This is a genomic window from Burkholderia catarinensis, from assembly GCF_001883705.2.
GTDB lineage: Bacteria > Pseudomonadota > Gammaproteobacteria > Burkholderiales > Burkholderiaceae > Burkholderia > Burkholderia catarinensis.
The window spans coordinates 1-109,838 of the sequence record NZ_MDEQ02000014.1; the positions used below are offsets into that span (position 1 = coordinate 1).

Consider the following 109,838-nt stretch of genomic DNA (forward strand, 5'->3'; position numbering starts at 1 on the left):
TTGTCGATGATCGGCCGCGCCACCCGCTCGTGAATGCCGACCGCCCCCATCGGCACATAGCCCGACGTGAGGCCCTTGGCCATCGTGATCAGGTCCGGCTCGAAGCCGAAGTGCTGGTGTGCGAACCATTCGCCGGTGCGGCCGAAGCCGCCGATCACTTCGTCGGCGACGAGCAGGATGTCGTACTTGCGGCAGATCCGCTGGATTTCCGGCCAGTACGTCGACGGCGGGAAGATCACGCCGCCCGCGCCCTGGAACGGCTCGCCGATGAATGCCGCGACGTTCTCCGCGCCGAGTTCGAGGATCTTCGCCTCGAGCTGCTGCGCGCGCGCGAGGCCGAACGCTTCCGGCGTTTCGCCCGGCTGTGCTTCGCCGAAGAAGTACGGCTGGTCGATGTGCACGATGTGCTCGACCTTCGACGGCATCTGCTCGTGCATGTAGCCCATCCCGCCGAGCGTGCCGCCCGCGATCGTCGAGCCGTGGTAGCCGTTCTTGCGCGAGATCACGAATTTCTTCTGCGGCTTGCCCTGCACGCGCCAGTACTGGTGCACGAGACGCAGCACGGTGTCGTTGCCTTCCGAGCCGCTGTTGCAGTAGAAGAAGTGGTTGAAGCCGGCGGGCGTCACTTCCGCGAGCATGGCCGACAGTTCGATCACCGGCGGGTGCGTCGTCTTGAAGAACGTGTTGTAGAACGGCAGTTCCTGCAACTGGCGGTACGCGGCGTCGGCGAGCTCCTTGCGGCCGTAGCCGACGTTCACGCACCACAGGCCGGCCATCCCGTCGATCACCTTGTTGCCGTCCGAGTCCCACAGGTAGACGCCGTCGGCCTTCACGATCACGCGGCTGCCCGCGCGATTCAGCGCGCCCATGTCCGAGAACGGGTGGATGTGGTGTGCGGCGTCGAGCGCGCGGTATTCGGCGGTCGAGCGTGCCTGGGTCGCGCGCGGCGCGGCGGCCGGCGCCGCCGGCTGGATCCACGCCGATTCGTTGCGGTAAGTCATGTTTCCTCCGTGATTCCGTATGCGGTTGTGCGCGCGCTTACACGTGCAGCAGCAGATGGCGGCGTTCCCACGAGCTGATCACGCGGAAGAACGCTTCGTATTCGGTTTCCTTCAGCGCGAAATACGCCTTCAGGAACTTGTGGCCGAGGATCTCGCCGAGCGGCTCGCACGCGGCCATCAGCGTCAGCCCCTCCTCGAGGTTGCGCGGCAGCTGGTACGGCAGGTCGTAGCCGTCGCTGACGAGCGGCTCGGTCGGCTCCAGGCGCTGCGTCATGCCGAGATAGCCGGCCGCGAGCGTCGCGGCGAGCGCGAGGTACGGGTTGCAGTCGACACCCGGGATGCGGTTCTCGATGCGGCGTGCCGACGGGCCCGAGTGCGGGATCCGGAAGCCGACCGTGCGGTTGTCGTAGCCCCACTGCACGTTGATCGGCGCGGCCATGAAGCGCGACAGCCGGCGGTACGAGTTGATGTACGGCGCGAAGATCGGCATCAGCGCCGGCGTGTACTTCTGCAGCCCCGCGAGGTAGTTGTAGAACATCGACGTCGCGCCGCCCGTCTCCTGCGACGTGAACAGGTTCTGGCCCGTTTCCTCGTCGACGATGCTCTGGTGCACGTGCATCGCCGAACCCGGTTCGTCTTCCATCGGCTTGGCCATGAACGTCGCGTACATGTTGTGACGCAGCGCGGCCTCGCGCACCGTGCGCTTGAACAGGAATACCTGGTCGGCCAGCGACAGCGCGTCGCCGTGCATGAAGTTGATCTCCATCTGCGCGGCGCCGACTTCGTGGATCAGCGTGTCGATGTCGAGGTTCTGCGCTTCGCAGTACTCGTAGATGTCCTCGAACAACGGATCGAACTCGTTGACGGCCTCGATCGAATACGACTGGCGGCCCGTTTCGGGGCGGCCCGTACGGCCCACCGGCGGACGCAGCGGCAGGTCGGGATCCTTGTTCATGTCGACGAGATAGAACTCGAGTTCCGGTGCGACCACGGGCTTCCAGCCCTTGGCCTTGTACAGGTCGAGCACGCGGCGCAGCACGTAGCGCGGCGAGATCTCGACCGGCGAGCCGTCGAAGTGCACGCAATCGTGGATCACCTGCGCGGTCGGGTCGCTGGCCCACGGGATCAGGCGGATCGTCGACGCGTCGGGCACGCACACCATGTCGGGATCGGTCACGCCGGTCAGCGAGCCGTCTTCCGGATATTCGCCGGTGACGGTCTGCACCATCACGGCCTGCGGCAGGCGCATCGATTCGCCGGACGTGAACTTGTTGCGCGGCGTGATCTTGCCGCGCGCGATGCCGGCCATGTCGGGAATGATCGCCTCGACTTCGGTGATCCGGTACTGCTTCAGAAAGTCTTCCATGTCTGTTCTCGTTTTGTAGGTCGGCGCGCTCAGATGAGCGCGGCGGCGGCCGTGGTGTGCGTGCGGGCCTTGCGGCGGGCGCGGCAGGCGTCGCCGAAGGCGCGGAAGATCGCGCTCGACAGCGGGTCCTGCGCATGCCGCCATTCCGGATGCCATTGCACGGCGAGTGCGAAAGCCGGTGCGTCGACGACGCTCACGGCCTCGATCAGGCCGTCGGGCGCGACGGCTTCGACGGCGAGGCCGGAGCCGAGCTGCGCGATGCCCTGCTTGTGCAGCGAGTTCACGTGCACTTCGTCGCGGCCGCCGGCGAGCCCATGCAGCTTGCCGCCGGGCGTCAGGCGCACGACGTGCGCGGGGCCGTATTGCGACGCCATCGGCGCGGTGTCGTCCTCGCGGTGATCGGCGAAGCCCGGCACGTCATGCACGCGCTGGTGCAGCGTGCCGCCGCAGACGACGTTCAGCTCCTGGAAGCCGCGGCATACGGCGAGCACGGGCACGCCTGCGGCGATTGCCGCGCGCAGCAGCGGCAGTGTCGTCGCGTCGCGTGCCGGGTCGTGCTTCGTGCCGGGGGCGCTCGGTTCGCCGCCGTACAGGTGCGGCTCGACGTTCGAGTAGCTGCCGGTAAACAACAGGCCGTCGACCGTGTCGAGCACGTCGTCGACCGACTGGCGCTCGCCGAGCGCGGGCAGCACCATCGCGAACGCGTGCGCGCCGTCGACGATCGCGGCGACGTATTTGTCGCCGACCGTATGCGACGCGTGTGCGCCGATTTGCGTGTGGTCGGCGGTGATGCCGACGAGGGGTTTCCTTTCCATGACGTCAATCAGTTATCCGAAGGGCTGCCGCGTACGTCTTGCCGGATGTGGAAAAACACCGGCGTGCAGCAACCCCGCAGCCTGGCGCAAAGCGCAAGGCCGCTGGTGAATGGGCGCAACGGGATGGCGTGGCGATCCGCGCTGCGCGCGACGATCAGGCCGTCGTTCGTTTCATCGCGATACGCGACGCGGCAACGAATGCGCGAACGCGTTCCGTCACCGCACGGACAATGCGGTTGGCGAATCGGCAGAAAAAACGAACGACGTGAAGAGAGGAGAGGCGCTACGGCAGCAGCGACGCCACTTCGTCGGTATCGACGGCGACGAATGCGCGTGCGGAAACAGCGTTGTGACGCCGAACGGAACGGCGGGACAGGATGGTGTAGATCGACAGGTGAAGCAGGCGAGGACTATGCCAGCCGCAACTGCCGTCGTCGGAAGCGGGCGCCGCGCTGCGCAAACTTCGCACATCGCCTCGATCCCACCTCACCAGAGGGCCACGGACTCTCACGATTACACTCGACTGGTTTGTTGAAAGTATTGAACACCTGACCGTTTCGACGCGCTGGGCGTTTAAAATAATCAAGGCGCCGGTCCTGCGTCATTTACATTGACGGGCATCAATTGGTGCGTTGCGATAACGCTTTTTGCTGCCCATGAAAGTCTGATGACGCCGACCTGAGAGCCAGCATATACGAGCCAAAAACGGCGTCAAATGTTTTTTAACGGTCCTGCATCAGGGCTTTCCCGAGCAGCGGGAACAAAAGATTCGCAAAAGGAATAACCGGCGAGGTGTTCATTATTTCGAACGCCTTTCAGGGTTTTCCCCGCTGATGTGCGGCATAAAGTGATTAGAATATTCAACGGCTGTCCACCGCGTCGTTTCACTTTGTCATCGCACTTATCGTGTCCGAAATCGAATCGATGTCCACCGAAGTCTCCGAGCGCCTGCGTTTCGTGCGCAACAAGCATGGCCTGTCGCAGCGCGAACTCGCGAAGCGGGCCGGCGTGACCAACGGCACGATCTCGCTGATCGAACAGGGCCGCGTGAGCCCGTCGGTCGGCTCGTTGAAGAAACTGCTCGAATGCATCCCGATGAGTCTCGCGGAGTTCTTCACGTTCGAGCTGGTCGAATCGCGCTCGGTCGTGTCGCGTCGCGACGAGATGCCGAACCTCGGCAACGACACGCTCGCGTTTCATCTGGTCGGCGCGAGCGTGAAGGACCGCAACATGTGCATCCTGCGCGAGATCTACCAGCCGCACGCCGATACGGGCCCCGAGATGCTCGTGCACGCGGGGCACGAGGGCGGCGTCGTCGTGTCGGGCCGGCTCGAGCTGACCGTCGACGGCGCGACGTGGCTGCTCGACCCCGGGGACGGCTACTACTTCGAAAGCCGTTTGCCGCACCGTTTTCGCAATCCCAGCGCGGAACTGATCTGCGAGGTCGTCTCGGCCAATTCGCCGGCGACCTTCTGACCCACCGCGCGTCACCGCATTCGCTGCCGGCCGGCCGCGCGTCACGCGCGCGCCGCGCCGTATCGCGAATGCCACAACATTGAGGCATCCTGATGAACAAGTTGACTTTGGCTGACTGGCAGGACAAGGCGGCGTCCCTCGAGATCGAAGGGCGCGCATTCATCGACGGCGCGTCGCGCGATGCGCACGGCGGCAAGACGTTCGATTGCGTGAGCCCGATCGACGCTCGCGTGCTCGCGAAGGTGGCCGACTGCGGCGAAGCCGACGTGAACGCGGCCGTCGCGGCCGCGCGCCGCGCGTTCGATGCCGGCGTGTGGGCCGGCCTGAATCCGCGAGCGCGCAAGGCCGTGCTGCTGCGCTGGGCCGCGCTGATGCGCGAGCATCTCGACGAACTGTCGCTGCTCGAGACGCTCGACGCGGGCAAGCCGATCGGCGACACGACGACGGTCGACGTGCCGGGCGCCGCGTACTGCGTCGAATGGTTCGCGGAGGCGATCGACAAGGTCGGCGGCGAGGTCGCGCCGGCCGATCATCATCTCGTCGGCCTCGTCACGCGCGAGCCGGTCGGCGTGGTGGCGGCCGTCGTGCCGTGGAACTTCCCGATCCTGATGGCCGCGTGGAAGTTCGGCCCCGCGCTCGCGGCCGGCAACAGCGTCGTGCTGAAGCCGTCGGAGAAATCGCCGCTGACCGCGATCCGCGTCGCGCAGCTCGCGTACGAGGCCGGGATTCCGGCCGGCGTGTTCAACGTCGTGCCGGGCGCGGGCGAGCCGGGCAAGCTGCTCGCGCTGCATCGCGACGTCGACTGCATCGCGTTCACGGGGTCGACGGCGGTCGGCAAGCTGATCATGCAGTACGCCGCGCAGTCGAACCTGAAGCGCGCGTGGCTCGAGCTCGGCGGCAAATCGCCGAACATCGTGCTGCCCGATTGCCCCGATCTCGAGCGCGCCGCGCAGGCCGCGGCCGGCGCGATCTTCTACAACATGGGCGAGATGTGCACGGCCGGCTCGCGGCTGCTCGTGCACCGCGACATCAAGGACGCGTTCATCGAGAAGCTCGTCGCCGCCGCGCGCGCGTATGTGCCCGGCAATCCGCTCGATCCGTCGGTATCGATGGGCGCGATCGTCGACGGCATCCAGCTCGAGCGCGTGCTCGGCTATATCGACGCGGGGCGCAGCGAAGGCCGGCTGATCACGGGCGGCACGCGCGTGAAGGAGGAAACGGGCGGTTTCTACGTCGAGCCGACGGTGTTCGAGGTGAAGCCCGATGCAAAGATCGCGCGCGAGGAGATCTTCGGGCCCGTGCTGTCGGTGATCGTGTTCGACGACGTCGACGAGGCCGTGCGGATCGCCAACGACACCGAATACGGGCTGGCCGCGGCCGTGTGGACGTCGAACCTGACGACCGCGCACGACGTGTCGCGCCGGCTGCGCGCGGGCACCGTGTGGGTGAACTGCTACGACGAGGGCGGCGACATGAACTTCCCGTTCGGCGGCTACAAGCAGTCGGGCAACGGCCGCGACAAGTCGCTGCACGCGCTCGAGAAATACACCGAGCTGAAGTCGACGCTGATCCGGCTGCGCTGACGCGATGCCGGGGGCGCATCGCCTTGGGTGGTGCGCCCCCGGCCCGCAGCGAGCGTTACGCGGTGCGCAGCGCGGGGTGGAAGCCCGCGGCTTCGATGATCGACTGCACGCGCTCGGCGCCTTGCGCCGATTCGACCTTGACGCGCTTTGCCGCGACGTCGATGTCGAGCTTCGCGGCGGGATCGGCGGCCGTCACCGCGCGCGTGATCGCATTGGCGCAGCCGCCGCAGGTCATGTCCTGGACTTCGAATTCCATCGTGTTCTCCTGAGTTGACGATTGACGAGCACCGTCAGCATGAAGCTTGCCATGGTGGGAAGGTCAAGCGTCGTATGTGCAGGCGTGCAGGATATCGCGCGTCCGATGAGGCGTAAGGCGGTGGTCCGACGAATCGATGCGGCGCGGCGCATGCCGGCCGGTGTTTGACCTGATTGACCGCGGGCCGTGCCATGGCTCGCATCGGGAAAAACCTTTCCGGACAATGCGTTGCGAAGCGCTATGAAGCGCTATCTCCATAATGCCAACACGGGCATTCGATACGGAAATGCGAATCGATCTTAGTATCGATCTCCTTCAAGATCCGTTCTTCGTTCCCGACCATGAATCGTTTCGCTTTCGGCTTCGCGCTGGCCCTGCTGGGCGCATCGGCAACGTCTGCATTCGCTGCCGACGATGTCGTCAACCTGACCCTGAAGGACCACAAGTTTTCGCCCGATGGCGTGACGATCCCCGCCGGCAAGAAAGTGAAATTCGTCGTGAAGAACCTCGACGCGACGCCCGCGGAATTCGAGAGCGACGACTTCAAGGCGGAGAAGGTCGTGCCGGCCGGCAAGTCGGCCGAGATCCTGGTCGGGCCGCTGAAGGCCGGTACCTACGAATTCCACGACGAGTATCACGAAGCGCAGTCGAAGACGCACCTGACCGTCAAGTAAGCCGATACCGACATGCTGTCTACTGCCCTGATCGTCTTTCGTGAAGTGCTCGAGGCCGCGCTGGTGGTCTCGATCGTGATGGCCGCCACGAAGGGCGTCCCGCGGCGCGGCTGGTGGGTCGGCAGCGGGCTCGTCGGCGGCGTGGTCGGCGCCGGCCTGATCGCGGCGTTCGCCGACGTGATCTCGCAGTGGGCGTCCGGCATGGGGCAGGAAGTATTCAATGCGGGCGTGATGTTCGTCGCGACGCTGATGCTGGCCTGGCACTGCATCTGGATGAGCCGGCACGGCCGCGAGATGGCGCTGCACATGGGCGAAGTCGGACGGGCCGTTGCGGCCGGCAGCCGGCCGCTGACGGGGCTGGCCATCGTGGTCGGTGTCGCGGTGCTGCGCGAGGGCTCCGAGGCCGTGCTGTTCCTGTACGGTATCGCGGCGGGCGATCCGGGACAGACGCCGCAGATGATTGCCGGCGGGCTGCTCGGCGTGCTCGGCGGCGCCGGGCTCGGCTACACGATGTATGCGGGCCTGCTGCAGATTCCGTTGAAGCGCCTGTTCTCCGTCACCAACGGGCTGATCGTGCTGCTCGCTGCGGGGATGGCGAGTCAGTGCGTCGGCTTCCTGCTGGCTGCCGGCCTCGTGCCGTCGTGGGGCGACGCGATCTGGGACACGTCGTGGCTGCTCAAGGAATCGAGCATCGTCGGCAAGGCACTGCATACGCTGATCGGCTATACCGCGCGTCCGGCGGGCATCCAGATCGCCGCGTACGTCGCGACGCTGGCGGCGATTCTCGTGCTGACACGGCTCGTCGGCCGGCCGCAGGAGACGATCAGGCCGCCGCGGCACGCTGCGTGAGTGTTCCGGGTTCGAATGAAAGAAGGGGCGTCCATGACGCCCCTTCTTTCATTCGCGGCGGTGCGCGACCGGCACGTGCGCGGCGCCGACGCCGGCGACGGCTGCAGCGGATGCGCGCGGTTGCGGGTTGCGTTCGGTCAGCGGTGGCTGTCGATCCATGCGCGGGCCCATTCGAGCCCCGCTTCGCGCGCATCGTCCTCGGTGTCGAACACGCCGAGCACGCCGGACCCCTCGATCAGCTTGTTGTTCTGCGTGATCGTGCCGCTCGCCGCGAAGCGTTCGGGCTGCAGGATCTCGTCCTGCTGCAGGATCGCGTGGCCCCAGATCTGGTAGCCGTGGTAGGTTTGTGCTTCCATTATCGAGTCACCTCCGCGGAGCGGTTGTGCGTGCCGACGCGCAGCACGTTGCCGTCCGGCGTGTATTGCCGCGGGATGTCGGCGGCATTGAGCGCGTGCGTCGTGTCGGGGCCGGCAGGCTGCATCACCGTGAGACGGCCCGGCGCGGGCTGCGCGACAGGGCGCGGCGCGGCCGGCGTTTCGGCCGCGGCGGCAGGCGGACGATGCGAACCGGCTTTCACGGCCTGCGCGACGCGGCGCTTGTGCGGCTTCACGGCGGCTTTCGGCGTTGCGCTCGCGTGCTTCTCCGCGCTCTTGCCGGCACCCGCATGCGCGGCCGGCGGACGTGCATGCGGGTGCCGCGCCTCCGGCGGGTTCCAGACTTCGACGTAGCGCTCGGCGGCCCAGCCCGTCGACGCGAACGTCAGCGCCAGCAAACCGCATCCAAACAGTTTTACCATTGTCTCTCCGTCATATTCCTTGCGGTTCGCGTCGCGGGATCCGGTGCGGCCCGCGTTCGGTCGGCCGTGCATGCGTATTCGGGGAAGCTGGCTCAGGAGAACACCTCGAGCCCGTGTTTCTCGACGATCTGGAGCATTCGTGCGGCGATGCCGCTCGGTCGCTTGTCGCCCTGCTCCCATTGGCGGATTGTCGATGTCGTCGTGTTCAGGTAGAGCGCGAACACGCTCTGGCTGACGTTGACGGATTTGCGGATGCGGGCGATCGCGTCAGGATCGAACTGCGGGGCGGCTTCGATGCAGAGATCGTCGTATTCGCGCATCGTCTTCTTGTCGATCAGCGTGGCGCGATAGAGGCCCGATGCGGCGCTGTGGATCGCCTCCGATGCGTCGCTCTTGAATCGACTCTTAGCCATTGCAAATCTCCACAAGCTCTTTCAGTGCGATCAGTGCCGCGATGTCGGTGTCGGTGCGCTGCCCGACATCCGCGGCGAGCTTTCTGAAGGCACGCAGTTCACGCTCGTCGATGTCGTCCCTGTCGCGTTTCGCGAACAGGAACACGAAAACCCACGCCTGCCCGACCTTGCTCAGCACGATTGCGCGCTGCCGATTGCCGTCCAGACGCTTTTTCCAGACGTTGCCGCCAAGCTCGATGGCCTGACCGCGCGTCAGTTCCCGCGCGGCGCGACACAGTTCGGTATCGGCGATTCCTGCTTTTCCGGCCGCCTTGTGAAACCACTTCGTCTTGAAGACGCGTCGTACGGAAGCAGGCATGTCGGGTCGGTCGAGTCAGCACAGGATTATATACCACTACGTGGTACACATTTCGACCTGGCCGAACGGCCTGCTTCACGCCGGTACGCACCCGGGCCGGCCCGGCGGGGGCCATCCCGATCAACCTCTTGCCTTACTCCACCGTCACTGATTTCGCGAGGTTCCGCGGCTTGTCGACGTCGGTGCCGCGTGCACACGCGGTGTGATACGCGAGCAACTGCAGCGGCACGACGTGCAGGATCGGCGACAGTTGCCCGTAGTGCTCCGGCATCCGGATCACGTGCAGGCCGTCGTCGTTGACGATCTGCGTATCGGCATCGGCGAACACGTACAGCTCGCCGCCGCGCGCTCGCACTTCCTGCATGTTCGACTTCAGCTTCTCGAGCAGCGTGTCGTTCGGCGCGACCGTGACGACCGGCATCGCTTCCGTGACGAGCGCGAGCGGCCCGTGCTTCAGTTCGCCGGCCGGATAGGCCTCGGCGTGAATGTACGAGATTTCCTTCAGCTTCAGCGCACCTTCGAGCGCGATCGGGTAGTGCAGCCCGCGGCCGAGGAACAGCGCGTTTTCCTTGCGCGCGAATTCCTCCGACCACGCGATGATCTGCGGTTCGAGCGCGAGCACGCTGTTCAGCGCGGCCGGCAGGTGGCGCAACTGCTTCAGGAATTCGGCTTCCTGCGCGGCATCGACGTGCCCGCGCAGCTTGCCGAGCGTCGCGGCCAGCACGAACAGCGCGACGAGCTGCGTCGTGAACGCCTTCGTCGACGCAACGCCGATCTCGGTGCCCGCGTGCGTCAGGAACTGCATTTCGGTCAGGCGCACCATCGCGCTCGTCGCGACGTTGCAGACCGCGAGCGTATGCGTGTGGCCGAGCGACTGCGCGTGCTTGAGCGCCGCGAGCGTATCGGCCGTCTCGCCCGACTGCGAGATCACGAGCACGAGCTGGCGCGGGTTCGGCACCGACTCGCGGTACCGGTATTCGCTCGCGATCTCGACCTGGGTCGGGATCTTCGCGATCGATTCGAGCCAGTACTTCGCGGTGAGGCCCGAGTAGTAGCTCGTGCCGCATGCGAGGATCAGCAGGCTGTCGATCCCCGCGAACGCGGCGGGCGCGGCCTCGCCGAACAGCGTCGCGTCGAACGCGTCCGTCTGCGGCACGGTGTCGCCGATCGCACGCGGCTGCTCGAAGATTTCCTTCTGCATGAAGTGGCGATACGGCCCGAGTTCGACCGCGCCGCCGTATGCGCTGACCACGCGGATCTCGCGCTGCGCGAGCGCGCCGTGGCGGTCGACGATCTTCACGCCGTCGAGCGACAGCTCGCATACGTCGCCTTCCTCGAGGAACGTGAAGCGGTCGGTGCTGCCCGCGAGCGCGAGCGCATCGGACGCGAGGAAGTTCTCGCCGTCGCCGTGCCCGACGACGAGCGGCGAACCCTGGCGCGCGCCGACGACGGTGTGCGGCTGGTCCTTGTGGATCACGGCGATCGCATACGCGCCGTGCAGCTGGCCCACCGCTTCGCGCACCGCGTCGAACAGGTTGCCGCGGTACAGGCTGTGCACGAGGTGCGCGATCACTTCGGTGTCGGTCTGCGACACGAATTCGTAGCCCTTCGCGCGCAGCGCTTCGCGCAGCGGCTCGAAGTTCTCGATGATGCCGTTGTGGACCAGCGCGAGCGCGTTCGACGAGAAGATCGGGTGTGCGTTGTGCGTGACGGGCGCGCCGTGCGTGGCCCAGCGCGTGTGCGCGACGCCCGTCGTGCCTTCGAGGTGCGATTCGCGCACCTGCGTGTCGAGATCGGCGACGCGCGCGACGCTGCGCGCGCGCTTCGGGGCGCCCGGCTCGAGCACGGCGACGCCGCACGAGTCGTAGCCACGGTATTCGAGGCGCCGCAATCCTTCGATGAGCACCGGAACGATATTACGCTGCGCAACTGCGCCGACAATGCCGCACATGAATGGGTCAGTCCTGTAAGTCGACGCGGGCGCCGCCGGGGCGCCCGCAAAAGGTTCAGCTTTTCTTCTTGACCGGGCGGACGTAGCCGCTCTTCGCGGTCTGGGTCTTCTCGTTCAACGCGAGCAGGCCGTCGGCCACGTCCTTCCAGATCGTCGTGCCGGCGGCGATCGTCACGCCGCGGCCGACGCGCACGGGCGCGACGAGCTGCGTGTCGGAACCGACGAACACGTCGTCCTCGATCACGGTGCGGAACTTGTTCGCGCCGTCGTAGTTGCAGGTGATCGTGCCCGCGCCGATGTTCACGCGCGCGCCGATGTCGGCGTCGCCGATGTACGTGAGGTGGTTCGCCTTCGAGCCGCGGCCGATCACCGCGTTCTTCACCTCGACGAAGTTGCCGACGTGCGCTTCGTCCGCGAGCTGCGCGCCGGGGCGCAGCCGCGCGTACGGGCCGATCACGGTATTCGCGCCGAGCTCGGCTCCGTCGATGTGCGTGAACGCGTCGATGCGCGTGCCGGCGCCGACCGACGCGCTGCGGATCACGCAGTTCGCGCCGATCGTCACGTTGTCGGCGAGCGTCACGTTGCCTTCGAACACGCAGTTCACGTCGATCGACACATCGCGGCCGCAGCGCAGCGTGCCGCGCACGTCGAGGCGCGCCGGATCGGCGAGCGTGACGCCGTCGGCGAGCAGCATTTCCGCGATATTGCGCTGGTGGATGCGCTCGAGTTCCGCGAGTTGCGCCTTGCTGTTCACGCCGAGCGTTTCCCATTCCTCGTCGGGCTGCGCCGTGACGACCTCGAAGCCGGCCTCGATCGCGAGTTCGACGACGTCGGTCAGGTAGTACTCGCCCTGCGCGTTTTCGTTCTTCAGCGCGCCGAGCCACATCGACAGCTGGGCCGTGGGCGTGACGATGATGCCGGTGTTGATTTCGGCGATCCTCAGCTCGTCCGGCGATGCATCCTTCTGCTCGACGATGCGCGTGACGAAGCCGGACGCGTCGCGCACGATGCGGCCGTAGCCGGTCGGATCGTCGAGCGTGACGGTCAGAATCCCGTAGCGGCCTTCGCGCGCGGCGTCGACGAGACGCTGCAGCGTCGACGCGCGGGTGAGCGGCACGTCGCCGTACAGCACGAGCGTCGGTTGCGCGGGATCGAGGAGCGGCAGCGCCTGGCGCACCGCGTGGCCGGTGCCGAGCTGCTCGGCCTGCACCGCGAACTGGACATCGGGCGCGGCGACGGCGGCCTGGACCCGCTCGGCGCCGTGGCCGACGACGACGACGAGCCGGGACGGCTGCAGCGTGCGCGCGGTGTCGATGACGTGGGAGAGGAGCGGCCTGCCGGCCAGGGGGTGAAGCACTTTCGGCAGCGCGGAACGCATGCGCTTGCCGGTGCCTGCCGCCAAAATCACGATATTCATGGCGCCAGCTTGTCAGAGGAGTTCGAAGCTGTCCATTTTAGCATGCGGCCCCCGCCGTTCCGGGCCTGCCGTGGCGGGGCGATAGCGCCGGGACGAGGCCGTGCGACCCCGTTCCGGCGGGTGTTCCGGCCCCGCTTACAGGTCGTCGAACTGGACGATCGAGATCGGTTTGGCGGTGCCCGGCGCGGCTGCGTCGTCGCCCGACGCGCACGGCTCCTCGTCGAACGCGATGTCGCCGTGCGGATCGGCAACGCCGGTCGCGCGCAGCGACGCGAACGGGAACAGCGTCGCATCCATCAGGTGCGACGGCACGACTTTCGCGAGCGCGTTGAACATGTTCTCGACGCGGCCCGGGAAGCGCTTGTCCCATTCGCGGATCAGCGCCTTCATTTCCGCGCGCTTCAGGTTCGGCTGGCTGCCGCACAGGTTGCACGGGATGATCGGGAATTCGCGCAGCTCCGCATATTTCTCGAGATCGGTTTCCTTCACGTACGCGAGCGGGCGGATCACGATGTTCTTGCCGTCGTCCGACTGCAGCTTCGGCGGCATCCCCTTCAGCTTGCCGCCATAGAACATGTTGAGCAGCAGCGTCTGCACGATGTCGTCGCGGTGGTGGCCGAGCGCGATCTTGGTCGCGCCGAGCTCGCCGGCCACGCGGTACAGGATCCCGCGGCGCAGCCGCGAGCACAGCGAGCAGGTCGTCTTGCCTTCGGGCACGAGCCGCTTGACGATGCTGTAGGTGTCCTGGTTCTCGATGTGGAACGGCACCCCGACCTGCTTCAGGTATTCGGGCAGCACGTGCTCGGGGAAGCCCGGCTGCTTCTGGTCGAGGTTCACCGCGACGATGTCGAAGTCGATCGGCGCGCGCTCGCGCAGGCGCAGCAGCACGTCGAGCATCGCGTAGCTGTCCTTGCCGCCCGACAGGCAGACCATCACCTTGTCGCCTTGCTCGATCATGTTGTAGTCGCCGATCGCCTGGCCGACCTGGCGCGCGATCCGCTTGAACAGCTTGTTGTTCTCGTACGCTTCCTTCTGCTCGCGGCGCGTCAGCGCCTGGCGGCCGGCCGGGGCGGCGGTCGCGTCGAGGGGGGCGGCGTCGGCCGCCGCGTCATTCATGTGGGGGGCGTTCATGCGCGCTCCTCGTCCTTGATGCGAAAGACTTCGACGCCGACGGCGTCGCAGTCCGGATAGGCGTCCGGTTTCTCGGTACAGACGCGTACCGCGCGCACGGCATCGTGCGCCAGCAGGTGCGCGGCGATCGCGTCGCACAGCGTTTCCTGCAGGTGGATGTGGCCGCGCGCCATGCATTGCGCGACGCTCTGCTTCATCAGGTCGTAGTCGACGACTTCATGCAGCCGGTCGTCGACGGGGGTGGACAGCGCGAGCGGCACGAACAGGTCGACATTGATGACGACGCGCTGCTCGCCGCGCTTCTCGTGTTCGAAAGCCCCGATGTTGATGTGCACCTCGTAGTCGCGCAGGTAGAGCCTGCGGCAATCCGCGAGGCGGGGGTGCAGGAGAGCGGAAAACATGGTCGTCCCAGTCAAATTGGCGTGCGCGCACGCAAAGCGGCGCGGGCGGCGGCGATCAGGCCGCGCGATCCGCGCAGTTCATTCATTCGGGCCGGCGGCGGGCGGCACCAGGTGCTCGCCGCCGTCGACGGTCAGCGTCGCGCCCGTGACGCCGGGCGCGCTCGCGAGATAGCAGGCGGCCGACGCGATATCGTCCGCGTGCGGCGCGTGGCCGCGCACGAGCGCCGCGACCCGCACCTTCGGCGCGAGCGCCAGTGCCAGCGCCGACGTCGCGCGGTTCAGCGCGGCCTGCATCAGCGCGTGCGACAACTGCGCCGGCGCCGGGTGAAACAGCGCCTGGTCCAGCACGTGGATCGCGCACGCACGCAGCGCTTCGTGCTCGCGCGCGGCGTCGGGCGTCGCGTCGGCGAGCGCGCGGGCCAGCGCGAGCGGCGCCGTCACGTTGCGCGCGAGTGCGCCGGCGAGTGACGCGCCGTTCACCGTGTGCGCGTCGTCGGCGCCCGCGCTGGCGCTCACGAACACCGCGCACGCGGGCCGGCCGAGCGCCGCGCCGCACGCGGCGACGAGTGCGGCCGCGTCGGTTTCCAGGGCCAGATCGGCGTCGAGCACGGCCGCGCGGCGGCCGAGCGCCGCGACTTCGGCGACGAGCGCGTCGGCGGCCGCGCGCGGCGCGCCGTGGCTGCGCTGCAGCGCGACGTCCCAGCCGCGCCGCGCGAATCCCGTCGCGAGCGCACGACCGATCGACGCGGCGTCGGCCGCGCTGCCCAGGGCGCCCGCGACGAGCACCACGCGCTGGGTCGACGTATCGGCTGAAACGGTCATTTACAATGCCGGGATGAACCCGAAAGCTCACGAACCCGCTAGTTTACCTGCTCCCGGCCCTGACGCGCTCGCGCAGTCCGAAACCCTCGCCGCGCAACTGCGCGACGAGATCGCGGCGGCCGGCGGCTGGCTGCCGTTCGACCGCTTCATGGAGCGTGCGCTGTATGCGCCGGGCCTCGGCTATTACAGCGGCGGCGCGCGCAAGTTCGGGCGCCGCGCCGACGACGGCAGCGACTTCGTCACCGCGCCCGAGCTGTCGCCGCTGTTCGCGCGGACGCTCGCGCAACCGGTCGCGGAAGCGCTCGCGGCGAGCGGCACGCGCCGCGCGATGGAATTCGGCGCCGGCACGGGCAAGCTCGCGGCCGGCCTGCTCGCGGCGCTCGACGCGCTGGGCGCCGAACTCGACGAATACCTGATCGTCGACCTGTCCGGCGAGCTGCGCGAACGGCAGCGCGACACGATCGAGGCCGCCGTGCCGGCGCTTGCCGCGAAGGTGCGCTGGCTCGACGCGCTGCCCGAGCGGTTCGACGGCGTCGTGGTCGGCAACGAGGTGCTCGATGCGATGCCGGTGCGGCTGTTCGCGAAGGCGGGCGGCGCCTGGCACGAGCGCGGCGTCGCGCTCGACGCGCGGCACGCGTTCGTGTTCGAAGACCGGCCCGCCGCGCCGGCCAACCTGCCGCCGGTGCTCGCGCGGCTCGACGCCGAGGCCGGCGACGGCTACGTGACCGAGACGCACGAGGCCGCGCTGGCGTTCACGCGCACCGTGTGCACGATGCTCGGGCGCGGCGCGGTGCTGCTGGTCGACTACGGTTTTCCCGCGCACGAGTACTACCATCCGCAGCGCGACCGCGGCACGCTGATGTGCCACTACCGCCACCATGCGCACGACGACCCGTTCCTGTACCCGGGGCTGCAGGACATCACCGCGCACGTCGAATTCACCGGCATCTACGACGCGGCCATCGCCGCCGGCGCCGATCTGCTCGGCTACACGTCGCAGGCGCGCTTCCTGCTGAACGCGGGCATCACCGACGCGCTGGCCGCGATCGATCCGTCCGACGTCCGGCAGTTCCTGCCCGCCGCGAACGCGGTGCAGAAGCTGATTTCCGAAGCCGAGATGGGCGAGCTGTTCAAGGTGATCGCGTTCTCGCGCGGGATCGACGGCACGCTCGACGCGTTCGCGCGCGGCGACCGCTCGCATGCACTCTGACGGGAGCCCGGCATGCTGCGCTGGCTGATGGCGTCGTTCGTCGCGGTGATGATCCTGATGCGCTGCTGGCCGTGGCTCGGCAAGCTCGGCATCGGGCGGATGCCGGGCGACGTCACGCTGACGCTCGGCGGGCGGCGCTACCCGTTCCCGTTCATGTCGACGCTGGTGCTGACGATGCTGGTATCGATGGTGGCGCGGCTGCTCTGAGCCGCGCCGAACAGGGCGGCGCGCGTCACAGTTCGATCTCGCCGAGGATCCGGTGCGCGAGCGCCTTCGCCTCGTCGAACGCTTCCTCCTCGCTGGGGCTCGTCGAGTGGACGTCGTAGCGCATGTTCTCGGTCTCGTCCCCGTCGTCCCGCGCGAGGATCACGTAACCCTGGAACTGCCCGTTGCCCGCATGCTGGGTATGCGCCTTGGCCGTGTAGATGCCTTTCGTGAACGTGTTGGTGTCCATGGTGCTCTCCCGCAAAAGGACACACTCATCGTAGCACTGCGGCGCAGCATGTACAGCGCGGCTTATCGGTGACCGAACGGCGATCGGCCACCGTCCCGTCAGCGTTCGATCAGCGCGACGACCTCGTCGAGCGTCGGCGCGTGCGCGCCCGTGTGCCGGCACGCGGCGGCGCCCGCCGCCAGCGCGAACACGAGATGCTCGCGCCACGCGCGCTGCGGCGCGGCCATCAGGCTGAACAGCATGCCGCCAATCGACGCGTCGCCCGCGCCGACGGTGTCGACCACCTCGACGCGCGGCGGGCTGGCCTCGTACACGTCGTCGCCTGCGTAGAGCGCCGCCGCCTGCGCGCCGCGCGTGACGAGCACGGCCGCGCGCGGGTTCAGCGCGCGCACCGCCGCGATCGCGTCCGGGCCGTCGTCGCCGAACAGGTGCCGCAGGTCTTCGTCGGAAACCTTGATCAGGTCGGCGAGGGCGGCCATCTTCTCCAGCGTCGGCCGGTACGCGGCCGTCATCAGGTTCCGGACGTTCGGGTCGAAGCTGATCTTCACGCCGCGCGCGTGCAGGTCGGCCGCGAGCGCGGCCAGCGTGCCCGCGAGCGGTTCGCGCACGAGGCTGATGCAGCCGAAATGCGCCCATTTCACGTGGTCGGCCCAGCCGGCCGGCAGCCGCGCGGGATCGAATGCGAGGTCGGCGCTCGCTTCGCCGATGAAGAAGTACGCGGGCGGGCGCGTCTCGTGGACGATCGCGAGCAGCGGCGGCCGTGCGACGCGCTGCAGGAAGCGCAGGTCGAGCCCGGCCGCGTCGCTCGTGCGCCACAGCTCGTCGGAGAAGCAGTCTTCGCCGATCGAGCCCGCGAGCGCGCTCGGCACGCCGAGCCGCGCGACCGCGCGCGCGACGTTCCAGCCGGCGCCGCCCGGCACCGACTTCCACTGCGCATCGCCCGCGCGCACCATGTCGGTCAGGATGTCGCCCGCCGACACGAAAGCCGGAAACGTGCCGCCGCTCATTGCGTCGGCTCGCTGCGCGCCGTGCGCGCGAGGGTCGCGAGCACGTCGTAGCATGCGCCCATCGTGTGATAGTCGGTCTTGCCGGCCGGGCTCTTCTCGTCGCTGTACTTGCGGTTGTCGCACGTGAGGATCCGGTACCACGCGCCGTAGCGGTGATCGACGAAGTGCGCCCAGCTGTAGCGCCAGATCTCGTCGTACCAGTCCCAGAAGCGCTCGCTGCCGGTGCGCGCGCCGAGCATCGCGGCTGCCGCGAAGGTTTCCGCCTGCACCCAGAAGTACTTGTTGTGGTCGCAGATCGTGAAGTCGGGGCCGAAGCCGTAGCACAGGCCGCCGTGATCGGCGTCCCAGGCGTGCGTGAGCGCCGCGTCGAACAGCTCGGCCGCGCGCGGCACGAGCCAGTCGAGCGGGCGGTGCCGCTCGAGGATCAGCAGCAGCTTCGCCCATTCGGTCTGGTGCCCGGGCTGGAAGCCCCACGGACGGAAGATGTTCGAGCTGTCTTCCTTGTTGTAGTCCCAGTCGACCGACCAGTCCGCATGGTAGTGCTCCCACACGAGCCCGCCCGACAGCGCGGCCTGGCGCTGCGTGACGTGGGTCGCGAGCTTTTCCGCGCGATCGAGGTACGTGAGGTGGCCGGTCGCCTCGTAGGCCGCGAGCAGCGCCTCCGTCATGTGCATGTTCGCGTTCTGGCCGCGGTACGACGACACGATCCAGTTCGGCGTCGCGTCGTCCGCATAAAGGCCCGCGGCCGCGTCCCAGAAGCGGTGCTCGGCCAGTTCGTAGGTCGCCGCGATCAACGGGCGCGCCTCGTCGATGCCGGCCATCGTCGCGTGCGCGGCCGCGAGCAGCACGAACGCGAGCCCGTAGCAGTGGCGCGTGCCGTCGAGCGTCTCGCGCTTCGCGCCGTCACGCCAGTCGAGCTCCCAGTCGTAGCCCTGCAGTTCGTCGTCCCAGTGCGCGTCGCGCAGGAAGCGCAGCCCGTGGCGCGCGTATTCCAGGTGACGCGGATCGCCGAAATGGCGGTACGCCATCGCGTAGTTGAAGACGAACCGGCAACTGCTGACGAGGTGGCGCGACGTGCGGTTGTAGACGCTGCCGTCGTCGCGGAAGTAGTGGTAGAAGCCGCCCGTCGGGTCGAACGCGTTCGTTGCGTAGAAGCGCAGCGTGTCCTCGATGTGCGACAACAGGAACGACGGATCGCGGAAACTCGCGACGAACGGCGTGGCTTGCGCGTGGGCGGCCGGCGCGGCCGTGCAGGGTTGGACCGGGGGCATGTTCATGATGATTCGGTGACCGTTGCGGTATCGAGTGCCGGGGAGCCGGCGGGCTGGCTGCTGGCCCGTACGATCAGCTCGACGGGCAGGGAAATCTCGGTGCGCTCGGGCGCTTCGGCAAGCAGCAGCTCGACGCCGCGGCGGCCGAGCGCTTCCTTGTCGACCGACAGCGTCGTGAGCGGCGGGCTCGCGTGCGCGGCGGCCGGAATGTTGTCGAAACCGACGATCGCGATGTCGTCCGGAATCCGCAGCCCGCGCGCGATGCACACGCGCTGTGCGGCCAGCGCGGCCGCGTCGTTGTACGCGAAGACGGCTTCGGGGCGCGGCCCCGGGGCATCGAGCAGTTGCGCCATCGCGCGCGCGGCGCCCGTGTCGGGGTCGAGGCCCGCGTCGATCGTCACCTCGTACGCGGGATCGAACAGCCGCCCGGCCTCGAAGAACGCGCGCCGGTAGCCGATCGCGCGCTGCGCGATGCTGTAGTGCGCGGGCGAGCCGCCGATGAACGCGATCCGCGAGCGGCCGGTGGCCAGCAGGTGGCGCATCGCGAGCGCCGCGCCCGTCGCGTTGTCGATGTTGACCGAGCGCAGCCCGGGCGCCCACAGGTCGATCAGCACGAGCGGCCGGCCGGTCGCGGCGAGCGCCTCGATCGTCTCGGGCTCGATGAAGCCGGCGACCGCGATCGCGTCGGGCGCGTGCGGGCGCATCTGGCGCAGCACGTCGTCGTTCGGGCCGACCGTGAGCAGCGTCGGCACGATGCCGCGCTCACGGCAGGCGTCCTCGACGCCGTGCAGCACGTGCGAGAAGAACGGGCTCGCGGGAAAGCGGTTGTGCTGGCGGTGCAGCAGGAAGGTGAGCCGGCGGATGCGCGGGCGCAACTGCGCGGGATCGTAGCCGAGCCGCTGCGCGATCTCGACGATGCGCGCACGCGTTGCTTCGGACAGGCCCGGCTGGTTTTTCAGCGCGCGGGAGACGGTGCCGATCGAGACCTCTGCCGCCCGCGCTACATCGCGAATGGTGGTGCCCATCGTTCGGGTTCCGGTTTGTTTAGGGTGAAAGCGATTGTATAGTAAAACATATCGCGGAATTCGGGCCGGATAACCGGGGAATACCCGCGAATAGCTGGTTTTTAAGCGCTAATCTGCGAAAACGTCGTTACTAAAAATACTAAACAAAACGCGAAAAAGGCAAGGTGCCCGTGCGGGCGCACGGCGGGCGGGAAGTGGGCGGGGAGCAAGCGTGCGCGCAAGGACGCCCGGCGGCCTGCGCGGGCCGGCCCGAAGCCGGTGCGCAACGGTCCGGCCGGGTGGCGGACGTCCGCCACCGTCGCACGGGGCGCCGCCATTCGCGAACGAACGACGATCGCCGGCGCGTTCAGCGCACCGCCGCGGCCGGCGGTTCGCCGCGATTGCGCAGCGCGGCGCGGCCCGCATCGAGATCGACGACCGCGAGCCCGCCCGGCTGCTGTTTGGCGCGCCGCTTCGCGAGCGCCGCGACCGACGCGATCTCGTCGCTGCCGTAGCGCTGTGCGCCATGCGCGCCGGCCGGCACGCCGACCACGCCGATCGCCATCGTCACGAACCCGAAGAACGCCGGGTTGCCGTGGCGGTCCTCGCCGCGCAGCCCGCCCGCTAGCCGATCGGCCTGCGTGTAGAAGCGCTGCGCGCCGTCGTTGAAGCGCGCGATCGCGTCGGCTGCCTGCTCGCGCCAGTCGTTGCGCTGGAACAGCACGAGGAAATCGTCGCCGCCGACATGCCCGAGAAAGTCGCGCTGCGGATCGCACACGCCGGCCAGCACGGTCGCGGCGAACTTCAGCACTTCGTCGCCCTGCCAGTAGCCGTACTGGTCGTTGAACGGCTTGAACTGGTTCAGGTCGACGTAGCACGCATGAAAACCGGCATCGCGCTGGAGCAGGCGGTCGATGTGCGCGCTGATCGGGAGGTTGCCGGGCAGGAACGTCAGCGGATTCGCGTAACGCGCGGCCTCGATGCGCATCTCGGTCACCGCGCGCACGAGGCTCTCGCCGGTGCCGAGCCCGAGGTAGCGGCCGTGTTCGGTGATCACGAAGCCGTCCGCGAGATAGCGCTGGTCGTGGCTCGCGAGCAGCATCGCGAGCTGCTCGAGCGCCGTCGCGTTGTCGATCATCAGCGGCGCGTCGTTCGCGAACTGCAGGCACGGCTTCTTCCCGAACACCTCGCGGTGGTACGGCAGCGCGAAGCGGTCGATGAAGCCGCGGCGATTCACGAGCGCGACGGGCCGCCCGCGTTCGACGAGCGCGACCGCGTGCAGGTCGGGCATCCGGTTGAACAGGTCGAGCACGTCGTTGCTGGTCGCGTCGAGCGGCAGCGCCGGCGCGGGGACGAGCATCTTCGCGGCGATCGTGCCGGCCGGCCGCACGGTGCGTGTCGCGCCCGGAAACACCGCGATGTGCGGCGCGCGGATCGCCTCGCGCGCGGCCGGCGCGACGACCCGCGACGGCTGCGCGTTCGGCCGGCCGAGCAGGAAGCCCTGCACGCAGCAGATGCCCATGTCGCGCACGACGATCAGGTCGCATTCGTTCTCGATGCCTTCCGCGATCAGTTGCGCGCCGCTCGCCTGCGCGAAGTGCTGCATCGCCTTCACGGCCTCGAACTTGAGCGGGTCGCGCGCGATGTCGTGGATGAAGAAGCGGTCGATCTTCACGACGTCCGGATGCAGGCGCAGCCACAGGTTCATGCTCGCGTTCGCGGTGCCGTAGTCGTCGAGCGCGAACTGGATGCCGGCGTCGCGCAGCGATGCGACCGCCGGCACGATGCGCGCGACGTCCGGCACCGCGTTCTGTTCGGTCAGCTCGATCACGATGCGCTCGGCGCCGATCCGCGCGCGGTCGAGCAGCAGGCGGGCGCGCTCGCGCTCGCGCGCGAGCTGCAGGATCGTGCCCGCGCTGAAATTGAGGAACAGCTTGCCGTCGCAGCCGAGCGCCGCGAACGCGTCGAGGCAGGTGAGCGCGGCGGCCTGTTCGAGCGCGAGGGTCTCGCCTTCGCGCGCGGCCTGCGCGAAGAGCGCGGCGGGCGGCTCGAGGTCGGTGCCGCGCGGGCCGCGTATCAGGCCCTCGTAACCGACGACCGTCCCCGACCCGAGGTCGACGATCGGCTGGAAGACGGCGGCGAGCGCGCGATCCGCGATCAGGCGCGTGGTGCTGGTGGCAGCGGAGTCGGGGTGGAGCGCGGGCATGGGCGAGGGCAGCCGAATCGACGGGACGCCGTCTTAACGGCACCGCTCGCGGAGAATTGAATGAAGATTTCGTGACGCGATGGGCGATGCTGGTGCATCGTGCCGGGCGCGGCCCGCATCGATGCGCGCCCGGAAGGCGGCGGGCGCGCGGTGACGCGAAAGGCCGCCATCCGGCGGCCGTCGCGCCCGAGCGTGCGTCAGCGCTTGCCCGCGCTCAGCGCGCCGGGCGCGGATGCGTCGCCCTCGTCGCGCTCGCCGCTCATGTCGCGTGCGCCCCAGCGCTGCGCGAGCGCCGCGCACGCCATCAGCTGGATCTGGTGGAACAGCATCAGCGGCAGCACGATCGCGCCGACCGCGTTTGCCGAGAAGATCACCTTCGCCATCGGCACGCCGGCCGCGAGGCTCTTCTTCGACCCGCAGAAGATGATCGTGATCTGGTCGGCGCGGTTGAAGCCGAGCCGCTTGCCGACGAACGCGGTCAGCAACAGCGCGATCGCGAGCAGCACGACGTTGACGACCAGCAGGCCGCCGAGCGCGCGCGCCGGGATCTGGTGCCACAGGCCCTGGTTGACGGCCTCGCTGAACGCGACGTAGACGACGAGCAGGATCGAGCCCTGGTCGACGAAGCGCAGCACGCCGCGGTTGCGGTCGATCCAGCCGCCGATCACGGGCCGCAGCAACTGGCCCGCGATGAACGGCACGAGCAGCTGCATCACGATGCTGCCGACGGTGCTCCACGGCGACGCGGCGGCGGCCGACTGCGACGTGATCATCAGCCCGACCAGTGCCGGCGTGACGAAGATCCCGAGCAGGCTCGACGCGGATGCCGCGCATACGGCAGCCGGCACGTTCCCCTTCGCGATCGACGTGAACGCAATCGACGACTGGACCGTCGACGGCAGCGTGCACAGGAACAGCACGCCCGCATACAGCGTCGGCGTGACGAGCGGCTGCAGCACGGGTTTCAGCGCGAGGCCGAGCAGCGGGAACAGCGCGAACGTGCTGAGCAGCACGACCGCGTGCAGCCGCCAGTGGGTCGCGCCCGCGACGACGGCTTCGCGCGACAGCTTCGCGCCGTGCAGGAAGAACAGCAGGCCGACGGCGATGTTGGTCGCCCAGTTGAACGCGTGGGCGGCCGGGCCGCGGCAGGGCAGCAGGCTCGCGAGCACGACGGTGCCGACGAGCACGAGCGTGAAGTTGTCGGGAAGAAAACGGGGACGGGCCATCGGGAACTCGCTTCGGAAACGACGGAGGCGCGCGTCGCGCGCGCGGATGCCGTCATTGTCCCGGTTGACGATTCACCACACAAATTCATTGTGGGAATCGATTAATGAATCGACCGCATGCAGCGGGAACCATCCACCCGCCCGATCAAGCGCAAGACAGCAGAAGAATGTTCTGCCCCGATCGCCGCATCAAGTGAAAAAACCTAGCAGTAACATGGCGTTACACCGATGCCGGCGACATAACACTTTTTGGCTCGACACCCTTTCGGAGCGCTCATAAATTACTGCTGAAAGCCTTGGGTCGGCCGAAAGGAGCCGGCGGCGGGCGTGGACAGGCACTGAACGATGACGGAACGGGTGAAACGGAAGATCGGACGATGGGTGGCAGGCGTGCTCGGCGTGCTGCTGATGCCGCTCGCGCTCGCGCAGCCGCCCCACGGCGGTCATGCGTTCGGTGGCCACGGCTTCGGTGGCGGCGACATGCGCGCGTACGGTCAGCCGGCTGGCGGGCCTGGTGGTATTCCCGTCTGGCGCCGCGTTCCGCCCCCCGCTGGTGCGCGCGCCGGCGGCATGAACAGCTACGGCTCCCGCTGGGGATTGCGGCCGACGCCGTCGTACGGCCATTACGCCGCGCAAAGCCCGTATCGCCCGATCAGCGCCGACGCGCGCCAGATGCCGCACCCGCCGGGCGGCGGCAACGTGCCGTTGCGCGCCGGTTCGATCCGCGCCGACGTCGCGCGCTACAACGAGGAGCGCGGCGGCCGTCCGATGCCGCCGCCCCGCTCGCAGGAAGAGCCTGCGCACACGCCGTCTTACTCCCCGTTCTACCGAAACTGAGCGCCCGCGCGCTCGCTCCCCCGCCGGCTGATGCGAATTCGCCACAGTCGCGCGCAGATTTCCGCTGATTTTCCCTTCGCATTGCGCTATCTTTCGCGCCCGGCTCGCATGTGCCGCGCCGCCGTCCCGCCGCGCGGCCGCTTTTGCGCCGGGCCGCCGGCGTGCACCCGGCCACGTATCGAATCCGCGAAGTTAATGCCGCCGCTATACCCGCAATAAGTGTGCGCAATTTTGACCGGACAAATGATCCGTAAAGATGGCTGCGCCCCATACGACGCAAGCACTCGGCTCCCAAAAACAACGCTCGCGCCACTTATCGACAATTCGACAAAACCTGGAGATCCAATGAAAGCATTCGCTCGCCGTGCGTCGCGCACGTCCGTCAAGCTGATCGCCACAGCCGCCTGCGTGGCGGCCACCGCTCCCGTTTATGCGCAATCGAGCGTGTCGCTTTACGGTCAGGTCGACGAATGGGTCGGCGCAACCAAGTTCCCCGGCGGCGATCGCGCATGGAACGTGTCGGGCGGCGGGATGTCGACGTCGTACTGGGGCCTGCACGGCGCCGAGGATCTCGGCAGCGGCTACAAGGCGATCTTCACGCTGGAGAGTTTCTTCCGTGCGCAGAACGGCCAGTTCGGCCGCTTCCAGGGCGACACGTTCTTCGCGCGCAACGCATACGTCGGCATCAGCTCGCCGTACGGCACGGTGACGGCAGGCCGTCTGACGACGCACCTGTTCCTGTCGACGATCCTGTTCAACCCGTTCTACGACTCGTACACCTTCTCGCCGATGGTGTACCACGTGTTCCTCGGCCTCGGCACGTTCCCGACCTACCCGAGCGATCAGGGCGCGGTCGGCGATTCGGGCTGGAACAACGCGCTGTCGTATACGTCGCCGTCGTTCGGTGGCCTGAATTTCAGCGCGATGTACGCGCTCGGCAACCAGGCCGGCGACAACCGCTCGAAGAAGTGGAGCGCGCAGTTCAACTATGCGAACGGCCCGTTCGCGGCGACCGCCGTGTATCAGTACGTGAACTTCAACAACGGCCCGCAGGACCTGAGCGCGCTCGTCTCCGGCCTGAAGAGCCAGGGCATCGCGCAAGTCGGCGCGACCTACGACCTGAAGGTCGTGAAGCTGTTCGGCCAGTACATGTATACGAAGAATGACCAGGTCGCGGGCAGCTGGCACGTGAATACCGCGCAGGGCGGCGTGTCGGTGCCGCTCGGCGTGGGCAACGCGATGGCGTCGTACGCGTATTCGCGCGACGCGGGCGGCCTCGACCAGACACGCCAGACCTGGGCCGTCGGCTACGACTATCCGCTGTCCAAGCGCACGGACGTCTACGCTGCGTACATGAACGACCACATCAGCGGCCTGTCGAACGGCAACACGTTCGGCGCCGGCATTCGCGCGAAGTTCTGACGCGCGAGCGATCGGTTCGCCGGCCGCGCGCGCAAATCGCGCGTTCCGGCTGCATGTTTTTCGCCCGAAACGGCGCCGCCACCCGCGGTGCCGTTTTGCCTTTCTTGACCTTTCTGTTTCCTCGCCTTTGTTACCCTATCTCGTAATTGGACCATTCCCCCGTCATTACGAGCTAGTTCGATGGATACCCTCGTCAGCATGAATGTGTTTCGCTACGTCGTCGAAGTGGGCAGCTTCGTCGGCGCGGCCGAGCGCATGCAGATGTCGGCTGCGATGGCGAGCAAGCACGTGATGCATCTCGAGCAGCAGCTCGGCGCGCGGCTGCTGCATCGCACGACACGACGCGTCGCGCCTACCGAGGCGGGACGCGAATATTACGAGCGCCTCGTGCAGGCGCTGTCGGAACTCGACGAAGCCGGGCAGGCCGTCGGCGCCGCGAGCGTGGTGCCGCAAGGCAGGCTGCGCGTGACGTCGCTGTCCGCGTTCGGGCTGCGGCACGTGATGCAGGCCGTCACCGATTACGCGGGCCGTTTCCCGGACGTGACCGTCGACATGACGCTGTCCGATCGCGTGGTCGACCTGATCGAGGAAGGCTACGACGTCGCGGTGCGCGCGGCGCCGAACGGATTGAAATCGTCGTCGCTGGTCGCGCGGCAGATCGCGACCGCGCACATCCTGCTGGTCGCATCGCCCGAGTATCTCGACAAGCACGGCACGCCGCAGACGATCGCCGATCTCGCGAGCCACAACTACCTGCGGCGCGAGTCGAATTCGACGATGCTCGATTCGCTGGTGATCGACGCGGCGGCTGCGTCGCGCGTGAACCTCAACGGCAACCTGATCGTGAATCACCTCGAAGGGCTGCGTGCGGCCGTGCTCGCGGGCGCGGGCATCGCGCTGCTCGGCACCGAGGTGGTCGGCGACGACATCGAATCCGGCCGGCTCGTGCCGGTGCTGCTCGACTCGGTGCCGCCGCACGAGGCGCCGATCTACGCGGTGTATGCAAGCCGTCGTCACGTGTCCGCGAAGGTGCGTTCGTTCGTCGACTTCCTGGCGGCGCGTTTCGAAGGACAGTCGCTGTGCCCGTCGATCGAATCGCACTTGCGCGTGCTGCCGATCACGCGGATGAAGCGCGCGGTCTGAGCCGCGGGCTCCGCTGCGGCGGGCCATGAAAAAAAAGCGCGAACCGCTGCGGTTCGCGCTTTTTGTTTGGTCCGACGGTATCGGCGTCGGTGGCGGCCGGCGAGCCGCCGCATCCGTCAGCGTGTGATGCCGAGCCGCGCCTTCGCTTCGTCGTACTCGCGCTTCAGCCGCTCGACGAGCGCGCCCACGCTCGGCAGGTCGTCCATCAGGCCGACACCCTGGCCGGCACCCCAGATGTCCTTCCACGCCTTCGTCTTGTCGCCGCCGAAATTCATCTTGGTCTTGTCGGATTCCGGCAGCGCTTCCGGATCGAGGCCGGCCTTCTCGATGCTCTCGCGGATGTAGTTGCCGTGCACGCCCGTGAAGAGGTTCGTGTAGATGATGTCCGACGATTTCGCGTTCACGATCGCGTGCTTGTAGTCGTCGATCGCGTGCGCTTCCTGCGTCGCGATGAAGCGCGTGCCCATGTACGCGAAATCGGCGCCCATCGCCTGCGCGGCGAGGATCGAGCCGCCGTTCGCGATCGAGCCGGACAGCACGATCGGGCCGTCGAAGACCTTGCGGACTTCGCCGACGAGCGCGAACGGCGACGTCGTGCCCGCGTGGCCGCCCGCGCCGGCCGCAACGAGGATCAGCCCGTCGACGCCGGCTTCGAGCGCCTTCTGCGCGTGGCGCAGGTTGATCACGTCGTGCAGCACGATGCCGCCGTAGCTGTGCACCGCATCGACGATTTCGCGCGCCGGCGCGCGCAGGCTCGTGATGAAGATCGGCACCTTGTGCTCGACGCACACGCGCACATCGTGCTCGAGCCGCACGTTCGACTGGTGGACGATCTGGTTGACCGCGATCGGGCCGAGCACCGCGTCCGGGTGTTTCGCCTTGTGGTCGGCGAGTTCCGACTGGATCTGCGTGAGCCACTCGTCGAGCAGTTCGGCCGGACGGGCGTTGAGCGCGGGGAACGAACCGACGATGCCCGCCTTGCATTGCGCGAGCACGAGTTCGGGGTAGCTGACGATGAACATCGGCGACGCGATGACGGGCAGCGTCAGGTTCTGCAGGACAGCGGGCAATGCCATGTGATGTCTCCAGTCTCGAGGGGCAGTCGGCGCCCGCGCGGTCGCGCCGGCGCCGATACCGTGCTTTGCGGTCGAACGGTGATTCGAGTGTAGCTGCGAAACGAGGTCGTTCATATTAATACGAACGGTCGTGCGATTCTACGCGAGCTTAACAAACTGCGCGGTGTGGCGGCAATCGAGTGAGTGTTCTCTTTCTAGGGATTCTGGCGGTTACCCCGCTGTGAAGACGCGCCGGCGCTCCTAAAATAACCGCCATAACAAACCAACGAGAAATAAACCATGTCGTTTGACGCGTTTGCACCGTTTCGCGTGACGGTGCAGGACACCGACATCTTCGGTGTCAAAGGAGGCGCGGGCCCGCCGCTTCTGTTGCTGCACGGGCATCCGCAAACCCACATGATCTGGCATCGCGTTGCCGCGACGCTCGCGAATCACTTCACGGTGATCGCCACCGACCTGCGCGGTTACGGCGCATCGGGCAGGCCGCCGAGCGACGCGCAGCACGCGCCGTATTCAAAGCGTGCGATGGCGGCCGACCAGGTCGCCGTGATGCGGCATTTCGGCTTCGAGCACTTCCATGTGTGCGCGCACGACCGCGGGGCGCGTGTCGCGCACCGGCTCGCGCTCGATCACGCGGACGCCGTCGAGCGGATGATGCTGCTCGACATCGCGCCGACGCTCGCGATGTACGAGAAAACCGATCGCGCGTTCGCGACCGCGTATTTCCACTGGTTCTTCCTGATCCAGCCGGAGCCGCTGCCCGAGACGCTGATCGGCGCGCATACCGATGCGTACATCGAGCGCGTGATGGGCAACCGGTCCGCCGGGCTCGCGCCGTTCGCGCGCGAGGCGCTCGACGCGTACCGTGCCGCGCTCGCGCAGCCGGGCGCCGTACATGCGATGTGCGAGGACTACCGCGCGTCGGCGACGATCGATCTCGAGCACGACCGTGCGGATCTCGAGCGCGGCAACAAGGTCGCGTGCCCGCTGCGCGTGCTGTGGGGCGCGAACGGGATCGTCGGCCGCTGCTTCGATCCGCTCGACGAATGGCGTCGCGTCGCGCGCGACGTCAGCGGCCGCGCGCTCGAGTGCGGGCACTACATTCCGGAAGAGGCGCCCGTCGCGCTGATCGACGAACTGCTCGCGTTCTTCGAGGCGCGCGACCCGGTCGCATGACGGCGGGCGGCGCGCGCTGCCCGCTCGCTCAGCGGTGCGCGCCGTCATCCTCGGCGAGCGGCGGCAGCCGGCGCGGCACGGGCGTCGATTTCACGATCGCGGTGCTCGTCTCGGCGCGCTCCGTCACCTTCGACAGGATGTCGTCGAGGTGCTCGATCGTGCGCAGGTAGAGCCGGCAGATGAAGCAGTCGTCGCCGGTCACCTTGTCGCATTCGACGAATTCGGGAATCCGCCGCAGCAACTCCTCGACGAGATGCAACTGGCCGGGCAGCGGCTTCACGCGGACGATCGCCTGCAGCGTGTAGCCGAGCGCGCGCGGGTCGAGATCGACGGTGAACGCGGCGATCACCCCTTGCGCCTCGAGCCGCCGCACGCGGTCGGCGGTCGCGGGCGCCGACAGCCCGATCTGCCGCGCGAGTTCGCTGGTCGCGATGCGCGCGTCGTCGGCCAGCGCCGCGAGGATCGCGCGGTCGGTCGCGTCGAGCGACGTGACGGCGGGTGGGGAAAGGCGTTTCGGCATGATCGCTTTGCTTTCGAAGGTGAATCGGTTGTTTCACTTCAGTTTAGCCATGGTTGCGGCGAAAGCAAGTTTCTAGAATCGAAGTCATCCACTCTTTTCAACGGAGTTCATGATGGCCTCGAATGAAATGCGCCGCGGTGCCGCCGAGATGGTCGTCGCGATGATGATGTCCGGCACGATCGGCTGGCTCGTGATGTCGTCGCAGCAGCCGCTGACGAACGTCGTGTTCTTCCGCTGCCTGTTCGGCGCCGCGACGCTCGCGATCGTCTGCGCGGCGTTCGGCTTCCTGCGCCGCTCATGGTTCTCGCCGCGGATGCTTGCGCTCGCGACGCTCGGCAGCGTCGCGATCGTCGCGAACTGGCTGCTGCTGTTCGCTGCCTATTCGCGCGCGTCGATCTCGATGGCGACCACCGTCTACAACACGCAGCCGTTCATGCTCGTCGCGCTCGGCGCCATCGTGTTCCGCGAACGGGTCACCGCGTCGACGATCGCGTGGCTCGCGCTCGCGTTCGCCGGGCTCGTCGCCGTGGTGCGTGTCGAGCCGGCCGTGCTCGCGGTGCCGGGCGAATATCTGGAAGGCGTCGCGCTGTCGCTCGGCGCGGCGTTCCTGTATGCGATCTCGTCGATCGTCACGAAGCACCTGAAGGGCACGCCGCCGCATCTGCTCGCGCTGTTGCAGGCCGGCCTCGGCGTGGTGCTGCTCGCGCCGTTCGCGCACTTCGGCACGTTGCCCGCGACCGCCGCGCAGTGGTTCGACCTCGTCGTGCTCGGCGTCGTGAACACGGGCCTGATGTACGTGCTGCTGTACGGCGCGATCCAGAAGTTGCCGACCGCGATGACCGGCGCGCTGTCGTTCGTCTATCCGGTCGTCGCGATCGTCGTCGATCACGTCGCGTTCGGGCAGACGCTCGCGTGGACGCAGGTGTTCGGCGCGCTGCTGATCCTGCTTGCGGCGGCCGGCGTGAATCTCGGCTGGCGCATCGTGCCCGAGCGCCGCGCGGCTGTCGGCAACTGAAACGGTCGTGCGATTCGGTGCCGCTGCGGCCCCGCCGGATGCGGATGGCGGGAACGAGGATTGCGCGAGGAGTGCGAACGAAAGCCGCCCGCGCGCACCCGTGAAAGATGCCGTAAGAAGTTGTAGGGAAACACCCGATGCGATGCGGCCGCGTCGCTCGTATGATGCGGGCTGTGACGTTGATCACGTTCACAGGATTCCGATCTCATGCCGTTCGCCCGTCAGGCTGAACGGCTTTTTTTTATGCGCCGCTCCTGGCGATCAGGCGCCGCCGCGCATCGAGTCGCGCGAGCACCACGCGCTTCGCGTCGTCGTCCGACGCACGCCACCCCTTGATCTCGTCGCGCGTGCGCAGGCAGCCCGCGCACCAGTCGGTGCGCGGATCGATCCGGCATACGTCCGTGCACGGCGATGCGACCGCGCCGGCCGCCACCGGCACGACGCTCATGCGGGCTCCCGCAGCGCGACGTCCGCGACCGGCGCGCCCGTCAGCGACACGAGCTCGTGCGGCGACAGGTTGAACACCGCGTGCGGATGGCCGGCGGCCGCCCACAGGCTGTCGAGTTCGAGCAGGTCGGCGTCGATCAGCGTGACGGGTTCGATGAGATGGCCGATCGGGCAGACGCCGCCGATCGCATAGCCGGTGTTGTCGCGCACGAACTTCGCGTCCGCGCGGCCGACCGCGCCGACCTGCGCGGCGACCTTCTTCTCGTCGACGCGGTTGACGCCGCTCGCGACCACGAGCACGGGCGCGCCGTCCGACTGCCGGCGAAACAGGATCGACTTCGCGATCTGCGCGACCGAGCAGCCGAGCCCGGCCGCGGCCTCGGCCGAGGTCTTGCCGGTTTCGGCGAGCATCACGATGCCTTTCGCGTGGCCGCGCTCGCGCAGCAGCAGCGCGACGCGGCGCGCGGAATCGGGGAGAGAATCGAATGAAGCGGGTGTTGTCATGTCGGGGAATCCATCGAATGCCGGGGTCAGACGCAGTTCGCGGCGTCGGCCGCGCTCTGCGCCTTGGCGAGCAGGGCGCGACCGGCGCGCGACACGTTCGTGCGGCCGATCGCGTTCGAGATGAAGTCGCCGGCGGCGACGACCTGCGCGAGATCGATGCCGGTGTCGATGCCGAGGCCCTGCAGCAGGTACAGCACGTCCTCGGTCGCGACGTTGCCGGTCGCGCCTTTCGCGTACGGGCAGCCGCCGAGGCCCGCGACCGACGCGTGGAAAATCTCGATCCCTTCGAACAGCGCCGCGTAGATGTTCGCGAGCGCCTGGCCGTAGGTGTCGTGGAAGTGGCCCGACAGGCGTTCGCGCGGGAATACGCGCGTGACGGCCGCGAGCACTTCGCGCGTGCGCTTCGGCGTGCCGACGCCGATCGTGTCGGCGATGTCGATCTCGTCGCAGCCGAGCGCCGCGAAGCGCTCGACGACATCGACGACCGACGCGACCGGCACTTCGCCCTGGTACGGGCAGCCGAGCGAGCACGACACGCTGCCGCGCAGCCGCAGGCCCGCATCCTTCGCGGCCTTCGCGACGGGCTCGAAGCGCGCGATGCTCTCGGCGATGCTGCAGTTGATGTTGCGCTGCGAGAACGCCTCGCTCGCCGCGCCGAAGATCACGACTTCGTCGGCGCGCGCGGCGACCGCATTCTCGAAGCCCTTCAGGTTGGGCGTGAGCACGGAGTACACGGTGCCCGCACGGCGCTCGATGCCGGCCATCACGTCGGCGCCGTCGGCCATCTGCGGCACCCATTTCGGCGACACGAACGATGCGGCCTCGACGTTGCGGAAGCCGGCGCGCGACAGCCGGTCGACGAGCGCGATCTTCACGTCGGTCGGCACGAAGGTCTTCTCGTTCTGCAGCCCGTCGCGCGGGCCGACTTCGACGATCTTGACGGCGGTGGGGAACGTCATGGTTGTCTCCTGATTGCTCTGTAGGGCGGAATTCAATAGCCGCGCGCGTAGTCGACGATGCCGCCGATGCGCTCGCCGCGCTCGAGCGCGCGGATCTTGCCGGCGATCTGCGCGACGGCTTCTTCGCGCAGCGTCTCGGCCGAGCTGTGCGGCGTGATCGTGATGCGCGGCGCGTGCCAGAACGGATGGTCTTCCGGCAGCGGCTCGTGCTGGAACACGTCGAGCGTCGCCGCGGCGATCCGGCCGCTCGAGAGCGCGTCGAGCAGGTCGGCCTCGACGAGATGCGCGCCGCGCGCGACGTTGACGAGGTACGCGCCCGGCGCGAGCCGCGCGAACGTGCGGGACGACAGGATGCCGTCGGTGCCGGGCGTGCTCGGCAGCAGGTTGACGAGCACCTTCGCGCCGTCGATGCACGCGTCGAACGCGTCGTCGCCGGCGAAGGTCTCGACGCCGTCGAGTTGCTTCGCGCTGCGGCTGTAGCCGCGCACGGGCAGGCCGAGCGCGGCGAGCGCGAGCGCGACCTGCGCGCCGAGCACGCCGAGGCCGAGCACGGCGACGGTGAAGCGCGCGCGCGCATGCGGTTCGAGCGGATGCCAGCGGCGCTCGCGCTGCTGCGCATCGTATTCGTCGAAGCGGCGCAGGTAGCGCAGCACCGCGTGCGTGACGTATTCGACCATCTGCTGCGCCATGCCCGAATCCTCGAGCCGCACGAGCGGCACATGCGGCGGCAGCGTGCCCGGATGCGTACGGTCGAGCGCGAGCAGTGCGTCGACGCCCGCGCCGAGATTGAAGATCGCGCGCAGGCCGTCGCGCGGCGCGAAGAACTCGCGCGGCGCGCGCCAGACGAGCGCGTAGTCGGCGGCCGCCGTGTCGCCCGGCTGCCATGCGCGCAGTTCGGCTTCCGGCAGCGCGCGGGCGATCTCGTCGCGCCACGCGCCGGCTTCCTGGTGCGGCGAATAGAACAGGATCTTCATTGCGTGACGGCGCGCGTGCCGGCGAGGCACGTCACGGGAACGGCGAGCGGGAACCGGCGCAGCGCGCCGGCGGGCGTAGCGGACATCGGGCGTCTCCTGACGACCGGGCCCGGCGCGTCGGCGCCCGGCCCGGTTCCGTGTGAAGCTGACGGGAAGCCCACATTCTACGGTTTCGCGGCGCATTGCGCGCCGGTGCGCGGGCCGGGTGGCGCGGCCCCGGGTTGCCGGCCCCCGGATGGCTGGCCCCCGGTTGGCCGGCCCCCGGACGGCCGGCCCGTGCACAAGCAAAGCACAAAATATTGGTTCGGCCGCCGGGTACGCCGCGCCACAATCAAATCCCGTCTTCTGGCAAGCGAGGGCAATCATGCGCGCATGCAGCAAATCGGCGTGGCCGCCGCGGCTCGTCACCGTTCCGGGTCTGCACGGCAGCGAAGGCGCTCACTGGCAGACCTGGCTCGAACGGCAGTTCCCGCGTTCGCTGCGCGTCGAGCAGGATGACTGGGACGCGCCCGATCTCGCGCGCTGGGCGCAATCCGTGCGTGCGCTGCTCGATCGCGAGCGCGGCCCGTTCGTGCTCGCCGCGCACAGCTTCGGCTGCCTCGCGGCCGCGCATGCGCTCGCGCAGTGGCCGCATACGGGCGATGTCGCGGGCGTGCTGTTCGTCGCGCCCGCCAGTCCGAAGAAATTCACGTTTGCCGGGCCGTTCGACGCGCGCCGGCTCGCGGCGCCGTCGGTCGTGATCGGCAGCGAGACCGATCCGTGGATGCCGCTCGCCGATGCGCGCACGCTCGCGCAGCGCCTGGGCAGCGCGTTCGTGAACCTCGGCGACGCCGGGCACATCAACACGGCGGCCGGCTTCGGGCCGTGGCCGCGCGCGAAGTACTTCATCGACACGCTGGTTCACTGCGCGGCGCCGCTGCGCTTTCGCGACGCGGACGACGACGGCTTCGAAGCCGCGCTCGTCGATCGCGCGCTTGCGCACGCGGTCTGACGGGCCGGGCGGCGCGCTGCACGGCGGATGCCGCGCAACGCCGCGCCGTCGCGCTTACGACGCGGAGACGGGCCGCACCGCGGCCGGGTCCGAATAGCTCGACCGGCCGTTCTCGACGTGGCCCGCAAAGCGGCGCGAGAACGTACCGGCCGCACCGTCGCTCACCGTCACGTCATACCACTGGTGGCTCGACGCGAGCGTCCACTGTTCGACGCGCTCGTCGCCGCCGTGCAGCGTGACCTGCCGCGACGGCGCGCCGTACGCGTTGCCGGTCAGCGTCAGCGTGACGTGGGCTCCGCCGTGGTTATGCCGCTTCAGGTACAGGTTCCCGTTCTGCGGTCGGGGGACGGAAGCGGCGGGATCAGCCCGGCGACGACGCGGCGGCGCCCGGCGCGGAGGCGTTCGACGCGGGCTTCGCGTCGTCGTCGTCATCGGGCGGGTAGTGCACGACGGGCGGCGCGAGCGGCGCGGCATCGGATGCGGCGGCGTGCGCGGTCGCATCGTTGTTGAACGCGCTGGCGGAGCCGGCCGATGCGCCGGCCTGCTGCGAGGCGTCGGCTGCGTGCGCGTCGTGCGGCGCATCATCGCTGCAGGCAGCGACGAAAGCGGCGGCACAAAGAACGACGACGACGGAAACGCGACGCATGACTTCTCTCCTGGCAGGCTGATCGGGAAACGTTTTCAAGTATGCCGATGCGATGCGACGTTTCGGTGAATCGTTTGCGACCGGTGCGCGATCGCGGAATGCTTTCGCCAAGCCAACCCAATTCTTTCGAATGTGTACGCCCGGCGTGCGGCCGCCGCCCGTCAGCGCCGCGGCGTCCTGCGCCGCACCTCGCTGCGCAGCCAGTCGAGCCAGGTGCGGATCGCCGCTTCGTGCGGATGGCCGGGGCGCCACACGACGTAGTGCGCATACACGTCGGTCACGCGCACCGTCGACACGCGCACGAGCGTGCCCGCCGCGAGTTCGGGCTCGATCAGCGAGCGGCGCGCGAGTGCGACGCCGCGTCCTTGCAGCGTCGCGTCGATCAGCGCGTTCGCGTCGGCGAAGCGCGGCGCGCGCGCGGATTCGGTGAGGTCGAGCCGGGCGGCCTGGAACCACGGCTCCCACGGTTGCGCGGGATGGCGCAGCAGCGTCGCACGCACGAGATCGGCCGGCGCGCGCGGTGCGACGCCGTCGCGATTGCGATACGCGGGGCTCGCAACCGGGAAGATCGTTTCGTTCATCAGCTTCTCGGCGACGACGCCCGGCCACGTGCCGGGCCCGTAGCGCAGCGCGACGTCGATGCGGTCGCGCTTGCGCAGCGGCGTGAGCGCCACGTCCGGGTGCAGCGCGATCGCGATGTGCGGATGCGCGGCCGAGAAGCGCGGCAGGCGCGGTGTGAGCCAGCGCTCGGCGACGCTCGGCAGCACGCTGACGTTCAGCGTGATGTCGCAGGTGCGCGGGCGGCTGCGCACGGCGAGTGCCGGCTCGAACGCGCGTTCGAGCACGCTGAGGCCCTGGCGCACCTGCAGCGCGAGCGCGTGCGCGGCGTGGGTCGGTGTCGCGCCGTTGCGCTCGCGCGTGAAGAGCGGGTAGCCGAGTTGCGCCTCGAGCGCGCGGATGTGCTGGCTGACGGCGCCTTGCGTGAGCGCGAGCGCGTCGGCCGCGCGCGTGAAGCTCTGCAGCCGCACGGCGGTCTCGAACGCGCGCAGCGTCTGCAGCGGAGGGAGGTGGATGCGTCGCATGCGGGTATTAGTAACACTAATGTCCGAGCACGACAATTCATCGTTTGCGGCGCACGTGCACGCGTTCCTACACTCGGTTCCGTCTTCCACAGCCCCGTCGGGCCACACCATCATGAACGCATATCGTCTCTATCTCTCGCCGGGCGCCTGCTCGCTTGCCGCCCACATCGCGCTCGAGGAAACCGGCGCGCCGTTCGACGTCGAGATCGTCTCCGTGCAGAAGCAGCAGAACCTCGAGGCGCGCTACCTCGCGATCAACGCGAAGGCGCGCGTGCCCGTGCTCGCGATTCCGGGCGAGCCGCAGGTGCTGACCGAAACGCCCGCGATCCTCACCTATCTCGCGCGCCGTTATCCGGATGCGCAACTGCTGCCGCTCGGCGACCCGCTGCGCGAGGCGCGGTGCCACGAATGGCTCGCGTGGCTGGTCGGCTGGGTGCATGGCGTCGGCTACGGCGCGCTGTGGCGGCCGGGCCGCTTCATCGGCGACCCGGCGCTGCACGGGGCGGTCAGCGCGCACGGGTGCGGCGTGATCGAGGCCGCGAATGCGTCGATCGAAGCCGCGCTCGCCGACGGCCGCACATGGGCCGAACCGGGCGCGCATTCGATCGTCGATCCGTTCCTGTTCGTGCTGTATCGCTGGGGTGTCGCGATCGGACTCGACATGACACGGCATCCCGCGTGGACCGCCCATGCGCAGCGCGAGGCCGAACGGCCGGCCGCGCGGCGCGCGCTGGCGCGCGAAGCGGCCTGACGTCCACGCGGGCTACGTGGCGCCTGCCGCGACGCCCGCGTGCATCGCGCGGCCGCTATCGTGCGGCGAACAGCGGATAGGTCGCGCCCGCGACCAGCGCGGCCACGAGCCACACCACGCTCCACGAACCGATGGCGAGCAGCGGCGGAATCGCGAGCGGCGTCGCGAACAGCCCCAAGTAGACGACCGTATTCGCCATCCCGAGCGCGGTGCCCGCGTGATTCGCGCCCGCGAGCGTCGCGAGTTCCGTGTACGCGACGCCGTGCCACGCCGATACGCAGATGCCGGCGAACACGAGAATCGCGACGATCGCGGCGAGCGGCACGTGCGGGCTGCCGGCCGTCGCCGCTGCGAGCAGCGTGAACGACCCGGCCGCGACGAGCACCGAACCGCGCAGGTACGCGCGCCGGTTGCCGTGCCGGTCGGTATGGCGGCCGCTCCAGACGCGCATCACCATTGCGCCGAGCTGCAGCACGACCATCGCCGCGCTGATGCCGGCGAGGCCGAGCCGGCCGAAGTCGTGCAGGAACACCGTCGCGAACGTGAGCACCGCGAACTGCGGCGCGCACAGTGCGCCGATGCCGAGCACGATGCGCCACACGGGGCCGCTCGCGAGCGGGCCGCGCGTGTGCGGGGCAGCCTGATGCGGCGGCTCGACGGGGCGTGGCACGGCGACGTGCACGGTAGCCGGTGCGGCGGGCGGCTCGTGCAGCCAGCGCCAGGTCAGTGCGGCCGATCCCGCGCACAGCAGCATCAGCGTGCCGAATACCGCGGCGAAGCCCAGGTGCGAAGCGAGCGACGGCAGCAGCGCCGCGCCGACGCCGCCGCCGAGCGGCACGGCCGTCTGGCGGATGCTCATCGCGAGCCCGCGTTCGCGCTCGCCGAACCAGCGCATCACCGCGCGCCCGCTCGACCCGTTCACGCTGCCGCCGAGCAGGCCGACGCAGCACATCGCCGCGACGACGCGCATCAGCGGCGGCGCTGCGTGCGCGGTCGGGACGATCGTGCACACCATCAGCGCGAGCATCGCCGCCGTCGCGACGAGCCCGGTCAGCAGCACGCGGCGATCGCCGAAGCGATCGGCGGCGATCCCCCACGGCAACTCCGACAGCGCGACGCCGAAGCCGAGCGCGCCGAGCACGAGGCCGAGCGTGCCGTTGTCGAGGTGATAGGCCGCGCGCATCCACACGGCGGTGGTCGGAATGCCGGCCGCGGCGGCGGAAAAGCTCATGTTCGCGGCGACGCCGGCCGCCAGCACGCGCCAGCGATGAGCCGGGCCGCGCGCGTCGGCGGCGGGCGAGGAGGGGGAAGCGATGCACGAGGTATCCATGACGGCAGGCCCGGTTGGAAATTGACATCCACAGTCTGGCGGCCTACATTCATCCTGAAAATCGGAAAGTATTTGATGAATCGTTCGATAAAACGGGATGATTGACATGTCCGGACAAGACATTCCGCGTGGCGGCGGCGAGCCGCTCGCGGTGGCCGATGCCGCGCTGGCCCGGCCCAACTTCGACGTGGCGGCGCTGCGCAGCCTCGTCGCGGGCGTGGATCTCGGCAGTTTTGCGAAGGCGGCCGACCGCGTCGCGCGCTCGTCGTCGGCGGTGAGCGCCCAGATCCGCAAGCTCGAGGAGCAGGCCGGCACGCCGCTGTTCGTGAAGGCCGGGCGCGGGCTCGCGCTGACCGACGCCGGCGACGCGATGCTGCGCTACGCGCGGCGGATGATCGAACTGAACGACGAGGCGGCCGCGGCCGTGCGCGGCGTGAACCTCGACGGCTGGGTGCGCGTCGGGCTGCAGGAGGATTTCGGCGAAGCGATCCTGCCCGATGTGCTCGGGCGGTTTGCGCGCGCGCATCCGAAAGTGAGGATCGAGGCGCGCGTGGCGCGCAATGCCGATCTGCTCGACCGGCTCGACGCGAACCAGCTCGATCTCGCGCTGGTGTGGGGCGACCCGGCGTCGGCGGCGCTGGTGGCGCGGGCGGGGATCGACAGCGAAGCGATCGCGCAGGTGCCGATGCAATGGATCGGCGCGGCGGGTGCGGGCGGTTTCGGGATGCCGGACGGCGGCGCGCAGGAGAGTGCCGAAGGCGATGCGGAAGAAACGGGCGAAGAAGCGGGCGAAGAAGCGGGCGGCCGCGCGGTGCGCGCGCCGGGCGAGCCACTGCCGCTCGTCGTGTTCGACCGGCCGTGCCGGTTCTTCGGCGCGGCGACCGGCGCGCTCGATCGCGCGGGCATGCCGTGGCGCGTCGCGTTCACGACGCCGAGTCTTGCCGGGCTATGGGCCGCGGCGGCGGCCGGCCTCGGGCTGACGGTGCGTTCGCACTACGGGCTGCCCGCGTCGGTGCGCGTGCTCGACGCGGCGTCGTGCGGGCTGCCGGCACTGCCGAGCCTGCCGCTGATCCTGCTGCGGCGCACGTCGTCGGCGACGCCGAGCGTCGACCGGCTCGCGCGGATCGTGAAGCAGGCGGTGAGGGAGGCGACGGAGGGGGCGGTGGCGGCGCTGGCGGCCTGACGAAAGGTTCGATTGCCGCCGCGGGCTGCGACTCGGCGGCCCCTCTGCCGATCGGCCGAATGGATCGATCGGGCGAACCTGACTACAGTGATGGTCATCTGAAACGGAGGTCATCATGCAAAACGCGAACACGCCCGGCGCCAGTGCGATCGATCCATCGCAACGGGCTGATGCCACGATCCGCGGTGACGGCGCGTCAGTCGATCGGCTTGCTCCTGCGAAGCGGCCTGTTCGGTTCGGAGTCCTGCAAGGGCAGGCCTGGATCGCGGACGACTTCGATGCCCCGCTGCCCGACTACCTGCTGGATGCTTTCGAAGGGCGCTGATGCGGCTGTTGCTCGATACGCACATTTTTCTGTGGATCGTGACCAATGACCCCAAGCTCAGCGCACGGGCGCGCAGACTGATCTCGGCCGCCGACGAACGTTTCGTCAGCAGCGCGAGTATCTGGGAGGCCGCCATCAAGGCAGGCTTGGGGAAGCTCGACATCGACGTGGGCAAGCTGATCCGCGCGATCGGCGCAAGCGGGATTCGCGAGCTACCGGTTCGGGCCGTGCATGGGGCCGCAGTCCGCGATTTGCCGCACCACCATCGCGATTCGTTCGATCGCTTGCTGGTCGCGCAGGCCCGGCTCGAACCGCTTCAGCTCGTGACTGCCGATGCCCATCTGGCACGGTACGGCCTGTCTCTGATTCTGACAGTTTGAAATAATCTGCCGGGTCGAAATCGATCGGTCGCCAACGCCTCACGCGGCTCAGCGGCTTATGCCACTGCGACGTTTGGCTCGATTGCGTCGAGTTCCGCGCAGATGGCTGCCAGCCGTTCCCGCAACCCTTCGCTCGCCGGCACGAACGGCAGCCGCAACCCGTCCTCGCACCACCCTTGCGCGGCCAGCACGGCCTTCACCGGCGCCGGGTTCGGCTCCGCGAACAGCGCCGCGACGAGCGGCTGCAGCGCGACCGACAGGCGCCGCGCGTCGGCGAGCCGTCCGTCGCGCAGCAGCGCATGGATGCGCACATGCCATTCGGGCAGCACATGCGCGCTGCTTGCGATTGCGCCGTGCGCACCGGCGCACAGCGCCGCGAAGTTCTGGTTGTCGTCGCCGGACAGGATCGCGAGCGGCGTGTCGTGCACGAGCCGGCTCATCCGGTCGAGCGTGCCGCCGCATTCCTTGATGCCCGCGACGCGCGGGTCGCGCGCAAGACCCTGCAGCGTCTCCAGCTCGACGTTCACGCCGGTGCGGTACGGGATGTTGTAGACGAGCACCGGCAGGTCGGCCGCGTTGACGATCGCCTCGACGTGGCGGCGGATGCCGTCCTGCGTCGGCCGCACGTAGACGGGCGGCGTGACGAGCAGCCCGTCGGGCCGCAATGCCGCGAGTTCGCGCGCGCGCACGGCCGCGAAATGCGTCGCGCTCGCGGTCAGCCCGACGACGATCGGCCGCCCGGGTGCTGCGTCGCGCAGCGTCGCGAACACGGCGTCCTGTTCGCGCGCATCGAGCAGCACGCCCTCGCCGGTCGTCGCACCCGCGACGAAGCCGGCGATGCCCGCAGCCGCGTAGCGGCGCGCGAGACGTGCGAGCGCCGCATGGTCGACTTCGCCGTGGTGGAACGGCGTGATGACCGGCAGCCAGATACCTTCGAAACGTGTGTTCATGCAAAGCCTCATGGTGGAAACGGAGTGGGAAGGAACCGTTCCGCCGGCGGAGTGCCGGAGCGAGGCGTGCGTGCAAGGAGAAAGAAACGACCTGCGGGCATCCCGTCCGGCATTCGCCTGACGGGACGCGACGTCCCCGTCAGTCGAGGAGTCGTTTTTTCAGTTTCAGCCCGGCCGCGCGCGCACCTGCCGCGACGGCGGCGAGGATCGAGGGCGAGCGCAGGGCAGCGGACATGGATGAACCGGGAAATGGGCTGAGCGGCGATCTTAACACCGGATCGGACGCGCGCGCGAGCGTCGGCCGCCACTTAGCAGGATTCGAGATTTGCTTTCCACGACTGATTGGAAAGCGCGCCGCGCCCGGCCGCTAGAATGCCCGCTTACGTTTCGATGACAGCGCGCACGCGTGCCGTCACGCACCTTCACCACCACTGGAAACGGGGCATATCACGATGGCAAGCACCAAGGGGATCGGCCGCTGGCTGCACACGGGCGCGGCGGCGGCGCTGGTCGTGGCGGCGGCTGCCGCCCACGCGGACACGTCGATCCTGAACGTGTCGTACGACGTGACGCGCGAGCTGTACAAGGACATCAACACGAGCTTCGCTGCCGCGTACAAGCAGAAGACCGGCGAGACGGTCGCGCTCAAGCAGTCGCACGGCGCGTCGAGCGCGCAGGCGCTGTCGGTGCTGCAGGGGCTGCAGGCCGACGTCGTGACGATGAACCAGCCGAACGACATCGACCTGCTCGCCGAGCGCGGCCAGTTGCTGCCGAAGGACTGGCGCGCGCGCTTCCCGGACAACAGCTCGCCGTACTCGACGACGATGGTGTTCCTCGTGCGCAAGGGCAACCCGAAGGCGATCAGGGACTGGAGCGATCTCGCGAAGCCGGGCGTCCAGGTGATCATCGCGAACCCGAAGACGTCCGGCAACGGCCGCTACGCGTATCTCGCTGCGTGGGGCTTCCAGAAACAGAAGGGCGCGACCGACCAGCAGGCGCTCGACTTCGAGAAGGCGATCTTCCGCAACGTGCCGGTGCTCGACTCCGGCGGCCGGGGAGCGACGACGACGTTCACGCAGCGCGGCATCGGCGACGTGCTGGTCACGTTCGAGAACGAAGTCGCGCTGATGGATACGGGCGCGTCGGGCGCGCAGTTCGACGCCGTGTATCCGTCGGCGAGCATCCTTGCGGAGCCGCCCGTCGCCGTCGTCGACAAGGTCGTCGACAAGAAGGGCACGCGCAAGGTCGCGCAGGCGTATCTCGACTACCTGTACACGCCGCAAGCGCAGGAAATCATTGCGCAGCACCATCTGCGCCCGCGCGACGCGAACGTGCTGAAGAAGCATGCGGCCGAGTTCAAGCCGCTGAAGACGTTCAGCGTCGAGCAGGTCTTCGGCAGTTGGGCCAACGCGCAGAAGACCCATTTCGCCGACGGCGGCACGTTCGACCAGGTGATCGTCGACCGGAAGTGAGCGCGGCGCGTACCGCGCGCTTGTCCGCACGACGACGACGCAGCCGGCCGCTTACGCGGCCGGTTTTTTTGCGCCGGCGGCCGCGTGCGTCCGGCGACGCGGCGGATTTCCGTTCCGAAGCGGCACGCATTCCCGGCCGCCGCCGCGCGTGCTACGCTCATCGCCTCCCTGCAACCGGCACCGCGCGATGAACGTCGATTCGTCCTCCCCAGCCTCCCGCGGCCGTGGCCGCAAGCTCTGGTCGGGCAACCGCCCGGTGATCGCTTACGGGATGCCGCCGCTTGGCTGGCGCGACTTCTATCACCGCGCGCTGACGGTGAGCTGGCCCGTGTTCTTCCTGTCGCTCGCGGTACTGTTCCTGCTGCTCAACGGCGGCTTCGCGACGCTCTACCTGCTCGGCCGCGCGCCGATCGCGAACCAGTCGCCGGCCGGCTTCGGCGGCGCGTTCTTCTTCAGCGTCGAGACGCTCGCGACCGTCGGCTACGGCGACATGCATCCGCAGACCATTTATGCGCATCTCGTCGCGACGTTCGAGATCTTCGTCGGGATGTCGGGCATCGCGCTGGCCACGGGGCTCGTGTTCGCGCGGTTTTCGCGGCCGCAGGCGAAGATCCTGTTCGCGCGCTATGCGATCGTGCGGCCGCTGAACGGCCGGATGACGCTGATGGTGCGCGCCGCGAATGCGCGCCAGAACGTGATTGCCGAAGCGCAGGCTAAATTGCGGCTGATGCGCGTCGAAGGCACGCACGAGGGCTACACGCTGCGCAAGATCCACGACCTGCCGCTCGTGCGCAGCGAGCATCCGATCTTCCTGCTCGGCTGGAACCTGATGCACGTGATCGACGAATCGAGCGCGCTGTTCGGCGAGACGCCCGAATCGCTCGCCGCGCGCGACGCGTCGTTGCTGATCACGATCGAGGGCTCGGACGAAACGACCGCGCAGGTCATGCAGGCGCGTCACTTATGGGAGCATGGGGAGATCCGCTGGCGTCACCGCTATGTCGACCTGATGCACGACGAAGGCGGCATCACGCACATCGACTACACGCATTTTCACGAGGTGGTGCCGGTCGACGCCGACACCGACGAGCGCGGGTCGCCGGGCGTGGTGGAGGCCGAAGGCGGCGGCGCGGCGCCGGGCCCGGCCGCGTAAGCGCGCCTGGGCGCCGCCGGCGGCGCCCCTACGTCACGCGTGAAGCAGACGCGCCGCTTCGCGCTGTTCGATCGCGACCGCGCGACGGAACGCGTCGCGGTCCTCGGCTCGCGCGACATAGTCGCCGAGCACGCCTTCGTGCGGCAGCAGATGCGCGTCGAACGCGCTCTTCAGCGTGCTGGCGAGCAGCAGGTCGGCCGCGGTGAAGCGGTCATCGACGAGCCACGGGTTATGGGCGAGCGCTTGCGCGAGCGCGCGCTGCACGCGTGTGATGTTGCCCCAGCCGAACGCGACCGGATTGCCCGACGCGCCGATGAATTTCTCGGCCATCGCCGGTTCGAGGCAGGTCGGCGTGAAGAACATCCATTGGAGGAAACGGCCGCGCAGCGGATCGTCGGGCGCGACGCCGAGCCCGGCGCCCGGGCAGCAGTCGGCGAGATAGAGCAGCACGGCCCCCGATTCGGCGAACGGCGCGCTGCCGTCGTCGAGCGCGGGAAGCTTGGCCATCGGGTTGACCTGCACGAACGCGTCGCTGCCCTGTTCGTGCGAGCGCAGGTCGATCGGCACGAGTTCGTACACCACGCCGATTTCCTCGAGCATCCACAACGCCCGGAATGCCCGGGTCTTCGGCCAGTAGTAGAGCTTCATCGCGCCTCCGCGTTTGGATGCCGGTGTCGGTCCGGTGGATGCTCAAGCGTACCCGAGCGCAGGAGGTTCGGACAGGGGCGCCCGGCTAGGGGCGCCCGGCGAGGGGCAGCCCGACTGCGCGTGCCTGGTTCGATGCGTTGTGTCAGACGGAACCGGGCAGCAGGCCGGGCAGAGCCTGCTGCATAATGAAGTCATTTGTTAACTAGTTATATTAAAACTAGTTATGAAAAATTCCGGCATAAGTCGGCATCACTACAATCCGCATCGCCGATCCCGCAGCACCCGCGCATCCGGCAACGCAAGCATTCGGCCACGATCGCCGACGCGTTGCGAAACGCGCGAATCATTGGAGACAAGTCACGCATGGCAAACGACGACCGCACCACGATCATTCCGCGAAGAACGCCGGAATCGACGGCCATGGTGGCCGAGATCAGGCGAGCGATGACAATCGCCGCGCGGCTCAACCGCCTGACGTTCGACGATGCGGCTGAAGTTCGCGCGTTGTTCAGCGAACTGATCGGCGTGCAGGTGGACGACGGCTTCCGGCTGATCCCGCCGTTCCATGCGACGGGCGGCGCCGGCATGAAGCTCGGACGCAACGTGTTCGTCAACCAGAACTGCACGTTCTACGACCTGGGCGGGCTCGAGATCGGCGACGACGTGATGATCGGGCCGAACGTCAGCCTCATCACGTCCGGCCATCCCGTCGAACCTTCGAGGCGGCGCGACTTCGTCGTCGCGAAGCCGATCGTGATCGAACGAAACGTCTGGATCGGCGCCGGCGCGACGATCATCGGCGGCGTGACGGTGGGCGAGAATTCGGTCGTCGCGGCCGGAGCCGTCGTTACCCGGGACGTTCCGCCGGATACGCTGGTCGGCGGCAATCCGGCGACGGTCATCCGGTCGATTGCCGAGTGAGGCTGCCCCGGCGCGCGTGTCGGCTTTGAGCAAGCGCCACGGGACGGATGTGGACAACTCACCGCCCGCGCGACTCGAAATGCTGTGCATTTGAACGGTGAGGGTGCCGCCGAGGCCGTCTGGACAAGGCTTTTCGGTGATCGCCGGATTTCAGTGGGCCGATGCTCGAACCGTTTCTGCCGATGTGCCGATGAACGCTTCTTCGCGCGATCCGTTGTGGATATCCGCGCACCTGAACGAATCGCCGCCCTGTGCATTGCACCGGTGAGGATGACCGGATGCCGCGTAATGCATGAAGAGGGTTGTGGATAACCGACCCGCCGAACGACGCGAAATGCTGTGAAATTGAACGGTGAGTGTTGATGCCCGATCATGCGATGCGCGTGCTCTGGCGCGGTTTCCCGACCTTGGGGGTGGTTCGGGGCGCCGCGCATTCTAGCCGAACGCGCGAATGCGTGACCGAGCCGTGCGTGCGCGACGACGTGGATATCCGGTTCCGGAAGCCACTCGAAGGGCTGTGCATTCTAACGGTGAGTGCCGGTGCGTGGTCCGCCACGAGCAGATTTCATCGCGCAAGTCGGTCTCCTCGAGCGACTCGACACGCTGTGCAATTCAATGGTGAGCGCGAGCACGCGATCGACAGACGGCAGGCCACGATGCGGCCGTTCGGCCGACAACGCCGTCGGAAGCGCCATGCATTTCAGGCTCGGGTGAGAGCACGCGATCGAAGGCAATGCGGATTCCAGTGTGGATATCCGGCCAACGAAACGACTCGACGCACTGTGTATTTCACAGGTGAGTGTCAGCACCGATCGGGCTGCGTACCGATGCCGACGCGGACTCCCGGTCGTCGCGGCTCACGGGAATGCACGTCCACGGCTGACCAGCGGATTCGCGCCCATGTGGATATCCGTCTCTCCAACGCACTCGAAGGGCTGTGGTTTTCAACGGTGAGGGTGCGCGCGAAGCCCGACGGCGATGCCGATTCGGGCGTGGACAACTGCCACCGTAGCCACTCGAAGGGCAGTGGTTTCCGACGGTGAGGGTGCGCGCGAAGCCTGACGGCGATGCCGATTCGGGCGTGGATAACTGCCACCGCAGCCACTCGAAGGGCTGTGGTTTTCAACGGTGAGGGTGCGCGCGAAGCCCGGCGGCGATGCCGATTCGGGCGTGGACAACTGCCACCGCAGCCACTCGAAGGGCTGTGGTTTCCGACGGTGAGGGTCCACGCGCGACCGGGCGGCAGTGCCGGTCTGGACGTGGGCATCGGCCACAGCAGCCACCCGAAGCCCCGTGTATCTCGACGGTGAGTACCGGCCTGCGATTGAGCAGCGTGCGTGTGCCGACGTGGAAATCCAGCCGGCGAACCCACTTGCGATCCCGTGTATCCGAAAGGTCAGGGTGAACAGCCGATCGACGAAACGAGCCGAACCCGATGTGGATATCCACCGCTAAAACCCACTCGCCGCGCTGTGAATTTCAACGGTGAGCGTCGGCGCCCGAGCGAACCGGATACCGATTCCGGATGTGGATATCCCGACCTCGACGCCACTCGAAACACTGTGCATTCGAACGGTGAGCACCCGAGCCCGATCGGCTGAAGGGCGCGGCATTGTGGACATCCCGCGCCCCCGATCAATCGGAACGCTGTGCATTCCAACGGTGAGGGTGACTGCATCCAGCCGCCCAAACCCTTGTCACGCGGGGCGCGAGCGCCCGCCGCCGTGCCGGCGGGGGCCTGCGGACGCGCACCGGCTTTCCCGGCAAACCGTCCGCCCGTCCCGACGCCCCGCCCATCCCGCTCCACGCCGCGCGCGAAAACTCTCTCAAATCCGGATGAAAAGCTGCGCAGTTTTTCTCGCTGCGAGCCCGTCCGAGCAAGATGAGAAAAAACATTCTCGTCTGCGCGCGAAAAAATAGAGCTATTCGCTGCCGGCGCCCACGCGTCGCCCGACGCCCCGCCGCGCAGCCCAGAACAGCATAATCAGGAGATATCCCCCATGACCGCCCGCTTGCCTGTCGACGGCACGCCTGCCCTGTCCGACTACCGCCTGACCGACAACCTGACCGCGACGCGCGGCCGGATCTTCCTGACCGGCACGCAGGCGCTGGTGCGCCTGTTGCTGATGCAGCGCGCGGCCGACATCGAGCAGGGGCTCGACACGGCCGGCTTCGTCAGCGGCTATCGCGGTTCGCCGCTCGGCATGGTCGACCAGCAGCTGTGGAAGGCGCAGAAACTGCTCGACGCCAGCGGCGTGCGCTTCCTGCCCGCGATCAACGAGGAACTCGGCGGCACGGCCGTGCTCGGCACGCAGCGCGTCGAGGCCGATCCCGAGCGCACGGTCGAGGGTGTGTATGCGATGTGGTACGGCAAGGGCCCGGGCGTCGACCGCGCCGGCGACGCGCTGAAGCACGGCAACGCATACGGTTCGTCGCCGCATGGCGGCGTGCTCGTCGTCGCGGGCGACGACCACGGCTGCGTGTCGTCGTCGATGCCGCACCAGAGCGACTTCGCGATGATCGCGTGGCACATGCCGGTCGTGAACCCGGCGAACATCGCCGACATGCTCGAATTCGGCCTGTACGGCTGGGCGCTGTCGCGCTACTCGGGCGCGTGGGTCGGCTTCAAGGCGATCTCGGAAACGGTCGAGTCGGGCTCGACCGTCGACCTCGACACGCTGCAGACGCAGTGGCCGGCGCCGGCGGGCTTCACGCCGCCGGCGGGCGGCCTGCACAACCGCTGGCCCGACCTGCCGAGCCTCACGATCGAGGCGCGCCTCGCCGCGAAGCTCGACGCGGTGCGCCATTTCGCGCGCACCAACAGCATCGACAAGTGGATCGCGCCGAGCGCGCAGGCGAACGTCGGCATTGTCACTTGCGGCAAGGCGCATCTCGACCTGATGGAAGCGCTGCGCCGTCTCGACCTGACGGTGGCCGACCTCGACGCGGCCGGCGTGCGGATCTACAAGGTCGGCCTGTCGTATCCGCTCGAGATGACGCGGGTCGAGACCTTCGTCGACGGGCTGGCCGAAGTGCTCGTGATCGAGGAGAAAGGCCCGGTCATCGAGCAGCAGATCAAGGACTACCTGTACAACCGCACGGAAGGCGCGCGCCCGCGCGTGCTCGGCAAGCACGACGCTGCCGGCGCCTGCCTGCTGTCCGAGCTCGGCGAGCTGCGCCCGTCGCGCATCCTGCCCGTGTTCGCCGAATGGCTCGCGCGGCACAAGCCGGCGCTCGACCGCCGCGAACGTGTCGTCGATCTCGTCGCGCCGCAGATCCTGTCGAACGAGGCCGACGCGGTGAAGCGCACGCCGTACTTCTGCTCGGGCTGCCCGCACAACACGTCGACGAAGGTGCCGGAAGGCTCGATCGCGCAGGCCGGCATCGGCTGCCACTTCATGGCGTCGTGGATGGAGCGCGACACGACGGGGCTGATCCAGATGGGCGGCGAGGGCGTCGACTGGGCCGCGCACGCGATGTTCACCAACACGAAGCACGTGTTCCAGAACCTCGGCGACGGCACCTACTTCCACTCGGGCATCCTCGCGATCCGCCAGGCGGTCGCCGCGAAGGCGAACATCACGTACAAGATCCTCTATAACGACGCGGTCGCGATGACGGGCGGCCAGCCGGTCGACGGCAGCATCTCGGTGCCGCAGATCGCGCGGCAGGTCGAGGCGGAAGGCGTGTCGCGCTTCGTCGTCGTGTCCGACGAGCCGGAGAAGTACGACGGCCATCACGGGCAGTTCCCGGCCGGCACGACGTTCCATCACCGCAGCGAGCTCGACACGGTGCAGCGCGAGCTGCGCGAGACGCCGGGCGTCACCGTGCTGATCTACGACCAGACCTGCGCGGCCGAGAAGCGCCGCCGCCGCAAGAAAGGCGAATTCCCCGACCCGGACAAGCGCCTGTTCATCAACGACGCGGTGTGCGAAGGCTGCGGCGACTGCGGCGTGCAGTCGAACTGCCTGTCGGTCGAGCCGCTCGAAACGCCGCTCGGCCGCAAGCGCCGCATCGACCAGTCGTCGTGCAACAAGGACTATTCGTGCGTGAACGGCTTCTGCCCGAGCTTCGTGACGGTCGAAGGCGCGGCGCTGAAGAAGGCCGCGGGCGCGGCATTCGACGAAGCGGCGCTCGCCGCGCGCGTCGATGCGCTGCCGGTGCCGGCGACGCATCTCGACGCGGCGCCGTTCGACATGCTCGTGACGGGCGTCGGCGGCACGGGCGTCGTGACGGTCGGCGCGCTGATCAGCATGGCCGCGCACCTCGAAGGCAAGAGCGCATCGGTGCTCGACTTCATGGGCTTCGCGCAGAAGGGCGGCTCGGTGCTGTCGTTCGTGCGGATCGCGTCGAGCGACCGATGGCTGAACCAGGTGCGCATCGACACGCAGCAGGCCGACGTGCTGCTTGCGTGCGACATGGTCGTCGGCGCGAGCGCCGAGGCGCTGCAGACGGTGCGTCACGAGCGCTCGCGGATCGTCGTCAACACGCACCGGATCCCGAATGCGTCGTTCGTGCAGAACCCCGACGCGAACCTGCATGCGGACGCGCTGCTCGAAAAGATGCGCCATGCGGCCGGCGACGGCTACCTGTCGAGCTGCGACGCGCAGGCGCTCGCCGCGAAATTCCTCGGCGACTCGATCGGCGCGAACATCCTGATGCTCGGCTATGCGTGGCAGCTCGGCCTCGTGCCGGTGTCGCTCGCCGCGATGATGCGCGCGATCGAGCTGAACAACGTCGCGGTGCCGATGAACAAGCTCGCGTTCTCGATCGGCCGGATGGCGGCCGGCGACGCGGCGGGCCTCGATGCGTTGTGGAACGCGCGTCATACGGTGGCCGTGCATGCCGCGCTGGAGACGCTCGCCGAGCTGATCGCCGATCGCGAAGCGCGTCTCGATGCGTACGGCGGCATGCGCTACGTCGAGCGCTACCGTGCGCTCGTGAACGCGACGCGCGCGAAGGGCGACGATGCGCTGACGCGCGCGGTCGCGACGACGTTCTACCGGCTGCTCGCGGTGAAGGACGAATACGAGGTCGCGCGGCTTTACGCGGACGACGCATTCCGCACGGCGCTCGAGGCACAGTTCGAAGGTGTGCCCGGGCAGACGTATCGCGTGAAGTTCAACCTTGCGCCGCCGACGGTCGCGAAGGCCGGCAGCGACGGCAGCGCGCCGAAGAAGCGCGTGTTCGGCCAGTGGATGTGGCCGGTATTCGGGATGCTGGCGCGCGTGCGCAGCCTGCGCGGCACGTGGCTCGATCCGTTCGGCCGCACCGTCGAGCGGAAGATGGAGCGCGCGCTCGCCGACGATTACGAGACGACGCTCGCGCGTGCGCTTGCCGCGCTGACGGCCGGCAATGCGGAGCAGGTCGCGCAGCTGGCCGACCTGCATGCGCGCGTGCGCGGCTTCGGTCACGTGAAGGTGCGCAACCTGGCCGGCGTAAAGCGCGCGGAGCGCGAGCTCGCGCTGCAGCTCGGCATCGATGCGGCGACGAGCGCGGCCGTGCAGCGTGCGCTCGACGAGATGAAGGGCGCGGGCATGCTGAAGGGAATTCCGGTCGTCGTCGCGAAGTAACGCGAACGCGGGCGGATGCGACAACGGCGACGCCTTCGCGTCGCCGTTTTTTCATGGGCGGCTGCTGCGTCCAGGCAGCCGCCGGCCCGTCAGAGAATGCCTTTCTTGCGCGTCGACAGCGCGGTCTCCGACAGGTCGATCTCGCGGATCAGCTTCGTCAGCGTCTCGTCGGAAATCTTGCTGTCGCTGCGCAGCCGGTACAGCGCGGAGCGTTCAGCGCGCACGGCCGCGATCCGCATCTGCAGCTCCATCGTCTCGGCCTGCTTCGCTTCCGCGCGCGGCGTGGGGCCTTCCTCGGCGAGCGTGGCGAGCCGGCGGCGGTACTGGTCCATCACGCGCGCGGAGATGTCCGCGCAGCGCGCGGCGCCCGATTCGTCGAGATCGGTCGAGATCGCGTCGTGCGACGAGTCGATCGCGCGGATCGCGGCCTGCGCGGCGGCGGCGCGCGCGGTGCGTTCCTCGTTGCCGAGCGGGCTGCGCGACGAACGCACGCCGCGCAGCAGCAGCGGCAGGCCGATCACCGCGACGACGAGCGAGCCGAGGATCACGGCCGACGCGACGAAGATCGCCGTGTCGCGCCCCGGCAGCGGCGCGCCGTCGGACAGCGCGACGGGAATCGACAGCACGCCGGCAAGCGTGACCGCGCCACGCACGCCGCCGACCGTCATCACGGCGATCGTGCGCACGCCGGCCATCGTGCCCGCGAGGCCCTGGCGCGCGGCGCGGCGGCTCGCGAACCAGCGCAGCAGCCAGACCCACAGGAAGCGGATCGCATACAGCGCGATCATCATCGCGCCTACGTTGAAGATCATCCGGCCGACGAGCGCGTCGCTCGTGTGGTGCGCGTCGACGAGCGTGCGGCCGATGATGTGCGGCAACTGCAGCCCGAGCATGATGAACACCATGCCGTTGAACACGAACTCGATCATCGCCCACGTGCTTTCGGCGCGCACGCGCGACGCGACGGTGCTTTTGCGCGAGAAGCTCGTGTAGTTCATCATCATCCCGGCCGATACGGCCGCGAGCACGCCCGACAGGTCGAGGTGCTCGGCGAACAGGTAGGCCGCGAACGGCACGAGCAGCGTCATCACGATGCCGGGGGCCGGATCGCCTTCCTGCTCGGCGTTCAGGACGCGCGTCGACAGCGCACTGAACGCCCACGACACGATCGCGCCCGTCGCGAGCCCGCCGGCGGCGACGATCACGAACGTGATCGACGCGTCGCGCAGCGAGAACATGCCCGTCAGCGCGGCCGCGATCGCGAACTTCAGCGCGACGAGGCCCGACGCGTCGTTCATCAGCGCCTCGCCTTCGAGGATGTGCATCAGTTGCGGCGGGATCCGGCCGCGGCCGGCGATGCCCGACAGCGCGACCGCGTCGGTCGGCGACAGCACGGCCGCGAGCGCGAACGCGATCGGCAGCGGCAACTCGGGAATCAGCCAATGCGCGAAATAACCCACTGCGAGTACCGTCATGAACACGAGCCCGAATGCGAGCATCAGGATCGCGCGGCGCTGCAGGTACAGCTCGCGTTTCGGAATCCGCCAGCCGTCCGCGAACAGCAGCGGCGGAATGAACAGCAGCATGAAGATTTCGGGATCGAACGTGACGTGCAGGTTCAGCTTCGGCCACGCGAGCATCGCGCCGAACGCGATCTGCATCAGCGGCAGCGGCAGTTGGAACGGCAGGATGCGCGTGACGGCGCCGGACAGCGCGACGGTGAGCAGCAGGATCAGGACGGTGAAGACGATTTCCATCGATACGGCGAATACGGGGAATGAAACGATCGGACGGAGTGTAGCGTGCCGGCGTGACGGATGCGCTCGAGCGGCCGGTGCGCGCGCACGAGAATGGTGCGTCCGACGTGCGCCGCGGTGGTGCGGCAGCCCCGTGCGCCCACGCGGCGCACGGGTTGTCGGCACCTCGCACGGAGCTTGCTTGAGGTTGGTCAGCCGCCCGGCATCGACCGGGCAACCGAGGGTCCAACCATGACATTGCGCGCGCCGTCCGTTTCGTCGGACGGCGCGCTCGAGTGCATCACCAGGAGGAAGGCATGACGATCGTGCAACAGGAGCGTCCGCCCGCCGCGTCGCCGTACCGGTTCGAGCGGGAGATGAGTTCCGGCCTCGAACGTCTGGCGACGCAGCATCGCGACCTGACGCTCACGAGCGTGTTCCAGCCGATATTCAGCCTGTCGCACCAGCGTGCGGTCGGCTACGAGGCGCTGTTGCGCGCGCACGATGCGCTCGACCGCGCCGTGTCGCCGCTCGACGTGTTCGGCGAAGCCGCGCGCCATGGCGAGCTGCTGCAGCTCGACCGGCTCGCGCAGGCGCTGCATCTCGAGAACTTCGCGCTGCTCGGCGCCGAGCGCGAATGGCTGTTTCTCAACGTCCATCCGGGCGTGCTCACCGACCCGTTCCAGGCGGCCGCGCTGCTCGCGAACCTGAAGCGGCTCGGCATGCCGCCGCGCCGCATCGTGCTCGAAGTGCTCGAACAGCGCGCGGACGACGTCGAGCGGCTCGCCGAGGCCGTGCGCGAATTCCGCGCGCAGGGCTTCCTGATCGCGCTCGACGATTTCGGCGCGGGCCACTCGAATCTCGAACGGATCTGGCAACTGAACCCGGACATCGTGAAGCTCGACCGGATCATGCTGTCGCACGCGGCACACCGCACGGGGCTCACCGCGATCCTGCACGGGCTCGTGACGCTGCTGCACGAGGCCGGCAAGCTCGTGCTCGTCGAGGGGATCGAGACCGAGCACGAGGCGCAGATCGCGTTGTCGTGCGAGGCCGATTTCGTGCAGGGCTACTACTTCGGCCGCCCGGCGCCGGGGCTGCCCGACAGCGCGGCCGCGACGGGCTGCATCGGCGAGCTGACCGAGCGCTTTCGTCAGCAGACCGAAGCGCGCGAGCGGCGCGACACGCAGCGGCTCGCGCCGTACCTGCGTGCGTTCGAGCGTGCGGCCGAGCGTCTCGCGGCCGGCGAGCCGCTCGACGAGGTGTGCTGGAACTTCCTCGCGCTCGACGCGGCGGCGTGCTGCTTCCTGCTCGACGCGCAGGGCCGCCAGTCGGGCCGCAACGTCGTGCTGCGCGCCGACCGCGCGCTGAGCGAGGCGCGCTTCTCGCCGCTGGCGGACGCGCAGGGGGCGAACTGGCTGCGCCGGCCGTATTTCCGCACGGCGATCGCCGAACCGGGGCGCGTGCAGGTCACGCGGCCGTACCTGTCGATCAACGAGGCGCAGCCGTGCGTGACGCTGTCGGTGGCCGTGCGCGTCGGCGATGCGCAGCGCGTGCTGTGCGGCGATATCGACTGGACCGACGACGAAGCGGAAGCCGGCTAGCGGCGTGCGCACGGCAGGCGGCGACCCTGACGCCCGGCGCCGGCCGGCCGTTGCGTTCGCCGCGTGCTTCCCCGACAATGGCGCGACCGCGGCCGTCGTGACCGCGATCGCGCCGTCCCGGGGGCCACCATGGCGGCGAATAAAAGGACAACACAATGAAAAGACCGATTTCGCTGACCATCGTCGCGTGGATCATCATCGTGACCAACGCGATCACGTGCGTCTATACGCCGTTCTCGATCGGCATGCCGACCACCCAGGCACTGCTGTCGCACTACCTGCTGCCCGTCTGGGCGACGCTCGGCATCGGCGTGATCCTCGAAGCCGCGAACGTCGTGATCGGCATCGCGATCCTCAAGGGGCGCGAGTGGTCGCGCAAGGCTTACGTCGCGACGGCCGTGTTCGGTTTCGCGTTTTCGTTCGTCAACATGCCGGCGTCGATGTTCGCGGTGCTGATTCCCGGCTTCCTGTTGTTCGCGCTGTTCATCTACCTGCTGTTCCGGCGCCCCGCGACCGCGTATTTCCGTCAGGCACTCGCGTGAGCGTCGTGCGCAACGGGCTCGCGATCGTGCTGTTCGCGATCGCGGGCTGCTGCGTGATCGCCGCGCAGATGGTCGCGTTCATGAAAGTCGGCCAGGCGGGCGCGATGGTCGTATTCGCCGCCGTGCTGTTCGTGTTGTCGACCGTGCTCCTGGCCGCGGGCGCGTTTGCCGGCGCATTCCGGCCGCGTGCGCGCGGTGCGGGCATCGCGCTGCTCGTCGCGACCGCGACCACCGCGTTCGGGGTCATCGGCTGGGCGTCGTTCCTGCTGGCGCCCGGGTTCGTCGACGTGATGCAGCAGCAGGGCGTGGACATGAATGCGCGGATGTTCCGGTTCGCGCCCGGTGCCGTCGTGACCGGCCTGTCCGCGCTGGCCGGCGTGTGGCTCGTACGGCGACGCTGACGCGTGCGGCGGCCGGCACGCTGGCGCCCGTCGCGCGGCTCGGCTAGGATGCGCGAATTGTCCAGACGATTCGCGGGCCGCCCATGAACCGAAACGCTGCTTCTTCCGTCCTCCTCGAAGTGATCGCCACGACCGTCGGCGATGCGAAGGCCGCCGCCCGGGCGGGCGCCGACCGCCTTGAACTCGTGACCGCGATCACCGAAGGCGGGCTGACGCCGAGCGTCGGCCTGATCGAGGCCGTCGTGGCCGCCGTGCCGATTCCCGTCAACGTGATCGTGCGCCCGCACAGCCGGTCGTTCGTCTATGACGCCGACGACCTGCGCGTGATCGAGCGCGACGTGCGCGCGGCCGTCGCGGCCGGCGCGAACGGTGTCGTGTTCGGTGCGCTCGACGCGCGCGGCGACGTCGATCTCGGCGCGCTGGCCCGCATCGCGGCCGCCGCGGACGGGCGTGCACTCACGTTCCACCGCGCGTTCGACGTCGCGCGCGATCTCAACGCCGCGTTCGACGCGCTGCTGCGCGTGCCGGCCGTCACGTCGGTGCTGACCTCGGGCGGCCATCCGTCGGCACTCGACGCGGTCGCGACGATCACGCGGCTGGTGCGGCAGGCGGCGGGCTCGACCTGCACGGTGCTGGCCGGCTCGGGACTCACGATCGACGCGGTCGGCGATTTCGTCCGCGCCACCGGCGTGCGCGCGGTGCATTTCGGCTCGGGCGTGCGGCCGCGCGGCGAGGTGCTGGCGCCTGTCGATGAACAGCGTGTCGAGCGCGTGCGCGCGGCGCTCGACGGTGCGGCGGCGCACGTGTGACGCGCACGGCGGCCGCGACCGCACGCACCGGCACGACATGCCGGGACACCATCCCGGGAGAGGGCCACATGGCGGACGCCACGCACGACACGCCGGACGGCGCGGACGATGGCGGCGCGCCGGCGCGGGCGCGGCCTCGTCACGTATTCCGCACGAACCAGGTCCGCTTCGCGGCGCCGAGCAGCGCGCGATAGACCACCCACGACACGACGAAGGTCGCCGGCGCCGACAGCGACGCGGCGAACCCGGTCGCCTGGTTCAGCACGAGCCCCGCGAGCGCGCCCGCGAACCATGCGGTCAATCCGCCCGGATTGAACACCGGTACATGCGCGTCGCGGCACTCGACGTCGTCGCCGACGAGCTGCCCGTAGTGCGTCGACAGGATGTGCGCGAGCGCGACGCCGACCCACGCGACGACGAAGATGCCCTGGTACGCGAGCGCCTGCAGGATCCGCGAGAAGATGTCGGCCATCATCAGCGCGTAGACGACCGCACCGACCACGAGCGCCCACACGTACTTCGGCGCGCGCAAGCCGGCGACCTTCTGGAAGAACGCCTGCATGTTGACTGTCGCCAGGTAGTAGTTGGCGGTATTGATGCGCGACTGCGTGACCCACACGAACAGCAGCCCCCACACGCCCATCAGCTTCAGCAGCGCGAGCACGACCGATACTTCCGACAGCGTGCCGAGCCCGGGAATCGTGCTGACGAGATAGATGCCGGCCGCGCCGTTGACGAGGAACGTGACGAGATAGAACGGCATCCCGAAGTTGAAGCGGCCGTGATAGCGGGCGTCCTCCTTGCGGCCGAAGCGCGCGTAGTCGAACGTGAACATCATCAGCACCCACACGCCCATGTAGTAGACGAAGCACTGCCACCAGCCGCCGGCCGGCGCGCCGCCCGGCGGCCCGAAATCGAGCCAGGCGGCGTGATAGCCGTACTCGGCCGTCGCGAGCCCGACCGCCGCGAGCAGCCCGAGCAGGTAGAACGGCAGCAGCACGCCGTTGAACTTGTCGAGCCAGTGCTGCACGCTGCCGAACACGAGCGGCACGCTGTAGCAGACGACGATCAGCGCGGCCCACTTGTAATCGAGCGCCGGAAACTGGTGATGCGCGGCGACCGCGATCACCGAGCCTTCGAACACCGCGTAGTAGATCGCCGTCGCGAAGAAGATCAGTGTCGCGAGTGCCGCCCCCGCGCTGCCGAACAGCACGCGAGAGAACAGCGCGACCGACAGGCCCGTGCGGATCGCGTAGCGGCTGATGATCGAATTGACGATGCCGTACGACACCACCGACAGCGCCATCCCGATCAGCGCGTTGCGCGCGCCGTAGGAGAGCGCGAGCGTCGCGCCGACAACGATGTAGAACACCGCGCTGCATACGGCCCACCACGCCATCGTCAGGGAAAAGGGCGGCATGCGCGCGTGATCGGGAATGGCGAGCGTCGACAGGTCGAGATCCTCGTCGGTGCGGGCCTGAGCCAGGTTGGCCATGAGCGTGCTCCTCGATGAGCAAAACAGCTGACGACGTCTGGGCCGCGGCTCATGCGATCCGCGGGGTTGCCCCGACGTCGGGCGGGCAACCGGTCCGGCAGAAATGGCGCGCAAGCGTCCCCGCCGCGCCGCGCGCGGCCGCACGGGCGGGAAACGGAAGCGAAGGATGAAAGCGGCGGGCGGCGAACGGCGCCCGGCACGAAGGCCGGGCGTCCGGCGCTCAGTCCTGCAGCACGGCGCGCAGTAGCGCGAGGCGCCGCTGGTACTCGCGGCGCGCCGCGAGCGCGTCGGCCATCGTCACGCGCACGAAGCGCGCGCGATGGTTCGGCTGCATCTGGCCGATCAGGTCCATGTCGGCGCTGATGACCGTGCCGATCGTCGCGTAGCCGCCGCCCGACACCGCGTCGCGATGCAGGATGATCGGCTCGAGCCCGGCCGGCACCTGGATCGAGCCGATCGGATAGCACGCGTCGACGATGTTCGACGGATCGGCGCCCGCGCCGAATGGTTGCTCGCGCGGCCGGAACTGCAGCGGGCGCCCGTTCTTGTAGCGGTAGCCGATGCGGTCCGCTTCGGGCGCGACCGTCCATTCGTCGTCGAAGAACGTGTGTGCCGATGCGTCGGTCAGCCGGTAGTGGTACAGGCCCGTCAGCACGCGCAGTTCGACCTGGCTGTCGAGCGGCCGGCTGACCGACGCCGGCAGTTCGCGCCCTTCGCGAGGCGTGCCGCGTGCGGCGCCGATCGGCAGCCGGTCGCCCTTCTGCAGACGCCGGCCCGCGTGGCCGCCGATCGCGCCGAGCGCATAGGTCGAGCGGCTGCCGAGCACGACCGGCACGTCGATACCGCCCGCGACGGCCAGGTAGGCCCGCGCGCCGCCCTTCACGTAGTTGAACGACAGCACGCTGCCCGCGCGGATCCGCAGCGCGACGTTGCAGCACTGCCCGACGCCGTCGATCTTCGGCGTCATCTCGGCGCCCGTGACGGCGACGAGCGCGTTCGCATGGAACAGCAGCTCCGGGCCGAGCAGCGTGCATTCGAGCACGGCCGCCTGTTCGGGATTGCCGACCAGCAGGTTCGCCGCGCGCGACGCGTACTGGTCGAGCGAGCCCGACGGCGGGATGCCGACGTGGTAGTAGCCTTGCCGGCCGGTATCCTGGACCGACGTCGCGAGGCCGGGTTTCACGACCTCGATCAGGTTGTGCGCGTCAGCTGGCATGCAGCACCTCGACGAGAGAGCGGTTGTATGCATCGGGATCGCTCAGGAACGCGTCGAGCGAGAATTTCACGGGGGACACGCGCAGCGAAAAGGTGCCCGCTTCGACGGCCGCGACGGCGGCGTCGTACGCGTCGCGATCGATCGGCTGGAACTTCACGATGTCGCCGGGCCGGAAGAACACCATGAAATCGCGCAGGTAGTCGAGCCGCTGCGCGGGATCGAAGATCGGCGCCGGCGTCACGCCGAACATCTGGTAGCCGCCCGCGCCGCGCACCGAATAGATGCAGCCGAAGCAGCCGCCGTGGCCGACCGTCAGCTTCGGCGTGTCGGTGCGCGGCCGCAGGTACTTCGGCACTTCGAGCTGGCGCTCGCGCTCGACCATCTGGTACATGAACGGCAGGCCCGCGACGAAGCCGACCATCGACACGAACCACGGCGAGCCCGAGTGCGCGGCGATGAAGGCGTCGACGTCGCGCTTGCCGTTGATCCGCGCGGCATATTCGAGATCGGTCGACGACGGGTCCTGGTGACGCTCGCGAAACCGCATCAGCGTCTCGTGCGTCCACGGGTCGTTGTAGAGCACCGGCACCTCGATGATGCGCGTGTCGAGTTCGAGCGGCGTGTCGCCGACGTCGGCCTCGATCGTCTCCAGCAGCGCGACGAGCGTGTCGGGCTCGATCACGTCCGGGTCGTAGCGCACCTGGTAGGACGCGTTCGCCGGGCAGATCTCGGTGATGCCCGGTACCGCGCGCCGCCGCAGCTCGCGCGTGATCGCCGTGCCCTTGAAGAATGCGTCGAGCGACATCGCTTCGCTGATCTCGACGAACACGAACTCGTCGCCGCCGAACGTATAACGGGTCGTCACAGGGCCTCCCCGACGCGCGCGGCGCCTGCGGTTTCGTGCTGCCGGGCGGCGGCCGTTGCGGCCTCGCGCCATTGCGGCATCCATGCTTCGAGAAAATTCGTGTGATAGCGGGCCGCCCGCACGTCGTTGTCCTCGAGCAGCGCGGCGTGCAGCGGCGCGGTGGTCTTCAGGCCGCCGACGTGCAGCTCGCCGAGCGCGCGAGAGAGACGCCGCAGCGCGGCCGCGCGGCTCTCGTCGTGCACGATCAGCTTCGCGAGCAGCGAATCGTAGAACGGCGGCACGACGTAGCCCGGATAGAGCAGCGAATCGACGCGCACGCCGGGGCCGGTCGGCCACACGAGTTCGTCGATCCGGCCTGGATTCGGGCGGAAATCCTGCAGCGGATCTTCCGCGTTGATCCGGCATTCGAGCGCCGCGCCGCGCATCGCGATGTCCGGCTGCGCGAACCGTAGCGGCTCGCCGTCGGCGATGCGCAACGTTTCCCGCACGAGATCGATGCCCGTGATCGCCTCGGTCACCGGATGCTCGACCTGGATGCGCGTGTTCATCTCGATGAAATAGAACTCGCCGCGCTCGTCGTCGAACAGATATTCGAGCGTGCCTGCGCTGCGGTAGCCGACTTCGCGCGCGAGGCGCGTGGCCGACGCGCACAGCGCGTCGCGCTGCGCCGGCGTGAGTGATGGCGACGGCGCTTCCTCGAGGATCTTCTGGCGGCGGCGCTGCAGCGAGCATTCGCGCTCGAACAGATGGACGACGTCGCGGCCGTCGCCGAGCACCTGCACCTCGATGTGTCGCGCCCGTGCGATGAAGCGTTCGAGATAGACGCCGCCGTCGCCGAACGCGGCCTGCGCCTCGCGCTGCGCGAGCGGCAGTTCGGCGTCGAGCTGCGCGGCGTCGTGCGCGACGCGGATGCCGCGCCCGCCGCCGCCCGCGGCCGCCTTGATCATGATCGGATAGCCGATGCGCGCGGCGACCGCGCGGGCCTCGTCGAGCGACTGCACGACGCCGTCGCTGCCGGGCACCGTCGGCACGTTCGCGCGCCGTGCGGTGTCGCGGGCGCGCGCCTTGTCGCCCATCGTCGCGATGACCTGCGAGTCCGGCCCGACGAAGATCAGCCCGGCCGCCTCGACCTGCGCGGCGAACGCGGCGTTCTCGGACAGGAAGCCGTAGCCGGGATGGATCGCGTCCGCGCCGCATTGCCGCGCGGCGTCGAGGATCGCGGCCGGATTCAGGTAGCTCTTGGCCGCATGCGATGACCCGATGTGGATCGCTTCGTCGGCCATGCGCGCGGCGAGGCTGTCGCGGTCCGCGTCGCTGACCGCGGCGGCCGTGCGCATGCCGAGCTCGCGCGCTGCGCGGATCACGCGCACCGCGATTTCACCGCGGTTCGCGACCAGCACGGTCTTGATCCGCGACGGGCGATAGAACGTGTCGGGGGAGGTTGTCGGCTTCATCGTGTCACCCCTCGATCCGCATCAGCACCTGACCTGCGTCGACGGGCTCGCCGTCCTCGACGAGCAGCTCGACGACGCGACCGGCCGCATCGGCTTCGATCTCGGTGAACTGCTTCATCACTTCGACGAGGCCGATCACGGCGCCGGCAGCGACCGTCGCATCGACCGCGACGTAGTAGTCCGCATCGGGCGACGGGCGCCGGTAGAACGTGCCCGGCAGCGGGCTGACGATATCGTGCAATGCCATCGTGCGTCTCCTTGACTCGGTATCAGTGATGGGCGGCGAGCGGTCGCGGGCCCGCGGTCCGGATGCCTTCGCGGACCAGCGCATCGCGCGTTGCGCGTACGAGGTCGAGCGCGCCCGGCGTGTCGCTGTGGATGCAGACCGAATCGAAATCGATGTCGATGTCGTCGCCGTCGATCGTGCGCACCTTGCCGTCGATGCACGCACGCAGCACCTTGTCGGCGACCTGGTGCGGGTCGAGGCGCCCGACGCGGCGCGTGAACACGATCGAGCCGCTGCGGTCGTAGTCGCGGTCGGCGTAGAACTCGCGGATCACCGGCTGTTCGTATTCCATGGCCACGCGATAGGTGACCGAGGCTTCCATGCAGTACAGCCACAGGCCGGGGTCGACGCGCTGCAGCGTCTCGATCAGCAGTCGCGAGAACGCTTCGCTGGCCGCCGCGTGCATGTAGAGCGCGCCGTGCGGCTTGATGTGCTGCAGGCTTACGCCGTTGAGCCGTGCGAACTCGCGCAGCGCGCCGAGCTGGTACAGGATGTCGTGGACGAGCGCCTGCGGCGTTTCGGTGATCGTGCGGCGACCGAAGCCGACCAGATCGCGAAAGCCCGGATGCGCGCCGATCCCGACGCCGGCGTCGCGGGCGAGCTGCACCGTGCGCGCCATGATGTTCGGATCGCCGGCATGAAAACCGGTGGCGATGTTCGCCGAGCTGATGAGCGGCATGATCTGCTCGTCGACGCCGTCGCCGATCGTCCACGGGCCGAAACCTTCGCCCATGTCGGAATTCAGGTCGACACTGTGCTTCCTCATACGGTTCGTTCCTCCAGGTTCTCCGGTTTCGCGTGCGCCGAAACCGTGTTGAACGCAGGTTAGCCGTGCGGGGTGCGTCAAAATAGTTCTATTTTTGTATGCAACGGTATCGATTTTTCAGATATCGCGCGATACGACCGCGCAGCGCCGCCGCAGGCGGGTGTGCGCGGGTCGGGTGGCCATGGATTGCCGTCGGCGGGGCGGTTGATATGATGTTTGCCGTGCACCCATCAGTTTTCCACCCGACATGGCCCTGACCCTCAGACAGCTCAAGTACTTTGTCGCGACCGCCGAGCTCGGACAGATCTCGCAGGCCGCGATCCAGCTCACGATCTCGCAGTCGGCCGTGACGAGCGCGATCAAGGAGCTGGAGGAAAATCTCGGCACGCAGCTGTTCCTGCGCACGTCGGCGGGCGTGACGCTCACCGATACCGGGCGGCGCTTTCTCAATCATGCGTACACGATCCTGTCGTCGGTCGACGAGGCGATGCGGATCCCGAATCTCGAAAGCACGCTGACCGGCACGCTCGCGATCGCCGCGAGCTACACGGTGCTCGGCTATTTCCTGCCGCATCACGTGCTGCGGCTGAATACGCTCTATCCGCGCTTGACGATCCACCTGCACGAGCTGAACCGCGAGTCGATCGAGGAAGGGTTGATCGCGGGCCGCTACGACATGGCCGTGCTGCTCACGTCGAACGTGTCGAATCCCGAGCTCGTGCTGGAGCCCGTGATCCATTCGGTGCGCCGGCTGTGGGTCGGCGCGCATCATCCGCTGCTCGGTCGCGAGAGCGTCACGTTTGCGGAGGTCGCGCACGAGCCGTTCGTGATGCTGACGGTGGACGAGGCCGGGCAGACGGCGCTGCGCTACTGGAACGAGACACCGTACCGGCCGAACGTGATCCTGCGCACATCGTCGGTCGAGGCCGTGCGCAGTATGGTCGCGAACGGCAGCGGCGTCGCGATCCTGTCCGACATGGTGTATCGCCCATGGTCGCTCGAAGGGCGGCGTATCGAGACGATCGTGCTGCGCGATCCGGTGCCGCCGATGAGCGTCGGCCTCGCGTGGCGCAAGAACATCGAGCTGAGCCCCGCGATGCACGCGGTGCGCGACTACTTCCGGCACACGTTCATGGAGCCGCGCGCACTGGGCGGCGCGACCTGAGCGGTGCGCAAGGGCGTAAAAAAGCCGGGACGCATCCCGGCTTTTTCGTTGGCGGGCCGGGCCCGCCGGCGGGTGCCGCTTACGCGTTTTCCGACAGCGCGTCGGCCTGGCTCGAGCGGATGCCGAGACGTTCGAACAGCGCGCGGTCGCGCTGCGTCTGCGGGTTGCTCGTCGTCAGCAGCTGGTCGCCGTAGAACATCGAGTTCGCGCCCGCGAGGAAGCACATCGCCTGCATCGCATCGTCGAGCTGCTCGCGGCCGGCCGACAGGCGCACGACGGCCTTCGGCATCGTGATGCGCGCGACCGCGATTGTGCGCACGAATTCGAACGGGTCGAGCGGCGCCGTGCCTTCGAGCGGCGTGCCTTCGATCGCGACGAGGTTGTTGATCGGCACCGATTCCGGATACGGGTTCAGGTTCGCGAGCTGCGAGATCAGGCCCGCGCGCTCGCGGCGCGATTCGCCCATCCCGATGATGCCGCCGCAGCACACGTTGATGCCTGCATCGCGCACGCGGTCGAGCGTGTCGAGGCGGTCCTGGTACGTGCGCGTCGAGATCACCTGGCCGTAGAACTCCGGCGACGTGTCGAGGTTGTGGTTGTAGTAGTCGAGGCCCGCGCCGGCGAGCTGCTGCGCCTGTTCGTCCTCGAGCATGCCGAGCGTCATGCAGGTCTCGAGGCCGAGTTCCTTCACGCCGCGCACCATCTCGGTCAGCGCCGGCATGTGGCGCTCCTTCGGGTTACGCCACGCGGCGCCCATGCAGAAGCGGCTCGCACCGTTCGCCTTCGCCGCGCGCGCGGCATCGAGCACCGTGTCGACGTCCATCAGCTTCTCGGCCTTCAGGCCCGTGTCGTGATGCGACGACTGCGAGCAGTAGCCGCAATCTTCCTCGCAGCCGCCCGTCTTGATCGACAGCAGCGTCGACAGCTGCACCGCGTTCGCGTCGAAGTGCTCGCGATGCACCTGCTGCGCGCGGAAGATCAGGTCGTTGAACGGCAGTGCGAACAGCGCGACGACGTCGGCGACGCGCCAGCGCTGCGGGGCCGGCGCAGCCACGGGAATCGCGTCGGGTTGCACGGCGGCGGTCTGGGCTTGGGTCATTTCGTTTTCCTGTCCTGGGCGGGATTGGGGGATGAGTTGAGTCAAGGCCGCGCGGTGCGCAGCGTCTCGACGAGCGAGGCGATGTCGAGCATCGCCGCGGCGGATTCGGGGGCGGCCGGCGTCATGTGCGCGATGCGGCCGAGCAGCGGCGCGTGGTGTTCGCGCTGGAGCCAGTCGCGGAGCGTCGCGACGTTCTCGTCGGCGAACGACATGGCCGGGTCGACGTGGTTCGCGACCCAGCCCGCGAGCGTGAGGCCGCGCTGGCGAATCGCGTCGGCCGTCAGCAGCGCGTGGCTGATGCAGCCGAGCCGCACGCCGACGACGAGCACGACGGGCAGGCCGAGCGCGACCGCGAGATCGGCCGTGTCCTGCGTGTCGTTCAGCGGCACGCGGAAGCCGCCGACGCCTTCGACGACGACGACATCCGCGCGCGTCAGCGCTTCGCGATGGCACGCGACGATCGTGTCGAGATCGAGCGTCACGCCTTCCTGCGCGGCGACGATATGCGGCGCGGCCGGGGCCTTCAGCAGGAACGGCGTGCGCAGCTCGGGCGGCAGCACGACGTTCGCGGCCGCGTCGAGCTGGTCCGCATCCTCGTTGCGCCAGATGCCGTCGCGTTCATACGCGCCGGCCGCGACGGGCTTCAGGGCCGCCGCGCGCAGGCCGTGCCGCGCGAAGCCGTGCAGCATCGCGGCCGATACGAAGGTCTTGCCGATTTCGGTGTCGGTGCCGGTGACGAAAAGGGAGAGCGGGGCCGTCATGCAGCTTCCTCGCTGGCTTCGATCAACGCGGCTTCGAGCCGCGCGAGATCGTCGAACGAATGCGCGGCCGACAGCGATACGCGCAGCCGTGACGTCCCAACGGGCACCGTCGGCGGCCGGATCGCGGGCACCCACAGGCCGTGTGCGTCGAGCGCGCGCATCGCCGCGAGCGTCGCGTCGTTGCTGCCGATCACGAGCGGCTGCACGGCCGTGTGCGAATCGACCGGCTGCCAGCGCGTGTTGCGCAGCAGCGCCCGCGTGCGTTCGATCAGCGTGGCGAGATGCGCGCGTCGCGCGTCGCCTTCGTCGCCCGCGATCACCTTCAGGCTGGCCGATACCGCGTGCGCGACGGCCGGCGGCGCGGCCGTCGTGAAGATGTAGCTGCGCGCGCGCTGGATCATCCATTCGATCACGGTCTCGTGCGCGATCACGAATGCGCCCGCGACGCCGGCAGCCTTGCCGAGCGTGCCGACGTACACGAGATGAGGCGAACGCAGCGCGGCCGCCGCGAGCGCGCCGCGGCCCTGGGGGCCAAGCACGCCGAAGCCGTGCGCATCGTCGACGACGAGCCATGCGCCGTGACGTTCGGCCAGCGCGACGAGTTCGGCGAGCGGCGCGACATCGCCGTCCATGCTGAACACGGTGTCGCTGACGATCAGTTTCGTTTCGGCATCCGATGCTTCGAGCAGCGCGGCGAGCGCGGCCGTGTCCGCATGCGGATAGACCTGCACGTTCGCGCGCGACAGCCGCATGCCGTCGATCAGCGACGCGTGGTTCAGCGCGTCGGAGAAGATCGTCGCGCCCTTGGCCGTCAGCGCCGTCATCGCGGCGAGGTTCGCCATGTAGCCGGTGCTGAAGTACAGCGCGCGCGGCGCGTCGCTGAAGCCGCCCGCGAAGCCCGCGAGTTCGTCCTCGAGCGTCGCGTGCGCGCGCGAATGGCCGCCGAGCAGGTGCGAGCCGCCGCTGCCGGAACCGTAGCGCTGCGCGCCTTCGGCGAACGCGGCGACGAGCGCCGGGTGCGCGGCGAGGCCGAGATAGTCGTTGCTAGCGAAGCCGACGATCTCGCGGCCGTCGACGGTCATGCGCGCGTCGCACGCGGTGTCGGCGGTGCGGCGCACACGGCGCAGCCCTTGCGCGTCGAGATCGGCGAGACCGCGTTGCAGGGTGTCGAGCAGAGGGTTCGTCACTGCCTCCCGCCGGGCCGTCCCGAGGGAGGCGGCAGCCCCCTCGGGGGGAGCCGTGCATGGGACCGGAGTAAGCGCCGAAGCGCCAACTCCGGTCGACAGCGAACGAAGTGAGCGTGGGGGCTGTTGTGTCATCGGCCGATTTCCTCCAGCGTTGCGTCGAGCGTGTCGCGCGTGCGCTGCGCAAGCCACGCGATGTCGTCGTCGCTCATCACGTACGGCGGCATCAGGTACACGGTTGTGCCGATCGGGCGCAGCAGCAGTTCGCGCTCCAGCGCGCGTTCGAAGAAGCGCCGCGAGAAGCCGCGCGCCGCATCGCCGTCGAGCGCGACGTCGAACGCGAACAGCGTGCCGCGCTCGCGCAGGTGGCGCACCTGCGGGTGCGCATCGAGCGGCGCGAGCGCCGCGCGCATCGTCGCCGACTTGCGGGCATTGGCCGCGAGCACGTCGTCGCGTGCGAACAGGTCGAGCGTCGCGACCGCCGCGCGGCACGCGAGCGGGTTGCCCGTGTACGAATGCGAGTGCAGGAAGCCGCGCGTCGTGTCGTCGTCGTAGAACGCCGCGAACACGTCGTCGCGCGTGAGCACGAGCGACAGCGGCAGGTAGCCGCCGCTGATGCCCTTCGACAGGCACAGGAAATCGGGCCAGACGCCGGCCTGCTCGCACGCGAAGAAGGTGCCCGTGCGGCCGCAGCCGACCGCGATCTCGTCGGCGATCAGGTGCACGCCGAATTCGTCGCACAGCGCGCGCAGCCCGCGCACGTATGACGGATCGTGCATCGCCATGCCGGCCGCGCATTGCACGAGCGGCTCGACGATCAGCGCGGCGATCCGGTCGCCGCGTTCGGCGAACAGGCGCCGCACGTCCGCGAGCGCGCGTCCCGCGACGTCGGCGGCCGTCTCGCCCGGCAGCGCGCCGCGCGTATCGGGCGACGCGACGACATGCGCATGGCGGATCAACGGGTCGTACGCATCCTTGAACAGCGCGACGTCGGTCACGCCGAGCGCGCCGATCGTCTCGCCGTGATAGCTGTTCGCGACGCAGACGAATTCCTGCTTCCCCGCGCGGCCGCGGTTGCGCCACGCGTGGAAGCTCATCTTCAGCGCGATCTCGACGGCCGACGCGCCGTCCGACGCGAAGAACGCATGGCCGAGCGTGCGCGCGGTGAGCGCGTGCAGCCGCTCGGCGAGCTCGATCGCGGGCTCGTGCGTGCAACCGGCGAGCATCGCGTGCTCGAGCGTGTCGAGCTGGTCCTTCAGCGCCGCGTTGATGTCCGGGTTCGCATGGCCGAACAGGTTGACCCACCACGAACTGATCGCGTCGAAGTAGCGGCGGCCGTCGCGGTCGTACAGCCACACGCCCGCGCCGCGCGCGACGGGGACGAGCGGCAGGCGCTCGTGATGCTTCATCTGGGTGCAGGGATGCCAGACCGCGCGCAGGCTGCGCGCGACCCAGTCGTCGGTGGCTGGCGTACTCAAGGCAACTCCGGGGGGTAAAACGGCTGCGCGGCATCGACGGGATGCCGCGCAGCGAGACACGAAACGCGCTGAGATTAGCGTGTTCCGCGACACGTTGCACTAGCGGTTACAAACGCCGCAAAGCCTTGTGGAGCGGGAGTTCGGCGCAGTTCAGGGGCGCTCGGAACGGTACGCGGCGGATGCGTGGAAATGGCCGCAGATGACGACGTTCGAGTGACACCCCCCGACAGGAAAAATCGCGGGGTACGGGGCGGCGCGATCGCGAAAAATCGGGGATCGAAGAAGGGCGCGGTAGAGCGGGTTGGTGAAGCGAGGTGACGTCACGCGCGAAAGGCGGCGGCCGAATGATCTGCGGAATCGGGTGTGAAAACGGGCTGCCGGAACGGCATGCGACGGCGCGCGGCGCGATCGCGAGCGGGAGAACCGCGGAGAAAGCAGAAGGGGCGCGGCGTGCGGGCCGCCGCGCGTCAGCGCGAAGCCAGCGCGCGCGTATCGGTGTCGCGCGTGTTGCCGTCGCCGTTGTCGGCCGTCTGCGTCGTGTTCGCGTTCCACACGACGCGGTCGTTGACCGCATACAGCCGGCACGCGCCCGCGTCTTGCTTCGCGCAATTGTCGAGCGCGAGCGCCATCGGGTCGTCGCCGCCTTCGGCCCACGACCACGCGCCCGCCGACGACACCGCGAACGCGCGGCTCGGATGCTGGTTCAGGAAGCGGCGATAGCCTTCGCGGCCGGCTTCGTCGACATACGGCACCGCGTTGACCGCGTCGATGGACGCATAGCCGGTCGCCTTGGGCTCGTGCGGGTTCGCGACCGCATAGCGTACCGAGGTCGGCAGGTTCAGTTGCGCGAGGAATGCATTGACGGCCGGCCACCAGATGGGCACGCCGTCGCGATCGACGATCAGCCGGTGCGCGTCGTCCTTGTAGCGGCCGAAATCGATGAACCGGGCCTGCGTGCCGTGCGACACGTACGCGTCGTGCATTTGCGCGACGAGCGCGGGCGTCCACACCGAATCGTTGTCGCCGTACAGCCACAGCGACCGCACGGCCGTGTGCGCGCCGTACTGGTCGAACGCGTCGACGAGGTTGCGCTGCCAGCCGTCGCACAGGTCCTGGCGCAGCCCGCCGGAGAAGTTGATGATGCCGCGCACGCCCGGTGCGGCTTCGGTGCCGTACGCGATCGATGCGAGGCCGCCGTGCGACGTGCCGGCGACGACGATGCGCGACGCATCGACGTACGACTGGCGCGACATGTAGCGAACCGTCGCGTCGACGTCGGCGGCCTGCGCGAGGCCGTTCTTGCCGACGTCGCAGCCTTCCTGCTGGTACGTGCCGCCCGAACCGGCGAAGCCCTGGCGGTTCGGCGCGATCACCGCATAGCCGCGACGCACGAATTCGCGTGCGAACGCGAGCGGCCGGCTGCGCGGCTGCAAATGGAGATCGCCGGTGTTCTTGCCGTGGTTGAAGACGACGAGCGGGAACGGGCCGGGGCCGTCCGGCTTGAAGAGCGTCGCCTCGAGCGTGACGGAGCCCGACGCATCGGCCGGAATGCGGAGGATCTGCTCGTTGAGGCCGGCCGCGACCTGCGGCAGGTTCGAGTCGCCGTAATCGAAGCGCTCGGCGTGGGCGAGCGGCCCGCTGGCGGTGCCGGCACCCGTATTCGCGTTCGGCAGCGTACCGGCCTGAGCGGCCGACAGCGCACCGGCCGCCATCCATCCCACCAATACCTTGCTGAACGCCATTCGTAAGCCCCGCCATGCAACATGACCAATTCGAGGTCATCGTAGCCCGACAAAATCGGGTTGTGCAATGCGGGAATTACCCGGCGTCTGACACAGCAACAATTTGTCAGCGTTCGCTTACTTCGCCGTCGACATAGCGCCAGAAACCCTGCTCGTCGCGCTCGAAACGGCTCGTCTCGTGGAGCCGGTAAGCGCGTCCGCCAACCTTGTAGCGGGCCACGAATTCGACTTCCGCGTGCCGTTCGTCGAGCGGCACATGGCGTTTTACCGCGAGGCCGAGCCAGCGCGGCGCGTCGGGCGCGTCGGGGTCGGTGTCGAGATCGGGCGGGCAGGTGCGCGCCGCCCACGTCGCGCGCAGGTAGCCGGTCGCGCCGAGCACGTACGCGCTGTACCGCGAGCGCATCAACTCGAGCGCGGTCGGCGCGGCTTCGCCGCCGTCGATGAAGCGGCCGCAGCAGGCCGCGTAGCGCGGCGCCGGGGCTTTGCCGGCGGGAGCGGGGGACGCGCCGCCGCACGGGCACGCGTCAGGTCGGTTCAAAATCATGCGAAACGGGAATTAACGACGATTGGTTGTCGGCATGCTCACCAGCTCAGCTCGATGCCGTCGTACTGGAAGAACCGGCCGTTTGCCTGCGACACGTCCGCGCCGGATTCGGCGATCACGCGGCGCATGCCGGTCACGCTGGTTTCCGGATCGATCGCGGCCTGCGCGCCGCCCATGTCGGTGCGCACCCAGCCGGGATGGAGCGAGATGCAGGCGGCGTGGCGGGTCTGCAGCGATGCGATCCGCAGCACGTCGTTCAGCGCGGCCTTGCTTGCGCGGTACAGCCAGCCGGTCGTGCCGGTCGCCTCGGCGATGCTGCCCATCCGGCTCGACACGACCGCCAGCACGCCGCGCGCATCCTCGACGAGCGGCAGCAGGATCGGCAGCAACTGCATCGGCCCGCGCACGTTCGTATGCATGACCGCGTCGAAATCCTCGGCGGTGATCGCCTCGACGCCCTCGGTGCGCGGCCCGTAGACGCCCGATACGAGCACGGCCGCATCGAGCCGCTCGCCGTCGAGCTTCCAGCCGAGCGCCGCGATCTGCTCGGGCTGCGCGATGTCGAGCGCATGCGCCTGTGCGCCGAGCGCGCGCAGCGCGGCGAGCGACGCTTCGTCGCGCGCGGTGGCGATCACGTTCCAGCCGTCGCGCCGGTATTGCCGGACAAATTCGCGGCCGAGGCCGCGCGATGCGCCAACGATCAATATGGTTTTCATGCTCGTCGCTCCTTTCCTTGGCACCGCCTTGGCAGTCCCGGCGTCAGATTCGTTCGATGCGTGTCGTGGCCGCGTTGTGGCACCGCGGAGGCTTCGGCGTTACTTCGCGTCCCCGCACGGCTTCAGCGTGTCGGCGACCGCCTGCGCGACGTCGTCGAGCCGTGCCGCGTCCGCCGCGACCATGTCGTTGTCGGGTGCGTGCTGGCCGCGTGCGGTGAGCGCGGCGACGCAGCGCTTGTAGGTTTCGTCGAGCGCGTCGAAGTTCGACACGGCCATCCCGAGGTTGCGCATCCGCCCGTCGTGCACGCCGTACACGAGCCCGTGCACGGTGAGCGACTGGCCGCGCGCCCATGCGTCGTTGACGATCGTCGTGCGGCACACGTTGACGACCTGCTCGATCGCGTTCAGCTCGATCAGGCGGCGATAGCGCGCTTCGCCCACCGGCCATTCGTCGAGCAGCGCCGCATGGCGCTCGCGCACGTCCTGCACGTGATGCAGCCAGTTGTCCGCGAGGCCGACGCGCCGGTTGTGCAGCGCCGCGTTCACGCCCGAGCAGCCGTAGTGGCCGACGACCATGATGTGCTTCACGCGCAGGATGTCGACCGCGAACTGGATCACCGACAGGCAGTTCAGGTCGCTGTGCACGACGACGTTCGCGATGTTGCGGTGCACGAACACTTCGCCCGGCGGCAGCCCGATGATCTGGTTCGCCGGCACGCGCGAATCCGAGCAGCCGATCCACAGATATTCCGGCGCCTGCTGGTCGGCGAGACGCGTGAAGAACTCCGGATCGTCGGCGAGCTTGCGCTTGACCCAGGCGTCGTTGTTGTCGAACAGGTGTGAAAGCGGATTGACTTGGGTGTTCATCAGTGTGGATTCCGTGTGCGGAAATCAGGGTGCTGGCGGGTTCGGTGTAACCGGCGTCAGGCGGCGCGCTGCGCGTCGCCTGCGCCGTCGTTCTGGTCCGTCGCGCCGAAGCGCGCGGGGTAGCGTACGCAAAAGCGCAATGCTGCGTCGTACGGATAAAAATCGGGCAATTCGCCCTGCATCAGCTTGTCCTTGCTCGCCTGCCACAGCGCGGGATCGAAAAAATCCGCGTGATGCTTCATGAAGACGCCGCGCACGCGCGGGTCGCCGAGCAGGAACGGCCCGTAGGTCTCCGGAAAGATGTCGTGCGGGCCGACGGTATACCACGGTTCGCCGGACAGCTCGTCTTCCTCGTTGCGCGGCAGCGGCACGCGGCGCACGTTGCAGTCGGTCAGGTATTCGATCTCGTCGTAGTCGTAGAACACGACGCGGCCGTGGCGCGTGACGCCGAAGTTCTTGTACAGCATGTCGCCGGGGAAGATGTTCGCCTTCATCAGCTCCTTCACCGCGTTGCCGTACTCCTTCACGCCGTGCTCGACGTCCGCGTCGGTGCCGTTCTGCAGGTACAGGTTGAGCGGCGTCATCCGGCGCTCGATGTACAGGTGCTTGATCACGAGATTGCCGTCCTCGTATTCGAGCAGCGACGGCACTTCCTTCTCGAGCTCGCGCACGAGCGCGTGGTCGAGCCGCGCGAGCGGCAGCGCGACGCTCGAATACTCGAGCGTGTCGGCCATCCGCCCGAGGCGGTCGTGACGCTTCACGAGCTGGTACTTCTCCATGATCTGCGCGCGCGTCGTTTCCTTCGGCGGCGGGAATTGATCCTTGATGATCTTGAACACGTACGGGAACGACGGCAGCGTGAACACGAGCATCACGAGGCCCTTGATCCCGGGCGCGATGATGAAACGGTCGCTCGAATGCGACAGGTGGTGCAGCAGGTCGCGGTAGAACAGGTTCTTGCCCTGCTTCTGCAGGCCGACCGACGTGTAGATCTCCGCCTTCGGCTTGCCGGGCATGATCGTGCACAGGAAGTCGACGTACGCGGACGGCACGCCCATGTCGACGAGGAAATACGAGTGCGAGAAGCTGAAGATGATCTGCAGCAGGTCGCGGCGCAGCAGTACGGTGTCGAGCGTGAGCAGGCCCGGACGCACGTGGCGGATCGGCACCGCGAACGGCAGCACGCGGTCGGCGTTGATGATGCGGCCGACGATGTACGCGCTCTTGTTGCGGAAGAACAGCGACGACAGCACGTGGATCTGGAAATTCGGCGCTTCGTCGAAGCGGCCGAATTCGTCGTCGATCGCCTGCATCACGCACGCGATGTCGCGCGCGAGATCCTCGAACGCCGGTTCGAGCTGGAAGTTCGTGACGATACGCTCGAGCGTGACCGCGAGCCCGTCGGTGCCCGGATAGTACGCGCGGTAGGTCGGTTTCGCGGCCGGCTCGTCGTTCTCGAGATACTCGGTCGAGATCGCCGGGCGCACGAAGATGAAATCGTTGCTGAAGTACGAGCGGTGCAGGATCTTGCAGCACACCGAATTGAAGAAGGTTTCCGCGCACTCGGGCTGGCAGTGCGACGTGAGCAGGCCGATGTAGTGCAGCTTGATCTGCTGCCACACTTCGTCGTCGATGTTCTCCGCATCGTATTCGTCTTCCAGCACCTCGACGCATTCCTTCACGCGATCGTCGTACGACGTGATCCGCTCGCGCGCGAGCCGCTGCAGCCCGTGCCAGTCGCCGCGCTCGTACAGCGTCTTCGCATCGACCGCCGCTTCGCGGAAGATCCGGTAATGGCGATCGAAGTTTTCGAGCATCGTCTGTGCGATGTCGAAACCGATCTGCGACGACAGCAGTTTGGGGAAGTGATTCATCGCGTGCAGGCTCGTTCGGGAGGGGCTGTAAGCACTCGCCATTTTAGCGCCCAAGCGGGCTTTTCAAAGACTTTGCGGCGATGCATGGCCGGCCGGCAAGCGGCGGGTTATCCACCGTTGGGTACCGTTCGGTGCATCTTCGCGTAAAGATACGGGTACGGAACCGATTCTGGCACGAACTTTTTTTGACGGGCCGGCGGCGGCCGGGCACGCGTTCCGCGGGACGGCGATAGAATCGACGCAACGCCCGCCATGGCCCGCCGCCGGCGCGCATTCGCACAGACAACGACGAGACGCCCCACCGATGAACGCACTGGAACACCAACTCGACTATCCCTTCGCCGACACGCTGCCCGCCGCGGGCGACACGTTCGAGGTCGCGCCCGGCGTGCGCTGGCTGCGCATGCCGCTGCCGTTCTCGCTCGACCACATCAATCTCTGGCTGCTGCGCGACGAGATCGACGGGCAGGCCGGCTGGACGATCGTCGATTGCGGGATCTCGTCGGATGCGATCCGCACGCACTGGGAGCAGATCTTCGACACGCATCTCGACGGCCTGCCCGTGCTGCGCGTGCTCGTCACGCACTGCCATCCCGATCACTTCGGTCTGGCGAACTGGCTGTGCGAAGGCGGCGACAAGGGCCGCTGGAACGTGCGGCTGTGGATGACGCTCGGCGAATACCTGTTCGGCTGCCTGATGGCGGCCGGCAACGGCTCGAACGCGGGCGGCGCGGCCGCCGCCGATCACTTCGCGCGCCACGGGCTGACCGATCCGGCCGCGCTCGACAAGCTGCGCAACCGCCGCAACTACTACTCGGATCTCGTGCCGGCCGTGCCGCCGCGCTACCGGCGCCTGCGCGAAGGCGACGCGGTGACGATCGGCGCGCGCACGTGGCGCGTCGTGACCGGTTTCGGCCATTCGCCTGAACATTGCGCGCTGCACAGCGAAGCGGACGGCGTGCTGATCTCCGGCGACATGGTGCTGCCGCGCATCTCGACGAACGTGTCCGTGTTCGACCTCGAGCCGGAAGCGAACCCGCTCGCGCTGTACCTGCAGTCGCTCGGCCGCTACGAGACGATGGCGCCCGACACGCTGGTGCTGCCGTCGCACGGCAAGCCGTTCCGCGGCGTGCGCACGCGTATCGCGCAACTGCGCGAACACCACGACGCGCGGCTCGACGAGGTACGCGTCGCGTGCGCGGAACAGCCGATGAGCGCGGCCGACATCGTGCCGATCATGTTCCGCCGCCGCGAGCTCGATATCCACCAGATGACGTTCGCGCTCGGCGAGGCGCTCGCGCACCTGAACCTGCTGTGGCTCGCGGGCGAACTCGTGCGCGAGCAGGGCGACGACGGCGTGCTGCGGTTCCGCACCGCCGGCTGACAGCGCCTCGTTCTGCTTACCCGACGGGTTCGTAACGCCACCCGTCGCGATGCCATTGCATCGTGTGCGTCGGTTCGAGCGCCGCGAGAAACGCGGGGTCGTGCGACGCGACCACGATCGCGCCCGGGAAGCCGGCCAGTGCGGCTTCGATCGCGCGCACCGATTCGAGATCGAGGTGATTGGTCGGCTCGTCGAGCAGCAGCAATTGCGCGGGCGTGCCGCGCCACAACGCACACGCGAGCGCGGCCTTCAGCCGTTCGCCGCCGCTCAGTTGCCGCGCCGGCTGCGTCGCGCGCGCCGCGTCGAGCTGCAGCAGCGCGAGGCGGCTGCGCAGGTCGCCTTCGGCGAGCGGCGTATCGAGCAGCCCCAACTGCTCGACGATCGAACGTCCGGGATCGAGCAGCGCGAGCCGCTGGTCGAGATACGCGGCGCTCACGTGCGTCGTGCAGGTGCCTGAACGCGGCGCGAGTTCGCCCGCGAGCATCCGCAGCAACGTCGATTTGCCGCAGCCGTTCGGGCCCGTCAGCGCGATGCGCACGGCGCCGCTCGCCGACCACGTGATCGCCTCGGCAGCGCCGGCGACGCGCCACGGCAGTTGCGCGCGTTCGAGCGTGAACAGCTGACGGCGCGCGCTGATCCCGGTGCCCGGCAGCGACACGAGCACGGGTGCGTCGGCTTCGACGCGCGCCGCCGCTTCCTGCACGCGTTCGTCGAGCGTCGCCTTGAAGTCGCTCTGATGACGCAGGACCGTCCCCATGATGTTGCGTGCCGCCCCCTTGCGGCTCTGGCGCGCCCCCGACGACAGGTTGACCGTCTTCGCATTGCGCAGCGACGCGGCCGCGTGACGCTGGATCGTGTCGTGTTCCTGTTCGAGCCTGCGCCTGACGCGTCCGCGCTCGGTGCGCGCATGATCGAGCGCCGCTTGCGCGGCATCCTGTTCCGCGTCGCGCTGCGCGCGATAGAGCGCGTAGTTGCCGCCGTACGAGCGCGCGCCTTGCGGCGTCAGCTCGACGATGCGCTGCACGCCGGCCAGCAGTGCGCGGTCGTGGCTCACGATCACGAGGCCGCCACGCCAGCCGTCGAGCGCCGCACGCAGCCACGCGCGGCCCGGTGCGTCGAGATGGTTGGTCGGTTCGTCGAGCACGAGCAGGCCGGCGCCGGACAGCATGGCGCCGATCAGCGCGACACGCGCGAGCTGCCCGCCGCTCAGCGCCTGCGCGGGCGTATCGGGGCGCACGTCGTGCAGGCCGGCCGCGTCGAGCGCCGTGCGCAGCCGCTCGGCGAGATCCCAGCGATCGCCGATCAGGTCGAAGTCGTGCGGCTCCGCGCGGCCGTCCGCGAGACGCGCCAGCGCGCCGAGCGGCGCATCGAGCGCGGCGATCTGCGCGACGCTCCGCGGGCCGGCCGCTGCGTCGTCGTGCTGCTGCGCGACGTAGACGACCGGCGTATGCCGGTCGATCGTCCCCGCGCTCGCCGTGCAGCGGCCCGCGATCAATTGCGCGAGCAGGCTCTTGCCGATGCCGTTGCGGCCGACGATGCCCGTCGGCGTGCGGTCGATGGAAAGGTCGAGCGAATCGAACAGCGTGACGCCGTCGTCGAAGCGGAAGGAAACGTGATGAAGCGCGACGAGCGCGCCGGTGGGCGTGGCTGCAGCCATAAGCACCTCCGAAAATGCGTGAAGACCTTCGCGCGCGGCGTGCGTGGCACGGCGGCGAAAACATTTTGGGAAGGCTTAGTTGTTCACTTTGGCTGGCGTCCGGTATGAGGAATGAGCGCGCAGTGTAGCAAGCGCGGCGCGCGGGCCGCAAGCGACGGGCCGGGGAAACGTCGCTTGCACGCCACGCGCGATGACCGCGTTACTGCACCGAGACCGTCGTGAAGTTCTGCCGTCCGAACGGACTCACGTGATAGCCGCTCACGTTCGTGCGCGTGAGCGCGGCCGCGGTCGGGTAGCCGAGCGGGATCCACAGCGCCTGGTCGTGGATGATCTTCTGCGCCGCTTCGTACAGCTTCGCGCGCTTGCCCTGGTCGGCGGTCGACTTGCCGTCGGCGATCAGCTTGTCGAGCTGCGCATCGCAGAAGCGCGCGAAGTTGACGCCCGACTTCACTGCGTTGCAGCTGAACTGCGGCGACAGGTAGTTGTCCGGATCGCCGTTGTCGCCGGCCCAGCCCATGAACAGCATGTCATGCTGGCCGAGCTTTGCCTGCTTGATCAGCTCGGCCCATTCGATCACCTTCACTTCGGCCTTCACGCCGATCTTCGCGAGGTCGGCCTGCAGCAGTTCCGCGCCGACCTTCGGGTTCGGGTTCAGCACGCTGCCGGTCGGGCGCGTCCAGATCGTCGTCGAGAAGCCGTTCGGGAAGCCGGCCTGCGCGAGCAGCTGCTTCGCCTTCGCGGGATCGTACGCATACGGCGCGACGTCCTTCGCGTAGCTCCACGTGTTCGGCGGATACGGGTTGTTCGCGGCCGTCGCGGTGTTGTCGAACACGACCTTCAGGTAGGTCGCGCGGTCGAACGCGAGGTTCAGCGCCTCGCGCACCTTGTCGTTGTCGAGCGGTTTCTTCTGCGTGTTCAGCGCGACGAACGCGGTCATGAACGCGGGCGTCCGCACGATCTTCAGCGCGCTTTCGCCCTTGGCCGCGAGCACGTCCTGCGGCTTCGGCGACAGCGCGATCTGGCATTCGCCGGCCTTCACCTTCTGCAGGCGCACCGACGGGTCGGGCGTGATCGCATAGATCAGCCGGTCGACCTTCGGCTTCGTGCCCCAGTAGGTCGGGTTCACGTCGTAGCGGATCAGCGCATCCTTCGTATAGCTCTTCAGCACGAACGGGCCCGTGCCGACCGGCTTCGCGTTCAGGTCGGCCTGCTTGCCGGCCTTCAGCAACTGGTCCGCGTATTCGGCCGAGTAGATCGACGCGAAGCCCATCGTCAGGATCGGCACGAACGTCGCGTTCGGCTCGTTCAGCACGAACTTCACCGTGCTGTCGTCGACCTTCGTGACCGACTTCACGAGCTTCACGAGGCCCATCGACTGCGCGTGCGGGAAGCCGCTCGCGCCGGCCACCTTGTGCCACGGGTTCGAATCGTCGAGCATCCGCGTGAACGTGAACACGACGTCGTCCGCGTCGAGCGCGCGGCTCGGCTTGAAGGCGTCGGTGGTCTGGAACGCGACGTTCGGGCGCAGGTGGAACGTGTAGGTGAGGCCGTCGGCGCTCGCTTCCCATTTGTCGGCGAGCGCGGGCACGACCTTCTTCGCGGCTTCGTCGTACGACACGAGCGAGTCGAAGATCACGTCGGCCGACGCGTTGGTCGTGACGAGCGAGTTGTACTGCACGACGTCGAAGCCGTCCGGGCTCGATTCCGTGCAGACGGTGAGCGGCTTGGCGGCGGCGAGGCCGGGGGCGGCGAGTGCGGCGGCGACCGCGGCCGCGGCCGCGGCGAACAGCTTGACGTGCATAGGATCTCCCACGTGGCTTGTGCTTTTTGCTTGATGACGGGATGCAGGCGCGGCCTGGAAGCGAGCGGGGCCGGCGCGGCTGGCGGATAGCATACCGTCAAAGCGCGCGATGCGTGAAAAAAGGCGCCTGAACGCGGTGAATTGACCGAAAAACGGCTGCGTTCGCGACGGAACGGATGTTGGCGCGGCGGGATGGCGCCGCGGCGGCGGTGGGCGGAGCTGGGAACCGAGGGGGCGCTGCGGATCGGCGCGCCGGGGAGGGCGGCGGGAGCGGCACGGGATGTGCCGCGAAACCGAAGTGTCGACACGACGACACGGCTCGGCGCGCGGGCCGAGCCGGGCCCGCGGTGCGTCAGTGCGTGCCGGCTTTCGGCTTGCGCGGTGCCTTCTCGAACAGGCGGTCGTACAGCCAGCGCGGCAGCACGTGCAGCACCTTCGCGACGACGCCCATCTGCCACGGAATCACGCGGAACGCGTGTTGCCGCGCGATCGCGCGCGCCGCGCGCGCGGCGAAGCGGTCGGCGTCCATCAGGAACGGCATCCGGTACGGGTTGTGCGCGGTCATCGGCGTGCGGATGTAGCCGGGCGCGATCGTCACGACGCCGACGCCGGCCGCGCGCAGTTCGACGCGCAGCGATTCGAGGTACTTGATCGCGGCCGATTTCGACGCGCTGTACGCGCCGGAGCCGGGCAGGCCGCGCACGCCGGCGACGCTCGCGACGCCGACCAGCGTGCCGTGGCGCGACGCCGTCATCGGGCCGACGAACGGCTCGAACGTCGCGACCATCCCGTAGTAGTTGATGTCCATCACGTCGCGGAACGTCGCGAGATCGCCCTGGCCCGTGACGGCGCCCTGGCTGATGCCCGCGTTCGCGATCACGACGTCGGGGCAGCCGTGCGTCGCGATGAACGACGCGGCGGCCGTCGCGAGCGCGTCGGCGTCGCGCACGTCGGCGGAATAGACGGAGATGGACAGCTTGGGGAACCGCCGCGCGAACGCATCGAGCGCATCGGTGCGGCGCGCGACGAGTGCGAGCGTGGCGCCCTGGCGGGCGTATTCCTCGGCCATCGCGAGGCCGAGGCCGCTCGACGCGCCGGTGATGAAGACCTTCAGCGGAGTAGTCATGCCGGCGCGTGCGGGGATCAGAGCTTCTTGTCCTGAACCTGCTTCACGAGGAAGTCGAGCACCTGGGCGGTGCCCGGGATGCTGTTCGAGTAAGCGGGACCCGTCTTGTACTTGCCCTGGACGACGACCGTCGGCACGCCGTCGATCGCATAGTCCTTCAGCAGCTTGGCCGACTGGTTCACCTCGCCCTGCACGCTGAACGAGTTGTAGGCATCCATGAACTGCTTCTTGTCCACGCCCTGCGTGGCCAGGAAGTCGGCCTGCGCCTGCGGCGTCAGCAGGTAGTTCTTCTGCTTGTGGATCGCGTTGAAGATCGCCGGCGTGACCTTCTCGGAGATGCCGAGCGCGGACACCGCATAGAACAGCTTCGAGTGCGGGACGAAATCGTCACGGAATGCGACCGGCACGCGCTTGAAGTCGATGTTGTTGCCCTGTTTCTTCACCCAGGCCTCGATCGTCGGCTCGAATTCGTAGCAGTGCGGGCAGCCGTACCAGAAGAACTCGATCACCTCGACCTTGCCGGCCGGCGCGGACACCGGCTGCGGCGACTTCATCACCTCGAAGTCCTTGCCGGCGACCGGTGCGGCGGGCGTTGCCTGGGCGAGGCCGGCAGCCAGGCCCAGGGACAGAAGGAGCGTGCTAAGCAGTTTTTTCATGTTGTGAACGTCGAATCAGTTGCTCGGGTTACGAAACGTAGCGGGTTCTGCGTGGGCTCGGCCGGCTGCTTACTGCTTCGTGAAGCGGATCACCGCCGTGTCGACACCTGCATCGGACAGGCGCTGACGGGCCGAGTTCATATCCTCGAACTTCGAGAACGGGCCGACGCGCACGCGGAAATAGGTCACGCCGCTGACGTCGCGCTTCGACACCTTCGACTCGAAGCCCTGGAAGCCGAGGCGCGCGCGCTGCTGCTCGGCGTCGCCTTCGGTCTTGTACGCGCCGACCTGCAGGAAGTAGCCGGTATTCGCGTCGCTCGCGGTCGGCGGCTTCGCTGCCGCGGCGGCCGCGGCCGACGACGTCGGCTTCGGCGTGTTCGAGGCCAGTTGCTGTTGCTGCTGCTTTTGCGCGGCGGCCTGCTGCGCCTGCTTCTGCGCGGCGAAGCGTGCGAGGTCGTCCTCGCCGGCCTGTTGTTGCTGCTGCGGCGGCTGCGCCTTCTTCGGCGGCGGGTTGTCGGCCGGCTTCGGCGCGACGGCGACACCGTTGCCCGACGACGGATTGTTCGACGCGGTCGTGCTGTTCGAGCTGCCGGTGTTGTTCGAGCCGCTCGAACCGTTGGCCGACGGCTGCACTTCGACGATCTGCGGCTCGGGCAGCAGGCCGCCCTGGGTCTGGTTCGCGGCCTGGCCCGGCGCGGTGTTGGGCGGTGCGGGTTGCGCGGCCTGCGGCACCGGCTGGCCGGGCGTCTTGCCCTGCAGCGCGCGGTTCGGGTCGAACTGCTGCGGCTGGCTCGCGCCGTTGTCGGCCGGCGGCGGCGCGACCTTCGACACGAACGGCGACGGCGAACGCGTGATGTAGAGCGCCACCACCACGGCGATCGCCAGGCCGACGATCAGGCCCAGCACGATTCCAAGAAATGTTCCTCCGGCTTGTTTCGATTGCTTCGAAGATCGGCGTGGTTGTGCCATTGCTTGAGTCACCTGCAAAAAGAATCGTGAAAAGGCTGCGGCGGGCATCCGACGGCAGGCGCTCCTGCGACGGGTGCTGCCGCGGCCATTCGCTGCCCGGTTCGGGCCGCTTACATCTTGGCGGGCGCGGACACGCCGAGCACCGCCAGACCGTTTTCGAGCACCTGCCGGGTCGCGGCGAGAAGCGCGGCGCGCGCATTGCGCGGCGCTTCGTCGTCGACCAGCACGCGCTCCGCATTGTAGAACGAGTGGAATTCGCCAGCGAGATCGCGCAGGTAGAACGCGACCGCGTGCGGCGCCAGCTCGTTTGCCGCGTGCGTGAGCATGTCCGGATACTCGGCCAGCTTCTGCATCAGCGACGCGGCTTGCGCGCTCGTCAGCTGCGACAGGTCGGCGCCCGGCAGTTGCGCCGCATCGACGTTGTAGCGCGACTTCAATTCGTTGAGCACCGAGCAGATCCGCGCATGCGCGTACTGGACGTAATAGACCGGGTTTTCGTCGTTCTGTTTCAGCGCGAGGTCGATGTCGAACACGAACTCGGTATCGGCCTTGCGCGAGATCAGGAAGAAACGCACCGCGTCGCGGCCGCGCGTGATGGTCGCTTCGTCGATCAGGTCGGGCGCCGCTTCCTGGCCCGCCGCCGCGCCGCCCGACCATTCGATCAGGTCGCGCACCGTCACGTAGCTGCCCGCGCGCTTCGAGATTTTCACTTCCTGGCCGTCGCGCATCACGGTGACCATCTTGTGCAGCACGTAGTCGGGGTAGCCCTTCGGGATCCCGACGTGCAGCCCCTGCAGGCCCGCGCGCACGCGCGCGATCGTGCCGTGGTGGTCCGAACCCTGGATGTTGATCACCTTCGTGAAGCCGCGCTCCCACTTCGTCACGTGGTAGGCGACGTCCGGCACGAAGTACGTGTACGTGCCGTCCGACTTGCGCATCACGCGATCCTTGTCGTCGCCTTCGTCGGTCGTGCGCAGCCACAGCGCGCCGTCCTGCTCGTAGGTCATGCCGGCCTTGATCAGCGCGTCGACCGTCTTCTCGACGCGGCCTTCGCTGTACAGCGACGACTCGAGGTAGTACTGGTCGAACTTCACGCCGAATGCCTGCAGGTCCATGTCCTGCTCGCGACGCAGGTACGTGACCGCGAACTTGCGGATCGCGTCGAGATCCTCGACATCGCCCGCGCCCTTGACCGGTTCGCCGTCCGACGCAGCGACCGTTTCGCCGTTCAGGTAGTCGCGTGCGATGTCGGCGATGTATTCGCCGTTGTACGCAGCTTCCGGCCAGCCCGCGTCGCCCGGCTTGAGGCCGCGTGCGCGCGCCTGCGTCGAGATCGCGAGGTTGCCGATCTGCACGCCGGCGTCGTTGTAGTAGAACTCGCGGTGCACCGCGTAGCCCTGGCTCGCGATCACGTTCGCGAGCACGTCGCCGAGCGCGGCCTGGCGGCCGTGGCCGACGTGCAGCGGGCCGGTCGGGTTTGCCGACACGAATTCGAGCAGCACTTGTTTGCCTTTCTCGCGATCCGACGTGCCGAACGCGCGGCCCTGGTCGAACACGGCGGCGATCACCGCCTGCTTCGCGGCGGCCGACAGGCGCAGGTTGATGAAGCCGGGGCCGGCGATCTCGGCGGCTTCGACGAGCCCTTGCGCGGCCGGCTGCGCGGTGAGCGCGGCGACGATCTGCTCGGCGAGCTGGCGCGGGTTCGCGCCGAGCGGCTTCGCGAGCTGCATCGCGACGTTGCACGCGACGTCGCCGTGCGCGGCGACCTTCGGGCGCTCCAGTGTGATGGCCGGGGCGACGAACGCGGCCGCGTCGGCGCCTTTCAGTGCGTGTGCGACCTGCTTGACGCTATCCGCGAGCAGGGCTTCGAGGGTCTGTTTGTGTGCTGGCAGCATGCTGGTAGAAGGCTTCGTTGGTGGCGGCCGGAAATGCGGGCCCGCCGGCGCGCTTTTTAAGCGCGCGTTTCAGGGATCGCAGAATTTTAACAGGTGCTAATATGCCGATCAGGCGGCCCGCGTCCGCGAGGCCGGACGCCTGTCTGCCGGCGTTCCCCAACCGCGCCGCGCAGGCACAACAAGATGAAAAGGGAATAGTCATGATTACGTTCAAGAGCAAGGCGGCACAGGATCTCGACGTGCTGAAGGATTTCGCCGTTTATGTGCTGGGCCTCGTCGGCAAGCCGCTGGGCGAGCGCGGCGTGATTACGCACGACGAACTGGACAGCGCGATCGCGAAGCTGGAAGGCGCCGTCGCGCAGGCGAAGCAGGAACGCGCCGAGCACGCCGGCCACTTCCATGAGGACCAGGACGACCACGCGCACCACGAATTGCCGCCGAACCTGGCGCAGCGCGTCGCGCCGTTCCTCATGATGCTGCGCGAAGCGAAGGACGGCCAGGCCGACGTGCACTGGGGTTTCTGAGCCTCCTGGCCCGGCAGTACGAAGGGTTGGCAAGGCAGGAAAAAGCCCGCTATCGAGCGGGCTTTTTCTTTTTGTCTGACCAAACGGGCGGCCGGCCGCCCGCGGGCGCGGATCAGAGTTGCGGCGCGAGCGCGCGGCGCGCGTCGTCGAGCGACAGCGCCATGCGCCGCGCGTAGTCCTCGAGTTGATCCTGCCCGATTTTGCCGACCGAAAAATACCGGCTGTCCGGATGCGCGAGGTAGAAGCCCGACACGCTCGCGGCCGGCAGCATCGCCAGCGAGTCGGTCACGCTCATGCCGATCTCGTCCGCGTGCAGCACATCGAACATGTTGCGCTTCACGAGGTGGTCGGGGCAGGCCGGGTAGCCGGGCGCCGGGCGGATGCCCGCGTACTTTTCCGCGATCAGCGCGTCGTTGTCGAGCGTCTCGCCGCTCGCGTAGCCCCACAGTTCGCGCCGCACGCGCGCGTGCAGCGCTTCCGCGAACGCTTCCGCGAAGCGGTCGGCGAGCGCCTTCAGCATGATCGCGCTGTAGTCGTCGAGATCGGCTTCGAACTGCTTTTCCTTCACGTCGACGCCGAGGCCGGCTGTTACCGCGAACATCCCGATGTAGTCGGCGACACCCGACTCCTTCGGTGCGATGAAGTCGGCGAGCGAGCGGTTCGGCCGCATCACGCCGTCGACCACCGGGCGCACGCTCTGCTGGCGCAGGTTGCGCCACGTGAGCAGCACTTCCGAGCGCGACTCGTCGCTGTAGATCTCGATGTCGTCGTCGTTGACGGTGTTCGCGGGCAGCAGCGCGATCACGCCGTTCGCGGTCAGCCAGCGGCCCTGGATCAGGCGCGCGAGCATCGATTTCGCGTCGGAGAACACGCGCCGCGCCGATTCGCCGACGATCTCGTCGTTCAGGATCGCCGGGTACGGGCCCGCGAGGTCCCACGTCTGGAAGAACGGGCCCCAGTCGATGTAGTTCGCGAGCTCGTTCAGGTCGTAGTTCTTGAACACGCGGCGGCCGATGAACTTCGGTTTCACGGGCGTGGTGTTCGCCCAGTCGACCTTGGTCTTGTTCGCGCGCGCGTCGGCAAGCGTCACCATCGGCTGCGCCTTGCGGTTCGCGTGCTGGTCGCGGATGCGCTCGTAGTCGGACTTCAGCTCGTCGAGATACTTCGTCGCGCCTTCGTCGGACAGCAGGCTCGACGCGACCGACACCGAGCGCGACGCGTCCGGCACGTAGACGACCGGGCCTTCGTAGTGCGGCGCGATCTTCACGGCCGTGTGCACGCGCGACGTCGTTGCGCCGCCGATCAGCAGCGGGATCTTCTTCACGCGGAAGTAGTCGTCGCGCTGCATTTCCGACGCGACGTACGCCATTTCCTCGAGGCTCGGCGTGATGAGGCCCGACAGCCCGATGATGTCCGCGCCCTCGACCTTCGCCTTCGCGAGGATCTCGTTGCACGGGACCATCACGCCCATGTTGACCACTTCGAAGTTGTTGCACTGGAGCACGACCGACACGATGTTCTTGCCGATGTCGTGCACGTCGCCCTTCACGGTCGCGATGACGATCTTGCCCTTCGCGCGCACGTCGCCGCCCGCTTCCGCGAGCAGGCGCTTTTCTTCCTCGATGAACGGGATCAGGTGCGCGACCGCCTGTTTCATCACGCGCGCCGACTTCACGACCTGCGGCAGGAACATCTTGCCCTGGCCGAACAGGTCGCCGACGACGTTCATCCCGTCCATCAGCGGGCCTTCGATCACGTTGATCGGGCGCCCGCCGGCCGCGGCGATCTTCGCGCGCGCTTCTTCCGTATCCTCGACGATGAAGTTCGTGATGCCGAGCACGAGCGCATGCGCGAGCCGCTTCTCGACCGGCTGGTTGCGCCACTCGAGGTTCTCTTCCTTCTTCGCGGCGCCGGTCTTGAACTTGTCGGCGATCTCGAGCAGGCGGTCGGTCGAATCGTCGCGGCGGTTCAGGATCACGTCCTCGACGCGCTCGCGCAGTTCCGGATCGAGGTCGGCATACACGCCGAGCTGGCCCGCGTTGACGATGCCCATGTCCATCCCCGCCTGGATCGCGTGGTACAGGAACACGGTGTGGATCGCCTCGCGCACCGGGTCGTTGCCGCGGAACGAGAACGACACGTTCGACACGCCGCCGCTCACCTTCGCGTACGGCAGGTTCTGCTTGATCCAGCGGGTCGCCTCGATGAAGTCGACCGCGTAGTTGTTGTGCTCTTCGATGCCGGTCGCGACCGCGAAGATGTTCGGGTCGAAGATGATGTCTTCCGGCGGGAAGCCGACTTCGTTCACGAGGAAGTTGTACGAACGCGTGCAGATCTCGGTCTTGCGCTCGTAGGTATCGGCCTGGCCGGTCTCGTCGAACGCCATCACGACGGCCGCCGCGCCGTAGCGACGGATCAGGTTCGCGTGGTGGCGGAACGCGTCCTCGCCTTCCTTCAACGAGATCGAGTTGACGATCGCCTTGCCCTGCACGCACTTCAGGCCGGCCTCGATCACGTCCCACTTCGACGAGTCGATCATGATCGGCACGCGCGCGATGTCCGGCTCCGACGCGATCAGGTTCAGGAAGCGCACCATCGCCGCCTTCGAATCGAGCATCGCCTCGTCCATGTTGATGTCGATCACCTGCGCGCCGTTCTCGACCTGCTGGCGCGCCACCGCGAGCGCCTCGTCGAACTGGCCGTTGAGGATCATCCGCGCGAACGCCTTCGAGCCGGTGACGTTGGTGCGTTCGCCGACGTTGATGAAGAGCGTCCCGGACGTGACGTTGAACGGCTCGAGGCCGGCGAGGCGCATCATGTGATCGGTCATGGCGGTGCGAATTCTGATGATGAAGGGCGTGGGGCGGTCGGGTCAGGCGTTGTCGCTGTCGCTGTACTGGTTTGGCCAGCGGCGCGGCTTCACGTCGGCGAGCGCCTTCGCGATCTCGGCGATGTGCTCGGGCGTCGTGCCGCAGCAGCCGCCCGCGAGGTTCACGAGCCCGGCCTGCGCGAATTCCTTCAGCAGGCCCGACGTGATGTCCGGCGTCTCGTCGAAGCCGGTTTCGGCCATCGGGTTCGGCAGGCCCGCGTTCGGGTAGCACGACACGTAGGTGTCGCACAGCTTCGCGAGCTCGGCGATGTACGGGCGCATCAGCGCCGCGCCGAGCGCGCAGTTCAGGCCGAACGTGAGCGGCTTCGCATGGCGCAGCGAGTTCCAGAACGCCTCGACCGTCTGGCCCGACAGGATCCGGCCGGAGGCATCCGTGACGGTGCCCGAGATCATGATCGGCAGGCGCTCGCCGGTGTCCTCGAACAACTCGTCGAGCGCGAAGAGGGCGGCCTTCGCGTTCAGCGTGTCGAAGATCGTCTCGACGAGGAACAGGTCGACGCCGCCGTCGAGCAGCGCCTTCGCCTGCTGGTAGTACGACGCGCGCAGCTCGTCGAACGTGACGTTGCGCGCGCCCGGGTCGTTGACGTCCGGCGAGATGCTCGCCGTCTTCGGCGTCGGCCCGATCGCGCCCGCGACGAAGCGCGGTTTGGCCGGAGTCGTGTATTTCGCGGCTGCCTCGCGCGCGAGCTTCGCCGATTGGAGGTTCATCTCGACGACGAGGTCTTCCATCTCGTAGTCGGCCTGCGCGACCGTCGTCGCGCCGAACGTGTTGGTCTCGACGATGTCCGCGCCGGCCGCGAAGTACTGGTCGTGGATCTCGCGGATGATCTGCGGCTGCGTGAGCGACAGCAGCTCGTTGTTGCCCTTGATGTCGCGCGGGAAATCCTTGAAGCGCTCGCCGCGATACGCGGCTTCGTCGAGCTTGTAGCGCTGGATCATCGTGCCCATCGCGCCGTCGAGGATCAGGATGCGCGATTTCAGCAGCGCGGGCAGTGCGGCGCCGCGCGTGTAGGGTGCGTCGAGCGGGGCGGAAGCGGCGAGAGGAGTCGCAGACATGGGCGAAAGACCGGCGAAGACGGGAAAAGCGTCATTGTAGCCGGTGCGCCTGGCCGCCGCCGGCCTCGCGCCGCGCCGGCCGGCCCGCCAAATGAAAACCCCCGCCAGGCGAACCGGGCGGGGGCATGATCGGAGTGCTCGCGGCGCCGCGTCGGTGCGCGGCGAATGGCCCGGCCGCGCGAGGCGCCGGGCCGCGGGTCGTCAGTGCAGCACGACGGGCATCATCATCAGGCTGTCGAATTGTCCGAGGAATTCGTCGACTTCGTCGAGCGACGGCTCATCCTCGATCAGTTGCTTCACGTGCGCGCGGAATCGTTCGGCAAGTTCGCCGTCGATGAAGATCTCGCGCTGCGCGTTCTTGTCGACGATTTCGTATCCGCCGGCATTCATCAGGTGATGGCCGGCCTGCGGCGCAAATTCGACGACGCAGTAGTTGGGGCTGTTGTAGATCATTTGCATGGCGGCACTCCTCTTCGCAGTGGCATCTGGCCTTGTTGTCCCTAGGTGGGGCGAGCCTTGCCGGTTTCAAGGGGCTTGCGCTGCACACCCCGTACCCGTTGCGTAGGGTGTATCGGTTAGAAGCCGATGTCTATGAAACGTTTCTCATTGTCTGCCGGTGTACTGAAATAGTTGTTAAAGAGTGTCATCGGCCATTTTGCGGAAATCTGTAATCGGTCGAAATTGCCGAATCGCGCGTGTGAGCGCGCGTGTTCACTGTGTGACAGGCGATGACGCCGGCGATGCAGCCGGTTGTGCCGGCGGTTGCACGGTGGCCGGCGGCGCGGGTTGTGCCGGTTCCGCGGCCGGTGCAGCCGATGCATCGGGCGTCGCCGCGCCGGCGGGCGTGTTCGTTGCGCCGCTGGCCGGCTCCGCGTCGGACGGTGTGCCCGGCGCTGTGAGGCTACCATGCCACAGCAATTCGATCTGCGCGCCGTTCGGCTCGGTCTGCACGAGCCGCGCGGGCAGCCAGCCGAGCGACGGCGCGAGCCACATGTCGATGCGGCGCGTGTCGCCGTCGCGCCGCGGCAGGCGCATGAAGTGCCGTGCCGCGATGATGCCGGTTTGCGTCTGCACCTGTTCGTCGCCGATCACGGTGATCGGCCAGGTCTCGCTGCTGTTGTTGTCGATCACGACGAACTGCTGCGTGACGCCCGGCTTGTACGCGGCAGGATTGCCGCGCACGAGACCCGACAACTGCATCAGCATGCTGAAGCGGTCCTGCACGCCGTCGGGCAGCGGCGCGTTGTTCGGCGTGCGCGTGAACACGACCTGCCGGATCTCGCGGTTGAAGATCGCGATGTCTTCCGGCCGTTTGCCGCGCTTCTCGACGTAACGGTCGGGCGCGACGCCGAATGCGTCGATGCGGCCCTCGCTGTGATAGGTGAACGGGCCGACGAACGGCACGGGCATCGACACCGACAGGTCGTAGGTGTGTCCGTCGTTGCGCCAGCGGATCGTGCCGATCATGTTCTGCATCCCGTTGTAGAACGTGTCGTACTGCAGGTCGCCGGGTGGCGGCGCGGCGAACTTCACGCCGTTCGTCGCGGGGCCCGGCGTCGCGGCGCTGCTGGCGCCGGCAGCCGGCGCGGCGTGCGTGCCCGATGCTCCCGGCACACCGCTCGCCGCGGACGCGGCGGCCGGCGGCGGTTCGCCGTGCTCGGCCGTCTGCGTCGACGTGAGGACCGGCGCCGGCGCGGGCTTCGGGGCGGCGGCCTGGGGCGCGGCTGGTGCGGGCGCGGCCGGATGCTCGGCCGGCTTCGGCGCGGGCGGCGCGGGCTGGCGCTCGATCGGTTGCGGTTTCAGCAGCTCGATCTGCACGGGGATCTCGGCGGGCGGCGGCGGCGTGAACGAGTCGCGGTTGCGCATCAGCCAGAACGCGGCGAGCGCGTGCAGCACCAGCACGACGACGACCGCGACGCCCACGCGCAACCAGCGGCGGGGCGGGGCGTGACTCGGGCGGATGTCGGCAGGCTGCATGGGCATCGGAACAGGATCGGGGCGGTCGCGTGACGTCGGGGCGCAGCGCGCCACAGGAATCGGACCGTCGGATGCGCCGCGCGTTCGCGGCGCGTGGCGTGTACCGGGTGCGTCAGGCGTCGCGCGCGTCGGGACTATAGCCGAGTTCGTAAGACAGTTTCTGCGCGCATGCGCGCAGCGCGGTGTCGATCTCGCCGCCCCACGCAATGTCGAAGGAGCCTTCCTGGCCGAGCGCGACGATCGCGAGCGCGAGTTCGCCGACCGCGTCGAACACGGGCATGCAGAATGCGTGGATCGTCGGCAGCAGCATCCCTTCGACGCGCGCGGCTTCGTGCTGGCGCACGTCGGCGAGCACCGCGTCGACTTCGTCGAGCGTGCGCGGGCCGCCGTGGTGCGGCGAGCGGCGCGTATCGGCGAGTTCGCGCTCGAGCATCGCGGCGGTCTTGCTGCGCGGCAGGTACGCGGCGAACAGCAGCCCGGTCGCGGAGCCGAGCAGCGGCATCACGTCGCCGAGCTTCAGCGATGCCTTCGCCGGATGGCTCGACTCCATCCAGTGCACGATCGTCGGCCCCTGGTTGCCCCACACCGCGATGCCGACCGTCTGGTCGAGGCGGTCGCGGAATTCGGTCAGCGCGATCCGCGCGAGCTTCACGCCGTCGACGCGCGCGAGCCGCGCGAGCCCCATCTGCAGTGCGAAGCCGCCGAGCTCGTAGCGTCCCGATACGGGATCCTGCGACACGACGCCGAGCCGCGAGAAGCTGACCAGGTAGCGGTGCGCCTTCGCAGGACTCATGCCCGCGCGCTGCGCGAGGTCGCGCAGCATCATCGCGCGCGGCTCGCTCGTCAGCACGTCGAGCAGGCGGAAGCCGACCTCGATCGACTGGATGCCGGAACGGAGCTTCTCGCCGTTCTCGCCGGAGGCGGCGTCGTCGGTGTCGGAGTCGGCGAGATCGTCGTCGGGAAGCTGGCTGGCGGGCATGGGCAACGGGTGCGCGAAAATGCGGCAAGGATCGGGGCGGAAACGGCGTGCGCGATCAGGCCGCGCCGCATGGATTCACCATCGTAAAATAGATTCCCTCCATCGTCACTACAACGGCAGATTCCCCTATGAAACTTGCTTCGCTGAAGGACGGCACGCGCGACGGCCAGCTGATCGTCGTATCGCGCGACCTGCACACCGCGGCGATCGCCGACGCGATCGCGCCGACGCTGCAGCGCGTCCTCGACGACTGGGCGTTCTACGCGCCGCAGCTGCGCGACCTGTACGACGCGCTGAACCACGGCCGCGCGCGCAATGCGTTCGCGTTCGATCCGGCCAACTGCATGGCGCCGCTGCCGCGCGCGTTCCAGTGGGCCGACGGCTCCGCGTACGTGAACCACGTCGAGCTCGTGCGCCGGGCGCGCGGCGCGGAGATGCCGCCCGAGTTCTGGACCGATCCGCTGATGTACCAGGGCGGCAGCGACGACTTCCTCGGCGCCCGCGACGACGTGGTCTGCCCGTCCGAGGAGTGGGGCATCGATTTCGAGGCGGAAGTCGCGGTGATCACCGGCGACGTGCCGATGAGCGTCTCGCCCGACGACGCGCTGAAGGCCGTGCGGCTCGTCACGCTGGTGAACGACGTGTCGCTGCGCAACCTGATTCCGGGCGAGCTCGCGAAGGGCTTCGGCTTCTTCCAGAGCAAGCCGGCCACCGCGTTCGCGCCGGTCGCCGTGACGCCCGACGAGCTCGGCGACGAATGGCGCGAAGGTCGCGTGCACCGCCCGATGATCGTCCACTGGAACGGCCGGAAGGTCGGCCAGCCCGATGCGGGCACCGACATGGTGTTCCACTTCGGCCAGCTGGTCGCGCACGCGGCGAAGACGCGCAACCTGCGCGCCGGCTCGATCGTCGGTTCGGGCACGGTGTCGAACAAGGATGCGAAGCGCGGCTACTGCTGCATCGCCGAGAAGCGCTGCCTCGAGACGATCGAGCACGGCGCGCCGCAGACGGAATTCATGCGCTACGGCGACACCGTGCGCATCGAGATGTTCGACGCGGCCGGCAAGTCGATCTTCGGCGCGATCGAGCAGTCGGTCGCCCCGCCCGACGGCGCGGCGTAAGCCGCGCGGCGCACGCGACCCACCCGCGAAACCCGGCCCCGGCCCGCGCGCCGGGTTTCGCCTGATGTTTGACCGCGCGGGCTTGGCTACACTCGACTCAAGAGCTAGGAGCAGCGCATGGCCAATCTCGCCCCGTACGGCGGTTACGAAGCACTGAAGGTGACGCGTCGCGATCATGGCGTGCTCGACATCGTGATGAGCGGCGAGGGCGCGAACCGCAGCGCTCTCGCGACCGCTAACGCGCGCATGCATCGCGAGCTCGCCGACATCTGGCGCGACGTCGACCGCGATCCCGACACGCGCGTCGCGGTGATCCGCGGCGAAGGCAAGGGCTTTTCGGCGGGGGGCGATCTCGCGCTCGTCGAGGACATGGCGAACGACTTCGACGTGCGCGCCCGCGTGTGGCGCGAGGCGCGCGACCTCGTCTACAACGTGATCAACTGCAGCAAGCCGATCGTGTCGGCGATGCACGGCCCGGCCGTCGGCGCGGGGCTCGTCGCCGGGCTGCTCGCCGACATCTCGATCGCCGCGAAGGATGCGCGCATCATCGACGGCCATACGCGGCTCGGCGTCGCGGCGGGCGATCACGCGGCGATCGTGTGGCCGCTGCTGTGCGGGATGGCGAAGGCGAAGTACTACCTGCTGCTGTGCGAGCCCGTGAGCGGCGAGGAGGCCGAGCGGATCGGCCTGGTCTCGCTCGCGGTCGAGCCGGCCGACCTGCTGCCGAAGGCGTATGAAGTGGCCGAGCGGCTCGCGCACGGTTCGCAGTCGGCGATCCGCTGGACCAAGTACGCGCTGAACAACTGGCTGCGCACGGCCGGGCCGACCTTCGACACGTCGCTCGCGCTCGAATTCATGGGTTTTTCGGGGCCCGACGTGCAGGAAGGCATCCGTTCGCTGCGCGAGCGGCGCCCGCCCGACTTCCCCGGCGACGCGCCGTTCTGACGCGCGTTATGATCGAACCACGCGCGGCTGCGCGACGCATGGCGGCCGCCTCGCTCCCCCAGTCAACCAGGATGCCCGTATGACGACCGATGCCTCCGGCGCCAACCCTTTCGCCGGCTTTGCCGGCTTCAAGCCCGCCGACATGATGGACCGGATGTGGGACATGATCCGGATGTCGCCGTTCGGCGGGATGACATCGTTTCCGGGCGCCACGCAAGGGCTGCCGCCGTCGCTGTCGAGCATGTCCGACATGATGTCGCCGCTCACGAGCGTCGAGGAACTCGACAAGCGGATCACCGATCTGCGCGCGGTCGAGCAGTGGCTGAAGCTCAATCTCGGGATGCTGCAGTCCGCGATCCAGGCGATCGAGGTGCAGCGCGCGACGCTCGCGACGCTGCGCGCGTTCGGCGCGTTCGCGCAAAGCTCGATGTCGGCGGCCGAGGAAGCGGCCGCCGCGGCCGCGCATGCGGCGAAAACCGCGCCGGCGTCGCCGGGCGATGCGTCGCCGGCGCCGAATGCCGCGGATGCGCCGCCGGCAGGTGACGCCGCGCAGGCCTTCGATCCGTCCGGCTGGTGGAACCTGCTGCAGTCGCAGTTCAACCAGCTCGCGAGCCTCGCGATGACGCAGCCGGGCACGCAGCCCGAGGCGCCGGGCGATGCGCCGCCGGAGAAGGCCGCCTCGCCGGAGAAGGCCGCGAAGCCGGCGCCGGCCGCCGCCGCGCCGCGCAAGCCCGCCGCGAAGCGTGCGAAGCCGTCCGGTTCGGCCGCGGTGCGTGCGGCGGCCACGTCGTCGCCCGAAACCCGTCCGCCGAAGCGCTCGACGTGACGCGGCGCAGCTAGCAGGTCGATCATGCGGCTCGCGCTCGTTCTGATGGGAGGCGGCGCGCGTGCCGCGTATCAGGTCGGCGTGCTGAAGGCGCTGGCCGAGATCGCGCGCGAGGCCGATCCGGACCGGCACACGCTGCCGTTCGCGGTGGTGTGCGGCTCGTCGGCCGGCGCGATCAACGCGACGTCGATCGCGAGCCACGCGGACGATTTTTCCCACGGCGTGCGGCGTTTGCTCGAATTCTGGGAGCCGTTGCGTGCCGACTACGTGTATCGCACCGACTGGCTCGGCATCGCGGCCGCCGGCGCGCGCTGGCTCGCGACGATGACCTTCGGCTGGGCGGCCCGCCGCTCGCCGCGCGGGCTGCTCGACAACGCGCCGCTTGCGCACCTGCTGCAGCGCGAGCTGAGTTTCCACCGGATCGAGGAGATGCTCGAGGCGCGCCTGCTGCACGCGCTCGCGGTGACGGCGCTCAGCTATTCGAGCGGGCGGCATCTCACGTTCTACCAGGCGGCCGAGCCGATCCAGGCGTGGCGGCGCGCGCAGCGTACCGCGCGGGCCGTCGACCTGTCGGCGTCGCACCTGCTCGCGTCGTCGGCGATTCCTTTCGTGTTCCCGGCGGTGCCGCTCGTGCTCGACGGGCAGATCGAGTACTTCGGCGACGGTTCGATCCGGCAGGTCGCGCCGCTGTCGCCGGCGATCCACTTCGGCGCGCACCGGATCGTCGTCGTCGGCGCGGCCGACCCGCGGCCCGAGATTCCGGCCGCGAACGGCGCCGGCCTGGTGCGCGGCTATCCGACGCTCGCGCAGATCGGCCAGCAGGTGCTCGCGAGCGTGTTCCTCGACTCGATCGGCTCGGACATCGAGCGGATCGAGCACATCAACCGGATGATCGAGCACCTGCCGCACCAGGTCGAGGTCGACAGCGGCTGGCGGCACGTCGACGTGCTCGCGATCGCGCCGTCCGAGCGCGTCGAGCTGATCGCCGCGAAGCACCTGAAGCAGATGCCGGCGGCGATGCGCGGGCTGCTCGGCGCGGTCGGCGGCAGCCAGCCGGCCGGCGCGTCGTTCGCGAGCTACCTGCTGTTCGAGGAGGCGTTCACGCGCGAACTGATCGAGCTCGGCTACCGCGACGGGCGCGCGCAGCGCGACACGCTCGCCGGCTGGATCGCGCAGGCGGACGGCGGCAGCGCGCCGGCCGCGGGCATGCCGCCGGAAGACGGGTTAGCGACAGGTGAAATACGGGTCTGATGCCTGCAAAGTGGCCGCGGAGCGCGCACGGTTGCGTTTTCGCGACGGTCGGCCGCGACCGATCGCCGCACGGCGATTGGCGGCGCGCGACCGGACGGGCGTCTCGGAACCGTCATGCACGCGTGCTATTATGGCCGCCGCCGTATACACCATATCGAGCAGCCCGCCGATCCGGCATCCGCACGGGCCCTTCGGGGAACCCGCCTGGGGCAGGGGACGGGCTCGCCAACGAGCCGGCCAGCGCCGGCCCCCACTCAGGCAAGCGCGGCCGGTTCTGTTCGAACGGAGCGTGGCTGCGGCGTGCCTAACGGCGGCGGCGCGGCCGCCCGGCCGCCGGACGCGGAATCAGCGTCCGGTCGGTCGGTTTCCCGCGTAAAATTACAGTCTTGGCTGCAAAAAGCGCGTCAGGCGCGCTTGCGCGGCAACAGTCACGTTTAGAGAAGTCGCATTGCGCAGAACAGGGGTGGGACCATCATGAACACGATGCTTTATCCGGAACTTTACAGGTCGCTCGAAGCCGTCCGCTGGGACATGGAGAAGGACATTCCGTGGGACAAGTTCGACGCTTCGCTGCTCACCGACGAGCAGGCGAAGACGATCAAGATGAACGCGATCACCGAATGGTCGGCGTTGCCCGCGACGGAAATGTTCCTGCGCGACAACCAGCACGACAGCGACTTTTCCGCGTTCATGAGCGTGTGGTTCTTCGAGGAGCAGAAGCATTCGCTCGTGCTGATGGAATACCTGCGCCGCTTCAAGCCGGAAATGGTGCCGACCGAGGAGGAGCTGCACGCGGTGCGCTTCCAGTTCGACCCGGCACCGCCGCTCGAGACGCTGATGCTGCACTTCTGCGGCGAGATCCGCCTGAACCACTGGTACCGTTGCGCGGCCGACTGGCACACCGAGCCCGTCATCAAGCAGATCTACGAAACGATCTCGCGCGATGAAGCGCGCCACGGCGGCGCGTACCTGCGCTACATGAAGAAGGCGCTGAACAACTGCGGCGACGTCGCGCGTGCCGCGTTCGCGAAGATCGGCGTGCTGATGGCGTCGGCGCGCCGTACCGAGAAGCCGCTGCACCCGACCAACCTGCACGTGAACCAGGCGCTGTTCCCCCGCGACACCGTGCAGTCGCGCCTGCCCGATCCGGAATGGCTCGAGCGCTGGCTCGACGAGCAGATCCGTTTCGACGGCGAATGGGAAAAGAAGGTTGTCGAGCGTATCCTGCACAACCTGTCGATCTTGTTCGAGCGCACGTTCGCGACCGCACAGGAACTGAACCGCTACCGCAAGGAAGTCACCGGCCGCCTGCAAGCCGAGAGCGGCCCGTCGTCGGCCGCGCAGCCGGCCTGAGGCCGGCAGGCGCCGCAGCCGGCGCGAGTCGCGCCGGCCGCGTTGCGCCGTTTTGCGTCCGTTGCATGAAGCCCGCCCGGCCGGTCCGGCGGGCTTTTTATCTGGCGCCGCCGCGTCCTGCCGTCTGGTCCGCCGCGCGCGCCGTCGTTCATTCCGTCCGACTTCCATCATGTCCGCCACCTTCGAACGCAAGCTGATCACCCGCGATGCCCTCGTCGCCCTGCGCGCGTCGCTGACGTCGCCCGTCGTGTTCACCAACGGCGTATTCGACATCCTGCACCGCGGCCACGTCACGTATCTCGCCGACGCGAAAGCGCTCGGCGCATGCCTGATCGTCGGCGTGAACAGCGATGCGTCGGTGCGCATGCTCGGCAAGGGCGACGACCGGCCGATCAATCGCGAGGACGACCGCGCGGCGCTGCTCGCGGCGCTGGAAAGCGTCGACTGGGTCGTGACGTTCGGGGAACAGACGCCCGTGTCGCTGATCGAGGCCGTCCGTCCGGACATCCTCGTGAAGGGCGGCGACTACGACATGGATGCGTTGCCGGAATCGGCGCTGGTGCGCGGCTGGGGCGGCCGCGCGCTGGCGATTCCGTTCGAGCACGACCGCTCGACCACCGCGTTGCTGAAGAAGGTGCGCGCGCAGCAGTCCTGAGCGCGGCCCGGCGCCGTCAGGGCGCGGACGCCGCGAGCGGCGCGGCCGTGATGGCCGGCGGCGCGATCGGGCCGCCTACCACGGGCTGGTCGGTCGCGTGCGCCAGCGGCGTCACGCGCAGCGCATCGGGCCGCACCTGCCGCGACAGCACGCCGGGTTCGCGCGGGCCGGCCGCCGGCAGCGGCCCGAACACGCCGCGCGCCACCACGAACGCAAGCATGTTGGCGAGAAAGAGAACAGCGATCAGCCAGCGCAGCATCGTCGAAACCCCTTGTCGTCATCGACGTCATTCACGTCATTCAGTCGGGCCGGCCGCATGGCCGGCTTTTTCATCGCTTTCGCCGACCGTTCGCGCAGGCCGCTGTCGCGGCGCCGCCCGTATCTCATCGTCATCATGACGCAGGCCCGCCCGGGCTTGCGTCGCCGCGCGCCGGCGCGATGCCGGCGCCTTTCCGTCAATCCTGCGCCGCTGCGTCCGCGGCAATCAGTGCGAGCCCGGACAGGATCAGCGCGTCGTGCCGCGTATGCGGCACCGTCAGCGCACGCGCGACGTCGTCCGCCGCGCCGCCTGCCAGCACGAGCCGCACGGGAGCCTGCCACGCATCGGCGAGGTCGCGCCATGCGCGCTCGATCAGCCCGGCCTGCGCGTACAGGCAGCCGGCCGACAGCGAGCGCGGCGTATCGACCTGGAACGGTTCGGCCCGCGCGCCCGCGAGCAGCCCGCTCGCGATATCGGTCGTCAGCGTCGGCAACTGCGCGGTGTGCGTGCCGAGCGCGCGCATCATCAGTGCCCAGCCCGGCGCGATCAGCCCGCCCGTGAAGCGGCCGTCCGCGCGCAGTGCCTCGAGCGTCGTCGCGGTGCCGAATGTCGCGATCAGCAGGTGCTCGCCCGGAAATGCCGCGTGCGCGCCGATCAGGCCGGCCCAGCGGTCGCTGCCGAGCTGCTCCGGCGTCGTATAGCCGTTGGTCACACCGCATTGCGCAGGCCGCGAGCGTATCGTCGTGCGCGGCAGGCCCGGCCAGCGCGCGTCGAGCAGCGCGTCGATCCGTGCGGCCACGTCGGCGCCCGCGACGTTCGAGATCCATGCGCCGCGCGGACGCGGCAGGTTCGACCAGTCGGGATCGGCGCCGCCGTCGCGCGCGTGGCCGAACGCGCCCGTATCGACGAGCGTGCGCTGCGCATCCGCGAGCGCCCACTTGATCCGGCTGTTGCCGGCGTCGATCAGCAGATGCGGCTCGCTCATTGCGCTTCGCGCAGCGACACGTCGCCGGCCGCGATCGCCTGCACGCCGTTCGGCGTGTCGAGCAGCAACTGGCCGGTCGCATCGATGCCCGTCGCGATGCCGCGCACGCGTTCGACGCCCTGTTCGAGCAGGACGACTTCGCGCCCCGCGTATGCATGCAGCGCGTGCCAGCGCGGCAGGAACGGTGCGAGCCCGTGAGCGCCGAACTGCGCGAGCGCGGGCGTGAGTGCGTTCAGCGACGCGGCGAGCGTGTCGGTGAGGTTGGCCGATGCGCATGCGATCGACAGCGCGGCGGGCGGCAGCCCGCTCGCGAGTGCTGCTTCGCGCGCGCGCAGCGCATCGACCTGCGCGGCGATGGCTTCCGCGCCGCGCACGTTGATGCCGAAGCCGATCACGACGGCGGTCGCGTTGGCGGTGGTCCAGACGGTTTCGATCAGGATCCCGGCGAGCTTGCCGACGATGCGCGGCGTGCTGTCGTCGGTGGCCGTCAGCAGCAGGTCGTTCGGCCATTTGAGCGCGACGCGCGTGCGGGCGTCGAGCGGCAGCGTGGCCAGCCCTTCGGCGAGCGCGACGCCGATCGCGATGCTGAGGCCGCCGAGCGCGGCGACGGGGCGCGGCACGATGCAGCCGACCGAGCACAGCAGCGCGTTGCCGGGCTGCGCGAACCACGGGCGGCCCTGCCGGCCGCGGCCGGCCGTCTGCTCGAACGCAACGCGCACGAGCGGCGCGGGCAACGCGCTCGCGCTGCGCGGCAGCGCCTTGAGCCGCGTCGCGACGTCGGCGTTGGTCGAGCCGGTGGCGGCGACGATGTCGAGCGGCCACGCGCGCGGCGCGGCGTCCAGGTGCGCCTCGAGCCGGTTGCGCGCGATGTGCGCGTCCCCGGAATCGGGCGTGTCGGAGGAGGTGGGGGCGTTCATGGCGCCTATTGTAGCGACAGGGGGCGATGGCGCGTGTTGGGCGGTGCGCGGTACACGGGGCGACGCGCGGTGACCCGCATGCGAATGGCGCCGTCGCGTGCCGCTTAGTGCTTTTCCATCCGCTCCAGCGCGTTGATGTATTCCTCAGACGTCATTTCGCAGGCGAGCAGCGTTTTGCCCTTCAGCGCCGGGCCCTGACGGGCCGACACGAGGATCAGCGCGCCTCCCGGCCCGCGGGCCGTCAGCCGGCGCGAATAGCCGATGGACGACGCGCCCGGCAGGCGGCCTTTCTCGGGGGCGAGCTGGTAGCGTCGGGCGAGCCGATCGGCCGATGCGGTTCGGCCGGATGACGGCCCGGCGACCGGCGACCGGAGCGCGCGCCCCGCGATCGATTCCGCTTGCGGGCGATCGATGCGCGAGGCGTCGGGTCGGGCGTGTCAGGCAACTGCCGGCCCGCTGGTTCGCGCGCGCGTGTCCTGGCCGAACCGCCGTTACGGCGCCACAACCGGATGCTTCAGCGCGTGCGCGGTCTCGATCCACTGCGCGTGGAACTCGTCCGCGTCGGGCCGGAGCCCGAGCTCGCCGTTGCGATAGGCCATCGCAAGCGTCTGCACGGCTTCCGGCAGCTCGTGCTCGGCGGCCCGGCGATACAGCGCGAGCGCGCGGGCATCGTCGCGCGGCACGCCGCTGCCGTCGCGGTACGCGTTCGCGAGCATGAAGTCGGCGGCCGGGATGTCCGCGCGCGACGCGATCTCGAACCAGTGCGCGGCCTGCACGGGATCGGCGGCGATGCCGTAGCCGCTGCGATAGATCAGCCCGAGGTAATACGCGGCGGCCGGGTCGCCCTGTCCGGCCGCTTCGCCGAGCAGCGCGCGTGCGCGTGCGTAGTCCTTCGGGATGTCGCCGCTACCGAGCAGCATCGCCTTGCCGAGCGCGAGCTGCGCGCGCGTTGCAGCCGGCGCGTCGGCACGGCCGCCCGCCTGAGCGGCGGTTTCGAGCCACCCGCGTCCCTCGTCGCGCAGCCCCGGTTCGCGCGCGTCGACGAGCGCGATGCCGAGCGCCGCCTGCGCGGCGCCCGAGCCGCGGCGCGCGAGGGTACGCAGTTGCGCGAGCGCGTGCGGCTCGGTGGCCTGCGTGACCATCGCCTGCCACTCGTCGAGCTGGGCGGCGCTCGGCGCGGGGCCGGCGCCGCGCAGGCCGGTCGCCGCGACGACGGCCGCGGCGGCCGCGACGGTCACGGCCGCCGCCGCGAGCAGCGCGGCCGGCGGGAGTTTCGCGCGCAGCAGGCGCCGCGCGGCGGCGGCGAAGCCGGTTTCGGCCGGCCGCATCGTCCGGATCGGTTGCATCGCGTGTCTCATTGGGTGAGGTCGATCTCGTAGATGGCGAGGTTCTTGCCCGAGCCGTCGTCGGCCGCGACCTGCGTGATGCCGGTCAGGCCGGCCGCCGCCGCATCGCCGAGACGGTTCGGCGCGGACGCGAACTGCACATGCGCGACCGAGCTCGCGAGCTTCGTGAAGCGCCAACTGCGCTGCGCGCCGTCGGCCGCGCGCGTGATCTTGCCGCGCTGCTTCACGAACGCGATCAGCACGTCGCGGTTCGCATCGGGCGACGCGAAGATCGTCTTGCTGCCGTCGAGGCCCGGGAAGTTGCCGCCGCCGCTCGCGCGGTAGTTGTTGGTCGCGACGATGAACTGCGCGTTCGGGTCGATCGGCGCGCCCTTGTACGTCAGGTTCCTGATCCGGCTGCCGAGCGGCTGCGTGACATCGATTTCATACGCGAGATCGGCCGACGTGAACATGTCGAAGTTGTAGCCGGGGAAGCTGCTGACGAGCGCTTGCACGGTCGCCTTGGTGGGGTCGATCCGGTTGAAGCGCTTCGCAGCCGTTTCCAGCCAGTTCTTCACGTCGGCGCCGCTCACCTTCACCGCGTACACGGTGTTCGGATACAGGTACAGGTCGGCCGCGTTGTTGATCGCGAGCGCGCCCGGCGCGACGTCGGTGTAGTCGCTGCCGCCGCCGAAGCCGCTCTTGAACGGCGCGCTGACCGACAGCACCGGCAGCGACGCGTATTGCGGCAGGTTCGCCTGCACGTAGGTCTTCACGTAGTCGGCCTGCGCCTCGTTGACGATCTGGATCGCGCCCGGGTCGCCGACATCCGCGAAGTACGAGTTCATCCGGTAGTCGGTCGAGCCGATCGGCGTCTTCACGTAGTCGATCGTCGCCTGGTGCTCGGCGGCGATCGCGGCGGATACCGACGGATCGGCCGCGACGTAGGTCTTGTCGGCGTTCTGGATCGGCCGCGCCTCGACGGTCGTCTGCGACTTGTCGACGCTCCACGCCTTGCCGTCGAACTTCAGGCCGAGCTTGATCACGCCGAGATGCTTGCCCCAGTAGTTGGCCATCACGGTCGGCACGCCGTTGACAGTGCCCTTGACCTTGTCGACGCCCGGCAGGTTGAACTGCGACACGGTGCTGTTCGCGTCCGGGAACACCTGGTGCGAGTGGCCGATCAGCATCGCGTCGATGCCGGACACGGTCGACAGCCACCAGCTGCCGTTTTCCATCGTCGGCGAATACGCGGCATTGTCGAGGCCGCCGTGCGAGATCGCGACGACGAGATCGGCGCCCTTCGCGCGCATCTCGGGAATGTACTTCTCGGCGGCTTCCTTCAGGCCGGTCGTATAGACCTTGCCGTCGAGCCAGCGCTTGTCCCAGCTCATGATCGCCGGCGGCGTGAAGCCGATGATGCCGATCTTCACGGGCGCGCTGACCGTCTTGCCGTCCGGCGTCGTCGCCGTCACCGTGCGGGTCAGGATCGTGTACGGCGTGAACAGCGGTGCGTTGGTCTTCGCGCTGATCACGTTCGCGAGTACCTGCGGGAAGTTCGGGCCCGCGCACTTCTTCTGCTGGGCCGGGGCCGGCAGGCCGTCGACCTCGAACGTGTTGCCGGTCACCTGCGACAGGTACGGCAGCCCGTAGTTGAATTCGTGGTTGCCGATCCCGCCACCGTCGAATTTCGCGGCATTCATCACCTTGTAGATTGCGAGCGTCTGGTCGCAGCCGACCGGCTTCACAAGCGCCTGGTAGTCCGACAGCGCGGTGCCCTGGATCGTGTCGCCGTTGTCGAGCAGCAGCGTGTTCGGGTACTGCGCGCGCGCTTGTGCGATCAGCGTCGACACGCGCTCGAAGCCGAGCGAATTGTCGGCGGCGAGCTTGAAATAGTCGTACGACAGCACGTTGGTGTGCAGGTCGGTCGTCTCGAGCAGCGCGAGCGTGGCCGTCGTGCCGACGGGTGCCTGGGCCGCCGGCGGCGACGCAGGCGGCGAGGTGACGTCGTCGCCGCCGCAGCCGGCGAGGGCAAAGGCGAGGCTCGCGAGCGCGGCGGCGGCCGGGACGTGGCGGCGGGAAAGCGGGGGGAAACGCATCGGTTGTCCTGTTCGGTGTTCTGTTTTGTGAAATGCGAGGTGCGCAACGAAATGGCGGCGCGGGGCGCCGACGGCCTGATGTGCGACGCGTGAGAGTATCGAAAGGAAACGTGACGGAAGAATGAAAGGTGCCGACGCCGGCAACCGGCCGCGGCATGCGGCGGCTTCCAGGCAAGCCCCGGGGCGGACCCGGGCCGGGTGCCCCAACCAGGCGTCCCGACCAGGCGTCCCGACCAGGCGCCCCACGGAAATCCTCACGTCGCGGCGCCGGGCGGTTCGCTACAATGGCCGCTGTCATCCTTTTGCAAACAACCCGCCCTTGGACTTCGAGACTCCCCCCGGCCTGTCGGTCGACGCCGGCAGCCAGGGCCAGACGGTGCGCCTGTACGGCCAGTGGACCGCGCTCGCGCTCGCGCGCAATCGCGGCGCGGTGGCGCGCCGTGTCGCGAGCATCGGATCCGGCCGCGTGAGCGAATGGGATCTGTCCGGCATCGAGCGGCTCGACCACGTCGGCGGCCAGGCGCTGTGGCGCGTGTGGGGCCGCAAGCTGCCGGCCGGCGTCGCGCTGAGCGACACGCAGCGCACGATCTTCGAGCGCATCGAAAAGCTCGACAGCGGGCGCGAGGCGCCCGAGCGCATCGTGCGGTTCGATCCCGTCACGCGGCTCGGCCAGGCGATCTTCTCGTTCGGCGAACACCTGCAGGGCGGCATCGCGATGTTCGGCCTCGTGATCCTCGATGCGCTGTCGGTGCTGCGCCGCCCGAAGACGATGCCGTGGAAGGAAACCTCGGCGAACATCTACAGCGCCGGCGCGCAGGCGCTGCCGATCACGGCGCTGGTCGCGTTCCTGATCGGCATCGTGCTCAGCTACCTGTCCGCGCAGCAGCTGCAGATGTTCGGCGCGAACCGCTACATCGTGAACATCCTCGGGCTGTCGGTGATCCGCGAGCTGGGCCCCGTGCTGTCGGCGATCCTCGTCGCGGGCCGCTCGGGCTCGGCGATCACCGCGCAGATCGGCGTGATGCGCGTGACCGAGGAGCTCGACGCGATGCGCGTGATGGGCATCCCGCACGGGCTGCGGCTGATCCTGCCGCGCGTGCTCGCGCTCGGCGTCGCGATGCCGCTGCTGGTGATGTGGACCAACATCGTCGCGCTGACGGGCGGCGCGCTCGCCGCGAAGCTCGTGCTCGGGATCGACGTCAACTATTTCGTGCGCTCGCTGCCGGGCGTCGTGCCGATCGCGAACCTGTACATCGGCGTCGGCAAGGGCGTCGTGTTCGGCATGCTGATCGCGCTGGTCGCGTGCCATTTCGGTTTCCGGATCAAGGCGAACTCGCAGAGCCTCGGCGAAGGCACGACCACGTCGGTCGTGTCGTCGATCACGGTCGTGATCCTCGCCGACGCGGTGTTCGCGATCCTGTTCCAGAACGTGGGGCTCGGATGAACGCGTCGAACGAATCGGCGGCCGATGTCGCGGCCGCGCAACCCGCGGAGGCCGGCGACCTCGTGATCGAGGTGCGCAACCTGACCAAGCGCTACGGGCGCAACATCGTTCACCAGAAGCTCGACTTCGACGTGCGGCGCGGCGAGATCGTGGCGATCGTCGGCGGCTCGGGCTCCGGCAAGACGACGCTCGTGCGGCAGATCCTCGGCCTCGAGCGGCCGACGTCGGGCACGATCAAGGTGTTCGGCGAAGACACGGCGACGATCGACGACGCGACCGCGCGGATGATGCGCACGCGCTCCGGGATGCTGTTCCAGCAAGGTGCGCTGTTCTCGTCGATGACGGTGTTCGACAACGTCGCGCAGCCGCTGCGCGAGCTCGGCCGCGTGCCGCCGGACTTGCTGCACGACATCGTGATGCTGAAGCTCGAGATGGTCGGGCTGCCGTGCAAGCACGCATCGAAGATGCCGGCCGCGCTGTCGGGCGGGATGGTGAAGCGGGTCGGCATCGCGCGCGCGATCGCGCTCGAGCCCGAGCTGCTGTTCCTCGACGAGCCGACGGCCGGCCTCGATCCGCAGGCGTCGGACGAGTTCGTCGAGCTGATCGCGACGCTGCACCGCACGCTCGGGCTGACCGTCGTGATGGTGACGCACGATCTCGACACGATGGTCGCGCTGTCGACGCGCGTCGCGGTGCTGGCCGACCGCAAGGTGCTGGTCGCCGCGCCGGTCGAGGAGGCCGCGAACGTCGACCATCCGTTCATCCACGAATACTTCCTGGGGCTGCGCGGGCGCCGCGCATTGCAGGCGCTGCCGCCCGAGCGGCGCGCGAAGCTGCCGAAGGCGGCCCTCGAACCGGCGCTGTCGAGCGTCGAGCTGTAACAGGCAAGGACAAGGAACCCCCTGATGGAAAACAAATCACATGCGTTCTGGGCCGGCCTGTTCACGATCGCGCTGACGCTCGCGATCGCGGGCACCGTGTTCTGGTTCAACGTCGACCGCACCGTGCGCGTGCCGTACGACCTGCTCGCGCGCACCAACGTGACGGGGCTGTTCCCGGACGCGGCCGTGCGCTTTCGCGGCCTCGACGTCGGCAAGGTGCAGTCGATCGGCTTCGATCGCACGCATCCGGGCCAGATCCGGATCCGGATCCTCGTCGACCACGACGCGCCGATCACGCAGTCGACCTACGGCAGCCTCGGATTCCAGGGCGTGACGGGCATCGCGTTCGTGCAGCTCGAGGATACGGGCCGCGACCTGGCGCCGCTGCCGTCGTCGTCGAAGGCGATCGCGCAGATCCCGATGCGGCCGAGCCTGTTCGACCAGATCCAGGAGCGCGGCGACGTGCTGCTGCGGCAGTTCGAACTGGCCGCGAAAAGCGCGAACGAGCTGATGTCGCCCGAGATGCGCGAGCAGTTGCGCGCGACGGCCGAAAGCCTGCAGCACGCGGCGGATGGCGCGACGACGCTGTCGAAGCAGCTCGCGCCGGCGGTTGCCGCGCTGCCGGAGACGATGCACGAGGTGAACCGCACGATGGCGTCGGCGAACACGCTGTTGCAGCCGAACGGGCCGCTCGTGTCGAACCTGAACAAGGCCGGCGCGGCCGCGGAGCAGGTCGGCGTCGCACTGAACGATCTCAACGCGCGCGTGCAGTACGACACGCTGCCGCGCTTCAATGCGCTGGCCGGCAGTGTCGGCGATGCATCGCGGCAATTGAAGGACGTGGCCGGTGAACTCGGCCGCAACCCGCGCAGTCTGTTGTTCGGGGCGCCCGGCGCTTCCCCGGGGCCCGGCGAAGCGGGCTTCGTCTGGCCGGGTGCGACGGCGGAGAAGTGACGCACCGCGCAAGCCCATCGATCGTCCGACCGGAAGCGGCCGGGCAATGACGCCCATCGAAACCGGAAACATCATGCAGGAACACGCCATGCCACGAATCCTTGACCGCGCGCTGCGTCCGGCCGCGGCCGCGCTTGCCGTGCTGACGCTCTCGCTTGCGGCCGGCTGCGCCGGCAACAGCGCGGTGCTGTCGAATGTCCGCTACGACCTGGGGCCGGCTTCGTCGGTCGTGACGGCCGGCGCGGGCCCCGCGCTGAAGGTGCTCGACGTCGCCGCGCCCGACGCGCTCGACTCGGACAAATTCTCATACCGCCTCGCGTACGCGGATGCGCAGCACGTGGCCGTCTATCGCGACAGTCGCTGGACCGCGCCGCCCGCCCAGCTGCTCACGCAGCGGCTGCGCGGCGCGCTGTCGTCGCGCGGCGCGGTGCTCGAAGGGTCCGACGGCGTGCGCGCGCCGACCCTCAAGGTCGACCTGAACGAATTCGAGCAGGTGTTCGACGGGCAGTCGCAAAGCCACGGCGCCGTCACCGCGCGCGCCACGCTGACACTCGACGGCAAGGTGCTCGGCCAGCGCACGTTTGTCGCGCGCGCGCCGTCGAGCACGCCCGACGCGGCCGGCGGCGCACGCGCACTCGCGGCGGCGAGCGACGAGCTCGTGTCGCAGATCGCCGCGTGGGTCGGCGTGCAGGCGTACGCGGGCACGCCGTGACGCGCGCCGCGCAGCCGCGATGAACGCGACCGACACGTATCGCGCATCGCCGCTCGCGCGGCAGGCCTTTGCTGCTTACGCGGCGCTCATCGTCTACGCATCGCTGTATCCGTTCAACGGCTGGGTGTCGTTCGGCATCGGGCCGTTCGACTACCTGTTCGCGCCGATGCAGCGCTACGTGACCGCATTCGACGTGGTCACGAACGTGCTCGGCTATTTGCCGTTCGGCGCGCTCGGCGTGCTCGCGCTGCACCCGCGCTGGCGCGGCGTTGCCGCGACGCTGATCGCGTGCGGGCTCGGCGTGCTGCTGTCGGGCTCGATGGAGGCGCTGCAGACCTACCTGCCGACGCGCGTCGCGTCGAATCTCGATCTCGCGGCCAACGCGCTCGGCGCGCTGCTGGGTGCGGCGCTCGCCGCGCCGGCCACCGGTGCGCTGCTCGATCGCGGCGCGCTGCGCCGGCTGCGCTTCGCGTGGTTCGAGGCCGACGGCGCGACGCCGCTGCTGCTCGCCGGGCTGTGGCCGTTCGCGATCCTGTTTCCGTCGCCGTTCCTGTTCGGCATCGGCGACTGGCCGGCCGCACTGTGGGAGCGCGCCGACGCGTCGATGCAGGACACGCTGCTCGCGTGGCTGCCGGCCGCGTGGCGCGTGAGCGAGTGGCCCGAGCGCGTCGACGGCTGGCTGTCCGACTCCGCGTGGGAGGCCGCGCTCGGCGGGCTGATGCTGTTCGCCGCACTGACGATCGCGTCGCTCGCGATGCGGCCGCGCGCACCGCGCATCCGGCTGCTGATCGCGCTCGTCGCCGCGACGCTCGTGCTGAAGGCGGCCGCGACGTTCATGCAGTCGGCCACCGGCCTCGTCGTCGTGTGGGCGACGCCCGGCGCGCGGCTCGGCATCGAGCTCGGTTTCGCGGCCGCGCTCGTCGCGCTGCGCGTGCCGGCGACGTGGCGTGTGATGCTCGCGGCGCTCGCGCTGCTGGCCGGCGTGGCGCTCGTGAACCTGCTGCCGGTCAATCCGTTCTTCGACTTCACGCTGTCGGGCTGGCGGCAGGGGCGCTACGTGCACTTCAACAGCCTCGCGCGCTGGCTCGCGTGGATCTGGCCCTACGCGGCGCTGATCTGGCTCGGCCAGCGCGTCGAGCACGCGTGGCTGCCGGCCGCGGCGCGCCGCTGACGGCGCGGCAACGCACGGCGCGGCGATCGCCGCCGCATCGCGGGCAGCGGCGCGCGCCCGTCGCTATAATCGTCCGCACTTGCCGTTGCACCGCGCAACGGTGTCCCGCCCTCTATCCGTCAGGCCTCGCCGGGCCGCTCGTCACCATCATGGATTCCTACTACCAGCACCACGTCTTCTTCTGCCTGAACCAGCGCGATCCGGGCGCCGAACGCCCGAGCTGCGCGCAATGCGACGCGCAGACCATGCAGGAGCACGCGAAAAAGCGCGTGAAGGAACTCGGCCTCGCGGGGCCCGGCAAGGTTCGCATCAACAAGGCCGGCTGCCTCGACCGCTGCGAGGAAGGGCCCGTGATGGTCGTGTATCCGGAAGGCACGTGGTACACGTACGTCGACCAGGCCGACATCGACGAGATCGTCGAATCGCATCTGCGCGACGGCAAGGTCGTCGACCGCCTGAAGATCTGAGCGGGCCGGCCGAATGAACGTTCATACGCAGAAATCGCTGATCGCGGGCCCGGTCGGGCAGATCGAAATCGCGGTCGACCTGCCCGACGCCGTGCGCGAAGGCGGCGCCGCGCCGCGCGGCATCGCGCTCGTCGCGCATCCGCATCCGCTGTTCGGCGGCACGATGGACAACAAGGTCGCGCAAACGCTGGCGCGCACACTCGTCCAGCTCGACTACGTCGTCTACCGGTCGAACTTCCGCGGCGTCGGCGCGACCGAAGGCGTGCACGACAACGGCACCGGCGAGGCCGACGACCTGCTCGCGGTGCTCGCGCACATGCGCGCGCAGCCCGCGTATGCGGACCTGCCGCTCGTGCTCGCGGGCTTCTCGTTCGGCACCTTCGTGCTGTCGCATGTCGCGAAGCGGCTGCGCGACGCGGGCGAGTCGATCGAGCGGATGGTGTTCGTCGGCACGGCCGCGAGCCGCTGGCAGGTCGCCGACGTGCCCGAGAACACGCTCGTGATCCACGGCGAAACCGACGACACGGTGCCGATCGCGTCGGTGTACGACTGGGCGCGGCCGCAGGAGCTGCCGGTCGTCGTGATCCCCGGTGCCGAGCATTTCCTGCATCGCAAGCTGCACGTGCTGAAACGCATCATCGTCGACACATGGCGCTAGCCGGCACGCGGGTGCCGGCGTAACGCCGTCGGCCCGCGCCGCCTCGCGCATCCGGCACCCGGCATCCGGCATCCGGCATCCGGCACGCGCCGGATGCGCGATCCACCCGCGCGACATCGCGCCGCAGTGCCCGGCGCAACCCGACTTGCATACCGCCTGAGTGCGCCTTTCGCGCGGCTTCGAGTCCGACGGCCCGCGGCGCGCCCGCGCGATGCTCTCGAAGCCGGTGTGCGGCCGTCCGGCACCGGGTTCGCGAAAACGCCGTTCGCGGCCACGTATAATGGCCGCATTTCGCGTCGCCCGCGGCCCGGCTGGGCCCATGCGGCGCTCGTTTCGCCGCCTGTCCGCCCGCTCGCGGCGGCCGCGAACCGAACGCGTCCGCACGAGTCCAACCGGCGCGTTTCGCGTCGCCCGACGATGTCGGGCGAGTGCCCGAAACGCCCGCCGCATTGCCGTTCAACCCTGCGCGTTTCGCACCGCACTTTCTGCCATCAGCCTGAATCGATCATGCGTCTGTCTCCCCAAGGCCTCAAGTCCCTCGCTTCCTCCATCGCCTTCGGCACCGCCGCGCGCAACGTCGCGCTCGGCGTGATGCTGCCCGTCGCGCTCGCATCGACGATCGTCGTCGCCGAGGCGAAGCCGGCCGCCAAGGCCCGGGCCGCGCATGCTGCGCCCGCCGCCGAGCAGTTCACCGGCGCACCCGCGGTCTACATGCCGGGCGCGGTGCCGCCGCCGGGCGTGAATGCGCGCTCGTGGGTGCTCGTCGACGCGACGAGCAACACGGTGCTCGCGTCGGGCAATGCGGACGAACGCGTCGAGCCCGCATCGCTGACGAAGCTGATGACGGCCTACCTCGTGTTCGAGGCGCTCGACAAGAAGAAGATCTCGATGGAGCAGATCGTCACGCCGAGCGACGCGGTGCGCCGCGTCGGTCGCGACGAGTCGCGCATGTTCATCGAGGCGAACAAGCCGGTGTCCGTGCACGACCTCGTGTACGGGATGATCATCCAGTCGGGCAACGACGCCGCGATCGCGCTGGCCGAGCTGGTTGGCGGCAGCGAAGGGCAGTTCGTCACGCTGATGAACGACGAGGCGCAGCGCCTCGGCATGAAGGGCACGCACTTCGCCGACG

The 109,838-nt window shown here is 68.8% G+C and carries 104 protein-coding genes and 1 pseudogene (1 of these 105 running past the window's edge); 41 read left to right on the forward strand and 64 right to left on the reverse strand.

Features of this window, described 5'->3' with window-relative positions; translation table 11 throughout:
* From BFF94_RS22365 to BFF94_RS37985, 4 genes are all read right to left on the reverse strand, one after another.
* Positions 1 to 1,001 (reverse strand): aminotransferase (locus BFF94_RS22365; RefSeq protein ID WP_219139849.1); only part of this gene is annotated, 1,001 nt, incomplete at its 3' end.
* A gap of 37 nt (positions 1,002 to 1,038) precedes the next feature.
* Entirely contained in the window at positions 1,039 to 2,367 is a 1,329-nt protein-coding gene (locus BFF94_RS22370; RefSeq protein ID WP_128842481.1) for a glutamine synthetase family protein, read from the reverse strand.
* 29 nt (positions 2,368 to 2,396) lie between these two features.
* Complete coding sequence (locus tag BFF94_RS22375) at positions 2,397 to 3,182, reverse strand: gamma-glutamyl-gamma-aminobutyrate hydrolase family protein (protein ID WP_128842480.1); 786 nt, start codon at positions 3,180 to 3,182, stop codon at positions 2,397 to 2,399.
* A 283-nt stretch (positions 3,183 to 3,465) separates the two neighbouring features.
* Positions 3,466 to 3,651 carry a hypothetical protein gene (locus BFF94_RS37985; RefSeq protein ID WP_041492976.1) on the reverse strand — a complete coding sequence of 62 codons (186 nt, stop codon included), beginning with the start codon at positions 3,649 to 3,651 and terminating at the stop codon, positions 3,466 to 3,468.
* A 455-nt stretch (positions 3,652 to 4,106) separates the two neighbouring features.
* Between BFF94_RS37985 and BFF94_RS22380 the strand changes: the two genes are divergently transcribed.
* The gene (locus tag BFF94_RS22380) at positions 4,107 to 4,658 is read left to right on the forward strand and encodes a cupin domain-containing protein (RefSeq protein WP_128842482.1); all 552 of its coding nucleotides are present in this window, start codon (positions 4,107 to 4,109) and stop codon (positions 4,656 to 4,658) included.
* 92 nt (positions 4,659 to 4,750) lie between these two features.
* On the forward strand, positions 4,751 to 6,241 hold the full coding sequence (locus BFF94_RS22385) for an aldehyde dehydrogenase (protein WP_219139850.1): 1,491 nt from the start codon (positions 4,751 to 4,753) through the stop codon (positions 6,239 to 6,241).
* A 55-nt stretch (positions 6,242 to 6,296) separates the two neighbouring features.
* On the opposite strand, the gene BFF94_RS22390 is transcribed toward BFF94_RS22385, so the two are convergent.
* Complete coding sequence (locus BFF94_RS22390; protein ID WP_128842478.1) at positions 6,297 to 6,497, reverse strand: heavy-metal-associated domain-containing protein; 201 nt, start codon at positions 6,495 to 6,497, stop codon at positions 6,297 to 6,299.
* Between the two features lie 341 nt (positions 6,498 to 6,838).
* Here BFF94_RS22390 and BFF94_RS22395 point away from each other — a divergent pair, with 341 nt between their 5' ends.
* Positions 6,839 to 7,171, forward strand: coding sequence for a cupredoxin domain-containing protein (locus tag BFF94_RS22395; protein WP_124452379.1), 333 nt, complete (start codon positions 6,839 to 6,841; stop codon positions 7,169 to 7,171).
* Positions 7,172 to 7,183: 12 nt separating this feature from the next.
* Positions 7,184 to 8,020, forward strand: a complete 837-nt coding sequence (locus tag BFF94_RS22400; RefSeq protein ID WP_128842476.1) for an FTR1 family iron permease — start codon at positions 7,184 to 7,186, stop codon at positions 8,018 to 8,020.
* A gap of 137 nt (positions 8,021 to 8,157) precedes the next feature.
* On the opposite strand, the gene BFF94_RS22405 is transcribed toward BFF94_RS22400, so the two are convergent.
* The 9 genes from BFF94_RS22405 to BFF94_RS22445 form a co-directional block, all read right to left on the reverse strand.
* Positions 8,158 to 8,376 (reverse strand): DUF6566 family protein, encoded by a 219-nt coding sequence (locus BFF94_RS22405; protein ID WP_128842475.1) that lies wholly within the window; start codon positions 8,374 to 8,376, stop codon positions 8,158 to 8,160.
* Positions 8,376 to 8,816: a hypothetical protein gene (locus BFF94_RS22410; protein ID WP_128842474.1), complete on the reverse strand. Its 441-nt coding sequence runs from the start codon at positions 8,814 to 8,816 to the stop codon at positions 8,376 to 8,378. Before BFF94_RS22410 ends, BFF94_RS22405 begins: the two co-directional genes overlap by 1 nt.
* A gap of 92 nt (positions 8,817 to 8,908) precedes the next feature.
* Positions 8,909 to 9,229, reverse strand: coding sequence for a helix-turn-helix domain-containing protein (locus BFF94_RS22415; RefSeq protein WP_128842473.1), 321 nt, complete (start codon positions 9,227 to 9,229; stop codon positions 8,909 to 8,911).
* A complete protein-coding gene (locus BFF94_RS22420; protein WP_128842472.1) occupies positions 9,222 to 9,587 on the reverse strand; it encodes a type II toxin-antitoxin system RelE/ParE family toxin in 366 nt (121 codons plus the stop codon). Before BFF94_RS22420 ends, BFF94_RS22415 begins: the two co-directional genes overlap by 8 nt.
* 133 nt (positions 9,588 to 9,720) lie before the next feature.
* The gene (gene glmS, locus BFF94_RS22425; protein ID WP_128842471.1) at positions 9,721 to 11,538 is read right to left on the reverse strand and encodes a glutamine--fructose-6-phosphate transaminase (isomerizing); all 1,818 of its coding nucleotides are present in this window, start codon (positions 11,536 to 11,538) and stop codon (positions 9,721 to 9,723) included.
* 55 nt (positions 11,539 to 11,593) lie between these two features.
* Positions 11,594 to 12,955 carry a bifunctional UDP-N-acetylglucosamine diphosphorylase/glucosamine-1-phosphate N-acetyltransferase GlmU gene (gene glmU, locus BFF94_RS22430; RefSeq protein ID WP_128842470.1) on the reverse strand — a complete coding sequence of 454 codons (1,362 nt, stop codon included), beginning with the start codon at positions 12,953 to 12,955 and terminating at the stop codon, positions 11,594 to 11,596.
* A 135-nt stretch (positions 12,956 to 13,090) separates the two neighbouring features.
* Entirely contained in the window at positions 13,091 to 14,086 is a 996-nt protein-coding gene (gene ttcA, locus BFF94_RS22435; RefSeq protein ID WP_128842469.1) for a tRNA 2-thiocytidine(32) synthetase TtcA, read from the reverse strand.
* The gene (locus tag BFF94_RS22440) at positions 14,083 to 14,487 is read right to left on the reverse strand and encodes a dihydroneopterin aldolase (protein WP_072437480.1); all 405 of its coding nucleotides are present in this window, start codon (positions 14,485 to 14,487) and stop codon (positions 14,083 to 14,085) included. The genes ttcA and BFF94_RS22440 overlap by 4 nt, the downstream gene beginning before the upstream one ends.
* A 78-nt stretch (positions 14,488 to 14,565) precedes the next feature.
* Positions 14,566 to 15,309, reverse strand: a complete 744-nt coding sequence (locus BFF94_RS22445; protein ID WP_219139851.1) for an SDR family oxidoreductase — start codon at positions 15,307 to 15,309, stop codon at positions 14,566 to 14,568.
* A 13-nt stretch (positions 15,310 to 15,322) separates the two neighbouring features.
* Between BFF94_RS22445 and BFF94_RS22450 the strand changes: the two genes are divergently transcribed.
* Positions 15,323 to 16,519: a class I SAM-dependent methyltransferase gene (locus BFF94_RS22450; RefSeq protein WP_219139852.1), complete on the forward strand. Its 1,197-nt coding sequence runs from the start codon at positions 15,323 to 15,325 to the stop codon at positions 16,517 to 16,519.
* A gap of 12 nt (positions 16,520 to 16,531) precedes the next feature.
* Complete coding sequence (locus tag BFF94_RS22455) at positions 16,532 to 16,726, forward strand: DUF2905 domain-containing protein (RefSeq protein ID WP_069353162.1); 195 nt, start codon at positions 16,532 to 16,534, stop codon at positions 16,724 to 16,726.
* A 25-nt stretch (positions 16,727 to 16,751) separates the two neighbouring features.
* On the opposite strand, the gene BFF94_RS22460 is transcribed toward BFF94_RS22455, so the two are convergent.
* The 6 genes from BFF94_RS22460 to BFF94_RS22485 all read right to left on the reverse strand — a co-directional run bounded on the left by BFF94_RS22460 (position 16,752) and on the right by BFF94_RS22485 (position 23,687).
* Entirely contained in the window at positions 16,752 to 16,973 is a 222-nt protein-coding gene (locus tag BFF94_RS22460) for a hypothetical protein (protein ID WP_096508285.1), read from the reverse strand.
* A gap of 98 nt (positions 16,974 to 17,071) precedes the next feature.
* On the reverse strand, positions 17,072 to 17,980 hold the full coding sequence (locus BFF94_RS22465; protein ID WP_219139911.1) for a carbohydrate kinase family protein: 909 nt from the start codon (positions 17,978 to 17,980) through the stop codon (positions 17,072 to 17,074).
* Positions 17,977 to 19,257 (reverse strand): AGE family epimerase/isomerase, encoded by a 1,281-nt coding sequence (locus BFF94_RS22470; RefSeq protein WP_128847232.1) that lies wholly within the window; start codon positions 19,255 to 19,257, stop codon positions 17,977 to 17,979. Before BFF94_RS22470 ends, BFF94_RS22465 begins: the two co-directional genes overlap by 4 nt.
* On the reverse strand, positions 19,254 to 20,276 hold the full coding sequence (locus tag BFF94_RS22475) for a LacI family DNA-binding transcriptional regulator (protein ID WP_219139853.1): 1,023 nt from the start codon (positions 20,274 to 20,276) through the stop codon (positions 19,254 to 19,256). Before BFF94_RS22475 ends, BFF94_RS22470 begins: the two co-directional genes overlap by 4 nt.
* 346 nt (positions 20,277 to 20,622) lie before the next feature.
* Positions 20,623 to 22,461 carry an EAL domain-containing protein gene (locus BFF94_RS22480; protein ID WP_219139854.1) on the reverse strand — a complete coding sequence of 613 codons (1,839 nt, stop codon included), beginning with the start codon at positions 22,459 to 22,461 and terminating at the stop codon, positions 20,623 to 20,625.
* A 197-nt stretch (positions 22,462 to 22,658) separates the two neighbouring features.
* A complete protein-coding gene (locus BFF94_RS22485; protein ID WP_128851327.1) occupies positions 22,659 to 23,687 on the reverse strand; it encodes a bile acid:sodium symporter family protein in 1,029 nt (342 codons plus the stop codon).
* Positions 23,688 to 24,032: 345 nt separating this feature from the next.
* On the opposite strand from BFF94_RS22485, the gene BFF94_RS22490 reads away from it, so the two are divergent.
* The 3 genes from BFF94_RS22490 (at position 24,033) to BFF94_RS22500 (ending at position 27,089) form a co-directional block, all read left to right on the forward strand.
* On the forward strand, positions 24,033 to 24,524 hold the full coding sequence (locus BFF94_RS22490; RefSeq protein WP_219139855.1) for a peptide-binding protein: 492 nt from the start codon (positions 24,033 to 24,035) through the stop codon (positions 24,522 to 24,524).
* A 345-nt stretch (positions 24,525 to 24,869) separates the two neighbouring features.
* The gene (locus BFF94_RS22495; RefSeq protein WP_128851325.1) at positions 24,870 to 25,946 is read left to right on the forward strand and encodes a porin; all 1,077 of its coding nucleotides are present in this window, start codon (positions 24,870 to 24,872) and stop codon (positions 25,944 to 25,946) included.
* Between the two features lie 180 nt (positions 25,947 to 26,126).
* Positions 26,127 to 27,089 carry a LysR family transcriptional regulator gene (locus tag BFF94_RS22500; protein WP_128851322.1) on the forward strand — a complete coding sequence of 321 codons (963 nt, stop codon included), beginning with the start codon at positions 26,127 to 26,129 and terminating at the stop codon, positions 27,087 to 27,089.
* Between the two features lie 116 nt (positions 27,090 to 27,205).
* On the opposite strand, the gene BFF94_RS22505 is transcribed toward BFF94_RS22500, so the two are convergent.
* The gene (locus BFF94_RS22505; RefSeq protein ID WP_128851320.1) at positions 27,206 to 28,165 is read right to left on the reverse strand and encodes an NAD(P)H-dependent flavin oxidoreductase; all 960 of its coding nucleotides are present in this window, start codon (positions 28,163 to 28,165) and stop codon (positions 27,206 to 27,208) included.
* Positions 28,166 to 28,444: 279 nt separating this feature from the next.
* Here BFF94_RS22505 and BFF94_RS22510 point away from each other — a divergent pair, with 279 nt between their 5' ends.
* Positions 28,445 to 29,341 (forward strand): alpha/beta fold hydrolase, encoded by an 897-nt coding sequence (locus tag BFF94_RS22510; RefSeq protein ID WP_128851317.1) that lies wholly within the window; start codon positions 28,445 to 28,447, stop codon positions 29,339 to 29,341.
* Positions 29,342 to 29,369: 28 nt separating this feature from the next.
* On the opposite strand, the gene BFF94_RS22515 is transcribed toward BFF94_RS22510, so the two are convergent.
* Positions 29,370 to 29,861, reverse strand: coding sequence for an Lrp/AsnC family transcriptional regulator (locus BFF94_RS22515; RefSeq protein WP_219139856.1), 492 nt, complete (start codon positions 29,859 to 29,861; stop codon positions 29,370 to 29,372).
* 112 nt (positions 29,862 to 29,973) lie between these two features.
* On the opposite strand from BFF94_RS22515, the gene BFF94_RS22520 reads away from it, so the two are divergent.
* Complete coding sequence (locus tag BFF94_RS22520) at positions 29,974 to 30,876, forward strand: DMT family transporter (protein WP_128851311.1); 903 nt, start codon at positions 29,974 to 29,976, stop codon at positions 30,874 to 30,876.
* A gap of 241 nt (positions 30,877 to 31,117) precedes the next feature.
* On the opposite strand, the gene BFF94_RS22525 is transcribed toward BFF94_RS22520, so the two are convergent.
* The 4 genes from BFF94_RS22525 to BFF94_RS22540 are packed head-to-tail and all read right to left on the reverse strand — an operon-like array spanning position 31,118 to position 33,760.
* Positions 31,118 to 31,324, reverse strand: coding sequence for a DUF1289 domain-containing protein (locus BFF94_RS22525; RefSeq protein ID WP_128851308.1), 207 nt, complete (start codon positions 31,322 to 31,324; stop codon positions 31,118 to 31,120).
* The gene (locus BFF94_RS22530; protein ID WP_128851306.1) at positions 31,321 to 31,827 is read right to left on the reverse strand and encodes a YbaK/EbsC family protein; all 507 of its coding nucleotides are present in this window, start codon (positions 31,825 to 31,827) and stop codon (positions 31,321 to 31,323) included. The genes BFF94_RS22525 and BFF94_RS22530 overlap by 4 nt, the downstream gene beginning before the upstream one ends.
* A gap of 26 nt (positions 31,828 to 31,853) precedes the next feature.
* Positions 31,854 to 32,786, reverse strand: a complete 933-nt coding sequence (locus tag BFF94_RS22535) for a hydroxymethylglutaryl-CoA lyase (protein ID WP_128851303.1) — start codon at positions 32,784 to 32,786, stop codon at positions 31,854 to 31,856.
* A 32-nt stretch (positions 32,787 to 32,818) separates the two neighbouring features.
* A complete protein-coding gene (locus BFF94_RS22540) occupies positions 32,819 to 33,760 on the reverse strand; it encodes a 2-hydroxyacid dehydrogenase (RefSeq protein WP_128851301.1) in 942 nt (313 codons plus the stop codon).
* Between the two features lie 364 nt (positions 33,761 to 34,124).
* On the opposite strand from BFF94_RS22540, the gene BFF94_RS22545 reads away from it, so the two are divergent.
* A complete protein-coding gene (locus BFF94_RS22545; protein WP_219139857.1) occupies positions 34,125 to 34,751 on the forward strand; it encodes an RBBP9/YdeN family alpha/beta hydrolase in 627 nt (208 codons plus the stop codon).
* A 54-nt stretch (positions 34,752 to 34,805) separates the two neighbouring features.
* Here the strand turns inward: BFF94_RS22545 and BFF94_RS22550 are convergent.
* The 3 genes and pseudogenes from BFF94_RS22550 to BFF94_RS22560 all read right to left on the reverse strand — a co-directional run.
* Positions 34,806 to 35,138, reverse strand: a pseudogene (locus tag BFF94_RS22550) (phospholipase domain-containing protein); the annotation flags it as partial.
* The gene (locus BFF94_RS22555) at positions 35,113 to 35,397 is read right to left on the reverse strand and encodes a hypothetical protein (RefSeq protein ID WP_219139858.1); all 285 of its coding nucleotides are present in this window, start codon (positions 35,395 to 35,397) and stop codon (positions 35,113 to 35,115) included. The gene BFF94_RS22555 and the pseudogene BFF94_RS22550, both read right to left, overlap by 26 nt.
* A gap of 161 nt (positions 35,398 to 35,558) precedes the next feature.
* A complete protein-coding gene (locus BFF94_RS22560; RefSeq protein WP_128851295.1) occupies positions 35,559 to 36,479 on the reverse strand; it encodes a LysR substrate-binding domain-containing protein in 921 nt (306 codons plus the stop codon).
* A gap of 112 nt (positions 36,480 to 36,591) precedes the next feature.
* On the opposite strand from BFF94_RS22560, the gene BFF94_RS22565 reads away from it, so the two are divergent.
* Positions 36,592 to 37,230, forward strand: a complete 639-nt coding sequence (locus BFF94_RS22565; RefSeq protein WP_219139859.1) for a glutathione S-transferase family protein — start codon at positions 36,592 to 36,594, stop codon at positions 37,228 to 37,230.
* Positions 37,231 to 37,285: 55 nt separating this feature from the next.
* Here BFF94_RS22565 and BFF94_RS22570 read toward each other — a convergent pair whose 3' ends face one another.
* Entirely contained in the window at positions 37,286 to 38,560 is a 1,275-nt protein-coding gene (locus BFF94_RS22570) for an MFS transporter (protein WP_219139860.1), read from the reverse strand.
* A 106-nt stretch (positions 38,561 to 38,666) separates the two neighbouring features.
* Between BFF94_RS22570 and BFF94_RS22575 the strand changes: the two genes are divergently transcribed.
* The 3 genes from BFF94_RS22575 to BFF94_RS22585 all read left to right on the forward strand — a co-directional run bounded on the left by BFF94_RS22575 (position 38,667) and on the right by BFF94_RS22585 (position 40,448).
* Entirely contained in the window at positions 38,667 to 39,743 is a 1,077-nt protein-coding gene (locus BFF94_RS22575) for a LysR substrate-binding domain-containing protein (protein ID WP_219139861.1), read from the forward strand.
* A 115-nt stretch (positions 39,744 to 39,858) separates the two neighbouring features.
* The gene (locus BFF94_RS22580; RefSeq protein ID WP_128851292.1) at positions 39,859 to 40,068 is read left to right on the forward strand and encodes a hypothetical protein; all 210 of its coding nucleotides are present in this window, start codon (positions 39,859 to 39,861) and stop codon (positions 40,066 to 40,068) included.
* Positions 40,068 to 40,448 (forward strand): type II toxin-antitoxin system VapC family toxin, encoded by a 381-nt coding sequence (locus tag BFF94_RS22585; protein ID WP_128851290.1) that lies wholly within the window; start codon positions 40,068 to 40,070, stop codon positions 40,446 to 40,448. Before BFF94_RS22580 ends, BFF94_RS22585 begins: the two co-directional genes overlap by 1 nt.
* Positions 40,449 to 40,504: 56 nt before the next feature.
* Here the strand turns inward: BFF94_RS22585 and dapA are convergent, their stop codons facing one another.
* On the reverse strand, positions 40,505 to 41,398 hold the full coding sequence (gene dapA / locus BFF94_RS22590; protein ID WP_219139862.1) for a 4-hydroxy-tetrahydrodipicolinate synthase: 894 nt from the start codon (positions 41,396 to 41,398) through the stop codon (positions 40,505 to 40,507).
* Positions 41,399 to 41,850: 452 nt separating this feature from the next.
* Between dapA and BFF94_RS22595 the strand changes: the two genes are divergently transcribed.
* Positions 41,851 to 42,870 carry a sulfate ABC transporter substrate-binding protein gene (locus BFF94_RS22595; RefSeq protein ID WP_128851285.1) on the forward strand — a complete coding sequence of 340 codons (1,020 nt, stop codon included), beginning with the start codon at positions 41,851 to 41,853 and terminating at the stop codon, positions 42,868 to 42,870.
* 187 nt (positions 42,871 to 43,057) lie between these two features.
* Positions 43,058 to 44,023, forward strand: coding sequence for an ion channel (locus tag BFF94_RS22600; RefSeq protein WP_219139863.1), 966 nt, complete (start codon positions 43,058 to 43,060; stop codon positions 44,021 to 44,023).
* Positions 44,024 to 44,056: 33 nt separating this feature from the next.
* Here BFF94_RS22600 and BFF94_RS22605 read toward each other — a convergent pair whose 3' ends face one another.
* Positions 44,057 to 44,671: a glutathione S-transferase family protein gene (locus tag BFF94_RS22605; RefSeq protein ID WP_128841730.1), complete on the reverse strand. Its 615-nt coding sequence runs from the start codon at positions 44,669 to 44,671 to the stop codon at positions 44,057 to 44,059.
* Between the two features lie 363 nt (positions 44,672 to 45,034).
* Between BFF94_RS22605 and BFF94_RS22610 the strand changes: the two genes are divergently transcribed.
* Both BFF94_RS22610 and BFF94_RS22615 read left to right on the forward strand, forming a co-directional pair.
* On the forward strand, positions 45,035 to 45,592 hold the full coding sequence (locus tag BFF94_RS22610; protein WP_128841731.1) for a sugar O-acetyltransferase: 558 nt from the start codon (positions 45,035 to 45,037) through the stop codon (positions 45,590 to 45,592).
* Between the two features lie 2,000 nt (positions 45,593 to 47,592).
* Positions 47,593 to 51,165 (forward strand): indolepyruvate ferredoxin oxidoreductase family protein, encoded by a 3,573-nt coding sequence (locus tag BFF94_RS22615; protein WP_128841729.1) that lies wholly within the window; start codon positions 47,593 to 47,595, stop codon positions 51,163 to 51,165.
* 89 nt (positions 51,166 to 51,254) lie between these two features.
* Here the strand turns inward: BFF94_RS22615 and BFF94_RS22620 are convergent, their stop codons facing one another.
* Complete coding sequence (locus BFF94_RS22620; protein WP_219139864.1) at positions 51,255 to 52,922, reverse strand: Na+/H+ antiporter; 1,668 nt, start codon at positions 52,920 to 52,922, stop codon at positions 51,255 to 51,257.
* A gap of 296 nt (positions 52,923 to 53,218) precedes the next feature.
* On the opposite strand from BFF94_RS22620, the gene BFF94_RS22625 reads away from it, so the two are divergent.
* From BFF94_RS22625 to BFF94_RS22640, 4 genes are all read left to right on the forward strand, one after another.
* Positions 53,219 to 54,505 (forward strand): sensor domain-containing phosphodiesterase, encoded by a 1,287-nt coding sequence (locus BFF94_RS22625; protein WP_219139865.1) that lies wholly within the window; start codon positions 53,219 to 53,221, stop codon positions 54,503 to 54,505.
* Positions 54,506 to 54,660: 155 nt separating this feature from the next.
* Positions 54,661 to 55,047 (forward strand): hypothetical protein, encoded by a 387-nt coding sequence (locus BFF94_RS22630; RefSeq protein WP_128841728.1) that lies wholly within the window; start codon positions 54,661 to 54,663, stop codon positions 55,045 to 55,047.
* Positions 55,044 to 55,448 (forward strand): hypothetical protein, encoded by a 405-nt coding sequence (locus BFF94_RS22635; RefSeq protein WP_128841727.1) that lies wholly within the window; start codon positions 55,044 to 55,046, stop codon positions 55,446 to 55,448. Before BFF94_RS22630 ends, BFF94_RS22635 begins: the two co-directional genes overlap by 4 nt.
* 83 nt (positions 55,449 to 55,531) lie before the next feature.
* Positions 55,532 to 56,257, forward strand: coding sequence for a copper homeostasis protein CutC (locus BFF94_RS22640; RefSeq protein ID WP_219139866.1), 726 nt, complete (start codon positions 55,532 to 55,534; stop codon positions 56,255 to 56,257).
* Positions 56,258 to 56,396: 139 nt separating this feature from the next.
* Here the strand turns inward: BFF94_RS22640 and BFF94_RS22645 are convergent, their stop codons facing one another.
* The 6 genes from BFF94_RS22645 to BFF94_RS22670 form a co-directional block, all read right to left on the reverse strand.
* A complete protein-coding gene (locus BFF94_RS22645) occupies positions 56,397 to 57,752 on the reverse strand; it encodes a purine-cytosine permease family protein (protein WP_128841725.1) in 1,356 nt (451 codons plus the stop codon).
* Between the two features lie 220 nt (positions 57,753 to 57,972).
* Positions 57,973 to 58,968 carry a 5-oxoprolinase subunit C family protein gene (locus BFF94_RS22650; protein WP_128841724.1) on the reverse strand — a complete coding sequence of 332 codons (996 nt, stop codon included), beginning with the start codon at positions 58,966 to 58,968 and terminating at the stop codon, positions 57,973 to 57,975.
* Positions 58,958 to 59,833, reverse strand: coding sequence for a 5-oxoprolinase subunit B family protein (locus BFF94_RS22655; RefSeq protein ID WP_128841723.1), 876 nt, complete (start codon positions 59,831 to 59,833; stop codon positions 58,958 to 58,960). The genes BFF94_RS22650 and BFF94_RS22655 overlap by 11 nt, the downstream gene beginning before the upstream one ends.
* A complete protein-coding gene (locus BFF94_RS22660) occupies positions 59,830 to 61,287 on the reverse strand; it encodes an acetyl-CoA carboxylase biotin carboxylase subunit (RefSeq protein ID WP_219139867.1) in 1,458 nt (485 codons plus the stop codon). The genes BFF94_RS22655 and BFF94_RS22660 overlap by 4 nt, the downstream gene beginning before the upstream one ends.
* Positions 61,288 to 61,291: 4 nt before the next feature.
* The gene (locus BFF94_RS22665; RefSeq protein ID WP_128841653.1) at positions 61,292 to 61,534 is read right to left on the reverse strand and encodes an acetyl-CoA carboxylase; all 243 of its coding nucleotides are present in this window, start codon (positions 61,532 to 61,534) and stop codon (positions 61,292 to 61,294) included.
* 22 nt (positions 61,535 to 61,556) lie between these two features.
* Positions 61,557 to 62,339, reverse strand: a complete 783-nt coding sequence (locus BFF94_RS22670) for a 5-oxoprolinase subunit PxpA (RefSeq protein WP_128841654.1) — start codon at positions 62,337 to 62,339, stop codon at positions 61,557 to 61,559.
* Between the two features lie 247 nt (positions 62,340 to 62,586).
* Here BFF94_RS22670 and BFF94_RS22675 point away from each other — a divergent pair, with 247 nt between their 5' ends.
* Positions 62,587 to 63,504, forward strand: a complete 918-nt coding sequence (locus BFF94_RS22675; RefSeq protein WP_128841655.1) for a LysR family transcriptional regulator — start codon at positions 62,587 to 62,589, stop codon at positions 63,502 to 63,504.
* A gap of 79 nt (positions 63,505 to 63,583) precedes the next feature.
* Here BFF94_RS22675 and bioB read toward each other — a convergent pair whose 3' ends face one another.
* The 9 genes from bioB to aceK form a co-directional block, all read right to left on the reverse strand.
* Complete coding sequence (gene bioB / locus BFF94_RS22680; RefSeq protein ID WP_128841656.1) at positions 63,584 to 64,603, reverse strand: biotin synthase BioB; 1,020 nt, start codon at positions 64,601 to 64,603, stop codon at positions 63,584 to 63,586.
* Between the two features lie 41 nt (positions 64,604 to 64,644).
* On the reverse strand, positions 64,645 to 65,364 hold the full coding sequence (gene bioD / locus BFF94_RS22685) for a dethiobiotin synthase (protein ID WP_128841657.1): 720 nt from the start codon (positions 65,362 to 65,364) through the stop codon (positions 64,645 to 64,647).
* Entirely contained in the window at positions 65,361 to 66,683 is a 1,323-nt protein-coding gene (gene bioF / locus BFF94_RS22690; RefSeq protein ID WP_246637389.1) for an 8-amino-7-oxononanoate synthase, read from the reverse strand. The genes bioD and bioF overlap by 4 nt, the downstream gene beginning before the upstream one ends.
* Entirely contained in the window at positions 66,680 to 68,026 is a 1,347-nt protein-coding gene (bioA, locus tag BFF94_RS22695; RefSeq protein ID WP_128841659.1) for an adenosylmethionine--8-amino-7-oxononanoate transaminase, read from the reverse strand. Before bioA ends, bioF begins: the two co-directional genes overlap by 4 nt.
* Before the next feature lie 467 nt (positions 68,027 to 68,493).
* A complete protein-coding gene (locus BFF94_RS22700; protein ID WP_128841660.1) occupies positions 68,494 to 69,768 on the reverse strand; it encodes a dienelactone hydrolase family protein in 1,275 nt (424 codons plus the stop codon).
* Between the two features lie 106 nt (positions 69,769 to 69,874).
* Entirely contained in the window at positions 69,875 to 70,312 is a 438-nt protein-coding gene (locus BFF94_RS22705) for a YchJ family protein (RefSeq protein ID WP_219139868.1), read from the reverse strand.
* A gap of 38 nt (positions 70,313 to 70,350) precedes the next feature.
* Positions 70,351 to 71,028 carry an SDR family oxidoreductase gene (locus BFF94_RS22710; RefSeq protein ID WP_128841662.1) on the reverse strand — a complete coding sequence of 226 codons (678 nt, stop codon included), beginning with the start codon at positions 71,026 to 71,028 and terminating at the stop codon, positions 70,351 to 70,353.
* A 99-nt stretch (positions 71,029 to 71,127) separates the two neighbouring features.
* On the reverse strand, positions 71,128 to 71,895 hold the full coding sequence (gene can / locus BFF94_RS22715) for a carbonate dehydratase (RefSeq protein WP_128841663.1): 768 nt from the start codon (positions 71,893 to 71,895) through the stop codon (positions 71,128 to 71,130).
* 56 nt (positions 71,896 to 71,951) lie between these two features.
* Positions 71,952 to 73,769 carry a bifunctional isocitrate dehydrogenase kinase/phosphatase gene (gene aceK / locus BFF94_RS22720; protein ID WP_128841664.1) on the reverse strand — a complete coding sequence of 606 codons (1,818 nt, stop codon included), beginning with the start codon at positions 73,767 to 73,769 and terminating at the stop codon, positions 71,952 to 71,954.
* 304 nt (positions 73,770 to 74,073) lie between these two features.
* On the opposite strand from aceK, the gene BFF94_RS22725 reads away from it, so the two are divergent.
* The gene (locus tag BFF94_RS22725; protein WP_219139869.1) at positions 74,074 to 75,153 is read left to right on the forward strand and encodes an MBL fold metallo-hydrolase; all 1,080 of its coding nucleotides are present in this window, start codon (positions 74,074 to 74,076) and stop codon (positions 75,151 to 75,153) included.
* Between the two features lie 16 nt (positions 75,154 to 75,169).
* Here BFF94_RS22725 and BFF94_RS22730 read toward each other — a convergent pair whose 3' ends face one another.
* The 6 genes from BFF94_RS22730 to argS form a co-directional block, all read right to left on the reverse strand.
* Complete coding sequence (locus tag BFF94_RS22730; RefSeq protein WP_219139870.1) at positions 75,170 to 76,810, reverse strand: ABC-F family ATP-binding cassette domain-containing protein; 1,641 nt, start codon at positions 76,808 to 76,810, stop codon at positions 75,170 to 75,172.
* A 199-nt stretch (positions 76,811 to 77,009) separates the two neighbouring features.
* Positions 77,010 to 78,611 (reverse strand): ABC transporter substrate-binding protein, encoded by a 1,602-nt coding sequence (locus BFF94_RS22735; protein ID WP_219139871.1) that lies wholly within the window; start codon positions 78,609 to 78,611, stop codon positions 77,010 to 77,012.
* Positions 78,612 to 78,963: 352 nt separating this feature from the next.
* Positions 78,964 to 79,737, reverse strand: a complete 774-nt coding sequence (locus BFF94_RS22740; RefSeq protein ID WP_128843416.1) for an SDR family oxidoreductase — start codon at positions 79,735 to 79,737, stop codon at positions 78,964 to 78,966.
* Positions 79,738 to 79,754: 17 nt separating this feature from the next.
* Positions 79,755 to 80,393, reverse strand: a complete 639-nt coding sequence (locus BFF94_RS22745) for a thiol:disulfide interchange protein DsbA/DsbL (protein WP_128843415.1) — start codon at positions 80,391 to 80,393, stop codon at positions 79,755 to 79,757.
* A 69-nt stretch (positions 80,394 to 80,462) separates the two neighbouring features.
* Complete coding sequence (locus BFF94_RS22750; protein WP_128843414.1) at positions 80,463 to 81,362, reverse strand: SPOR domain-containing protein; 900 nt, start codon at positions 81,360 to 81,362, stop codon at positions 80,463 to 80,465.
* 110 nt (positions 81,363 to 81,472) lie between these two features.
* Positions 81,473 to 83,257 carry an arginine--tRNA ligase gene (gene argS / locus BFF94_RS22755; RefSeq protein ID WP_219139872.1) on the reverse strand — a complete coding sequence of 595 codons (1,785 nt, stop codon included), beginning with the start codon at positions 83,255 to 83,257 and terminating at the stop codon, positions 81,473 to 81,475.
* Positions 83,258 to 83,457: 200 nt separating this feature from the next.
* Here argS and BFF94_RS22760 point away from each other — a divergent pair, with 200 nt between their 5' ends.
* The gene (locus BFF94_RS22760; RefSeq protein WP_128843412.1) at positions 83,458 to 83,781 is read left to right on the forward strand and encodes a DUF1840 domain-containing protein; all 324 of its coding nucleotides are present in this window, start codon (positions 83,458 to 83,460) and stop codon (positions 83,779 to 83,781) included.
* 112 nt (positions 83,782 to 83,893) lie between these two features.
* Here BFF94_RS22760 and metH read toward each other — a convergent pair whose 3' ends face one another.
* The 5 genes from metH to BFF94_RS22785 all read right to left on the reverse strand — a co-directional run bounded on the left by metH (position 83,894) and on the right by BFF94_RS22785 (position 90,683).
* A complete protein-coding gene (gene metH, locus BFF94_RS22765; protein ID WP_162285544.1) occupies positions 83,894 to 86,611 on the reverse strand; it encodes a methionine synthase in 2,718 nt (905 codons plus the stop codon).
* 42 nt (positions 86,612 to 86,653) lie between these two features.
* Positions 86,654 to 87,727 (reverse strand): homocysteine S-methyltransferase family protein, encoded by a 1,074-nt coding sequence (locus tag BFF94_RS22770; RefSeq protein ID WP_128843411.1) that lies wholly within the window; start codon positions 87,725 to 87,727, stop codon positions 86,654 to 86,656.
* Between the two features lie 201 nt (positions 87,728 to 87,928).
* Positions 87,929 to 88,186: a BTH_I0359 family protein gene (locus BFF94_RS22775; protein WP_006477667.1), complete on the reverse strand. Its 258-nt coding sequence runs from the start codon at positions 88,184 to 88,186 to the stop codon at positions 87,929 to 87,931.
* Between the two features lie 252 nt (positions 88,187 to 88,438).
* Positions 88,439 to 89,710: a DUF3108 domain-containing protein gene (locus tag BFF94_RS22780; protein WP_219139873.1), complete on the reverse strand. Its 1,272-nt coding sequence runs from the start codon at positions 89,708 to 89,710 to the stop codon at positions 88,439 to 88,441.
* Positions 89,711 to 89,816: 106 nt separating this feature from the next.
* Complete coding sequence (locus BFF94_RS22785; RefSeq protein WP_128844848.1) at positions 89,817 to 90,683, reverse strand: IclR family transcriptional regulator; 867 nt, start codon at positions 90,681 to 90,683, stop codon at positions 89,817 to 89,819.
* 128 nt (positions 90,684 to 90,811) lie between these two features.
* Between BFF94_RS22785 and BFF94_RS22790 the strand changes: the two genes are divergently transcribed.
* The 6 genes from BFF94_RS22790 to rfaE2 all read left to right on the forward strand — a co-directional run bounded on the left by BFF94_RS22790 (position 90,812) and on the right by rfaE2 (position 96,834).
* Positions 90,812 to 91,804 (forward strand): fumarylacetoacetate hydrolase family protein, encoded by a 993-nt coding sequence (locus BFF94_RS22790; RefSeq protein WP_128844842.1) that lies wholly within the window; start codon positions 90,812 to 90,814, stop codon positions 91,802 to 91,804.
* 117 nt (positions 91,805 to 91,921) lie between these two features.
* Positions 91,922 to 92,749 carry an enoyl-CoA hydratase/isomerase family protein gene (locus BFF94_RS22795; protein ID WP_128844844.1) on the forward strand — a complete coding sequence of 276 codons (828 nt, stop codon included), beginning with the start codon at positions 91,922 to 91,924 and terminating at the stop codon, positions 92,747 to 92,749.
* A gap of 79 nt (positions 92,750 to 92,828) precedes the next feature.
* Positions 92,829 to 93,575: a PhaM family polyhydroxyalkanoate granule multifunctional regulatory protein gene (locus BFF94_RS22800; protein WP_219139874.1), complete on the forward strand. Its 747-nt coding sequence runs from the start codon at positions 92,829 to 92,831 to the stop codon at positions 93,573 to 93,575.
* 24 nt (positions 93,576 to 93,599) lie between these two features.
* Positions 93,600 to 94,826, forward strand: coding sequence for a patatin-like phospholipase family protein (locus tag BFF94_RS22805; protein WP_219139875.1), 1,227 nt, complete (start codon positions 93,600 to 93,602; stop codon positions 94,824 to 94,826).
* Between the two features lie 474 nt (positions 94,827 to 95,300).
* A complete protein-coding gene (locus BFF94_RS22810) occupies positions 95,301 to 96,179 on the forward strand; it encodes a ferritin family protein (protein ID WP_011353352.1) in 879 nt (292 codons plus the stop codon).
* A 169-nt stretch (positions 96,180 to 96,348) separates the two neighbouring features.
* A complete protein-coding gene (rfaE2, locus tag BFF94_RS22815) occupies positions 96,349 to 96,834 on the forward strand; it encodes a D-glycero-beta-D-manno-heptose 1-phosphate adenylyltransferase (RefSeq protein WP_128844846.1) in 486 nt (161 codons plus the stop codon).
* 16 nt (positions 96,835 to 96,850) lie between these two features.
* Here the strand turns inward: rfaE2 and BFF94_RS22820 are convergent, their stop codons facing one another.
* The 5 genes from BFF94_RS22820 to BFF94_RS22840 form a co-directional block, all read right to left on the reverse strand.
* The gene (locus tag BFF94_RS22820) at positions 96,851 to 97,093 is read right to left on the reverse strand and encodes a hypothetical protein (RefSeq protein ID WP_219139876.1); all 243 of its coding nucleotides are present in this window, start codon (positions 97,091 to 97,093) and stop codon (positions 96,851 to 96,853) included.
* Positions 97,094 to 97,289: 196 nt separating this feature from the next.
* Complete coding sequence (locus BFF94_RS22825) at positions 97,290 to 98,078, reverse strand: type III pantothenate kinase (RefSeq protein ID WP_219139877.1); 789 nt, start codon at positions 98,076 to 98,078, stop codon at positions 97,290 to 97,292.
* Complete coding sequence (locus BFF94_RS22830) at positions 98,075 to 98,995, reverse strand: biotin--[acetyl-CoA-carboxylase] ligase (protein ID WP_219139878.1); 921 nt, start codon at positions 98,993 to 98,995, stop codon at positions 98,075 to 98,077. Before BFF94_RS22830 ends, BFF94_RS22825 begins: the two co-directional genes overlap by 4 nt.
* A 491-nt stretch (positions 98,996 to 99,486) precedes the next feature.
* Complete coding sequence (locus tag BFF94_RS22835) at positions 99,487 to 100,341, reverse strand: tetratricopeptide repeat protein (protein ID WP_219139879.1); 855 nt, start codon at positions 100,339 to 100,341, stop codon at positions 99,487 to 99,489.
* A gap of 8 nt (positions 100,342 to 100,349) precedes the next feature.
* Positions 100,350 to 102,419, reverse strand: a complete 2,070-nt coding sequence (locus BFF94_RS22840) for a bifunctional 2',3'-cyclic-nucleotide 2'-phosphodiesterase/3'-nucleotidase (RefSeq protein WP_128846228.1) — start codon at positions 102,417 to 102,419, stop codon at positions 100,350 to 100,352.
* Between the two features lie 319 nt (positions 102,420 to 102,738).
* Between BFF94_RS22840 and BFF94_RS22845 the strand changes: the two genes are divergently transcribed.
* The 8 genes from BFF94_RS22845 to BFF94_RS22880 form a co-directional block, all read left to right on the forward strand.
* Positions 102,739 to 103,863: an MlaE family ABC transporter permease gene (locus BFF94_RS22845; protein WP_128846225.1), complete on the forward strand. Its 1,125-nt coding sequence runs from the start codon at positions 102,739 to 102,741 to the stop codon at positions 103,861 to 103,863.
* Positions 103,860 to 104,744 carry an ABC transporter ATP-binding protein gene (locus tag BFF94_RS22850; RefSeq protein ID WP_128846222.1) on the forward strand — a complete coding sequence of 295 codons (885 nt, stop codon included), beginning with the start codon at positions 103,860 to 103,862 and terminating at the stop codon, positions 104,742 to 104,744. Before BFF94_RS22845 ends, BFF94_RS22850 begins: the two co-directional genes overlap by 4 nt.
* A gap of 24 nt (positions 104,745 to 104,768) precedes the next feature.
* The gene (locus BFF94_RS22855) at positions 104,769 to 105,698 is read left to right on the forward strand and encodes an MlaD family protein (protein ID WP_128846219.1); all 930 of its coding nucleotides are present in this window, start codon (positions 104,769 to 104,771) and stop codon (positions 105,696 to 105,698) included.
* A gap of 73 nt (positions 105,699 to 105,771) precedes the next feature.
* Positions 105,772 to 106,410 (forward strand): ABC-type transport auxiliary lipoprotein family protein, encoded by a 639-nt coding sequence (locus BFF94_RS22860; protein WP_443627110.1) that lies wholly within the window; start codon positions 105,772 to 105,774, stop codon positions 106,408 to 106,410.
* Between the two features lie 19 nt (positions 106,411 to 106,429).
* Positions 106,430 to 107,581: a VanZ family protein gene (locus BFF94_RS22865; protein ID WP_219139881.1), complete on the forward strand. Its 1,152-nt coding sequence runs from the start codon at positions 106,430 to 106,432 to the stop codon at positions 107,579 to 107,581.
* Between the two features lie 149 nt (positions 107,582 to 107,730).
* Positions 107,731 to 108,048 carry a (2Fe-2S) ferredoxin domain-containing protein gene (locus BFF94_RS22870; RefSeq protein WP_128842194.1) on the forward strand — a complete coding sequence of 106 codons (318 nt, stop codon included), beginning with the start codon at positions 107,731 to 107,733 and terminating at the stop codon, positions 108,046 to 108,048.
* Positions 108,049 to 108,061: 13 nt separating this feature from the next.
* Complete coding sequence (locus BFF94_RS22875; RefSeq protein ID WP_128842193.1) at positions 108,062 to 108,706, forward strand: alpha/beta hydrolase; 645 nt, start codon at positions 108,062 to 108,064, stop codon at positions 108,704 to 108,706.
* 507 nt (positions 108,707 to 109,213) lie between these two features.
* Positions 109,214 to 109,838, forward strand: partial view of a D-alanyl-D-alanine carboxypeptidase family protein gene (locus BFF94_RS22880; RefSeq protein WP_128842192.1) — the 5' end (the start) only. The gene runs 686 nt beyond the window's last position; 625 of the gene's 1,311 nt are visible here — the first part of the coding sequence; the start codon lies at positions 109,214 to 109,216; its stop codon lies beyond the right edge, outside the window.

What these genes read in the sequence shown, in the direction of transcription:
- BFF94_RS22370 (WP_128842481.1), bottom strand. Translation starts at nt 2,367, where the DNA reads ATGGAAGACTTTCTGAAGCAGTACCGGATCACCGAAGTCGAGGCGATC.
- BFF94_RS22375 (WP_128842480.1), bottom strand. Translation starts at nt 3,182, where the DNA reads ATGGAAAGGAAACCCCTCGTCGGCATCACCGCCGACCACACGCAAATC.
- BFF94_RS22380 (WP_128842482.1), top strand. Translation starts at nt 4,107, where the DNA reads ATGTCCACCGAAGTCTCCGAGCGCCTGCGTTTCGTGCGCAACAAGCAT.
- BFF94_RS22385 (WP_219139850.1), top strand. Translation starts at nt 4,751, where the DNA reads ATGAACAAGTTGACTTTGGCTGACTGGCAGGACAAGGCGGCGTCCCTC.
- BFF94_RS22390 (WP_128842478.1), bottom strand. Translation starts at nt 6,497, where the DNA reads ATGGAATTCGAAGTCCAGGACATGACCTGCGGCGGCTGCGCCAATGCG.
- BFF94_RS22395 (WP_124452379.1), top strand. Translation starts at nt 6,839, where the DNA reads ATGAATCGTTTCGCTTTCGGCTTCGCGCTGGCCCTGCTGGGCGCATCG.
- BFF94_RS22400 (WP_128842476.1), top strand. Translation starts at nt 7,184, where the DNA reads ATGCTGTCTACTGCCCTGATCGTCTTTCGTGAAGTGCTCGAGGCCGCG.
- BFF94_RS22405 (WP_128842475.1), bottom strand. Translation starts at nt 8,376, where the DNA reads ATGGAAGCACAAACCTACCACGGCTACCAGATCTGGGGCCACGCGATC.
- BFF94_RS22410 (WP_128842474.1), bottom strand. Translation starts at nt 8,816, where the DNA reads ATGGTAAAACTGTTTGGATGCGGTTTGCTGGCGCTGACGTTCGCGTCG.
- BFF94_RS22415 (WP_128842473.1), bottom strand. Translation starts at nt 9,229, where the DNA reads ATGGCTAAGAGTCGATTCAAGAGCGACGCATCGGAGGCGATCCACAGC.
- BFF94_RS22420 (WP_128842472.1), bottom strand. Translation starts at nt 9,587, where the DNA reads ATGCCTGCTTCCGTACGACGCGTCTTCAAGACGAAGTGGTTTCACAAG.
- glmS (WP_128842471.1), bottom strand. Translation starts at nt 11,538, where the DNA reads ATGTGCGGCATTGTCGGCGCAGTTGCGCAGCGTAATATCGTTCCGGTG.
- glmU (WP_128842470.1), bottom strand. Translation starts at nt 12,955, where the DNA reads ATGAATATCGTGATTTTGGCGGCAGGCACCGGCAAGCGCATGCGTTCC.
- ttcA (WP_128842469.1), bottom strand. Translation starts at nt 14,086, where the DNA reads ATGAACGCCCCCCACATGAATGACGCGGCGGCCGACGCCGCCCCCCTC.
- BFF94_RS22440 (WP_072437480.1), bottom strand. Translation starts at nt 14,487, where the DNA reads ATGTTTTCCGCTCTCCTGCACCCCCGCCTCGCGGATTGCCGCAGGCTC.
- BFF94_RS22445 (WP_219139851.1), bottom strand. Translation starts at nt 15,309, where the DNA reads ATGACCGTTTCAGCCGATACGTCGACCCAGCGCGTGGTGCTCGTCGCG.
- BFF94_RS22450 (WP_219139852.1), top strand. Translation starts at nt 15,323, where the DNA reads ATGAACCCGAAAGCTCACGAACCCGCTAGTTTACCTGCTCCCGGCCCT.
- BFF94_RS22455 (WP_069353162.1), top strand. Translation starts at nt 16,532, where the DNA reads ATGCTGCGCTGGCTGATGGCGTCGTTCGTCGCGGTGATGATCCTGATG.
- BFF94_RS22460 (WP_096508285.1), bottom strand. Translation starts at nt 16,973, where the DNA reads ATGGACACCAACACGTTCACGAAAGGCATCTACACGGCCAAGGCGCAT.
- BFF94_RS22465 (WP_219139911.1), bottom strand. Translation starts at nt 17,980, where the DNA reads ATGAGCGGCGGCACGTTTCCGGCTTTCGTGTCGGCGGGCGACATCCTG.
- BFF94_RS22470 (WP_128847232.1), bottom strand. Translation starts at nt 19,257, where the DNA reads ATGAACATGCCCCCGGTCCAACCCTGCACGGCCGCGCCGGCCGCCCAC.
- BFF94_RS22475 (WP_219139853.1), bottom strand. Translation starts at nt 20,276, where the DNA reads ATGGGCACCACCATTCGCGATGTAGCGCGGGCGGCAGAGGTCTCGATC.
- BFF94_RS22480 (WP_219139854.1), bottom strand. Translation starts at nt 22,461, where the DNA reads ATGCCCGCGCTCCACCCCGACTCCGCTGCCACCAGCACCACGCGCCTG.
- BFF94_RS22485 (WP_128851327.1), bottom strand. Translation starts at nt 23,687, where the DNA reads ATGGCCCGTCCCCGTTTTCTTCCCGACAACTTCACGCTCGTGCTCGTC.
- BFF94_RS22490 (WP_219139855.1), top strand. Translation starts at nt 24,033, where the DNA reads ATGACGGAACGGGTGAAACGGAAGATCGGACGATGGGTGGCAGGCGTG.
- BFF94_RS22495 (WP_128851325.1), top strand. Translation starts at nt 24,870, where the DNA reads ATGAAAGCATTCGCTCGCCGTGCGTCGCGCACGTCCGTCAAGCTGATC.
- BFF94_RS22500 (WP_128851322.1), top strand. Translation starts at nt 26,127, where the DNA reads ATGGATACCCTCGTCAGCATGAATGTGTTTCGCTACGTCGTCGAAGTG.
- BFF94_RS22505 (WP_128851320.1), bottom strand. Translation starts at nt 28,165, where the DNA reads ATGGCATTGCCCGCTGTCCTGCAGAACCTGACGCTGCCCGTCATCGCG.
- BFF94_RS22510 (WP_128851317.1), top strand. Translation starts at nt 28,445, where the DNA reads ATGTCGTTTGACGCGTTTGCACCGTTTCGCGTGACGGTGCAGGACACC.
- BFF94_RS22515 (WP_219139856.1), bottom strand. Translation starts at nt 29,861, where the DNA reads ATGCCGAAACGCCTTTCCCCACCCGCCGTCACGTCGCTCGACGCGACC.
- BFF94_RS22520 (WP_128851311.1), top strand. Translation starts at nt 29,974, where the DNA reads ATGGCCTCGAATGAAATGCGCCGCGGTGCCGCCGAGATGGTCGTCGCG.
- BFF94_RS22525 (WP_128851308.1), bottom strand. Translation starts at nt 31,324, where the DNA reads ATGAGCGTCGTGCCGGTGGCGGCCGGCGCGGTCGCATCGCCGTGCACG.
- BFF94_RS22530 (WP_128851306.1), bottom strand. Translation starts at nt 31,827, where the DNA reads ATGACAACACCCGCTTCATTCGATTCTCTCCCCGATTCCGCGCGCCGC.
- BFF94_RS22535 (WP_128851303.1), bottom strand. Translation starts at nt 32,786, where the DNA reads ATGACGTTCCCCACCGCCGTCAAGATCGTCGAAGTCGGCCCGCGCGAC.
- BFF94_RS22540 (WP_128851301.1), bottom strand. Translation starts at nt 33,760, where the DNA reads ATGAAGATCCTGTTCTATTCGCCGCACCAGGAAGCCGGCGCGTGGCGC.
- BFF94_RS22545 (WP_219139857.1), top strand. Translation starts at nt 34,125, where the DNA reads ATGCGCGCATGCAGCAAATCGGCGTGGCCGCCGCGGCTCGTCACCGTT.
- BFF94_RS22555 (WP_219139858.1), bottom strand. Translation starts at nt 35,397, where the DNA reads ATGCGTCGCGTTTCCGTCGTCGTCGTTCTTTGTGCCGCCGCTTTCGTC.
- BFF94_RS22560 (WP_128851295.1), bottom strand. Translation starts at nt 36,479, where the DNA reads ATGCGACGCATCCACCTCCCTCCGCTGCAGACGCTGCGCGCGTTCGAG.
- BFF94_RS22565 (WP_219139859.1), top strand. Translation starts at nt 36,592, where the DNA reads ATGAACGCATATCGTCTCTATCTCTCGCCGGGCGCCTGCTCGCTTGCC.
- BFF94_RS22570 (WP_219139860.1), bottom strand. Translation starts at nt 38,560, where the DNA reads ATGGATACCTCGTGCATCGCTTCCCCCTCCTCGCCCGCCGCCGACGCG.
- BFF94_RS22575 (WP_219139861.1), top strand. Translation starts at nt 38,667, where the DNA reads ATGTCCGGACAAGACATTCCGCGTGGCGGCGGCGAGCCGCTCGCGGTG.
- BFF94_RS22580 (WP_128851292.1), top strand. Translation starts at nt 39,859, where the DNA reads ATGCAAAACGCGAACACGCCCGGCGCCAGTGCGATCGATCCATCGCAA.
- BFF94_RS22585 (WP_128851290.1), top strand. Translation starts at nt 40,068, where the DNA reads ATGCGGCTGTTGCTCGATACGCACATTTTTCTGTGGATCGTGACCAAT.
- dapA (WP_219139862.1), bottom strand. Translation starts at nt 41,398, where the DNA reads ATGAACACACGTTTCGAAGGTATCTGGCTGCCGGTCATCACGCCGTTC.
- BFF94_RS22595 (WP_128851285.1), top strand. Translation starts at nt 41,851, where the DNA reads ATGGCAAGCACCAAGGGGATCGGCCGCTGGCTGCACACGGGCGCGGCG.
- BFF94_RS22600 (WP_219139863.1), top strand. Translation starts at nt 43,058, where the DNA reads ATGAACGTCGATTCGTCCTCCCCAGCCTCCCGCGGCCGTGGCCGCAAG.
- BFF94_RS22605 (WP_128841730.1), bottom strand. Translation starts at nt 44,671, where the DNA reads ATGAAGCTCTACTACTGGCCGAAGACCCGGGCATTCCGGGCGTTGTGG.
- BFF94_RS22610 (WP_128841731.1), top strand. Translation starts at nt 45,035, where the DNA reads ATGGCAAACGACGACCGCACCACGATCATTCCGCGAAGAACGCCGGAA.
- BFF94_RS22615 (WP_128841729.1), top strand. Translation starts at nt 47,593, where the DNA reads ATGACCGCCCGCTTGCCTGTCGACGGCACGCCTGCCCTGTCCGACTAC.
- BFF94_RS22620 (WP_219139864.1), bottom strand. Translation starts at nt 52,922, where the DNA reads ATGGAAATCGTCTTCACCGTCCTGATCCTGCTGCTCACCGTCGCGCTG.
- BFF94_RS22625 (WP_219139865.1), top strand. Translation starts at nt 53,219, where the DNA reads ATGACGATCGTGCAACAGGAGCGTCCGCCCGCCGCGTCGCCGTACCGG.
- BFF94_RS22630 (WP_128841728.1), top strand. Translation starts at nt 54,661, where the DNA reads ATGAAAAGACCGATTTCGCTGACCATCGTCGCGTGGATCATCATCGTG.
- BFF94_RS22640 (WP_219139866.1), top strand. Translation starts at nt 55,532, where the DNA reads ATGAACCGAAACGCTGCTTCTTCCGTCCTCCTCGAAGTGATCGCCACG.
- BFF94_RS22645 (WP_128841725.1), bottom strand. Translation starts at nt 57,752, where the DNA reads ATGGCCAACCTGGCTCAGGCCCGCACCGACGAGGATCTCGACCTGTCG.
- BFF94_RS22650 (WP_128841724.1), bottom strand. Translation starts at nt 58,968, where the DNA reads ATGCCAGCTGACGCGCACAACCTGATCGAGGTCGTGAAACCCGGCCTC.
- BFF94_RS22660 (WP_219139867.1), bottom strand. Translation starts at nt 61,287, where the DNA reads ATGAAGCCGACAACCTCCCCCGACACGTTCTATCGCCCGTCGCGGATC.
- BFF94_RS22665 (WP_128841653.1), bottom strand. Translation starts at nt 61,534, where the DNA reads ATGGCATTGCACGATATCGTCAGCCCGCTGCCGGGCACGTTCTACCGG.
- BFF94_RS22670 (WP_128841654.1), bottom strand. Translation starts at nt 62,339, where the DNA reads ATGAGGAAGCACAGTGTCGACCTGAATTCCGACATGGGCGAAGGTTTC.
- BFF94_RS22675 (WP_128841655.1), top strand. Translation starts at nt 62,587, where the DNA reads ATGGCCCTGACCCTCAGACAGCTCAAGTACTTTGTCGCGACCGCCGAG.
- bioB (WP_128841656.1), bottom strand. Translation starts at nt 64,603, where the DNA reads ATGACCCAAGCCCAGACCGCCGCCGTGCAACCCGACGCGATTCCCGTG.
- bioD (WP_128841657.1), bottom strand. Translation starts at nt 65,364, where the DNA reads ATGACGGCCCCGCTCTCCCTTTTCGTCACCGGCACCGACACCGAAATC.
- bioF (WP_246637389.1), bottom strand. Translation starts at nt 66,683, where the DNA reads ATGACACAACAGCCCCCACGCTCACTTCGTTCGCTGTCGACCGGAGTT.
- BFF94_RS22700 (WP_128841660.1), bottom strand. Translation starts at nt 69,768, where the DNA reads ATGGCGTTCAGCAAGGTATTGGTGGGATGGATGGCGGCCGGTGCGCTG.
- BFF94_RS22705 (WP_219139868.1), bottom strand. Translation starts at nt 70,312, where the DNA reads ATGATTTTGAACCGACCTGACGCGTGCCCGTGCGGCGGCGCGTCCCCC.
- BFF94_RS22710 (WP_128841662.1), bottom strand. Translation starts at nt 71,028, where the DNA reads ATGAAAACCATATTGATCGTTGGCGCATCGCGCGGCCTCGGCCGCGAA.
- can (WP_128841663.1), bottom strand. Translation starts at nt 71,895, where the DNA reads ATGAACACCCAAGTCAATCCGCTTTCACACCTGTTCGACAACAACGAC.
- aceK (WP_128841664.1), bottom strand. Translation starts at nt 73,769, where the DNA reads ATGAATCACTTCCCCAAACTGCTGTCGTCGCAGATCGGTTTCGACATC.
- BFF94_RS22725 (WP_219139869.1), top strand. Translation starts at nt 74,074, where the DNA reads ATGAACGCACTGGAACACCAACTCGACTATCCCTTCGCCGACACGCTG.
- BFF94_RS22730 (WP_219139870.1), bottom strand. Translation starts at nt 76,810, where the DNA reads ATGGCTGCAGCCACGCCCACCGGCGCGCTCGTCGCGCTTCATCACGTT.
- BFF94_RS22735 (WP_219139871.1), bottom strand. Translation starts at nt 78,611, where the DNA reads ATGCACGTCAAGCTGTTCGCCGCGGCCGCGGCCGCGGTCGCCGCCGCA.
- BFF94_RS22740 (WP_128843416.1), bottom strand. Translation starts at nt 79,737, where the DNA reads ATGACTACTCCGCTGAAGGTCTTCATCACCGGCGCGTCGAGCGGCCTC.
- BFF94_RS22745 (WP_128843415.1), bottom strand. Translation starts at nt 80,393, where the DNA reads ATGAAAAAACTGCTTAGCACGCTCCTTCTGTCCCTGGGCCTGGCTGCC.
- BFF94_RS22750 (WP_128843414.1), bottom strand. Translation starts at nt 81,362, where the DNA reads ATGGCACAACCACGCCGATCTTCGAAGCAATCGAAACAAGCCGGAGGA.
- argS (WP_219139872.1), bottom strand. Translation starts at nt 83,257, where the DNA reads ATGCTGCCAGCACACAAACAGACCCTCGAAGCCCTGCTCGCGGATAGC.
- BFF94_RS22760 (WP_128843412.1), top strand. Translation starts at nt 83,458, where the DNA reads ATGATTACGTTCAAGAGCAAGGCGGCACAGGATCTCGACGTGCTGAAG.
- metH (WP_162285544.1), bottom strand. Translation starts at nt 86,611, where the DNA reads ATGACCGATCACATGATGCGCCTCGCCGGCCTCGAGCCGTTCAACGTC.
- BFF94_RS22770 (WP_128843411.1), bottom strand. Translation starts at nt 87,727, where the DNA reads ATGTCTGCGACTCCTCTCGCCGCTTCCGCCCCGCTCGACGCACCCTAC.
- BFF94_RS22775 (WP_006477667.1), bottom strand. Translation starts at nt 88,186, where the DNA reads ATGCAAATGATCTACAACAGCCCCAACTACTGCGTCGTCGAATTTGCG.
- BFF94_RS22780 (WP_219139873.1), bottom strand. Translation starts at nt 89,710, where the DNA reads ATGCCCATGCAGCCTGCCGACATCCGCCCGAGTCACGCCCCGCCCCGC.
- BFF94_RS22785 (WP_128844848.1), bottom strand. Translation starts at nt 90,683, where the DNA reads ATGCCCGCCAGCCAGCTTCCCGACGACGATCTCGCCGACTCCGACACC.
- BFF94_RS22790 (WP_128844842.1), top strand. Translation starts at nt 90,812, where the DNA reads ATGAAACTTGCTTCGCTGAAGGACGGCACGCGCGACGGCCAGCTGATC.
- BFF94_RS22795 (WP_128844844.1), top strand. Translation starts at nt 91,922, where the DNA reads ATGGCCAATCTCGCCCCGTACGGCGGTTACGAAGCACTGAAGGTGACG.
- BFF94_RS22800 (WP_219139874.1), top strand. Translation starts at nt 92,829, where the DNA reads ATGACGACCGATGCCTCCGGCGCCAACCCTTTCGCCGGCTTTGCCGGC.
- BFF94_RS22805 (WP_219139875.1), top strand. Translation starts at nt 93,600, where the DNA reads ATGCGGCTCGCGCTCGTTCTGATGGGAGGCGGCGCGCGTGCCGCGTAT.
- BFF94_RS22810 (WP_011353352.1), top strand. Translation starts at nt 95,301, where the DNA reads ATGAACACGATGCTTTATCCGGAACTTTACAGGTCGCTCGAAGCCGTC.
- rfaE2 (WP_128844846.1), top strand. Translation starts at nt 96,349, where the DNA reads ATGTCCGCCACCTTCGAACGCAAGCTGATCACCCGCGATGCCCTCGTC.
- BFF94_RS22820 (WP_219139876.1), bottom strand. Translation starts at nt 97,093, where the DNA reads ATGCTGCGCTGGCTGATCGCTGTTCTCTTTCTCGCCAACATGCTTGCG.
- BFF94_RS22825 (WP_219139877.1), bottom strand. Translation starts at nt 98,078, where the DNA reads ATGAGCGAGCCGCATCTGCTGATCGACGCCGGCAACAGCCGGATCAAG.
- BFF94_RS22830 (WP_219139878.1), bottom strand. Translation starts at nt 98,995, where the DNA reads ATGAACGCCCCCACCTCCTCCGACACGCCCGATTCCGGGGACGCGCAC.
- BFF94_RS22835 (WP_219139879.1), bottom strand. Translation starts at nt 100,341, where the DNA reads ATGCAACCGATCCGGACGATGCGGCCGGCCGAAACCGGCTTCGCCGCC.
- BFF94_RS22840 (WP_128846228.1), bottom strand. Translation starts at nt 102,419, where the DNA reads ATGCGTTTCCCCCCGCTTTCCCGCCGCCACGTCCCGGCCGCCGCCGCG.
- BFF94_RS22850 (WP_128846222.1), top strand. Translation starts at nt 103,860, where the DNA reads ATGAACGCGTCGAACGAATCGGCGGCCGATGTCGCGGCCGCGCAACCC.
- BFF94_RS22855 (WP_128846219.1), top strand. Translation starts at nt 104,769, where the DNA reads ATGGAAAACAAATCACATGCGTTCTGGGCCGGCCTGTTCACGATCGCG.
- BFF94_RS22860 (WP_443627110.1), top strand. Translation starts at nt 105,772, where the DNA reads ATGCAGGAACACGCCATGCCACGAATCCTTGACCGCGCGCTGCGTCCG.
- BFF94_RS22865 (WP_219139881.1), top strand. Translation starts at nt 106,430, where the DNA reads ATGAACGCGACCGACACGTATCGCGCATCGCCGCTCGCGCGGCAGGCC.
- BFF94_RS22870 (WP_128842194.1), top strand. Translation starts at nt 107,731, where the DNA reads ATGGATTCCTACTACCAGCACCACGTCTTCTTCTGCCTGAACCAGCGC.
- BFF94_RS22875 (WP_128842193.1), top strand. Translation starts at nt 108,062, where the DNA reads ATGAACGTTCATACGCAGAAATCGCTGATCGCGGGCCCGGTCGGGCAG.